Below are 114,661 nucleotides of genomic sequence, written 5' to 3'. Positions count from 1 at the left end.
CGGCGATTTGCATCGATATGGTGAAGACTGCGCTCAGAACGGTATTCGTCCGCCGGTCGAAACTTGCCCGAACGCGGGACGCAGAGCTGATAAGTCATCTGCACGGCGTGACGTGGGCGTCCGGTCTTGCTAGGCCCACGCCCAAGCATTTCGAAGTCAGGCCTGACCCCGGGGCGAGCCAAAGCCTCGCGGTCGGCCGGCCTCCCCCAAACCCAAGAAGACGGCCCGAGCGACCCGATGTCCCGTACAGCCCCTCCGACCCGCCGCATCCTTCTCACGGGTGCCGCCACGAGCCTCGCCCTCCTCGCGGGGCCGGGCGGTGCCCTCGCGCAGGGACGTGGGCGGTTCTTCGACGACGGAATCGATGGGGATCTCCCCTTCGACGACGAGCGCCTCTACCGCGACGAGGACGGACGTCTCTACCGGCGCCGCGGCGGACGATACGAGCCCTATTCGGAGCGCGGGGTGGACCCGCGCGCCGCGCGCCGCGAGCCCGTCGATCCGGCTTACGAGGAGCCCGACCTGCGCCGTCGTCCGGCGCCGGGCCAGCCGACGCAGCCGACCCAGGCCAGCCGCCCCGTGGATGACGGTCCCATCGACTACGCCCGCGCCTACGCGGCGATCACCGACGAGCCGTTCCCGGTCAACGCCTTCAACTGGCGCAAGGCCAACCCGGCCTTCCTGCGCCAGGAGATCGCCTATACGGGCCGCGAGCCCGCCGGCACCATCGTGGTCGATCCGCGCGCCCATCACCTCACCCTGGTCCAGGCCAACGGCCGCGCCCGACGCTACGGCGTCGGTGTCGGCAAGCAGGGCTTCTCGTGGTCGGGCGTCTCGACGGTGAACTCCAAGCAGATGTGGCCGGACTGGTATCCCCCGAAGGAGATGATCGCCCGCACGCCCAAGCTCGCCCGGCAGGTGAGCCAGCTCCAGAGCGGGCTCGGCGTTCCCGGTGGCTCGCGCAATCCCTTGGGCGCCCGGGCGCATTACCTGTGGCAGGACAACAAGGACACGCTCTACCGCATCCACGGCACCCTCGAGCCGGAATCCATCGGTCGCAGCGTGTCGTCGGGCTGCATCCGCATGATCAACCAGGACGTGATCGACCTCTACGGCCGCGTCGAGATCGGCAGCCGCGTGGTGGTGCTGACCTGAGGGTCGGCACCCGGCGAGGCTCAGTGCCCGTCGAGGAAGTCCAGCACCGTCGCGTTGAAGCGCGACGGGGCTTCCATGTGGACGAGATGCCCGATGCCCGGAAAGACTTCGGCTCGGCCGTCGGGCATCCGCACCGCGAGTGCCTGAGCGTGCGCGGCGTTGTCGCCCATGCTGGCGCGCAGGGGTTCCGGTGCGAAGGCGCGGCCCGGCGCGTTTCGGTCCCTCTCGCCCATCACGAACAGGGTCGGCGCCCGCACCAATGGAATCTCGTGGGCCACGGGTTGGCCCCAGATCATCTGGTAGGAATTCACGAACGACCGCAGCCAGCGCGGATATTCGCCCGAGCCCTTCACCCGCTCGCGTAGGGAGACGAACGGCTCGATGGCCGCCTCCGGCAGGGACAGGCTGTAGCTCGTCATGAGTTGGCGGCGATAGACATCAGCGGTCACATCGGCCTCGATGCGCAGGAGGCGCTCGGTCGGCACCGGCGGAACGGTGAAGCGATAATCTTCCAGGCCGATGGGCGCCTCCAGCACGAGGCTGTTGACGCGTTCGGGCGCGGTGCGGGCGAGACGCACGGCAAGCATTCCGCCCATGGAGTGGGCCACCACATCGACACGGGGCAGGCCGAGGGCATCGAGGAGCGCCGTCGTGTCGGCCGCCAGGGTATCGAACGTGAACGGGCCGACCGGCTTCGACGACTTGCCGAATCCGAGCTGGTCCGGTGCCACCACGCGGTAGCCCGCCGCCGTCAGGGCCGCGATCACGGTCTGCCAATAGCTCGACGGAAAGTTGCGCCCGTGCAGCAACAGGACCGTGCGCCCGTTGGGCGTGCCGCCCGCCGGCACGTCCATGTAGGCGAGACGCTGCGCTTCGCCGTCCCGAGTCAGGGCGAGGTAGAAGACCGGGTAGGGATAGGTGAAGCCTTCCAGGGCGATCCCGAGGGGCTCGTCGGCGGCAAGCGCAGGCAGGGGCGTGCCCGCGAGGCCGAGGGCGAGTCCGCAGGCGACGAGGAACGTGGACGCGCGCATTCGGCTGACCTCTGAGGCGACCGGGACGAATGTCATCCGCGGCGGGATCGTTGCGAGGTGACATAGAGCACTTGTCGCCGGATGGGGAACCGTCACGGGTGCGCGCATGACCGAGCCGGCTCCGAATCCCGTCCTCGGGGCGCTTCCCCCGAATCCGACCCAGGACGGTTTGCCCGTGCGCGCGCGCATGCTGGCACTCCTCGCCATCGGGCTCGCCATGACCATGGCGGTGCTCGACGGCGCCATCGTCAACGTCGCCCTTCCGGTGATGGCCCGGGATCTCAAGGTCGACCCTTCGGCGGCGATCTTCGTGGTGAACGCCTTCCAGATCGCGGTCACGGCCGCGCTGCTGCCCCTGGCGTCCCTCGGCGACATCCTCGGGTATCGCCGGGTCTACCTGTCGGGGCTGGTGGTGTTCACCCTCGCATCCGTGGCCTGCGCCTTCGCACCATCCCTGCCCCTGCTGGTCGCCGCCCGAATCGCCCAGGGACTGGGTGCCGCCGGGATCATGAGCGTCAACATCGCGCTGGTCCGGTTCATCTATCCGCACAAGCTCATCGGGCGCGGCGTCGGCAACGTCGCCCTCGTGGTGGCGATGGCGTCCGCCGCCGGGCCGACGGTCGGCGCCGCCATCCTGTCCGTGGCGAGCTGGCCGTGGCTGTTCCTCGTCAACCTGCCGGTGGGTCTCGTCGCCCTGGCGGTGGGGGCCCGCACCCTGCCGGCGACGCCGCGCAGCGGGGCGCGGTTCGATTATCGCAGCGCCGTGCTCAACGCGCTCACCTTCGGCCTCCTGATCATCGGCGTCGACGGGCTCGGTGAGCCGGGCGGGCATTGGCTCGCCCTGGCCGAAATCGCCGCCGCCCTGGCGATCGGAATCGTGTTCGTCCGCCACCAGCTGCGTCTCCCGGCGCCGCTCCTGCCCGTCGACCTCCTGCGCATTCCGGCCTTTGCCCTGTCGATGGCGACCTCCATCGCGGCGTTCGGAGCGCAGATGATGGCCTACGTCGCCCTGCCGTTCTATTTTCAGGACGTGATGCGCCTCTCGGAGACCACGACGGGTTTCCTGATGACGCCCTGGCCCATCGCGATCGCGATCATGGCGCCGCTGTCGGGCCGCCTGTCCGATCGCTACGCACCCGGCCTGCTGGGAGGGATCGGTCTCGCGATCCTGGCCGCCGGCCTCGTCGCCGTCGCCCTGTTGCCGGCCGATCCCAGCGCCCTCGATATCGGTTGGCGCCTCACCCTGTGCGGTCTCGGTTTTGGTCTGTTCCAGTCACCCAACAACCGCATCATCATCACCAGCGCTCCACGCGATCGCAGCGGAGGCGCCAGCGGCATGCAATCGACGGCGCGCTTGACCGGGCAATCCCTGGGCGCGGCCGGTGTCGCCGTGGTCTTCGGCGTGTTTCATGGTGGAGCCGCGGATGCCGTGACGACGGCCCTCTGGTGTGCGGCCGGACTGGCTGCCTTCGGGGCCATCGCGAGCGTTCTGAGGCGCCAACGCAGCGAGTGAGGCTCGTATGGTCAACAGAGTGTTTCATGTGAAACACTCCCGTACCCGATCCGTGCATGGCCGCCGTGCCGATGACGCCCACTCCCGCACACACCGCCACCTTCGTGCGTTGACCCGGCATCCTCCTAAGCAAGGACACCTGCCATGAACTTGGATCTGACCGGAAAGCGCGCACTCGTCACCGGCTCGACCGGTGGCATCGGCTACGCCATCGCCAAGGCCCTCGCGGAACTCGGTGCCACCGTCGCCATCAACGGGCGGGCCCAGGACCGCGTCGCTGCCGCGATCACGCGTCTGAAGGCCGAGACCGGAACCCACGCCTTCATCGCGGCCCCGGGCGATATTTCGACGGCGGATGGAGCCAACCGCCTCGTCGCGGGCCTCCCGGACGTGGACATCCTCGTCAACAACACCGGCATCTTCGAGCCGAAGCCGTTCTTCGAGATACCGGACGAGGATTGGCAGCGCTTCTTCGACACCAACGTGATGAGTGGCGTTCGCCTGTCGCGCGCCTATACCCCCCGCATGGTGACCCGCGGCTGGGGGCGGGTGGTGTTCATCGCCTCCGAATCCGCTCTGAACATCCCCGTGGAAATGGTCCACTACGGGATGACGAAGACGGCCCAGCTCGCGATTTCGCGAGGCTTGGCCGAGACCGTCTCCGGCACCGGTGTCACGGTGAACAGCGTCCTGCCCGGCCCGACCCTGTCGGAAGGCGTCGCCGACTTCATGAAGGCGATGGCGCCGGGCTCAGGCGAAGCAGACCTCGATGCGCTGGGCCGTGCTTTCGTCAAGGAGCATCGCCCGACCTCCCTCATCGGCCGCCTCGCCACGGTGGACGAAGTCGCCAACATGGTTGCCTACGTCTGCAGCCCGGCGGCGAGCGCCACGAGCGGTGCCGCCCTGCGGGTCGATGGCGGCGTGCTGCGCTCCATCGCCTGAGATACGAGGCGGTTCAGACCGGCCAGACCGCCTCGCGGTAGGCCCCGTCCCAGAACAGCCATTCGAGGCGGGTCGCCTGGGCGTAGGCGTGGTGCATGCGGGCCAGGATCTTCGGCGAGGCGTCGACCGCCGCCTCGTCGGTGGCGGCGATCATCGCGGCCACCGCCTCGCCGAACTCCTCGCCCGCATAAGTATCGATCCAGGCCCGATACGGGTTGTCGGCCCCGGCCCGGGAAAAGATATCCTTGCCGACCTCGGCATAGATCCAGAAGCACGGCAGGAGCGCGCCGAGCACCACTTCGTAGGGTTCGGCGTAAGCGGTGGCGAGCAGGTAGGAGACGTAGTGATCGCAGGGCGGCGACAGGGGCGTCGCCGCGAAGGTCTCGGGTTCGATGCCGTAATCGCGAAAGAACCCGCCATGCAGGGCACGCTCGACCACGATGGCGGTCTCGGCTGCGCGGGCGAACTGGACGATGCGGTCGGGATGCGGCGCCTTGGCGGCGGCGAGGGCGAGAGCCCGACCGAAACCCGTGAGATAATGCGCGTCCTGGACGATGTAATGGGTGAACCGGGCCCGGCTCAAGGTTCCGGCGGCGAGCTCGGCGTTGAACGGCATGGTGCGGATCGTCTCGTAGGCCCTTGCATTGGCGGCCCAGGCCGCTGTGGAGAACGGGGTCATGCGGTGGCCTCGCGGGTCAGGGTGACGCCGTGCCGGGCCCGGCCCTTCGGTGACAGGAGGCGCTGGGAGTCGCGGCGCGCCAGTTCTCCGGCATAGCCGGCCCAATCGGCATGACCGGTCCAGCATTCGAGGGACAGGAACGGCGCGGTCGGTTTCGTCCACACGGCGAGATGCGGGAAATCCGAGACTTCCATACGGATTGCGCTGCCGTCGGGCGCGCTGAACCGCATCCATTCGCTGGCGGCGTCGCGCAGCACCAGGGCCTCGGTGAACAGGTCCGGGGCGAGGGGCAGGGTCGCGCCCTTGAGGGGGATCGCCCGCTCCTTGCGCAGGAGCAGGCCGCCCGCGCCGACCTCCGGCACCAGGGGGCGCTCGGGATTCTGGAAATCGACGCGGTAGCCACCGTCCGCCGCCCGCTCGCCGCCGGCGAAGGGCCACGGAAAGGCCGGGTGGAAGCCGAGTGCGTAGGGCATCGGTGCCGGGCCGGTGTTCTCGATCCAGATCTCGAAGTCGAGGATGCCGGGGCCGACCCGGGCGGTGATGTCCAGGCGAAACGGGAACGGATAATGCGTGAGCGTCGCCGCGCTCTCCTCGAGGCGCAGGGTCACGCTGTCGTCCGTGCGCTCCAGAACCGTGAAGGGCAGATCGCGGGCAAAGCCGTGCTGGGCCATGGGGTAGGATTGGCCCGCCACCGTCACCGCCCCGTTGGTCGAGGCGCCGACCACGGGAAAGAGCCAGGGGGCGTGGCGATCCCAGTGGGCCGGGTCGCCGCTCCAGAGGTACTCGGTGCCGCCGACATGCCAGGAGACCGGCTCGGCGCCGTGTGTGGCGATGACCGCCTGCGTGCCGTCCCCGGCCGTGATGGTGATCCGTTCGCCCATGGCGATCCCCGCTCGTTCCGCTATCCGTCCTTGTGGGCCGGGCGCGCGCCCGACGCCAGCCGCCACGCCTCGAAGGCGAGGATCGGCCAGAGGCCGACGGCATGGTTGCGGGTGCCCGTCTGATGCTCCGCGAACAGGGCGCGCACCCGTGCTCGGTCGAGAAGTCCGCCGCCGAGGTCGGGACTCAGCAGAAGGTCTCCGGCATAGGCCCGCAAGGGGCCGCGCAGCCAGGAGGCCAGCGGCGGAGCGAAGCCCTGCTTCGGCCGCTCGAAAAGGATGCGGGGCACGTGCCGGGCGAGCACCTCGCGCAAGAGCCATTTGCGGCGGCCATCGCGCACGAGGAGGTGCGGCGGCAGGCGCCACGCGAATTCGACCACCGAACGGTCGAGGAGGGGCACCCGGGCCTCGAGCCCCGCCGCCATGCTGGCGCGGTCGACCTTGGTCAGCACATCGTCGGGCAGGTAGGCGAGGGTGTCGAGGCGGCGCATCCGGTCGAGGAGCGAGCCCGCGCCGGGCCAGTCCATCGGACTCGGGACACCGGACACGCCATTCGCCAGAGTGCGGGCGTCCGGATTGAGGGTGAGAAGCCGGCTATAGAAGGCGAAGCCGTCGCCGGGCAGCTGTGCGGCGGCCTTGCGCAGGCGGTCGGGGGCGTCGGGGCCGCCCCACGGAGGGGGAAGGGCGCGCGCGGCGAGGGCCAGGGCGGCCTGCGGCATCCGCCCGGCGGCCCCGGCCGCCGCTCGCCGCAGGAACCTCGGAATTGGTTCGATGCGATCGGCGAAGCGGGTGGCCAGGGCGTAGCGGTCATAGCCGGCGAACAGCTCGTCGCCGCCATCCCCCGATAGGGCGACGGTGAGGCCCGCTCGCCGGGTCGCGGCGCAGAGGAGGGCGGTGGGCAGGCCCGAGGGATCGGCCAGGGGCTCGTCGTAGATCTCCGGCAGGCGGGTGACGAGGGCGAGGGCGTCGGCCTCGCGCACCGGGATGGTGGTGTGGTCCGTACCGAGATGGCGGGCGACGGCCGCCGCGTGGCCGCTCTCGTCGAAACGGGGATCGTCGGTGAAGCCCGCCGCGAAGGTTCTGGGCGCCCCTCCGGCGCCGACCATGAGGGCGGCGACGAGGGAGGAATCGATGCCCCCCGACAGGAAGGCACCGAGCGGCACGTCGCTGGCCATCTGGCGACGCACGGCACCGGTGAGGAGGCCTTCGAGTGTCTCGATGGCGTCGGCGTCCGAGCCCGCGAACGGATCGGCGCGACCGGCCGCGATGACCGCGTCGAAGCTCCAATAGGGAGCGACGGAGCGCGCCTCCCCGGGACGCCATGAGAACAAGTGACCGGGTTCGAGCTTGCTGACGCCGAGATAGATCGACCCCGGTGCCGGCACGTAGCCGTGGCGCAGCAGGCTCGACACGGCCGCTGGATCGATGGTGAAATCCGCAGCCTCGCAGGCCGTCAGGGCCGCCAGGGTCGAGCCGAACAGCAGGCGCTCGCCCGTGGCCGCGTAGAACAGCGGCTTCACCCCCATCCGGTCGCGGGCGAGCCAGAGGCAGCCCTCCGCCCGGTCGTAGGCCGCGAAGGCGAAGATGCCCTCGACCCCGGCGAGCGCTCCGGCAACGCCGTGCCGGGCGATGAGTTCGACGAGGATCTCGGTGTCGGATTGCCCGGCGAAGGCATGTCCGGCCGAGGCCAGCGCGGCACGCGCGTCGTGCGTTCCGTAGAGTTCGCCATTGTAGGTCAGCACCCAGCGACCGTCGCGCGAGGGCATGGGCTGGGCCCCGGCGGGGCTGAGGTCGCGGATGGCGAGGCGCCGATGGCCGAGCGCGACGCCACCCTCGCCCCACACACCCCGTCCGTCCGGCCCACGATGGCTGAGCGCATCGGCCATGCGGCCGGCTTCATCCGCGAGGCGGCCGGGCGAGAGGCGTGGATCGGCGATCCCGGCGATGCCGCACATGGGGTATTGTCCGAAAGACCGTCAGGGACCGGTGGCGGCCTCGGCGCCGGGCACGCCAATCCCGACGTAGCGGAAACCGTGCCGAGCGACATCGTCCGGTCGGTAGACGTTGCGCAGATCGACCACCGTGCGGCCGGGCATGCGCTCGGAGAGCAGGGCCCAGTCGAGGGCGCGAAACGCGTTCCACTCCGTCACGATGACGAGGGCGTCCGCTCCGGCCGCGCAAGCGTAGGGATCCTCGGCGTAGGCGATGTCGGGCATCAGCGCGCGGGCGCCCGCCATGCCTTCCGGATCGTAGGCCCTGACCCTGGCGCCGCCATCCTGCAACCCGGCGACGATGGCGAGGGAGGGCGCGTCGCGCATGTCGTCGGTATTGGGCTTGAAGGTCAGCCCGAGGAGCGCGATGGTTTTGCCGCGCACGGAACCGCCGCAGGCGGTCGCGATCTTGCGGGCCATGGCGCGCTTGCGCTGGTCGTTGACGGACACGACGGCTTCGACGAGGCGCAGGGGGGTGCCGCAATCCTGCGCGGTCTTGACCAGCGCCAGGGTATCCTTCGGGAAGCACGAGCCGCCGTAGCCCGGCCCGGCATGCAGGAATTTGCCGCCGATGCGGTTGTCGAGACCGATGCCGCGCGCGACCTCCTGCACATTGGCACCCACCTGCTCGCAGAGATCCGCGATCTCGTTGATGAAGGTGATCTTGGTGGCGAGGAACGCGTTGGCGGCGTATTTCGTCAGCTCGGCCGTCCGCCGGCCGGTGACGAGGATCGGGGCTTGGTTGAGGTAGAGCGGCCGGTAGACTTCGCGCATCACCGATGCCGCGCGTTCGTCCTCGGCGCCGATGACGATGCGGTCGGGCCGCTTGAAATCCGAGATCGCCGCGCCCTCGCGGAGGAATTCCGGGTTGGAGACAACGGCGAACGCGGCGCCGGGCCGAGCTTCGCGGATGATGCGTTCGACCTCGTCGCCGGTTCCCACTGGCACCGTCGATTTCGTCACCACCACGGTGTAGCCGGAGAGCGAGCCGGCGATGTCGCGGGCGGCGGCGTGAACGTAGGACAGGTCGGCGAAACCGTCGCCGCGCCGGGACGGCGTGCCGACGGCGATGAACACCACCTCTGCCTGGGCCACGGCCTGCGCGACATCCGTTGCGAAGGTCAGCCGGTTGTGGCGGACGTTGTCGGCCACGAGGGCGTCGAGGCCCGGCTCGAAGATCGGGATGCGCCCGGCCTCGAGGGCGAGGATCTTGGCCGGATCGGTGTCGACGCAGCACACGGTATGGCCGAAATCGGCAAAACAGGCCCCGGAGACGAGCCCGACATATCCGGCGCCGATCATGGCGATCTTCATGCGGTGATGTCCTTCGCCCTCGGCGGTGGCGCAGCCTTATCGTCCCCGGTGACCGAATAATAGTCCCGCAGCAGGGACCGATAGCTGGCAAATCTGATGTTGGTCGGCACTTTTGCCGACGAAGTATCGGAGAGATCGAGGGACAGCAGGCAATCGTTGAGCCGGCCTGGATCGTTGGCGAGGGCGGGATCGAGGCAATGGCCGGCGCCCGCGGCGCGCAGGCGGTCGGCCGGCGCACCAAGGTCGAACACCGCTACGGGAAGTCCCGAGACCAAGGCGATGGACAGGGTGTAGCAGTAGGTTTCCGGCCAGATCGATGGGATCAGGATCAGGTCGATCTCGTGCTGGGCGAGAAGGGCCAGGGCTTCCTCGCTGCCCGCGTAGCGCCCCGTCTCGGCGATGCCGATGGCGTCCATCTTCTGCGGAATGTCGGAATAGCCGACGATGGTGAAGTCGATGGCGAGACCTCGCCGTCTGGCGTCGCGGGCCAGGGCATGGATCACGTTCGATCCCTTGTGCGCGCCGATGGCGCCGAGCACCCCGATCCGGCGGACGGAACCACCGCGCGGTGCCGCGCGCGGGGCAGGCGTGGGCAGATCTTCCTCGTGGGGGGCGACCGTGATGGCGAGCGGCCCGAAGATCGCTTCGATGCGGGTCGCGACATCCTGCGACGGGGCGAGGAGACGGTCGGCCGCTCGGTAGAACGCGCCGTAGCGTGCCATCCGGTCCTGGCCCGGTCTGGCTTCGGCGCAATCGCAATCGGCGCAGGGGCGCCCGCCCGGCAATCCGCAATACAGCCCCTCGCGGGTCACGAGATGGTTGCGCAGGCAGACGCTGGAGTAATCGTGCAGGGTGACGACGGTCTGCCCGGGGGCGGCCTCGATCAGGTCCATCAGGACGGGTACGGCCGTCCCGTCGAGGCCGTAGAACGAGTGAACGTGAATGAAGAGCGGGCCAAGCCAGGAAAGGAATCGCGCAAGGATGCGGTAGTCGTCGTGCACCGACAAGGCGCGCAGGGATGGGGTGTAGGGGCCTTCCGCGCCGAAAAGCCCGACCTCGACGTAGGCTCCCTCGGTCACCGTGAGGGTGACGACGCGGACCCCCTCGTCGGCGAGGCGCCCGGCGAGGTGATCGGCATGGACCGAGGCGCCCCCACCCTTGGCGTGGACGACGAACACCGCGGCGCGCGGTCCCGCCGCCCGCGCCAGACGGTAGAGATCCAGGTTGAGACGCACGTCGGCGGCCGGATCGGTGGCGACGAAGCGCTCGATGCGCAGGGTATAATCGGGGTGCTTGGCAAGCAGCGCGGCCTGGCCCTGCGTATACTCGGAATCGTAGACCTCCGAGAACGACACCTTGCCCGAATGGTAGACGAACACGTCCGCCGCGAGGATGTTGCGTCCGCCCGCCTTGAGGACGCGCATGCAGTAATCGTTCTCTTCGCCGTAGCCCTTGCCGAAGGCGTCCGCGTCGAGGGGGCCGAGCTGCGCGATGAGCGATCCGCGCATGTAGAAGCAGAAGCCGACACCCGTCGGCACCTCGACCCAGCGGCCCGCATTGGCGGCCGCCGCCCCTGCGTCGAGGGCCCGGGGCGAGAGTTCGAGGGCAACCGTGTTGTTGCGGTCGGAATCGGGATAGCTGCAGATCGTCGCGTTGTTGGAAAACGGCGTGATCGTGCCGACCCGTGGATCGCGCGCCGCATGGGCGAGCAGGCGGTCGATCCAGTCGCCGAACACGATGGTGTCGCTGTTGAGCAGGATCACGTCCCGCGCGCCCGTCATGTCGAGGGCGCGGTTGATGGTGCCGACGAAGCCGAGGTTGGTTGGGTTCTCGTAGTAGGTGAACAGCCCCCGCGCGGCGAGCGCCCGCAATGCATCCGTCAGGGGCGCATCGGGACTGCGGTCGTTGAGCACGAGGAGAGCGAAGGGCGCCACCTGCGGCTCCGCCAGCACCGCGTGGAGCGCGCGCAAGGTCTCGTCGTAGCCCTTGTAGACCGGCACCACCACGACGACCCGGGCGGCGTCGAGGGCGGCGGCGGCCGGGACCGCATCCCATTCGGCGGCACTGGGTGCCCGGGTCGGTGGCCACTTGGTGTTGCCGAGGGGGTTGGGCTTGCGCCCCTCCGCCCGGCCGAAGCGCAGGTAGTGGAAGAACGGATTGGTGCCGCTGAGGATCAGATCGGGATTGGTCCTGACGTAGTACGATGTCCAGAACAGCTCCGTCGGATCGCGGCCCTCCTTCCAGCCGTGGCTGGCATAGTGGGTCGCGGGGTCTATCCCCGAGGCCGCCACGTCGGCGTAGCTCGCCCGGTAATGGGCGGCATCGAACTCCGGTCGAATGGCCGCGACGATGTCGGAGAGGGGGGTCCGGTCGCCATGGGCCTGCCCGAAGGCCGGTGCCGTATTCGTCGAGACGTAATGATAGAAGGGACTGACGTTCAGCAGGCGGACCTGCGGGTGGGCGTGGAGATAGGCGGTCCCGTCGAAATCCGGGCGCGGGTCGAGGCCCCGCCGCCACCCCACCGCCAGATAATCGAGGAGGGCCGTTTCGGGATCGACGATACCCGTGAGCGAGCCGTAGTACCGCGCGTCGAAATAGGGGCGGACCACATCGGCCTGTACGGCGTGGAACGCCTCGGGCGTTGCCGGCCAGGTCTGTCGGCCGGCACGGGCCGCCCCCGACTCGACATGGGCTTCGAGGGGGTTCCGCTCGATCCCGGCGGTCTTGAGGTACCTGTCCTTGTAGTACAGGGTGGAGAAGTTCGGCGCCGGGTCGCGGCCCTCGCGGAATCCGTGCCGGAGATAATGATCCAGCGGGCCACCGCCGTAATCGCTGACATCAGGGTACTGGGCAGTATAATAGCCGGGATCGAACAGCTTTTGAATACGTCGCGAGCGTATCGAGAAGAATGAATACGCTTTCTGCCTCATGGCTTACTGTGATCCTCCCACGGCAGCGTGTTCCGTACGCGCTCGCGGTCCGATCGGTCAACCCGCGCGAGGGCGCGGCCCCTCACGTGGCCGGCACTTTCGCGAGGGGCGCGACGACGGCGCTGCGGAAGGCGCGCAGGAGGTCGACGTCGAGTTTCGGACCCATGTCCCGCATGATCTCGTGCGCCTCCTCGTGAGGCAGCGGATCGCGGTAGGCCCGCCGCTCCGTCAGGGCGGAATGGATGTCGCAGATGGTGACGAGGCGCACGAGGTCGGGAATCTCGTGCGCCGACAGGCCGTCCGGATACCCGCTGCCGTCGAGCATCTCGTGGTGGTGTCGCACCACGGCGAGCATGTTCGCGTCGAACCCCCCCTGCGCTTCCAGGAGATTGGCGCCGACGGAGGGATGGGTGCGCATCACCGCCATCTCGTCGGGGCTGAGCCGGCCGGGCTTGTTGAGGATCGCCAGGGGGATCCGTGATTTTCCGATATCGTGCAGCAGGGCGGCGCGGGCCAGACGCATCTGGTCGGCCCGGGCGAGCTTCAACCCGCCCGCGAAGGCGGCGGCATAGCCGGCCACGCTCAGGGAGTGCTGGTAGAGTTGCTGGTCGTAACTGCCGATGACCTCGAGCCAGGTCCGGATGCCGCATTCGGAGATCGTTTCGAGGATCACCTCGGTGCCGGCATCGACGGCGGCAGGGGAGACGGCTTCACCGCGGCGTGCCGCATCGAAGGCCTCGCCCACGGCGCGATTGGCCAGATCGGCCTTGGCGGTGAAGCGGGCCGTGCGGTCGAAAGCCCGTGTCCGGGCGGTCTGGACGACATCCATGAGACTGAAGACCGCCGCGAGCACGGTCTTGCGCGGCGTGTCGGTGGGCAGGAACCGCGTCGGGGCCGGGCGCGTCGTCATGGGCTGGAGGGCGAGTTGCAGGCTCGGGATACGCAGGCCATGCAGGCGGGCGACCCAGGCCTCGGCCGCCGCCTCATCGCGGCTGACGTCCACCACCGCGAGCAGGGGGCGTTGCGCCGGCATTCCCGCCCCGGCCGCGATCTGCCGGCAGGCGACGACGGTGTCGATCGCCTGCACGAGGAGACCCGCCTGCTCCGGGCGGTCCGAGATGACGAGAACGGAGGATTCCTGTGTCACGCGTGCGTCCGCTCGCAATGGCGCACGTTCCAGTCCCGAAACGGGCGAACTGTCACCTCTATCAATATCATTATCGAACACTTCACTACAAAATGTTTCACGCGCCCGGGTTTTCGCGTTGGGGCAAGCGAAGGCCGGGCCAGGGCTTGTGCTGGCCCGGTCCGCTTCCCACGGCCCCCGGCGATCCGCTGCCGGCGCGGCAGGCTTGCCGGGTCCTTACCCCCATGCCACATGCCCGGCTCGATCGCGGCGGGGACGAGCACGGATGGTGGAGCGGATCTTCGAGCGGGTGCGGTTCGCGAGCCAGTGGCTTCTCGCCCCGTTCTACGCGGCCCTCGGCATCGGCATCGTGGTGTTGCTGGTCAAGCTCCTCCAGGAGCTTGCCCATTTCGTCCTGCACATGTGGGACGCCACCGAATCGCAGGTGGTGCTCGGCGTCCCGACCATGGTCGACCTCTCGCTGACGGCCTCGCTGCTCATCATCGTCATGTTCTCCGGCTACGAGAACTTCGTCTCGAAGATCGACCATGCGGACCACAAGGACTGGCCCGCCTGGATGGGCACCATCGACTTCACCGGGCTCAAGCTGAAGCTCGTCTCCTCCATCGTGGCCATCTCGGCGATCTCGCTGCTGAAGGCGTTCATGGACCTGAAGGCGATGAGCGATCGCGACTTGTACTGGCTGGTGGGCATTCACATGGTCTTCGTGGTCTCGGGTCTGCTCATGGCCCTCACCGACCGAACCATCGCCGGGCACCACGAGTGGTGAACCGGGCGAGCGCCCCACGGACTGGTTCCTGGAGTGCTTCATGGACCGGCACTTGAACCGGCGCGAGGCGGTGGCGGCCGCCCTGCTGCGCCTCGCGCCGCGCCTGCCCGAATTCGAGGCCGGCGCGATCCTCGACCGGGCACTGGCGAGTCCCGGTCTGCGCGGGGCGGCTCCGGAGACGGCCGCTTGGCTCTGCCTCGTGGCCTATGGCCGGCACGTCTTCACCGACTACGATGCCCTCCTGGACGACGGCTACGATCGCGACAGCGCGCGCCACTTCGTGCTCGACGATCTCAATGCGGCCCTGGGAGCCTGGGGCGTGCGCCGGCTGATCTCCGAGGAGGAAACCGACCGGGAAACGGACGGCGAGGGCTGACGTCGGTCGCGGGCTTGTGCCGTGCCGGCCCTCGCGGCAGTCTCGCGTGGGCAGGCGGTCTCGCGTGGGAAACGCCGGACCTGGGCCGGCGGGCGGAGGCCGGGATTCATGGGGCTTGGTGAATGCGATATTCCGGAGAAGCAGATCGGCACCCGGACGAATCTATCCGTGGCGTCGGTTTGAGGCGGATGCGCATCGCCGCCGCCGTCCTGCTCCTCGCAGCGGGCACCGCCGAGGCACAGGAGCCGGCCCGGTCCGCCGAAGTACCACCCGGCGCCTCGGCCGATTCGGCGGCCTGCACGGGCTTCGACTGGGCGCTCCTGCGCGAGCAGGCGTGGTTCGCGGCGCCCGGCCTGCCGCAGGTGGCGAGCGGCGGCACCCTGCCGGTGGGGATGCCGGGCGCCCTGCTCGGTCTGAAGCCGCAGGCGGAGGTCGCACCGCCGTTTCCGCCCTCCCGCGAAGCGAAGCCCGGGACCTATGGCGGCGTGCTGACCGTTCCAGCTCCGGTCACGCCGGGCCTGTATCAGGTCACCTTGTCCGACCGCGCCTGGATCGATGTCAGCCAGGATGGCAAGACCCCGCGGTCCCCGGTGGCCCACACCATGCGACCGGGTTGCGCGGTCCTCGCCAAGAGCGTTCGCTTCCAGCTCGGCGCCGTGCCCATCACCATCGTGGTGAGCGGGGCCGAGGCCGATACGATCCGCATCGCCGTCGCGCCCGCCGAGTGAACGTCCCGCGCCGCCCCTCGATCGGATGTCGGTTTCCGGCCCGCGTGCCGCGGCGCGCCGAAGGTTTTGTCGCGCACACGCGGTCGCGCCGCCGCCGCCGATGGGCTAGCCTCGCGAACCCACCCTTCATTCCCGTGCCTGGAGCGTAAGCCCCTGTCCCTTCGCCGGTCCCTTCGTCCGATCCGCCTCGCGACCCTCGCGATCCTCGCCCTCGGCACGGCCGCGCAGGCTCAGGATCGGGGAACCCTCGACCCGAAGCCCCTGCCGCCCCTCGCCGATCCCGACGCGCCCGGCACCCCCGCCAAGGCCCTGTTCGGCCGGGCGACATCGCCGGCGCCCGGCCCCGCGCATGCGTACGGCTCCTATGCCAAGGGCTGTTTCTCGGGTGGCGAAGCCCTGGCGGTGGACGGGCCGACCTGGCAGGTGATGCGCCTGTCGCGCAATCGCATGTGGGGCACCCCGCCCCTGGTGGACTTCCTGGAGCGGCTGGCCGCCAAGGCGCCGCGGGTCGGCTGGCCCGGCCTCCTCGTCGGCGACATGTCGCAGCCGCGCGGCGGCCCGATGCTGACCGGCCACGCCTCGCACCAGCTCGGTCTCGATGCCGACATCTGGCTGACCCCGATGCCGGACCACCGCATGAGCCGGCGCGAGCGCGAAGAGACCTCCGCCACCAACGTCGTCCGGGCCGACCGCCTCGACATCGACCCGGGGGTGTGGGCGCCCGAGCACCTAAAGCTCATCCGCCTCACGGCGCAGCAGCCCGAGGTGGCGCGCCTGTTCGTCAATCCGGCGATCAAGAAGGCCCTGTGCCGCGAGGCCGGTGGCGACCGTTCCTGGCTGTCCAAGGTGCGGCCCATGTACGGGCACAACTACCACTACCACATCCGCCTCGCCTGCCCGGCGGGGCAGGACCAGTGCGGCGACCAGGCCCCACCGCCCGGCGGCGACGGCTGCGGCGAGGAGCTCGCCTACTGGTTCAGCGATGCGGTGCTGAACCCACCGAAATCGACGAAGCCCGGTAAGCCCCGGCCGCCGATGACCATGGCGGCGCTGCCGGCGGCGTGCCGGGCTGTGCTCAAGGCACGCTGAGGCCTCGGTGTGGCCGTCGAACCGGCGCGCCACCTTCCCAAAGTCACGCCCCGGTCCAGTTAAGGCGCCATGCTCAACGATCGTCGCCTCGCGCAGCGCGCCCTGCGCCGCCCCGACCATCCCAGTCCGATGGTCGATCGGCCCGGCTTGCGTAAGATCCTGAGCTGGAATCTCCTGCGGCGCACGGGGGCCAACGTCGCCGTGCTCGCCACCCTGATCGAGCGCGAGAAACCCGACCTCGTGCTCATGCAGGAGGCTACGAAGGAGATCGCCGGGCTGAAGGACCGGCTGGGGGGGGATTATGCTTGGGCACCCCTGCCGGGCCGAATCCATGGACCGGCTCTTTGGAGCCCGACGCCGTTCATCGCTCCACCGATCATCGTCGAACTGCCGTCGGGGGCGATGTTCGACCGGGTCTGCCAGATCCTCGACCTCGGCGGGTTCGGCGTCGCCAATGTGCACCTCTCCCACGGACAGATGCTGAACCGGCGTCAGTTGCGCCGGATTGCCGAGAACCTACCGGATTGCGCGGCGGTGATTGGCGACTACAACCTCGTCGGCCCGCCCATGCTGGCCGGGTTCCGGGATGTCGGGCCGCGCCTTCCGACCCATGCGATGGCTCGACTGGTTCCCCTGCGACTCGACCGCTGCCTCGTGCGTGGGCTCACCTGCCACGCCTCGGCGGTCCTGCCGCGCGGCCCCTCGGACCACCGCCCCATCATCGTCCACCTGGCGCCCACCCCCCTGCAGGCGCGGCGGCCGGACCGCGACGCCGCACGGAGCTCGTTCGATCGGTTCGCGATGCGGATCTCGGCGTCCCTTAGGGGCCGCGCGCGCCGGCCCTAGCCAGGCTGGATCACAGGTACGGCAGGGCCAATCGGACGCCCGCATCCCGCAGCCGCACGGGCAAGGCGCGCGCAGCCAGATGCTCGCGCGTCAGGCGGACCTCCATCTTGGCGCGCATGATGGCGTCGAGGGCCTCCGCGAGATCGGGATCGTACAGCTCGACGTTCACCTCGAAGTTGAGGCGAAAGCTGCGCATGTCCCAGTTGGCCGAGCCGATGAAGCACCACGTCCCGTCGACGACGAGGAGCTTCGAATGGTCGAAGGGCGGTGCGTCGAGCCAGATCCGGACCCCGCTGCGCAAGAGCGGATCGACATGCGCCCGCGTCGCCCAATCCACGAAGCGGTGGTCGCTGACCTTCGGGATGACGATGTCGACGCGGATGCCCCGGTTGGCCGCGAGGCAGAGGGCGCTGGTCAGGATCTCGTTCGGTAGGAAGTAGGGTGTCGAGAGGCGGATGCTGCGTGTGGCGCAGGCCACGGCCTGGAGGATCACGAGCTCGATCTTGCGCAGGTCCGCGTCCGGTCCCGAGGTGACGACCCGCGCCGGGATGGTACCGGCCGGTGCGAGGCGTGGGAACCATGCCTCGCCGGTCAGGTCCTCGCCCGCCACGAAGATCCAGTCGCTGGCGAACGCCGCCGCCAGCTGGTCGACCACCGGCCCTTCGAGACGGAAATGCGTGTCGCGGATCGGATGGGGCGGGGCCTGCGAAACCCGGTTGCCGTCGGCGATGTTGAGGCCGCCGGTGAAGGCGGTCCGGCCATCGAGGATGAGGAGCTTCTTGTGGGTCCGCATGTTGAGGAACGGCATGCGCCAAGGCAGGGCCGAGTGCATGAATCGGCCCGCCGGCACGCCGGCCCGTTGCAGGCGCCGAGTGATGCCGGGTGGAAAGTAGCCGCCGCCGATGCCGTCGATGATCACCCGAACGGCGATGCCGCGTCCATGCGCCTCGATGAGGGCGTCGCAGAAGGCCCGGCCCGTCGCGTCGTCGCGGAAGATGTAGCTTGAGAGCGCCACCGAGGCCCGAGCCGCGGCGATCTCCGCCAGCATGACCGGATAGGCGGCGTCGCCGTTGCGCAGCACGGTGACGGAATTGCCAGGCCGCAGGGGCAGCCGGGTGATCAGCCGTACGGCGTGGTCGAGGGGCCCGAAGGCTTGGGGCAGAGGCGGCGGTGTTGGATCGTCGTCGGACGAGACGGCGGACCCGGCGGCTTGTGTGGGCCGGATGCGCAGCTTGTGCGCCCGGCGCGTCACCCGGTTGACGCCGAACAGGGCGTAGAGCCCGGCCCCGAACATCGGCGAGAGCCAGGCGAGACCGATCCAGCCGATGGCGCCCCCGACCTCGCGCTTGCGCAGCAGCACATGCATGGTCACGACGACGGACAGGCCGAGCCCGAGGACGGCGAAGACTTCGGACCGGATCGACAGCATGTCGCCAATCCATCTCAGTAGGGCCTGTTCCAACGCCGTTCCTCATCCCACGATCGGAGGTGGGATACGAGAAACGTCCGGCCGCTCCAAACGCCCCGTCAGGGCCGGGCGAGATCGGCGAGCAGGCTCGATGCCACCGTCGCCTTGGACACCGTGAGGCCCGAGGCCGCGATGGCTTCGACGGCCCTGCGGATGCGGGTGAGGGCGGGGCCACGCGCGGCGCTCCAGGCCTCGACGGCCTCCGGCCCCGTTCCGACATCGGCCACCACCTCAGCCGTGAGGCGGCGGTGGGCGGTGGAGAGTCCGGAGATCGCCCGCTCCAGGGCGACCCGGTCGAAGGTGTCGTCCACGGGGACCTTCCGCGCGGCGGCCACGAGATCGTCGAGGCTGAAATGCCGGGCGAGGGCGAAATGCGTCGCCGCGATGCCGGCGACCGGCTGCCCGCCATCCTCCGCCACTCGGACGATGTCCGGGCCGGCGGCCAGCGCTGCCAGGGAGGCGAGGCGTCGGGCGGCCTCGGGAGGTAGGCCGTGTCCGACGAGTTCCGCCTGCCGGGCGTCGAGGGCGCCCTTCGCCTCCGGGCCGAGGATCTCGGGCAGCGCGGCCATCACGGCGGCGATGCCTTCGCGGTAGCGTGCCACCAGGGGGGCGACGCTGCCCGAGAGGTCGAGGTTGCGGATGAACCAGACGATGCGGCCCGTCAGCAGATCCTGCACATCGGCGTAGAGGTCGAGTTGGGCCTGTCCCGGCACGGCGCCGGCGAGCCCGTCGATGGCGAGATTCAGCTCCATCAGGCCGAAGGCGTCGCGGGTCACCGCGTAGGCCTTGGCGATGGTGGCCGCGTCGGCCCCGGTCTCGTCGATGAGGCGGGTGACGAGGGAGGGACCGCCCCGGTTGACGATGATGTTGGAGAGCGCCGTGGCGATGATCTCGCGGCGCAGGCGGTGGCCCTTTACCGCGTCGGGGAACTGCCGGCGCAGGGCTTGCGGGAAGTAGCGCTGCAGTTCGCGGTCGAAATACGGGTCGTTCGGCACCGGGCTCGCCAGGATCGCGTCGTAGAGCGACAGCTTGGCGTAGGCCAGAATCACGGCGTATTCCGGCCGCGTCAGACCCTCGCCCCGGCGCATGCGCTCGGCGATGGCGGCATCGTCGGGCAGGAACTCCACGGCCCGGTCGAGGCGACCTTCGGCCTCCAGGGACTGGAGGGTGCGAACCGCGAAGCCGGTCTCGCCGACGCCGCGGCGCAGGGCAAGCGACAAGGCCAGGGTCTGGAGCTCGTTGTTGCGCAGGACCAGGGCCGCGACCTCGTCGGTCATGCCGACGAGGAGCGCGTTGCGGGCGGCCGCGTCGAGGCGTCCGTCGCGCTCCGGCATCATCAGGGCGATCTTGATGTTCACCTCGACGTCGGAGGTGTTCACCCCGGCCGAATTGTCGATGGCGTCGGTGTTGAGGCGGATTCCGGCCCGCGCCGCCTCGATCCGCCCGCGCTGGGTCAGGCCGAGATTGGCGCCCTCGCCGACGACCCTGACACGCAGGACCGAACCGGTGATGCGCACGGCGTCGTTGGCCCGGTCGCCGGCCTCCTCGTCGGTCTCGGAGCCGGCGCGGACATAGGTGCCGATGCCGCCGAACCACAGGAGGTCGACGGGGGCCTTGAGGATCGCCTGCATCACCTCGGCCGGCGTCGCCTCGGCGCGTTCGAACCCCAGCACGGCCTGGATCTCCGGCGAGAGGGGGATCGTCTTCAGGCTGCGGGAAAACACGCCGCCGCCGGTCGAGATCAGCCCGGTGTCGTAGTCGCGCCAGCTCGAACGCCCGAGGTCGAACAGACGCTGGCGCTCGGCGAAGCTCGCGGCCGGATCGGGCGCGGGGTCGAGGAAGATGTCGCGGTGGTCGAAGGCCGCGACGAGCCGGAGGCTCCGCGACAGCAGCATGCCGTTGCCGAACACGTCGCCCGACATGTCGCCGACGCCCACGACGGTGACCGGGTCGGCCTGGACGTCGACATCCATCTCGCGGAAGTGGCGCTTGACCGCTTCCCAGGCGCCCCGCGCGGTGATGCCCATGCGCTTGTGGTCGTAACCCTGGCTGCCGCCCGAGGCGAAGGCGTCGCCGAGCCAGTGGCCGCGCTCCAGGGAGAGGGCGTTGGCGATGTCCGAGAAGGTGGCGGTGCCCTTGTCGGCCGCCACCACGAGGTAGGCGTCGTCGGAATCGTGGCGCACCGTGTCGGCCGGCGGCCGGATCGCATCGTCGACGATGTTGTCGGTGAGTTCCAGCAGGGTGCGGATGAAGACGCGGTAGCTCTCTGTGCCTTCCGCGAGCCAGGCTTCGCGGTCGGAGGCCGGCGGCAGGCGCTTGGGGAAGAAGCCGCCCTTGGCGCCCACCGGCACGATGACGGCGTTCTTGACCTGCTGGGCCTTCACCAAGCCCAGGATCTCGGTCCGAAAATCCTCCGGCCGGTCGGACCAGCGCAGGCCGCCGCGGGCCACGTAGCCGTAGCGCAGGTGCACGCCCTCCAGGCGCGGCGCGTAGACGAAGATCTCGAAGAACGGGCGTGGCAGGGGCATGCCGTTCACCTTGGCGCAGGCGAACTTGAACGCGATGGTTTCGCGCATCCCGCCGTCGTCGTGGCGTTGGAAGAAGTTCGTCCGTACGGCGGCTTCGACCAGATTGACGAAGCGGCGCAGGATTCGGTCTTCGTCCAGACTGGTGACCTCGCCCAGCGCCGTCTCGATCTCCGCCCGGATGGCGGCTTCGCGTGCCGTGCGGTCCTTCCCGGCCTCCTCTTGTCCCGCCGGATCGAACCGGGCGTGGAACAGGGCGACGATCCGGCCGGCGATGGCCGGATGCAGGCTGAGGGTCGCGGCGAGGTAATCCTGCCCGTAGCGGATTCGCAGCTGGCGCAGGTAGCGCCCGAGGCCGCGCAGGAGGGCGACATCGCGCCAGCCGAGGTCGCCCTCCAGCACGAGGCGGTTGTAGCCGTCTGAGTCCGCTTCGCCCGCCGCGATGGCGAGGAGTGCGGCTTCCAGGGGGGCTTCCAGCCGGTCCCGGTCGATGGGCGCCCCGGTGGCCCGCTCCAGCAGCATGTCGTGGAGCCAGACCTGCGCGGCGTCCGGCCCGTCCCCGGTGCGGACGCGGTAGGTGCGCTCGTTGATCACCCGGAAGCCGAGATTTTCCAGAGCCGGCACCCGGTCGGACAGGGAGAGCGATGCCCCCCGCGAAAACACCTTGAGGCGTATCTGGTGAGCCGGGTCGGTGTCGCGCCGGCCGATATCGACGGCGCGCGGGCGCGCTTCGCTCAGGGCTTCGAGGATGGCGATGTCGGCGATGGCGACGGCGGGCGCGAAGTTTTCGCGATACGCGGCCGAGAACGCGTCTGTGTAGCGGGCGGCCAGCGCCCGGGCCTGCCGGCCGGGCATCGCCTCCGCGAGGGCGAGACGCAGGTCGTCGCTCCAGGTTCGCACCAGGGCGCCGATCCCCGCCTCCAGGGTGGCGGGGTCGCGCTCGGCCGCGCCGTCCTCGGGCAGGCCGATGATGTAGTGGGTCCGGGCGAGCGGGCCTTCGGGGAAGTCCGGATAGGCCGCCGAGAGCCGGCCGCCGTATTCCCTGGCGAGGTAGGCGCCGACGCGCAGGCGGACCTGTGAATCGTAGCGGTCCTTCGGCACGTAGACGAGGAGCGAGACGAAGCGGCCGAAGCGGTCGGGCCGGGACAGGACGCGGATGCGCGGCCCTTCCGCGAGGCTGCCGATGGCGAGTGTGAAGCGGTAGAGGCGATCGACGGTGATCTGGAACAGGTCGTCGCGGGGATAGGTCTCCAGGACGTTGAGCAGGCTGCGTCCGGCGTGGCTCGTCGGGTCGAGGCCGGCCTTCGCGACCACGGCGGCGACCTTTTCGCGGAGGTAGGGGACTTCGCGTGCCAGGGCGGTGTAGGCGGCGGCCGTGAACAGGCCGACGAGGCGGACTTCGCCGGACAAGGTCCCGTCCGGGGAAAACAGCTTGACCCCGACATAGTCGAGATGGGCGGCGCGGTGGACCCGCGACTTCACGCTCGCCTTGGTGACGAGGAGCGCCTGCGGTTCTTCGAGGAAGGCGCGGATCTCGGGCGTGTCGTCGGCGAGCGTCCGTCCGCGCCGCAGGACTTCGACGGCGGGGTCGCGCAGGACGCCCCGGTTGGCCTCCGGCACCACCGCATGGGTGCCGCCGGTGAGGTCGTACTCGCGCAGGCCCAGCAGCGTGAAGTGGCCATCGCGTAGCCATTCGAGGAAGGCGTGCGCCTCCCGGACTTCAGCCCCCGGCAGGGATGTCCGTCCCGTCGCGTAATCCTGTGCCAGGGCGGCGAGGCGCGCCAGCATGGCGTCTCCATCGTCCGTCGCGCGGGCGACATCGCGGAACACGGCCGTGAGGCCGGCCTCGAGGCGGTCGCGGGCCTCGCCGGCATCGAGACGGTCGAGGTGGAGATGGATGAAGCTCTCGCGCGTGAAGGCCGCGTGGGCGTCCGCCGTGGTCTCGCCGACCACCCGCACGAGGTCGCCGTCCGCGTCGCGCTCCACGCCGAGGATCGGGTGGGCGACGAGGTGCGGTGTCAGCCCCTGTTCGGTCAACTCGGCGAGCGTCGAGTCGAGGAGGAACGGCCGGTTGTCGTTGACCACTTCGACGACGGTGAGTTCACGTGGCCGGCCGTCCCGGTCGACGGTCAGATCGGACAGGCGCAGGTCCGACGGGGCGCCGGCCCTGCGGGGCGCGGCCAGATGCTGACGGGCGGCCAGCGCCAGATCGGCCAGGGCGTCCGGTGTATAGGGCGCCAGATCCTCCGGCGAGGTGCGCCCGAACAGGTCGCGCACGAATCCGCCCGGGCCGTCCCGCCGATCCACGACGGCGGCCGCAGCCGTCAGGAGGTCGTCGCGGATCGAGCGCGCCTGGGCACTGGCCAGGGCCGTGGCTGCTTCGCTGCCCATGATCGTCGATCCTTTCACGCGCTCGAACCATCCTCGCACCTCCGCGTGACAGGCGGACGGGCGTCGAGTTGCGGTCAACCGGGCCGATCTTGGCCGGAGGCGGCGGATCATGCGCAGGGTCGGCAGCCGGTATCAATCGGTCCCGGTGGGCGCCCGCATGACGTTGGGGCTGCGGTGTCAGTCCCCCTGCCGGGGCCGGGGGCGGACGGGCCGGCTGACGAAGCGCGATCCCGCGACGAGGAAGCGCCAGGGCGTCTCGACGGCGCGGGTGAGGCCGATGCGGCCGCAGGCCACCACCGTGCCGGCCGGCGCGCCGAAGGCGAGGTGGAACGGCGCACGGTCCAGTGGAACGCCGTCCTGCGCGTCCGTCACGCCGAGCGCCTGGCACAAACGGCCCGGTCCGGCGCAGAGCCGGCGCGGATCGTCGAGGCCGCGCCGTGCCGCCATCGTCGCCGGATCGTACCGCGGCTCGAGGGCGCGCAGGAGCACGGCGCTGCCCGGTTCGCAGACGAGGTTGAGGCACCAGTGCAGGCCGTAGGAGCGGTAAACGTAGGCGTGACCGGCGGGGCCGAACATGCTGGCGTTGCGCCGCGTCGGGCCGGCGAAGCTGTGCGAGGCCGGGTCGGTCCGGTCGTAGGCCTCCGTCTCCACGATGGGCCCGCCGACCCCGTCGACCCGCAACACGCAGCCGACGAGATCGCGCGCGACCTGCACCGCCGGCCGCGCGAAGAAGGCCGCCGGCAGCGCCGCTTCGGTCACGGGAGCTTCGCGCCCTTCGCCGCTTCGCGGGCGCGGGTGAAGGCCTCGGGGCCGAGATGGAGGGCGACGCGAATCGCTTCCTCGACGAAAGCCGGCGCCGTGAGGCCGGCGGCCTTGGCGGCGCGGGAGACGTCGAGGCCGAGCGCCAGATCGACGGGAATCGGCGTGGTGCGGGGCGGGGCCGCCATGGCGGCGGCCAGCGCCGCCGTCCCGGTGAGCCGGGCCGGGGCGGGCGGGCTCGGGATCGGCGCGGCCGAAACCGAGGCCGGAAGCGTGGTCGTGGTCGTCCCGGCGGCCGATCCGGCGGGGGCCGCCAGGGCCTGCCGACGTCCTTGTGCGGCGAGGCGGTCCGCCCGCTCGTTGCCGGCCTCGCCGGTGTGGCCGCGCACCCAGGTCCAGCGCACGTCACGCCGGGCCGCCAGGGTGTCGAGGGTCTGCATGAGATCGACGTTCTTGACCGGGCCGGTGCTCGTGCGCCAGCCCTTGGCCTTCCAGCCCTTCATCCATTCCGTCACCGACTTGATGACGTACTGGCTGTCGCAGCGCATCTCGAGGGCGGCCCCCTCGGGGAAGTGGGAGAGCGCGCTGATGGCGGCCGTCAATTCCATGCGGTTGTTGGTGGTGGAACGCTCGCCGCCGCACAGCTCGATGGTGCCGGTCTCGGCCTGGATCACCACGCCCCAGCCGCCGGGGCCGGGATTGGGGTCGCATCCGCCGTCGGCGTAGACGATGGTTCGCATGGGGGCTCGATCCGTTGGGCGGATGGGATTGGGGCGCCGCCCATAGCACGGGCCGCCCCCGCTCCGGCACCCCCGCCGGGCGGTTCGCTCAGCGCGGATTCTGCCAGGTGGTGGCGGGCTGGGTGGTGGCGGGCGGGCGCGGGGCCGTCACCGATCCCGTGGTCGCCGCGGCCGGGATCGGCCGGCGGGCTTCCTCGCCACGCTCGGCGACGTTCACGGGCCGGGCCTGCGCCGCCTGGCGCCGTGTGCGCACGGCCTTGGCCCGGCGGACGCGGCGGGGCCGAGCCCGCTCGGAATTGGAGCCGACGACGCCGCCCACCACCGCGCCGACCACGGCCCCGATGGGACCGCCGACCACGGCACCCGCGACGGCGCCCGTGCCGACGCCGACTACTGTGTTGCTCGCCGCCTGCACGGTCGCCGGCACCGCCAGCAGGCCGAGGAGCATCCCGCCCAAAACACGTTTCTTCATTGCTCGGACCTCTCCGACGGGGGCTGCCAGCGTCCGCCCCGGGGGGCGAGGCGGCGCGAAGAGGGCGCGTCGCCGGACGTGTCCCGATGTGGGACATCGGGTTCGAGAGGCTCGTGTGGCGCCTCACCGTGACCAAATCGGGGCCGGGTTCGGATGGGCGTCACGCTCGTATCCCTCCCGAAGCGTCGCCGGGTCGCTCAGTCGCCCATGCGCTGGAAGCTACAGGTGCCCAGGCCGGTATCGCGATAGCCCGCCGGGCAGTCCCCGACGCAGGTGCCGGCCGCGAACTTGAGCGGCGGCTCGCACAGGTGGGCGAAGCCGTCGTTCCGCCGCGCGGCCGGCGCCGAGTCCCGGTGCGCGCCCTGCACGGGCGTGCCGGCCGGCAACGCCGCCGCCAGTGTCAGGAGGGAAGCGAGGGCGAGGCGACGGGTCAGCGGGCGCTCCCTCCGGTCGGGCAACCGGCCGCGGTGCGTGGGCCGGAGCCCTCCGACCTCGCCCGGCGCATGGTGCCTCAGGCGGCGCAGTCGAGGAAGCCGGCGCGGATCGCCTCCGGGTCGAGCTTGCGCCCGATGAACACCACCCGCGACACGCGGGCCTCGCCGTCCTTCCACGGACCCTGGAGGTCGCCGTCGAGGATCTGGTGGACGCCCTGGAATACGAAGCGCTGGGGCTCCTCCGGGAACGCGACGATGCCCTTGCAGCGCAGGATGTCCGGCCCCTGCACCTGGGTCAGGGTCGAGATCCACGGCATGAACTTTTCGGGGTCCACCGGGCCGTCGATGCGGGCGGAGACCGACTGCATCTCGTCGTCGTGATGGTGATGGTGGCCCTCCTCGAGGAAGTCGGGCTCGATGTCGAGGATGCGCGACAGGTCGAAGGCGTTGCGGTCCAGCACCTGATCGAGGGGCACGTCGCAGCGGCTGGTGCGGTGAACCTTGGCGTAGGGGTTGATCGACCGGATCAGCCCCTCGACGCGGTCGAGGTCGGCCGGCTCGACGAGATCGGCCTTGTTCAACAGGATCACGTCCGCGAAGGCGATCTGATTCTTGGCCTCGGGGGCGTCCTTGAGCCGGTCGGCGAGCCATTTGGCGTCCGCCACCGTCACCACGGCGTCGAGGCGGGCGGCGCCGCCGACATCCTCGTCGATGAAGAAGGTCTGGGCGACGGGGGCTGGGTCGGCGAGGCCCGTGGTCTCGACGATGATCGCGTCGAACTTGCCGCGCCGCTTCACCAGGCCGTCCATGATGCGGATGAGGTCGCCGCGCACGGTGCAGCAGACGCAGCCGTTGTTCATCTCGAACACTTCCTCGTCGGCGCCGATGACGAGGTCGTTGTCGATGCCGATCTCGCCGAACTCGTTGACGATCACCGCGTAGCGCTTGCCGTGGTTCTCCGTGAGGATGCGGTTGAGGAGCGTGGTCTTGCCGGCCCCGAGATAGCCCGTGAGCACGGTCACGGGGATTTTTTGGGCGCCGGCGTTCGGGCTGTCGGAGTTCGGGCTTTCGGACATGGCGGCTCTTTTCGGGTTTCCGGGGACGGCTTTGGCCGGGTGTCGGGGTGTTATATTGTATCATCGCCTTGCGATGGAAGGCCGTCCCGGCTCGGCCGGCGCATTACTCCAGCCTTCGCTTCCTCGCTGCGGGCTGGTGGATCCATACATCGGCGAGAGCGCCGATCGCTCCGAGCGAGGTACGGGGGCTCCTCCTTCTCCCTTGTGGAGCGGGGGCGATGGGGTTCCGCCCGCCTCCGCAGGGAGACAGGCACACGCGGTCGCTCCCCACCGGCGAGGAGGGCCGCGTCGCGTTAAAATCCAGGAATGCGATCGTCTGCGAGGAGGTGAGGGAGTGCGCGAGGGTGGTATCCCGCCGTGCGAGGTCCGTAGCCTGGGGGAGGGACTGGAGGCGGCGCCCGCACTGTCGACGCGCCGTGTGGCGACGTTCGTCGCGGACATCCGAGGCTCGCTACCCCGCTGCCGAGGCCGCATGCGACCCGTGTCAGGCATGCTGAAGTTCGCTAGCATTCCTTCGAAGCCGACATTTACCGGTCGCTGTTCGACGTTGGCTCGGAGCGGCGAGGGGACCGAAGCACCATGCCCATTCGTGCCGGGAAAGACGCTTTGATTGGGGTCGGGCTCGCGTTCACCGCGGGGTTCGTGGACGCTGCCGCCTTCATCGCCCTGACCGGCCTCTTCACGGCGCATGTGACAGGCAACTTCGTTCTGATCGGTGCGGAATTGGTCTCCACCTCGACGGGCGTCCTCGCCAAGCTGCTCGCCCTACCGATGTTCATCCTCGCCGTGGCTGTGACGCGCCTGATCGCCTTGGCCCTGGAGAGAAGAGGATCGCCGCCGCTGCGCCCCTTGCTGGCGCTCGAAGCCACCGTCCTGATCGCCTTCGCCATAGCGGGCGTGGCCATGTCGCCGCTCGGCTCACCGGATGGCGCGAAGGCGATCGGCGTCGGCATGCTCGGTGTTGCCGCGATGGGCATTCAGAACGGCATCGGGCGTCTCGTGATCGGCCACCTGGCGGCGACGACGGTGATGACCGTGAACGTCACGCAGGCCGTGATCGACGTGACCGACCGCCTGTGCGGGGCGAAGCTCGATGAGCAGGTCAGCACCCGCCTGCGGCGTACGCTGTCCGCCGTGGCGGCCTTCGCGGCGGGCGCACTGGCGGGGGCCTTCGGGATCGCCGCCTTGTCCTTCTGGTGCGTGCTCGTGCCGGCCTTCGTCCTCATCGGGCTGCTGATGGTTCCCGACCGGAGATCAGGTTCGTGAGCAGATGTTTTGGGGCCGGACGTGTCGAACGGCCTTCGGCATGGCGCCCATCCGGGCATTTCAGATGACGTTCCATGCACCGCGGATGGCGGGTCGGCCACGCGAACCGGGGGGCTGGAAAAACCCTTCCCCACCCAGTGACAACCTCGAGGTTTCCACACAGCCCGGATTGGGAAGTACTGGTTGGGCAGACCCATAGGGGTGCATCGACACGCGGCGAACGTTCGTCTCGGCCATTCGAGCACGGCGCTCGCGTGCCGCCCCTTCCCGGAGAGAACGTATGTTCACGCACGTCATGATCGGCAGCAACGATCTGGAGCAGGCCCGTCGCTTCTACGACGCCACATTCGCCGCGCTGGGAGGCAAGCCCGGCGAGATGGATGCCAGGCGCAGGCTGATCTACGCCCATGAGGGGGGTCGACTGATGATCACGAAACCCATCGACGGCAAACCGGCGAGCGCGGCCAATGGCGGGACGATCGGTCTCGCCGCAGCGAGCCGCGAGCATGTTCTCGCGTGGCACCGGGCCGGCACCGAGCATGGCGGTGCCGCGATCGAGAGCCCGCCCGCAGAGCGCCCGAACGGGGCGTTCGTCGCTTACCTTCGCGATCCGGACGGAAACAAGCTCACCGCACGGACCCGGCGGGTGACGTGACGGAAACCGCGGTCATCCTTGCCTGTTTCGGCCTAGGGGCGAGGGGCGAGGGCTGACGTTGCGCCTCCGACAAGGGTCGGCAGTCGGTGCGGCGACCTCGGCTGCTGCTTCCCTCCCCTCTCGCTCGGGGCCGGACAGTCACGACCCCACCCGTCTCGAACGCTTCGAGCGGGTGCCATCCGTCAGGTTCGCGCCACTCGACCGGCACGGGGCGGCCGCAAGGCGTCGCACAGGGCGCCGAGGGTTTCCCGGAATCCCGTCGTGCCGGCGAGCACGCGTTCCAGGAGAAGCGCCCCCTCCAGGGTCGCCACCACCAGCCGGGCCGATGAGGCGGGGATCACGTCCGCCCGCACGCCGCCGTCGCGGAGCCCGTCGGCGAGGACAGCCTCCAGCCAAGCGATGTGCTTGTCGAAGAACCGGGTGACGGCGATGCGGACGGGCTCCGGCAGGGTGTCGCGCTCCACCGCCAGCACGGCGCACAGGCAGCCGAGGTCATCTTCGACGCCCCCGAGATAGAGCCGGCCATAGGCCTCGATCCGCGCGACCCCGTCGGTCGTCTGGGCCAGGATCGCCGCGAGGGCCGCGTCGTAGCGGGCGTCGTAGGCCCCCACCAGGGCGAGGGCGAGATCGGCCTTGGTCGGGAAATGGTGGTGGATGCTCGCCTTGCGGATACCCACCACCGCGGCCAGGTCGGCGTAGCTGAAGCCAGAATACCCCCGGCCCCGGATCAGGGGCTCGGCCTGGAGCAGCAGTTCCGCGCGCGTGTCTCTCATGGACGGGGCAAATCTCCTGGGCGAGCCGAATTTCCTGAGCGAGCCGAATTCCAGTGCGGCCCGAATTCCAGCGCGGCACTGGGACGAGGAATAATTCCGGTTTCGGGAGTGCGCGAGGAACGTGTCCGCGGGCAGGAAAAGAAAGGTCGCGAAAATGTGCCGTTGACGGCAGGATAAATCTACCTACTAAATGGTAGCCAAGAAAACAAGCGGAGGACGTCCCGTATGCCGGCCCAGGATGGCCTCGTGGATCCGCGCCCCGTTGCGCGAAGCCTTCGGTCGAACCGGCGCCAGGCCCTGCGCGGCGGGCTGGCCCTGTTCGGCGGCCTGTGCCTGTGCTGCCTGCCGACCCTCGGGCGCTCGGCGGAGGGGTTCGCCCTGGACGAGGTCGGCCCCGGCATCTTCATCCGGCGCGGGCCCGACGCCGAGGCGTCGCCCGACAACGACGACGCCATCGCCAATATCGGTTTCATCGTCGGCGAGACCTCCGTGCTGGTCACCGAATCCGGCGGGAGTCTCGCCGACGGGCAGTGGCTGCGCGGGCAGATCAGAGCCCGCACGGACAAGCCCATCAGCCACGTGGTGCTCACCCACGTCCATCCCGACCATTGCTTCGGGGCCGAGGCGTTCGCGGCGGACAAGCCGGTCTTCATCGGCCATCATGCCCTGCGCGCGGCCCTGGATGCGCGCGGCGACTATTACCGCACCCGCCTCGTCGAGATTCTGGGGCCCGAGAAGGCCGGGCGAGTGGTGTATCCGACCCTCGAAGTCGCGGATCGCGCCGAGATCGATCTCGGCGGGCGCCGGCTCACCTTCCACGCCCACGGGGTGGCGCACACCAATTGCGACCTCTCCATGCGGGATTCGGCCTCCGGCATCCTGTTTCCCGCCGACCTCCTGTTCGTCACCCGCATTCCGTCCCTCGACGGCAGCCTCGCCGGCTGGCTGAAGGAGGCGGAGGTGCTCAAAGCCATGGGGGCGACGAAGGCGGTGCCGGGCCACGGCCCGACCCTGGTGGAGTTCGCGCCCGCCCTGGCCGACCTGACCCGCTACCTCGCCACCCTGCGCGACGAGACCCGCAAGGCGCTGGCCGGCGACATGCCCATCGAGAAGGCGGTGGCCACCATCGGCCGGTCGGAGGCCGACAAGTGGGCGCTGTTCGACCTCTACAACGGCCGCAACGTGACCCAGGCCTTCAAGGAACTCGAATGGGAGTGATCCCGCCCCATGTTACCCTCAAGAGGAGACACGCCATGAAGCCGTTCACCGCCGCCCTCGCCCTGTCGCTCGCCGCGTCGCTCCCGGCCGCCGCCCTGTTGACCGGTCCCGTTCTCGCCGCCGGCGCCTCGGACACGGACGCCGAGCGTCAAGCGCGCTGGAACGAGATCCGCACCTCGATCTTCGGCGACAAGGCCGTGCAGCACACCGACACCCTGGTGAAAGTCGACGCCCCGGTCCGGGCGTTGGACGCCGCCCTGGTGCCCATCACCCTGACCATGCCGGAGAAGGACAAGGTCGCGGGCGTGTCCCTGGTGATCGACGACAACCCGTCGCCCTACGCGGCCAACATCACCTTCGGCCCCGCCGCCGATCCGGGCGAGATCAAGCTCCGGGTGCGGGTGAACAACTACACCAACGTCCACGCCGTGGTGCGGACCAAGGATGGCGGCCTGTTCGAGACGACGAAGTTCGTCAAAGCCTCCGGCGGCTGCTCGGCCCCCATGGGGATGAGCGACGAGGAGGCGATGAAGGGCATGGGCGACATGCGGATGAAGTTCGCCGAAGGGGCTCCCGGGGCCAAATCCACGGAGGCGACGCTGATGATCCGCCATCCGAACTTTTCCGGCATGCAGATGAACCAGGTGACCCGCGACTACACTCCGGCGCGCTACATCCAGAAGGTCGTGGTCTCGCAGGGCGGGCGCAACATCCTGACCCTGGACGGCGACATCTCCATCGCGTCGAACCCGGTGATCAACTTCGCGTTCCTGCCCGAGGGCCAGGCGCCCGTGACGGTGGTCGCCTCCGACAACCAGGACGGTCGCTGGCAGCACAGCTTCCCCGTGCCGGCCCCGAGCAACTGAGCGGGAGGCCCGGCATGATGTTCCTTCCTCGCCTCGCCGCCGCTGCCTTCCTCGCCCTCGGGACCATGGCGGCGGCCCCGGCCGATTCGCCCGTCAACGTGCCCGAGCCCGAGGGCTTCCACACCGGGCCGCAGCAGGGCTACACGCCGCCGACCCTGAAGGGCGCGGTGGTGCTCGACATCGACGGCCTCGACCGGGTGGTGGCCGAGGCCAAGCCCGTGCTGATCGACGTGGCCCTGGCGGACCGGCGCCCCGCCGGCATGGCCGCCGACAAGCCGTGGCTCCCGGCCCATCGCAGCATCCCCGGCGCCGTATGGATGCCCAGCGCCGGGGCCGCCCCCCTCGACCCCGCGCACGAAGCCCTGTTCCTCGCCCGCGTCGCGGAACTGACGGGCGGCGACAAGGCAAAGGCCATCGTCACCTTCTGCCGCCCCGATTGCTGGGGCAGCTGGAACGCCGGCAAGCGCCTCGTCCAGGCCGGCTACACCGGCGTGCACTGGTTCCCCACGGGGATCGAGGGCTGGCAGGAGACACACGAGACGACCGTGGTGAAGGAGGACCCGGCCTGGGCGGCGCGGGGCCGCAGCGAGGCCCAGCGCTAGGGCCTCGGCCCGTTCGACGGTGGGGGATCGTTCAGGCCGCTCGTGCGATGCCGCCGGCTGGCGTATGCTGCGCGCCAGGCACACGGGAGACCGGATTTGTACAAGGTCAAGGCGAACGATCACCTCGGACGGAGCGCGACCTTCGCGTGCGGCACCGCCGATCAGGCCCTCGAGAAGACCTGGGAACTGGCCCGGCGCGGCTTCAAGGACATCCTCGTCATCGATCCCAAGGGACAGGAATCGAGCGCCAGCGCCTTCGAGCGGACCATGGACCTCGATTGAGGGCCTACCGTCTCGAAGCGGTCCAGGGCCTCCGGACGTGGGTCATGGCTTCGAACGGACGGATTTCAAGCCGGGACCCTGTTCGCAGTTGACACCGGGCGGGTTGTGGCGGAAGAAAGGCGCGCGCACGGCGCCCCAAGTCTAGGGAGGGAACGCCCACCGAAGAGTGCGGGACGGCGACGCCATCGCCCGTCACCGCAGCGGGTGAGGCTCAGTGTTGTCCAAGTAATTTACATCACAAAGACCTTTCAAACTCTGCGCTTCGTTCGCGCGGGAGCGCGCGTTTCGTGCCGCGCGGGTGTATGACTCGTTCCACCTGTGCCCGCTTCCTTCTGGCGGGTGCCCTGCACCCGCGAGGGGTGCCCTGCGCCCGCCCTGCGGGGGCCGTGAGCCCGGTGGAGTCCGATGTCCCAAGTTGTCCAGTCGCGCCGCATCCGTGCCGTCGATCTCGCCAAGCGCAAGGCGGCGGGCGTCAAGATCATCGCGCTCACAGCCTATCACGCCCACACCGCCGGCATCCTCGATCCGCATTGCGACTTCATCCTGGTCGGCGATTCCCTCGGCATGGTGATGCACGGCATGGAATCGACCCTGCCGGTGACCCTGGAGATGATGATCGTCCAGGCCCAGGCCGTGATCCGGGGGACGTCGCGCGCCCTCGTGGTGGTGGACATGCCGTTCGGCTCCTACGAGGCGAGCCGCGAGCAGGCCTTCCTCAACGCCGCCCGCGTGCTGAAGGAGACGGGCGCCGGCGCCATCAAGATGGAAGGCGGCGCCAAGTTCGCCGACACGGTGGCCTTCTTGGTCGAGCGCGGCATTCCGGTCATGGGCCATATCGGCCTCACCCCCCAATCGGTGAACACCATGGGGGGCTTCCGGGTGCAGGGCCGCGAGGCCGACGGCGAGCAGCGCCTCCTGGCGGATGCCCGGGCCATCAGCGAGGCCGGCGCCTTCGCCATCGTTCTCGAAGGCATCGTCGAGCCCGTGGCCCGCGCCATCGCCACGGCGCCCGGCATCACGGCGGCCACCATCGGCATCGGCGCCAGCACGGCCTGCGACGGTCAGATCCTGGTGCTGGAGGACATGCTGGGCCTGAGCGACCGCGTCCCGAAATTCGTCAAGCAGTTCGGCTCCCTGCGCGCCCAGATCGAGGGCGCCGTGGCGGCCTATGCCGAGGAGGTCCGCGCCGGGCGCTTCCCCGCCGACGAGCACACCTATCCGCCAGCGTGACTGTACCCGCTTGCATGCCTCCGCCCGCGTGTCCCCGGTGCGACACCGCACGGGATCACCCCCGGGCGGACGCCGCGCGCTTACCATTCATCAACCGTTCGGTGTCCAGATTTCACCCTGACGCCCGATGCTTGAGAATCACGAAGGACACGACGTCATGAAGCGGACCCTCCTCGGCGTGGCCATGGCCGGCACGCTCCTCGTCACGATGACGCCCGGGGCGCAGGCCCGCGACGGCATCGGCCCCGGCGGCGCCGCGGCCCTCGGCGTGCTCGGCGGTCTCGCCATCGGGGGCGCCATCGCCTCCTCGCAGAACAACGGCTACTACCCCGGCCGCCCGGTCTACCGCGAGCCGCGCCCGGTCTATGTCGAGGAAGAGGTCTGCCACACGGAACGCCGTGGCTACATCGACGCCTACGGCGACGAGCACATCCGCCGCGTCCGCGTCTGCGAATGATTTTTGCGGGGCGGCGGGACCGGGGGTGAGCCCGGTCCACGCCCAGAACGGCTCATGCGACAGCCGCGAAGGTGGGCTCGGGATTGCCCGGTGGGGCACTCGAGCCCACCTTCGCGGCTGTGCTCGTTCGAGGGGGACGTGCGACGCCCCTTACCAGCGGTAGCCTAGGCTCGCGGTGATGCGCCGCTGGGTGCCGTAGAAGCAGGCGTTCGCGCTGGAGCATGACGAGACGAAGCGCTTATCGCCGGCATTCTGGAGGTTGACCGCCGCACGCCAGCCGTCGCGCTCGTAATGCACCACCGCGTCGAAAGTGACGTATTCGGGTACCGTGAGGGTGTTGGCGACATCGGCGTAGGAGCGCCCGACATAGTTCACGCCGCCGCCGAAGCCGAAGCCTTTCCAGTCGCCGACCGGGATCGTGTAGTCGGCCCAGAGCGAGGCGAAATTCTCCGGGATGCCCACCGGGACTCGGCCGAGGTCGAGATTCGTCCCCTCGATCGTCCGTAGGCCGTAGATCGTGTAGGACGCGATGAGGTTGAGCCCCTCGGCGAGGTTCGCCGTCGCCGAGGCCTCGAAGCCGCGCGAGCGCACCGCGCCGATTTGCAGATTGGTGAACACGTTGGCCGGGTTCGGCGTCAGCACGTTGGAGCGCACCAAGTCGAACGCCGCCACGGTGAAGAAGGTATTCCAGCCGACCGGCTGCAGCTTGGCGCCGACCTCGATCTGCTCGCCCCGGTCTGCCTTGAACGGCCGGTTGTTCGCATCGACGCCCGCCGTCGGGTTGAACGAGGTTCCGTAGGTCACGTAGGGCGCGAGCCCGTTGTCGAAGTTGTAGATGAGCCCGAGGCGCCCGGTGAAGGCGGTCTCGTCCCGCACCGTGGAGTTCGCCAGCACCAGCCGGTCCTGCACGACGTTGCTGACGAAATCCTGGCGGCCGCCGACGAGGAAGGTCAGGCGGTCGGTGAGCGCGACCTGATCCTGGAGGTAGAGGCCGGTCTGCTGGAGCTGCTGATTGACCACGCGGTAGGGGGTCGGCGTGGAGCTGAACTGGAAGTAGCGCGGCGACAGGATGTTGAGCGACGGCACCGGGAATTCCGGTGGGAACGGCGTCGATCCCTGATTGTCCGACAGGCTATAGCGTTTGTAGTCGACGCCCATCAGCACGGTGTGGCCGAAGAACCCGTCGCTGAAGCGCGCCTGCGCCTGGTTGTCGACGGTGAACAGCCCGGCGCGCGGCGTGGTGAGGAAGCCGTAGCGGGCGAGCTCGGTCTGGGCGGTGTCGGCGTAGCCGTTGCCGACGTAGCGCTGGTCGCGCACCTCCGTGAACGAGAACCGGAAGTTCTGGCGCACGGTCCACACGTCGTCGACGTGGTGCTCGAACTCGTAGCCGAGATTGGCCTGGTTGCGGGTGTATCCGTCGATCAGGGGATCGCTGGCGTTGAGCTTGCGGTCGATGCGCAGGCCCGAGGCGTTGGGGCGAACGGTGCCGAGATAGGGCAGGAACTGGCCCGCCCCCCCGGTGTCGTCGCGCTGGAAGCTCGTCAGCACCGTGAAGGTGGTGGCGCCGTCCGGCTTATAGGTGAGGCTCGGCGCGATGTAGTAGCGGTCTTCCGGTGCGAACCGGACCTGGGCGTCGCTGTTCTGCAGCTTGCCCGTCAGGCGGTAGAACCAGTGGCCGGAACTGTCGGCCGGGCCGCCGACGTCGAAGGCGGCGTAGCGCTGGTTGAACGAGCCGCCGCCGAGTTCGACGTAGCGGAACGGCTCCGTCGTGGGGCGCTTCGACACGATGTTGACGAGGCCGCCGACGGGCGAGCCGCCGAACAGGGTCGCGGCCGGTCCGCGCAGGACCTCGATGCGCTCGGCGCCGAACGGATCGATGCGGTAATTCGCGAACGCGGTCTGGAACAGCTGCAAACCATCGCGGAACAGGCCGGTCTCCGTGGCCGAGAAGCCGCGAATGAGGAACCAGTCGAGGCGCGTGTCGGGACCGAACTGGTTGGCGTAGATGCCCGGCGTGTAGCGCACGGCCTCCGAGATCGTCTGCGAGCGCTGCGCCTCGATCTGTTGCGCGCCGATGACGCTGATGGATTGCGGCGTGCGGATGAGGGGCGTGTCGGTCTTCGTCGCCGTGGCACTGCGGCTGGCGACGTAGCCGGGCACGGGGCCCCGCGCGGTCTCGGGCTGGCTCCGCCCGGGCGCGCCGCCGCCACCGGGGCCGGCGCCGCTGCCCTCGACGCTCAGGGTCTCGAGGGTGACGGCGCTCTGTTGGGCCTCGGCCACGCCAGCGAGGGCGAGGAGCGAGACACCCGCGAGGGCAAGGCGGGCGATGGCGGAGGCCGCAGGGACAAAGGCTATAGGGGCAGGTGTCACGAGGGCGGACATGGCGAACTCTCCGTCGCGCAGGCACGCGTCATCGCGTGCGCCTGAGGGCGCGCGGGAGGGCACAGCGTGTTGTTTAGAATTATGATAAACTGTTGTTTTTCAACGGCTTATCGAGCACCGCTAAGCCCCGGCCCGCCGCCATGCAAGACCTCCCCGATCGTCTTTCGACAACCGTGGCGGTGGGATCACAGGCAATCGCCCGGCTGACGCAACCGTTGGGTATTCAACCGCGCTGACGCGTCTCTCCAAGGCGTTCGAGGAAGCCGATGGCGAGGCGACCGCGCTCGGCTGCGCATTCGCTCCCGCGACGCAGCAGAACCCGGCGATCCTTGCGCATCAAGTCTTCGGCCACGGGCACGAGCAGGGCTGGGGCATCCGCATGGAGGTCGGCCGCCAGTCCCTGGGGACCGCCGCTGAGCCGCGCGATCCCGAGGGCACAGCAGCCGACCCGCAGCCGGGCGAGGGTGAAGAGATCGTCCACCGCCGCGGGCAGGGGGCCGAACCGGTCCTCGACCTCGCCGCGCAGGGCCTCCACCTCTTCGAGGGACCGCAGGCGCAGGAGCCGAGTGTAGAGGCTTAGGCGCAGCTCGGGTTCCGGCACGTAGTCGGCCGGCACGCTGCCGGTGAGTCCGAGGCGGATCTCGGGCGTCCAATCCTCGGCGGTTTCGCCTTTGGCGGCCCGCAGGGCGAGCTGGAGCAGATGCTGGTAGAGGCCGAGTCCGATGAGCTTCACGTGCCCGGCCTGGTTCTCGCCGACGAGGTCGCCGGCCCCGCGCAGATCGAGGTCTCGGGCGCTGATGGCGAAGCCCGCTCCCAGGCGGTCGAGGGCCTCCAGGGTGCGCAGGCGCTTCTCCGTCGCCGGGGTCAGGGGCTTCTCGGGCCGGCTCAGAAGGTAGGCCACCCCGCGCCGCTGCCCGCGCCCGACCCGGCCGCGGAGCTGATGGAGCTGGGCCAGCCCGAAGCGTTCGGCCTCCCACACCAGCATCGTGTTGGCGCGCGGAACGTCGAGGCCGCTCTCGATGATGCTGGTGGCGAGCAGCACGTCGCCTTCGCCGTCGGCGAAACGGACCATGACGTCGTCCATCTCGGCGGCCTTGAGGTCGCCGTGGGCGACCAGGGTCTCGAGTTCGGGCACCAGGGCGGCGAGACGCCTGGCCATGGGGGCGATGTCCTCGACGCGCGGGCACACGACGAAGCTCTGGCCGCCGCGCCGGTGCTCGCGCATCAGCGCGGCCCGCACGGCGCCGTCGTCGAACGGCATGAGCACGGTGCGGATGGGCTGGCGCACGCTCGGCGGGGTCGCGATGACGCTCAGCGATTGCAGGCCGACGAGGGCCGATTGCAGGGTGCGGGGGATCGGGGTCGCCGTGAGGGTCATCACGTGGCCGTCGCCGGCCGCCTGGCGGAGGCTCTGCTTGAGCTTGGCCCCGAAGCGCTGCTCCTCGTCGATGACCATGAGGCCGAGATCGGCGAAGGCGACGCCCTTGGCGGCCAGACCCTGCGTGCCGACGACGAGGCGGATGGCGCCGGAGGCGAGCCCCGCCTTCACCCGCTTGGCTTCCGCCGGGGAGACGAGCCGCGACAGATGGGCGACCTCGATGCCGAAGCGAGCGAAGCGGCGCTGGAAGGTCTGGACGTGCTGGCGCACCAATACGGTGGTGGGGGCCACGACGGCGACCTGCTTGCCGGAAAACAGGGCGGCCGCCACGGCGCGCAAGGCCACCTCGGTCTTGCCGAAGCCGACATCGCCGCAAACGAGCCGGTCCATGGGGCGGCCCGAGGCGAGGTCGGCGAGCGCGCCCTCGACGGCGCTGGCCTGATCGGGCGTGAGGTTGAAGCCGAAGCCGGCGGCGAAGCGCTCCATCTCGCGCTCGGGTGGGGCCAGCACCGGAGCCGTGACGGCGCCGCGCGCCTCGGCATCCTTCAGCATCTGGCGCGCGGCCTTGGCGAGGGTCGCCTCGGTTTCGAGGCGCCGGCGCCCCCACGAGCCGCCGTCGAGGCGGTCGAGGGTCACGGCGTCGGGCTCGGAGCCATAGCGCCAGATGCGGTCGGCCTGGCTCACCGGCACCATCAGGACGGTGTCGCCCGCGAACCGCAGGCGCAGGGCGTCCTCCGTGCCCTCGCCCGTGCCGACGGATTCCAGACCCTCGAACACGCACAGGCCATTGTCCCGGTCGACGGCGACGTCGCCCACACGCAGGTCGACCTCGCCCATGGGGAGGATCGCGGCCTGCCCGCCGCTCGCGGTCATCGCGCGACTACCGAAGAGATCGGCCGCCGCGATCACGGCGATGCCCTGGTCGGGCACGCGGAACCCGGCCTCGATGGGGGCGGCCAGGACGAGCAGGTCGCCGGCCGGGGCGTCACTCACATCGGACCAGCTCGCCGCCTTGCGGGCCTTGCGGGACAGCGCCTTCTCGGCGGCACGCACGAGGCGGGGCAGGGCCTCGGCCGGGCCCGTGAGCAGCACCCGCTCCCCCGCCGCGACGTGGCCGCGCAACGCTTCGGCGAAGGCCGGGCCGGGCCGCGCCTTCGTGACGAAGGTCGGCAGGGCGATGGACTCGGCATCCGCCGCGGAGGCGGTCGCGACGGGGCGCGCACTCTGGAGGGCGGTCCATTCGCCGGGGGTGAGATAGAGGTCGTAGGGCAGGGGGGCGGCGCGGCCCGCACCCTCGCGCCCTTCCGCGATCTGCTCGAAGAACGCGGCGGCGCGGTCCTGCGCTCCGGCCTCGATCACCAGGCGGGCGCCGGGCACGTAATCGAGGGGCGTGACGAGGTGCGGGTACAGGCGCGGCAGCCCGTGCTCCTGGCCGGTGAACGGGCGCAGGACCGTGCCGGTGTCGCGGGGCAGGACGATCTCGGTCGCCGGATCGATGACCAGGACCGCCGCATCCGCGAGCGACCGTTGCGACACGGGATCGTAGGAGCGGATGGCGGTGACGCGGGCGTCGTCGTGCTCGATCCGGCATGGGCGCTCGGCGGCGGCCGGGAACACGTCGACGGTGCGTCCCCGCACGGCCACCTCGCCGGGCTCGTCGACCCGGTCGTCGAGGATGTAGCCGAGGCGCTGGAGGTCCGTCGTCAAGGCTTGCGGATCGAGGCGGTCGCCGACGCGGATCTCCAGATGGGCGTCGGCCCAGGTCTCCGGCGGCGGCACCCGCTGGATCAGGGCCGGCGCGGTGGTGAGCACGATGTCGGGCAGGTTCTTCGCGTCGGTGAGCCAGCGCAGGACGCCCGTGCGGGCCCCCATGGTGCCGCGCGAGGGCGAGGCGCGGTCGAACGGCAGGCAATCCCATTCGGGATAGATCGCGACGCTGCGCTCGGGCGCCAGGGCCCGCAGGATGCCGGCCAACGCCCCGAGGCGATGGCGTTCCCGGGCGATGTGGACGAGGGGCCGGGCATCGGCCTCGCGGTCGAGGAGCGACACCGCCAGGGCGCCCGTGGGGACGAGGGGCGCGACGTCGGAATCGTGGTGGGCGGGGGCCGTCCTGGTCCTGCGCTTAGCCATCGAGGATGCGTCCGCCCTGTTGTTCTTGCCTTGGGCTGGAGGAACGCGCCGGTCCGCGCCGGGCTCCCGATCGAATCGGGTTGTCCCCTGTTTGCCGCAGGCCGGGGACGGGCCCGCGCGATGGTGCCGCAGGGCCTTTGAACTCGGGAACGGTTCGGCTCTAAGCTCCCGTCCGATCCGGCCCCGTGGCCGGCGCGGAGAGATGAGCACGATGACGCCGAACACCGTGGCGACGACCCCGTTCCCCGACCAGAAGCCGGGCACCTCCGGCCTGCGCAAGAAGGTCGTGGTGTTCCGTCAGCCCCGCTACGTCGAGAACTTCGTCCAGGCGATCTTCGACGCCATCCCCGAGCGCGCCGGTGCCACCCTGGTGATCGGCGGCGACGGCCGCTTCTTCAATCGCGAGGTGGTGCAGACCGCCCTGAAGATGGCGGCGGCCAACGGCTTTAGCCGGGTGCTCGTGGGGCAGGGCGGCCTGCTCTCGACGCCCGCCGCCTCCTGCGTCATCCGGAAATACGGCGCCATTGGCGGCCTCGTCCTGTCGGCGAGCCACAATCCCGGCGGGCCGGACGGCGATTTCGGCATCAAGTTCAACACCGCCAACGGCGGGCCGGCGCCGGAGGACGTCACGGCGGCGATCTTCGCCCGGACCCTCACGATCGACACGTACCGCATCGTCGAGGTGCCGGACCTCGACCTCGACGCCGTCGGCGAGGCCCGCATCGGCGACATGGTCGTGTCCATCCTCGATCCCGTGGCCGACTACGCCGAGCTCATGCGGACGCTGGTTGATTTCGATGCAATCCGCGCCCTGTTCGCCGGCGGCTTCCGCATGCGCTTCGACGCCATGAGCGCGGTGACGGGCCCCTACGCCCACGCCATCCTCGAAGGCGAACTCGGCGCGGCGCCCGGCACCGTGGTCAACGGCACGCCGCAGCCGGATTTCGGCGGGCATCATCCCGATCCGAACCCGGTGCATTGCGACGACCTCTACGACCTCATGCTCGGCCCCGATGCGCCGGATTTCGGCGCGGCCTCGGACGGCGACGGCGACCGCAACATGATCGTGGCGCAGGGCCTGTTCGTGACCCCGAGCGACAGCCTCGCGATCCTGGCCGCCCACGCCCACCGGGCGCCGGGCTACGCATCGGGCCTTGCCGGCGTCGCCCGCTCCATGCCGACGAGCCGGGCCGTGGACCGGGTGGCAGCGTCGCTCGGCATCCCCGCCTACGAGACGCCGACCGGCTGGAAGTTCTTCGGCACCCTGCTGGATGCCGGCCGCATCACCCTATGCGGCGAGGAGAGCGCCGGCACCGGCTCCGACCACGTACGGGAGAAGGACGGGCTCTGGGCGGTGCTCCTGTGGCTCAACGTACTCGCCGCCACGGGCCGGCCGGCCCACGAACTCGTGCACGCGCACTGGGCCCGCTTCGGGCGGGACTACTACACCCGACACGATTATGAGGAGATCGACGCAGAGGCCGCCAAGACCCTGATGGAGGGTTTGCGGGGCAAGCTCAGTACCCTGCCGGGGCAAACGTTCGGTGACCTGACCGTCGCGACGGCGGACGACTTCCGCTACGTCGATCCCGTTGACGGCTCGGTAACGGCCCAGCAGGGCGTGCGCATCGGTTTCGCCGAGGACGCGCGCGTGGTCTACCGCCTGTCGGGCACCGGCACTGCGGGGGCGACCCTTCGGGTCTATGTCGAGCGATTCGAGGCCGCCCCCGACCGTCTCGACCGCCCCGTTGCCGAGGTGCTGGCCTCGGCGGTGGCCGCCGCCGAGGCCATCGCGGACATCGCCCGGCTCACCGGCCGGGACGCCCCCAGCGTCGTGACCTGATCGTGTCCTCGGGCATGGCATGCCAGCCGTGCCCGAAGGCCCCTATCCCGAGCCGATGGGTGGCGTACGGGAGGGCGCAGGCAGGGACGGGGCAGACGCGGGTGACGGATCAGGAAGCGGCGCGCCGGCGCGTCGGCATCGCGCTGATGTGCGGGACCCTGGCGTTCTTCGCCTGCCTCGACGCATCGGCGAAAAGCCTCGCCCGCCTCGGCGTCGATCCCCTGCTCACCACCTTCATGCGCTACGCCGTCAGCGTCGTGGCGATCTCCCTCGTCATCAACCCCGTGACCTCGCCGGGGGTGATGCGCACCAGCCGGCTCCGGCTGCAGATCCTGCGCTCGCTGCTGTTGTTCGGCTCCACCGCCCTGAATTTCCTGGCCCTGCGCCATCTGCAACTCGCCGAGACCCTGTCGATCCAGTTCGCCGCGCCCCTGGCGGTGGCCCTGCTCGCCGGGCCGGTGCTGGGGGAATGGACCTCGCCCCGGCGCCTCGTCGCCATCGGCATCGGCTTTCTCGGCGTGCTCGTCATCGTTCGGCCGGGTGTCGGGCCGGTGCAGCCGGCGGTGCTGCTGAGCCTCGGCAACATGCTGTGCTACGCCCTCTACATCCTCACCACCCGCAAGCTCGCCGCCCACGATTCGACGGCGACCACCATGGTGTATTCGGGGCTCGCCGGCCTCGCCCTGATGACGCCACTGCTGCCGTGGATCTGGACCGCACCGGCGACGTGGCTCGCCTGGGCGCTCCTCGTCGGGGTCGGCCTGTTCGGCACCCTCGGGCACTGGCTCCTCGTGCTGGCCCATGCGCGGGCACCGGCCAACGTGCTGGCGCCCTTCATCTACACCCAGCTCCTGTGGTCGGTGATCCTCGGCTACCTCGTCTTCGGCGACGTGCCGAACCGATGGACGCTCGTTGGTGCGTCCATCGTCGTGGGCTCCGGGCTCTATCTGCTCATGCAGGACCGCCGCAGGACGCAGCCTCAGCGGTGATGGCGGTGGTGCCGGCGCGACTTCAGCCGCGTGCGGTAGGCGCGCCGGCCAGGATCGATGCCGAGTGCCCCGTTCACGGTGCCGACGGCGCCGCCGACCGCACCGCCGACGATGCCGCCCACGGGTCCGGCGACCCGGTCGCCCTCGGCCGCACCGCGGCGGACGCCGCCCGGAAGTCCCTGGGCCTCGGCGGCGCCGGAGACGGCAAAGGCGGACAGGACGAGGGTGGCGGCGAGCAGGGCTTGTCTCATGGCGGGTCTCTCCGTTGATGCGATCGCCTTTCGGCGGGTGTTGTCAACGGCCGAGCTTGGAAAAGGTCCCCGGCACGATCCCCCGCGAAAGCTCGCTGGTCTCGCGCACCCGGCGCTGCTAGAAGCCGGCGCATGTGCGCTGAGGCCGATCCGCGCGGCCCGGACTCCGTGCGAGTCCCCGGCCGCCTGCGAATTACAGGCCCGGCCTCCGTCTGAGGGCCGCCGCGGCGCGCGCCTCGGCGGAGGCCGGGAGGGCTATCGATCGCCCCTTCCGCCACCGGTCCCCACGGACCGCCCCCGCTTGAAGCGCCCAGACCGACAGAGACCCATGAGCGATCCCACAGAGTCCGCCGGCGCCCCCGTCCGCGACTATTCCAAGACCCTGTTCCTGCCGCAGACCGACTTTCCCATGCGGGCCGGCCTGCCCGTGCGCGAGCCCGTATTGCTGGAGCGCTGGGCGGCGACGGACCTCTACGGGCAGATCCGGGCCCAGGCCGCCGGCCGGCCGAAATTCGTGCTGCACGATGGCCCCCCCTACGCCAACGGCAACATCCACATCGGCACGGCCCTCAACAAGATCCTCAAGGATTGCATCGTCCGGGCGCAGGGCGCGCTCGGCTTCGACGCCAACTATGTGCCGGGCTGGGACTGCCACGGCCTGCCCATCGAGTGGAAGATCGAGGAAGCCTACCGCGCCAAGGGCCGGAACAAGGACGACGTGCCCGTCCTCGAGTTCCGCCAGGAATGCCGGGCGTTTGCCGGCCAATGGCTCGACACCCAGCGCGCCGAGTTCAAGCGCCTCGGCGTCACCGGCGACTGGGACCATCCCTACGCCACCATGACGTTCCCGGCCGAAGCCACCATCGCCCGCGAACTGATGACCTTCGCCACCACCGGCCAGCTCTATCGCGGCTCGAAGCCGGTGATGTGGTCCGTGGTCGAGAAGACGGCTTTGGCCGAGGCCGAGGTCGAGTACGAGGATGTGGTCAGCGACACCATTTTCGCGGCGTTCCGGCCCATTGCCGGGGCGGCGGAGGATCTCGCCTCGGCCCGCGTGGTGATCTGGACCACCACGCCCTGGACCATGCCGGGCAACCGCGCCGTGGCCTACTCGAAGCGCGTCGCCTACGGCCTCTACCGCGTCACCGCGGCGGCGGCCGAGAACTGGGCCAAGGTTGGCGATACCTATCTCTTGGCCGACACCCTCGCGGGTTCGGTGTTCGCCGCCGCGCGCGTCGAGAGCTTCGAACGCCTCCGCGACGTGACGCCGGCGGAGCTTGCCGGCCTCACCCTGGCGCATCCCCTCGCCGGCCATATCCCCGGCTACGAGTTCGCCGTCCCGCTCCTCGACGGCGATCATGTCACCGACGAGGCCGGCACCGGCTTCGTCCACACGGCGCCGGGCCATGGCCGCGAGGACTTCGAGGTCTGGATGGCCAATGGCCGGGCGCTCGCCGAGCGCGGCATCGACACCCGCATCCCCTACACCGTGGATGCCGACGGGTCCCTCACCGGGGACGCGCCCGGTTTCACGGGAAAACTCGTTCTTAACCACAAGGGCGAGAAGGGCGACGCCAACAAGGCGGTCATCGCGGCTCTGACGGAGGCCGGCACCCTGGTGGCGCGCGGCACCCTCAAGCACAGCTATCCGCATTCCTGGCGCTCGAAGAAGCCGGTCATTTTCCGCAACACGCCGCAATGGTTCATCGCCATGGACCGGCCGGTGGAGTCGCTGGGCAACCGCACCCTGCGCGAGACGGCCCTCCAGGCCATCGACGACACCCAGTGGGTGCCGCCACAAGGAAAGAACCGCATCAACGGCATGGTCGGCAACCGCCCCGATTGGGTGGTGTCGCGCCAGCGCGCCTGGGGCGTGCCCATCACGGTGTTCGTGAAGAAGGGCACCCATGAGGTCCTGCGCGACGAGCGCGTGAACGCCCGCATCGTCGCGGCCTTCGAGGCGGAAGGCGCGGATGCTTGGTTCACCGATGCGGACGGCGCCCGCTTCCTCGCGCCCGACCACGATCCGGCGAACTACGAAAAAGTCACGGACGTTCTCGACGTGTGGTTCGATTCCGGCTCGACCCACGCCTTCGTGCTCGACGATCCCGAACAGTTTCCGGGCTTGGCCGGCGTGGTGCGCAAGCGCGACGGCGGCGCCGACACGGTGATGTATCTCGAAGGCTCCGACCAGCATCGCGGCTGGTTCCAGTCCTCCCTGCTCGAATCCTCGGGCACGCGCGGCCGTGCGCCCTACGACATCGTTCTCACCCACGGGTTCGTCCTCGACCCCAAGGGGTTGAAGATGTCGAAGTCAAAGGGCAACGTCGTCGCGCCCCAGAACATCATCAAGGATTCCGGCGCCGACATCCTGCGCCTGTGGGTGGCGGCGTCCGACTATACGGACGATCTCCGCATCGGCCCCGAGATCATCAAGACCTTCGCCGAGACCTACCGCAAGCTGCGCAACTCGCTTCGCTGGATGCTCGGCTCTCTCGCGCATTTCGAGCCCGGCCCCGAGATCCCGCACGCCGAGCTGCCCGAACTCGAGCGTCTGATCCGGCACCGCCTGTCGGAACTCGATGGCGAGATCCGCGAGGCCTACGCGAGCTTCGACCTCAAGCGCGTCGTGGCCCTGCTCAACGGCTTCATGACCGGCGACCTCTCGGCGTTCTACTTCGACGTGCGCAAGGACGCGCTCTACTGCGACCCGATCTCGTCGCCCGTCCGGCGCGCCGCCCTGCAGGTCATCGACGAGACGCTCCGGCGCTGCACCATCTGGCTCAGCCCCGTCCTCGCCTTCACGGCGGAGGAGGCGTGGCTCGACCGGTATCCCTCGGAGACCGGCTCCGTGCATCTTCAGACCCTGCCGGAAACACCGTCCGCGTGGCGCGACGAAGCCCTGGCCGCGCGCTGGCACAAGGTGCGCCGCGTGCGCCGGGTCGTCACCGGCGCCCTGGAGATCGAGCGCGCCGCCAAGCGCATCGGGGCGAGCCTGGAAGCCGCGCCGACGGTGTACGTGGCCGACGCGGACCTGCTGGCCGCCCTCGACGGGGTCGATTTTGCGCAGGTGTGCATCACCTCCGACATCCGCATCGCGTCGGGCGAGGGCCCGTCCGACGCCTTCCGCCTCGACGACGTTCGCGGCGTCGCCGTGGTCCCGGCCCTGGCGGAGGGGCGCAAATGCGCCCGGTCCTGGCGGGTCGCCCCGGATGTCGGCACCGATGCGGCCTATCCCGACGTGACGCCGCGCGACGCCCAGGCCCTGCGCGAATGGGATGCCGCCCACGGCACCGCCGCGTGAGGCCACGACGATCATCGACCCTCACGTCCCCACAACGGGGGCGAACGCCGCGGCGGAGCCGACCATGACCCCGTTCCGCCTCGGCCTCCTCGGGCTCCTCGCCACCCTGGGCCTCGATCAGGCGTCGAAGCTCTGGCTCTATCTCGGCACCGATCTGGTGCTGACGCAGCCCTGGCGGGTGGCGCCGTTCGCCGAGTTCCTCGTGGTGTGGAACCGGGGCGTGTCCTACGGGCTGTTCCAACAGGATGGCGGGATCGGCCGCTGGCTCCTCGTCGCCGTCTCGGTCGTGGCGGCTGCGGGCCTCGTGGTGTGGATGTCCCGGACCCAGACCCGGCTGCTGGCCCTGTCCCTCGGCCTCGTCGCCGGGGGCGCCATCGGCAACGCCATCGACCGGGCCATGTACGGGGCGGTGTTCGACTTCGTACACCTGCACTGGCGCACCTGGTCCTGGTACGTCTTCAACGTGGCCGACGCGGCCATCGTCGCGGGCGTCGTCGGCCTCGTCCTCGACAGCCTGCTGCCGGACCTGCGCGGCGAGGCCCCCAGCAACACCAAAGCCTCCGACAAGACCACGATCCCCAACGAGACCACGCCCCCCAACGGGACCACCACGCCGCACCCTTAAGGCCGGCGTTCCACCACCCGGCAACATCTCCGACTGTGTGATGTGTAAACCACATCGGGGATCGTTGGGGGATGGTCGAGGGCCCGAGACTGGCGCCCTGCGGTTAAGGCGCCATACGATCGCCCGAAACCGGGATCAGGCGTTCGAGGCCGGATCAGGATCGCTCCTTGAACGCGACCATTCGAGCCCGGACACGGGGCGCGAAGACCGGGCAGGCATCGGGGGCGGCATGATCGGACAGCGCGGGTTCCTCTACTCCGTGACGGGCATCCTGGTAGGCTTCAGCGCGAGCGTCGGCGGCGCGCAGGCGCAGCAGGGCGTGTTCATGCGGGATGCGCTCAGCAACATCGGCCTGATCGAGCCCGAGAAGCCGGCCATCACCTATCGCGAGCGCGCACCCCTGGTGATGCCGCCGAAGCTCGACGGCAAGGCCCTGCCGCAGCCGCGCAAGGCGGAAGCCTCGCCGCAATGGCCCAAGGACCCCGAGATCGCCCAGCGCGAGCGTGAGCGCGTCGAGGCGCGCAAGCCCATCGTGCGCGGTGCGCAGGGGCGCATGGACGACAACAACGTGACCCTGTCCATCGACGAGATGCGCGGCGGACGCCGCGCCGACGCGCAGGTACGGACGGAGGCGGGCCGGCCCGAGGGCGAGACCGCCGACCGCAACTCGTTCTGGTCGAACCCCTTCGGCCTGCGGTCCGACGCGGTGGCCGAGCCGTCCCTGGCGGAGCCGGACCGCGACGTGCTGACCGATCCGCCCACCGGCTACCGCAAGCCCCCCCGCAAGGTCGCCAAGACGAACGGCGACCCCGTCAACAATCCCTCGCGCGAGCGTGAGGAAGCCGATCCGGGTGCCTATATCCGTAGCCGGAACTGAATTTCGCGCCGGCCACTGGCCGGCCCATGGGACTGGCCCCGCCGTTGCGGCGGGTGCCTGAACCCCGTGTGACGCGCAACGAGACGGACGGTTCCGTGCGGACCGAACGCTGAAGGAAAGCTCTTCGATGCATCTGTTCCGGAAGGACGTGCCCCTCCTCGGTCCCACCCGCCGCCATGCCAGCGCGGGCCGTGCCGAAGCCGCCCCGTTCGGGCGCTCGGAGGCCGGCGGTCCCGATGTCGGCGCCTTCACCCTCGACAACGGCCTCGACGTCGTCGTGGTGCCCGATCACCGCGCCCCCGTGGTCACCCACATGGTGTGGTACCGCAACGGTTCGGCCGATGACCCGTTGGGTCAGTCCGGCATCGCCCACTTTCTCGAGCACCTGATGTTCAAGGGCACCGAGCGGCATCCCGTGGGTGCGTTCTCGAAAGCAGTCTCCGGCCTCGGCGGCCAGGAGAACGCCTTCACCAGCTACGACTACACCGCCTATTTCCAGCGCGTGGCCCGCGATCACCTCGAGACCATGATGGCGTTCGAGGCCGACCGCATGACCGGCCTCGTCCTCGACGACGCCGTGGTCGCGCCGGAGCGCGACGTGGTGCTGGAAGAGCGCCGCATGCGGGTCGAGACCGACCCCTCCGCCCAGCTCTCCGAGGCCATGGCCGCCTCCCTGTTCGTGCACCACCCCTACGGCACGCCGATCATCGGCTGGATGCACGAGATCGAGGACCTGAACCGCACCCACGCCCTCGACTATTACAAGCGCTTCTACACCCCCGAGAACGCCATCCTGGTGGTGGCCGGCGACGTGACGCCCGATGACGTCCGCCGCATGGCCGACAAGACCTATGGCCGCGTCACGCCCCAGGGCGCCCGGCCCGTGCGGGTGCGGGCCCGGGAGCCCGAGCCGAAGGCGCTCCGCCGTCTCGCCGTCGCCGACCCCAAGGTCGAGCAGCCGACCCTGCAGCGGCTCTACCTCACGCCGTCCTGCATCACGGCGCGTGACGGCGAGTGCCACGCCCTCGAACTGCTCGCCGAGGTGATGGGCGGCGGCTCGACGTCCTACCTCTACCGCAAGCTCGTCATGGAGCTCGGCGTCGCCGTGAATGCCGGCGCCTGGTACATGGGCTCGGCCATCGACGACACCCGCTTCTCCGTCTACGCCATCCCCGCCGAGGGGATCAGCCTGGAGAAGCTCGAGGAGGAGGTCGACCGCGTCCTGCGGCGCGCGCCGTCCGAGGCCCTCACCCCCGAGGCCATCGAGCGGGCCAAGACCCGCCTCGTGGCCGAGACGGTCTATTCGTCGGACAGCCAGTCGTCGCTCGCTCGCATCTACGGCTCGGCGCTCGCCATCGGCGAGACCATCGAGGAGGTGCGCCGCTGGCCGTCCGACATCGAGGGCGTGACCCAGGCCCGCCTCGCGGCGGTGGCCGAGCGCTACCTCGTCCCGCAGCGTTCCGTCACCGGCTATCTCACCAAGTCCCGCGATACCGAGTCCCGCGACGCCGACGCCTGAACAAGGCGTCCCGCCCGGATTTCAGGGCCGTGGCGCGACGCGCGCGCCGGGCCCGACCCAGCACAACGAGGTTTCCATGACCATGGCTCCCCAACTGGTCGACACCGCCATCCGCTCGGCCAACTCGCCGACGCAGGCCGTGCCCGTCGCCACCGCCGCCGGCATCGAGGCCTGGCACGTCGAATCCCAGGTGGTGCCGCTCATCGCCATCGCCTTCACCTTCGAGGGCGGCGCGGCCCAGGACCCGGAGGGCAAGGCCGGCGTCGCCCAGATGCTGGCCCGCCTCCTCGACGAGGGCGCCGGGGACCTCGTCTCCGATGCGTTCCAGGAGCGCCTCGCGGCGCGTGCCATCGAGCTGTCGTTCCATGCTGGGGCCGATGCGCTGGGCGGCTCCCTCAAGATGCTGGTCAAGCACGCCGACGAGGCCATCGACCTCCTGGCCCTGGCGCTGGCGAAGCCCCGCCTCGACCCCGACGCCATCGAGCGCGTGCGGGCCCAGACCCTCGCCGGCCTGCGCTACCAGCAGAACGACCCCGGCGTGATGGCCTCGCGCCGCTTCTTCGCCGAGGCTTATCGCGGCCATCCCTACGCCCGGCCGTCCTCCGGCACGGCCGAGAGCATCGCCGCCATTACCCGCGACGACCTCGTGGCCATGCACCGCAAGCTCGTCGGCCGCGGCGCCGTGAAGGTCGCGGCAGTGGGCGCCATCGACGCCGCGCGCCTCGCCGATGCCCTGGAGCGTGCCTTCGGCCGTCTCGATCTCGCCGAGCCCCTCACGGCGGTGCCGCAGACCGAGGTGCAGAACCTCGGCCAGCGCCACGTCGTCGATATCGACGTGCCGCAATCGGTCCTGCGCTTCGGCATGGGCGGCGTACCGTGGCGCGACCCCGACTTCATCCCGGCCTACGTGCTGAACCATATCCTCGGCGGCGGCTCCTTCACCTCCCGCCTGTTCCAGGAAGTGCGCGAGAAGCGCGGCCTCGCCTATTCGGTGGGCACCTCCCTCGTCAGCCACCGCGCTTCCGCCATGACCTGGGGCTACACCGCCACCAAGAACGAGCGCGTGGCCGAGGCCCTGTCGGTGATCGGCGACGAGATCGGCCGGCTCATCGCCGAGGGGCCGTCCGACGAGGAATTGCAGAAGGCCAAGGATTACCTCACCGGCTCCTACGCGCTGGGCTTCGACACCTCGACGAAGATCGCCCACCAGCTCGCCCAGATCGCCTTCGAGGGCTTGGGCATGGACTATATCGCCCGCCGCAACGACCTCGTCGCCAACGTGACCCAGGCGGACATCCGCCGCGCCGGCGCACGCACCTTCGCCGACGGAAAGATGCTGGTCGTGGCCGCCGGCCGGCCTACAGACTTCTAGGATGGCGCCGGAGGCATGGCGGTTGCTACACTGCGCTCGCCTGCCACTGCTCCCCGGATCCGCGATGCTCTTTGCCCTGCCGACGCTCTTCGCCCGCGCGGCGATCCTACCCCTGGCCCTGGTGATCGCCACACCCGCCCTGGCTCATCCGGGGCACGAGGCGACGACCCTGCAGCAGGGCTTCCTCCATCCCCTCGGCGGCCTCGACCATGTCCTCGCCATGGTGGCCGTAGGGCTCATCGCGGCGCGGATCGGCGGGCGGGCATGCCTCCTCGTGCCGGCGGCGTTCCTCGCCATGATGGCGGTCGGCGGCGCGGCCGGTGCCGCCGGCCTGAGCCTTCCCTACGTGGAGACCGGCATCGCCCTCTCGGTCGTCGTCCTTGGGGCGGTCCTGGCCCTGGGCGCCGTGCCGCCCGTCGCTGGCGCCATGGCGCTGGTTGGGGCGTTCGCGGTGTTTCACGGTTTCGCGCACGGGGCCGAGATGCCCGGCGCCGCCTCGGGGCTGGCCTACGGCCTCGGCTTCCTCATCGCCACCGCGCTTCTCCATGCCGCCGGGCTCGGCCTCGGCTTTACGGTCACGCACCATAAGACTCGCCCGGCGCTTCGGGTTGCCGGGGCAGGCCTTGCCGCCGCTGGCCTGGGTCTCCTCGTCGGGGCGTTCTGAGGGCGCTACACCACGGAATCACGGCCAGGGAATCCGCTTCGGCGCGCCCCCTGAACGGGTCTTGCCGGGCGCCGCCAGCCTCCCGTGGAACAGCAGGCTTCCCGGCGATATGGGAGCGAGCCGGTGGTCGCGCCTGTGCGGGGTCGTAGATGTGAGATGCTGTGCCTGTGCCGGTTCTGCCTGTGCGAAGTCGTGCCGTTCCGTGGGTTCGCGCCGGATCCCGCGGGATCCGCTGCCAGCACAGGCGTGGCGCGGGTTCCAGAGGATGGGATCGCCCACCAGCCGAGATAAGGGGATCGCCGTCCAGGCCACCCCGCGGCTTTGTCATTCGCGGCGGCCGGCCCCATCTGATCCCCAACTCTCCTCGCGCCACAGGCCGGACCCGCCCGATGCAACTCACCGGAATCCACCACCTCACCGCCGTCACGGCGCGAGCCGCCGACAACGCGGCGTTCTACACCCGGACGCTGGGCCTGCGGCTGGTGAAGAAGACGGTGAACCAAGACGACGTCTCGGCCTACCACCTGTTCTACGCCGACGGCCTCGCGTCGCCCGGCACGGACCTGACCTTCTTCGATTGGCCGGCGGCGCCCGAGCGGCGCGGCACCAACAGCATCACCCGCACGGGCCTGCGCGTGGCAGGGACGGCATCGGTCGAATGGTGGCGTGCGCACCTCGCCCGGCAGGGCGTCGCCCATGCGGTGCCGGTGGAGCGCGACGGGCGCCTTAGCCTCGATTTCGAGGACGCGGAGGGGCAGCGCTTCCTGCTCGTCGATGATGGCGGCGAGGGCCCGGCCCACCCCTGGGAGCACAGCCCCGTGCCGGCCGAGCACCAGATCCGCGGCCTCGGCCCGATCCGCTTCACCGTGGCACAGGGCGAGCGCACGGAAGCGGTGCTGGCCGACGTTCTGGGGATGAGTCACGACCGCACCTACGAACTGCCGGAGGGCGCCGTCCGTGTCTGGCGCATGGGGGAGGGGGGACCGGCCGCCGAACTCCACCTCCTGTCGCAGCCGGACCTGCCGCCCGCGCGCCAGGGTGCGGGCAGCGTCCACCACGTCGCCTTCCGGATCCCGGATGCGGATTACGCAGCCTGGGCCGACCGCCTGAAGCTGAAGCGCATGCCGACGAGCGGCCCCATCGACCGGTTCTATTTCCAGAGCCTGTATTTCCGCGAGCCCAACGGCATCCTGTTCGAGATCGCCACGGACGGCCCCGGCTTCACCGCCGACGAGCCCCTGGAGACCCTGGGGCAGCATCTGGCACTGCCGCCCTTCCTCGAAGGGCGCCGCGCCGAGATCGAGGCGGGGCTGAAGCCGCTCTGACCCGGCACCCGGGCGCATCCGGAGCCTTTGGATTAATTCAGAGCGATTCCAAACGGTTGCAGCCAAACTGTCCGCACCCGGGTGGTGCGGGGCACCTGCGCGCCCGGACCGTCTTGACGCGGGCGCCGCAGGTGCGAGAAGACCCCGCAAAGCTTCGAGATTCGAGACGGACCCGGCGATGAGTAAGTTCAACGAGGAGCGCGTGCTCTCCGTCCACCACTGGACGGACACCCTGTTCTCCTTCCGCACCACCCGTGATCCCGCCTTCCGCTTCCGCAACGGCGAGTTCGTGATGATGGGCCTCGAGGTCGAGGGCCGTCCGCTGCTGCGCGCCTACAGCGTCGTGTCGGCCAATTACGAGGAGGAGCTGGAGTTCTTCTCCATCAAGGTGCCGAACGGCCCGCTCACCTCGAAGCTGCAGCACCTCAAGGTCGGCGACCCGATCATCGTCGGCAAGAAGCCCACCGGCACCCTGGTGCTCGACAACCTGATGCCGGGCAAGAATCTCTACCTGCTCGGCACCGGCACCGGGCTCGCCCCGTTCATGTCGATCATCAAGGACCCGGAGACCTACGAGCGCTTCGAGAAGGTCGTCCTCGTTCACGGCTGTCGGCAGGTCCAGGAACTCGCCTACGGCGAGACCATCACGCAGGATCTGCCGAACCACGAGTTCCTCGGCGAGGTGATCAGCGCCGGTCTGATCTACTATCCGACGGTGACGCGCGAGCCTTTCCGCAACCGCGGCCGCATCACCGACCTGATGACCTCCGGCAAGCTGTTCGAGGATATCGGCCTGCCGCCGATGTCGGTGGAGAACGACCGCTTCATGCTCTGCGGCTCGCCCGACATGATCCGCGACACCCGCCAGCTCCTCACCGATGGGGGCTACGAGGAGGGCAATCACGGCGAGGCCGGCCACTACGTCATCGAGAAAGCGTTCGTGGAGAAGTGAGCGGCCGCGCCGTCTTCGTCGCCGGCGCCGGGACCGAGATCGGCAAGACCTACGTCACCGCGGCCCTGACCCGGTGCCTGCGGGCGCAGGGGCACGGAATCCGCACCCTCAAGCCCGTGGCGAGCGGGGTGCCGCCCGTCGATGATCCGGCGTTTCGGCAAAGCGACACGGCGATCCTCCTGGAGGCGCAGGGGCTCGGCCTCACGCCCGGCAGCGTCGCCGCCTGCTCGCCCTGGCGCTTCACCGCGCCCCTCGCCCCCGATCTCGCCGCCGCGCGCGAAGGCCGGACCCTGGCCCTGGCCGATCTCGTCGCCTGGTGCCGGACCGAGATGAGCGCGGCGCCGCCGGGCACGACACTGCTGATCGAGGGCGTCGGCGGCCTCATGAGTCCGGTGACGGACGACCACACCGGTCTCGACTGGCTCAAGGCCCTGTCCGTACCCGCCCTCCTCGTCTCCGGCTCCTATCTCGGCGCCATCAGTCATGCCCTGACGGCCGCCGAGACCCTGCGCGGCCATGGGGTGGCCTTGCGCGGGGTCGTCGTGTGCGAGAGTCCGGACGCCCCGACGGGTCTGGAGACGGTGGCGTCCGCCATCCGCCGGCGCGTCGCCGTTCCGGTCCACGGAATCGCGCGCGGTGGCATCTGTTCCGACGATCTCGCCGCGCTGATCCGAACGGACGCGTAAGAGGCTCAGCCGGACCTGCGTGACACGTCCGGATGCTCGCTCTCATCCCTGGACGCAGGCCCTCGATCCTCCTACCTCGGCGGGGAAGAGGCGTCGCCGAGGCGCCCTGCCGGAGATCCGAACTTGTCCCAAGATCAGACCCGGTCGCGAGATCGGACCCGGACGGGGCAGGCGGGGCTCGCGCGCCCGGCCGCGCTCGTCGGCGCCCTCGGCATCGTCTACGGCGATATCGGCACGAGCCCGCTCTACGCCTTCAAGGAGGCGGTGCGGGCGGCGAGCGCCGGCGCCCCGCCGACCCCCATCGCCGTCACGGGCGCGGTGTCGCTGATCCTGTGGGCGCTGATCCTCATCGTCTCCATCAAGTACGCGGTGTTGATCCTGCGGGCCGACAACCGGGGCGAGGGCGGCATCGTCGCCATGCTGGCGCTCCTCGGGGCGCGCCACGCGAAACCGGGCTCGTGGGCCGGCGTGCTCCTCGTCGTCGGCCTCGTCGGCGCGGCGCTTCTGTATGGCGATGGGGCGATCACGCCGGCCATCTCGGTGCTGAGCGCCGTCGAGGGCCTGAAGGTCGATGCGCCCGGCCTGTCGCGCTTCGTCGTCCCCATCACCCTGGCGATCCTGGTCGGGCTGTTCCTCGTCCAGAGCAAGGGGGTGGCCTTCATCGGGCGCATCTTCGGGCCCGTCATGCTGGTCTGGTTCCTCGTCCTCGCGCTGATGGGACTCGGCGGCATCGTGCACGCGCCGCAGATCCTCGGCGCGGTGAACCCCCTGCGCGCCGTCGATTTCCTGCTGCATGCCGGCTGGCACGTCAGCTTCGCCATGCTGGGCGCGGCGTTCCTGGCGGTGACCGGCGGCGAGGCGATGTACGCCGATCTCGGGCATTTCGGCGCCGGCCCGATCCGGGTCTCGTGGTTCGGCCTCGTGCTGCCGGCCCTGGTGATCCACTATTTCGGGCAGGGCGCGCTCCTGCTCGCCGAGCCCGACGCCCTCGAGAACCCGTTCTACCGGCTTGCCCCCGACTGGGCGCATTATCCGCTCATCGGGCTCGCGACGCTCGCCACCGTCATCGCCTCGCAGGCGATCATCTCGGGCGCGTTCTCACTGACCCAGCAATCGATCCAGCTCGGGTTCCTGCCGCCCATGCGGGTGGTGCACACCGCCCGGCACGAGCGCGGGCAGATCTACGTGCCGGTGGTGAACTGGCTGCTCGCGGCCGCCACCATCAGCGCCGTGCTGATCTTCGGCTCGTCCGATGCCCTGGCGGGGGCCTACGGCATCGCCGTGTCCTCGCTCATGGCCATCACCACCCTGCTGGCCGCCCTCGTGGCGTTGAAGTGGGGCTACAACCCCGTGGCGGTCTTCGCCGTCAACGGGTTCTTCCTCGCCATCGATCTCGTGTTCCTCAGCGCCAACAGCGTGAAGCTGTTCGAGGGCGGCTGGTTTCCGCTCCTACTGGCCGGCCTCGTCGCGTTCCTGATGCTGACCTGGCGCAAGGGCACCCAACTGGTGGAGGCGGCGCGGGTCCATCTGCGCCAGCCCGAGGCCGAGTTCCTTGAGCAGCTGCGCCGCGATCCCCCGCTCATCCTGCCGGGCCGCGCCGCCTTCCTGTCCTCGGCGACGAGCGGCATCCCGCTCCACATGTCCCGCTTCGTCGAGCGGTCCCACGCCCTGCACAAGCGCATCCTCATCATCACCGCCCTCTACGAGGAGGCGCCGGTGGTGCCCCGCGACGGGCGGGCCGAGGTCTCGGCAGTGACGCCGGACATCACCCGGCTGACCCTGCGGTACGGCTTCATGGAGGATGCGTCGATCCCCGAGGGGCTGGCCTGCGCCGTCGAGGCCGGCAAGCTGCCGGCCGAATGGGTGGAGGATCTCACGATCTTCATCGGCCACGAGACCATCATCCCGAAGAGCGACCATCGCGGCATGGCCGATTGGCGCGAGGGCCTGTTCGCGTTCCTCCTGCGCAACGCCGAGCGCACGGGCGCGCATTTCTGCGTGCCGACCCGCCAGCTCGTGGAAGTCGGGACCGAGATCGAGATCTGATGCGGCGCCCGGTCGAGGGGCGATGAGAATCGAAGCTGCGCGCCAGGGATTTGCGCCGAAGCAGGGGCACCGCCGCGGCGGGCACGGGTTCGTGCCCTTGCGAGGCGCCGCCAAGGGCCGCAAGAAGAAGCCTGAACGCCCCATCTCAAGTCCGGACCCGTGATCGTATGCCCGAACTCGCCCCCAAGGCCCTGGCGATCCGCCTGCGCCAGCAGGCGATCCTGTCCGATTTCGGCGTCGAGGCCCTGCGGGCCACGGAGTTGCTGCCCCTGCTCCAGCGGGCCACGGAACTCTGCGCCGAAGGCATGGAGGCCCAGTTCTGCAAGGCGCTGGAATACAAGCCGTATCAGGATTGCCTCCTCGTCTGCGCCGGCGTCGGCTGGGCGGCGGATGCCGTCGGCACGGCCATCATCGGGGCGGACCTCGCCTCGCCGGCCGGCTACGCCCTCAAGACCGGCCGGCCGGTGATCTCGAATCACCTCCAGGACGAGACGCGGTTCCGTACGCCGAAGCTCATGGCCGACCACGGCATCCGCCGGGCCATCAACGTGCTCATCGCCAACCGCGACGGCAATTACGGCGTCCTGGAAGTCGACGACACCCGCGAGGGCCAGTTCGAGGAGGCGGACATCGCCTTCATGCAGGGCTTCGCCAACCTCGTCGGCGGCGCCATCGAGCGCCAGCGCGCCGAGGCCCGGCTCAAGGCCGCCGTGGAGCGTCAGGAACTCCTGTCCCGGGAGATGAGCCACCGGGTGAAGAACAGCCTCGCGGTGGTGGCGGGCTTCCTCGGGCTCCAGGCGCGGGGCTCCGACAACGAGGACGTGAAGGCGGCGCTCGCCGACGCCCGCACCCGGGTCGAGGCGGTGGCCCAGGTTCACGACCAGCTCTGGCGCCAGCCGAGCCTGGAGGCCATCGACGTCGCGGGGTTCCTCGAGGCGCTCTGCGCCCGCCTGCAGGAGAGCGCACCGCACCACACCCTGGTCTGCCGGGCGCAGACGGTGAACATCCCGGCGGACCTCGCGATCCCGCTCGGCCTGTTCGTCAACGAGCTCGTGACCAACGCCATCAAGTACGCCTACCCGGAGGGTGCCGGCGAGATCCGCATCACGGTCCGCGACGTCGGCGCGGACGACGGTGCTGCGGGCGGCCTCCACCTCTCCGTCTGCGACGACGGCGTCGGCCTGCCGGAGGGGTTCGACCCGACGGCGCCGCGCCGCGCCAGCCTCGGCATGCGGATCGTCAACAGCCTCGCGCGCCAACTCGGCGGCCCCCTCGAAATCGCCACCGATCGCCCGGGCGCGCATTTCTCCCTACGGATCGCTCCCACCATGGCCGACTGACGGCCCGGCGAGTCGCCTTCGCCGCCCGGTTCCGGGCGGCGAAAGTCGGGTCTCGGTTCAGGTCCGATCAGTCCTCCGACGCCGCCGAGGCGGCCGTCAGGGCCGTCATGTTGACGATGCCCCGCACGGTGGTGGTGGGCGTGAGGATGTGCACGGGTTTCGCCGCGCCGAGCAGGATCGGGCCGATGGAGACGCCCTGGCCGGACACAACCTTGAGGGCGTTGAAGGTGATGTTGGCGGCCCCGAGATTGGGCATAACGAGCAGGTTCGCCTCGGCGCTCAAGGTGGTCTCCGGCTTGAGCCGGGTGAGGATCGTCCGGCTCAGGGCCGCGTCGGCCGGCATCTCTCCGTCGATCTCGAGGTCGGGCGCGCGGGCGCGGATGAGCGCGAGGGCGTCCCGCATCTTGCGGGCTTCCGCGTCGTCGGCGCTGCCGAAGCTCGAATGCGACACCAGGGCGACGCGCGGGGTCTGACCGAAGCGGCGCATCTCGGCCGCCGCCAGCACCGTCATCCCGGCGATTTCCTCCGCGCTCGGATCGGCGTGAATGTAGGGATCGCAGATGAAGACCGTGTGGCGCGGCAGCTGCAGCAGGCCCATGGCGGCCAGGTGTTCGGCACCCGCTGCCCGGCCGATCACCTCGGAGACCTGGGTCAGGTGTCCCGCATAGGGGCCGAGGGTGCCGCAGAGCAGGCCATCCACCCGGCCCTCGCGGAGCATGGTCGCGGCGGCGCGGGTGGCGTTCCCCTCCGCTCCCACCACCTCGACGGTCTCGCCGACCTTGAGGCGCAGGCTCAGGGACTTGATCCGGGCCGCGATGACATCGGAGCGGCCGACGAGCACAGGGAACGCCAGGCGCTCGTCGACCACCACCTGCGCGGCGCGCAGCACCCGGTCGTCCTCGCCCTCGGCGAAGGCGACCCGCTTGAGGCCGGATTCGGAGGCCGCCGCGAAGACCGGCTGCATCACCGTGCCGGAGGTGTAGACGAAGCGCTGGAGCGAGCGGCGGTAGGCGTCGAGATCGGCGATGGGCCGGGCAGCGACGCCGCTGTCCATGGCGGCCTTGGCGACGGCGGGCGCGACGGAGGTGATGAGGCGCGGATCGAACGGGCGCGGGATGAGGTAGTCCGGGCCGAAGCTCAGGTCCTGCGCGCCGTAGGCGGCGCTGACCACGTCGGAGGATTCGGCGTGGACGAGGTCCGCGATGGCGCGCACGGCGGCGAGCTTCATCGCCTCGTTGATCTCGGTGGCGCCGACATCGAGGGCGCCGCGGAAGATGAACGGGAAGCACAGGACGTTGTTGACCTGGTTCGGGTAGTCCGAGCGGCCCGTGGCCATGAGGCAGTCCGGCCGCACGGAGCGGGCGAGATCGGGCAGGATCTCCGGATCGGGGTTGGCGAGCGCCAGGATGATGGGCCTCTCCGCCATGCCGGCGACCATCTCGGGCTTCAGCACGCCGCCCTGCGACACGCCGAGGAAGATGTCCGCCCCCACGATGGCGTCACCCAGGGTGCGGGCCTGGGTGTCCCGCGCGTAGGCCGCCTTCTGCTCGTCGAGGGCGCCGAGGCGGTCCGTGGAGATCACCCCGCGGCTGTCGCAGACGAGGATGTTCTCACGGGCCAGTCCGAGGCCGACGAGGATGTTGAGGCAGGCGATGGCCGCCGCACCGGCGCCCGAACAGACGAGGCGGACTTGCTCGATCGGTTTGCCCACCACCTGCAGGGCGTTGAGCAGGGCGGCGGCCGCCACGATGGCGGTGCCGTGCTGGTCGTCGTGGAACACCGGGATCTTCATCCGCTCGCGCAGGCGGGTCTCGATGGTGAAGCACTCGGGGGCCTTGATGTCCTCGAGGTTGATGCCGCCGAAGGTCGGCTCCAGCTTGGCGATGATCTCGATGAGCTTCTCGGGATCGGTCTCGTCGATCTCGATGTCGAACACGTCGATGCCGGCGAACTTCTTGAACAGGCAGCCCTTGCCCTCCATCACGGGCTTGCCGGCGAGCGCACCGATGTTGCCCAGGCCCAGCACGGCGGTGCCGTTGGTGATCACGGCGACGAGGTTGCCGCGCGAGGTCAGGCTGTAGGCCTCCTCCGGGTCGTGCTTGATCGCCATGCAGGCGGCCGCGACGCCGGGCGAGTAGGCGAGCGCGAGGTCGCGCTGGGTCGACATGTCCTTGGTCGGCTGGACCGAGATCTTACCGGGCGTCGGAAAGCGGTGATAGTCGAGGGCGGCGCGCTCCAGGGCGGCCTCGGTGCCCGCATCGGCATTGGCGACGGCGCCGGGCGCCCGCAGGTCTGCTTCGTTGCTCATGATCTCGTACGGTCCACGCGTCGGTTGCTGATGGGGGACGCGAGGAGGCCGGTCGCGGGCCACACCCCCTGTCCGTGCTCGGCACGGCCGTCCCCGTCCCCCGTGCCACATGGCACGGAGGCTGGGTCGTCCTGTCGGCGCGGCCCCCAAATGGGTCGCCGCGCCGGTTCGATAAGGTCAGTGGGCCTTCTTGGGCCCGTCCTTCCTGGGCATGTAGAGGTCGGTGATGGTGCCCTCGAAAGCTTCGGCCGCCAGCCCGATCGTCTCCGACAGGGTCGGGTGCGGGTGGATGGTCAGGCCGATATCCTCGGCATCCGCCCCCATCTCGATGGCGAGGGCCGCCTCCGCGATGAGGTCGCCGGCCGACGGGCCGACGATGCCGCACCCGAGGATGCGGTCGGTCTCGGGGTCGAACAGCACCTTGGTCAGGCCCTCTTCGCGGCCGAGCGCCAGGGAGCGCCCGGAGGCCGCCCACGGGAACACGCCCTTGCCGACCTTGATGCCCTTGGCCTTGGCCTCGTTCTCGGTCATGCCGACCCAGGCCACCTCCGGGTCGGTGTAGGCCACCGAGGGGATCACCTTGGCGTCGAAGACGCTGCTCTTGCCCGCCGCCACCTCGGCCGCGACCTTGCCCTCGTGCGTCGCCTTGTGGGCCAGCATCGGCTGGCCGACCACGTCGCCGATGGCGAAGATGTGGGGCACGTTGGTGCGCATCTGCTTGTCGACGGCGATGAAGCCGCGCTCGTCCACGGCGACGCCCGCCGCCTCCGCGCCGATGCGCTTGCCGTTCGGGCGCCGCCCCACCGAGACCAGCACTTTGTCGAAGATGTCGGTCGCCGGCGCGGTACCGCCCTCGAACGACACCTTCAGGCCCTCCGGCGTCGCCGCGACGGCCGTGACCTTGGCCTTGAGGTGGATGGCCTCGTACTGCTTCTGGATCCGCTTCATCAGCGGCGTGACCATATCCTTGTCGGCACCGGGGATGATCTGGTCCATCAGCTCGACGATGGTCACCTTGGAGCCGAGCGCGTGGTAGACGGTGGCCATCTCCAGCCCGATGATGCCGCCGCCGATCACGAGCAGGCGGGCCGGCACGCCGTCGAGTTCCAGCGCCCCCGTCGAGTCGATGACGCGCGGGTCGTCGTGCGGGATGAACGGCATCTGCACCGGCTCGGAGCCGGCGGCGATGATGGCGTGGTCGAAGCCGATCACGCGGGTCCGGCCCTCGTGCTCTACCGCGACCTGGTTCGGACTGACGAAGCGGGCCTCGCCCGTCACCACCGTGACCTTACGCTGCTTGGCGAGACCCGAGAGGCCGCCGGTGAGGCGCTTGACCACGCCGTCCTTCCATTCGCGCAGCTTGTCGATGTCGATCTGCGGCGCGGTGAAGGAGATGCCGTGCGCCGCCATGGCGTGGCTCTCGTCGATGACCTTCGCGGCGTGCAGCAGGGCCTTCGACGGAATGCAGCCGACGTTGAGGCAGACGCCGCCGAGACTGGGCCAGCGCTCGACGAGCACCACCGACTGGCCGAGATCGGCCGCCCGGAACGCGGCGGTGTAGCCGCCGGGCCCGGCGCCGATGACGAGCACCTGCGCCCGCATCTCCTCGCCGGAGACCGCCGCCGCGCCCTTCGGTGCGGCGGCCTCGGCGGCACCCTGGCCGCCCTGGGTCGCGGCCGAGCCGTAGCCGGCTTGGCCTTCGCCTGGTGCGTGGGCTGCGGCGGCGCCCGTGCCGGCCGGGCTCGGCTTCGGCGTGCCTGTCGCGGCGGCGGCCTCGGCCATCACCAGGATCAGGTCGCCCTGGCTGACCGTGTCGCCCGCCTTGATCCGCACCTCGGCCACCGTGCCGGCAACCGGGGACGGGATGTCCATGGTGGCCTTGTCGGATTCCAGCACGACGATGACGTCGTCGACGGAAATCACGTCGCCGGGGCTGACGCTGACCTCGATGACGGGCACGTTCTTGAAGTCGCCGATATCTGGCAGATGGATGCTGTTGCTGCTCATCGTGTCACCTCACTTGAGTTCGCGCTGGCCGGGTCTCGTCAGACGACGAGGCGCCGGACGTCCTCGAGGACGTGGGCGAGGTGGCGGGCGAAGCGCGCGGCGAGCGCGCCGTCGATGACGCGGTGGTCGTAGGAGAGGGAGAGCGGCACGATCAGGCGCGGCTTGAACTCCGTGCCGTTCCAGACCGGCGTCATCTTGGAGCGGGCGACGCCCAGGATGGCGACCTCGGGCGCGTTGACGAGCGGCGTGAAGGACGTGCCGCCGATGCCGCCGAGGCTGGAGATCGAGAAGGTCGCGCCCTGCATGTCGGCGGCGCTGAGCTTGCCGTCGCGGGCTTTCGCCGAGATCGCGCCGAGATCGCGGCTGATCTCGACGATGCCCTTGCGGTCGGCATCCTTGATCACCGGGACCACGAGGCCGTCCGGCGTGTCCACCGCCACGCCGATGTTGTAGTATTGCTTGAGGATCAGCGCGTCCTTCTCGGGCGAGAGCGAGGCGTTGAACTCGGGGTGCTTGCGTAAGCCAGAGACCGCCGCCTTGATCAGGAAGGCCAGCAGGGTGACGCGGTAGCCCTTGTCCTTGAGTTCCTTGCCCGCGTTATCGAGTTCCTTGCGGTAGGCGTCGGTCTCGGTGATGTCCGATTCGTCCTGGTGGGTGACGAGCGGCACGTTGAGCCAGGACCGGTGCAGGTGCGCGCCGGAGATCTTCTTGATCCGCGACAGGGGCCGGGTCTCGGTGGGGCCGAACTTCGAGAAGTCCACGGCCGGGATCTCGGGGATGCCCATCCCGCCGCCCGAGAACGCGGCCGTGCCTGAGGCGCCGGGCGCCTGCGCGGCGGAGCGCGTGAGGTGACCCTTCACGTCCTCCTTGGTCACCCGGCCCTTCTCGCCGGTGCCCTTGATGGTGGTGAGGTCGATCCCGAGTTCGCGCGCCAGGCGGCGGACGCCCGGGCTGGCATGGATCTGGGAGAAGTCCGGAATGTTGCCGGCGGGGGCTGCAGGGGCGGGGCTCGGAGCGGCGTTCGGGGCCGGCTCCTGCTTGGCGAGCAGTGCGGCGCTGTCGGCGCCTGCGGGCGCGTCGGCGGCCTTCTCGGCCGCGGCGGTGTCGCCCTTGGCGCCCTCGCCCTTGAACACGAGGAGCGGCGAACCCTCGCTCACCTTGTCGCCGAGCTTGACCAGGATCCGCTCCACCACGCCCGCGCTCGGCGAGGGCACGTCCATGGTCGCCTTGTCGGATTCGAGCGAGACCAGCGGATCGTCGGGCCCGATCGTGTCGCCCTCCTTCACGTGGATCTCGATGATCGGGATGTCCTTGAAGTCGCCGATGTCCGGAATCTGGATCTCGATACCCACTGCGCAATCTCCCTGGTTGAGTCGGAGCCTCTCGCGGGCTCCCTCGTGCGGTCCGTCGATGGAAAGGGTCGGGAAGTCTCAGGGCGTCGGCCGCCGGGATGCGGCGGCCGACGGGGCGCGGATCAGACGGTCCAGGGTGCCGGCCGGTCCGTGTCGATGCCGTACTTGGCGATGGCGTCGGCCACCGTCTGGGCCGGGATCACACCCTCCTCGGCGAGGCTGTGCAGGGCCGCCACCACGACCCAGTGCCGGTTGACCTCGAAGAAGTCGCGCAGGCGGGCCCGGTAATCCGAACGGCCGAAGCCGTCGGTGCCGAGCACACGGTAGCGTCCCGGAACCCAGGTGCGGATCTGGTCGGCGAACAGGCGCATGTAGTCGGTGGCGGCGACCACCGGGCCGGTGCGACCCGAGAGGCAGGTCTCGACGTGCGAGAGGCGCTTGCCCTCCAGGGGGTGGAGCAGGTTCCAGCGCTCCGCCGCCATGGCGTCGCGGCGCAGCTCCGTGAAGCTCGGGCAGCTCCAGATGTCGGACGCGATCCCGAAATCCTGCTCCAGCAGGTCTGCCGCCGCGATGACCTCGCGCAGGATGGTGCCCGAGCCCAGCAGCTGCACCCGGTGGCCCTTGGTCTTTTCCGCAGGGCCTTCCTTGAACAGGTACATCCCCTTGATGATGCCGGCCTCCGCGCCCTCGGGCATGCCCGGGTGCTCGTAGTTCTCGTTCATCACGGTGATGTAGTAGAACACGTCCTCCTGCTCGGCATACATCCGGCGCAGGCCGTCCTGCACGATCACCGCCACCTCATACGAGAAAGTTGGGTCGTACGAGACGCAGTTCGGGATGGTCGACGAGATGAGGTGGCTGTGGCCGTCCTCGTGCTGCAGGCCCTCGCCGTTGAGGGTGGTGCGCCCGGCGGTGCCACCGATGAGGAAGCCGCGCGCGCGCATGTCGCCCGCCGCCCAGGCCAGATCGCCGACCCGCTGGAAGCCGAACATCGAGTAGTAGACGTAGAACGGGATCGTCGGCGCGTCGGAGTGCGAGTAAGAGGTCGCGGCCGCGATCCAGGACGACATGGCGCCCGGCTCGTTGATGCCCTCTTGGAGCATCTGACCGTTCTTGTCCTCCTTGTAGTACATCAGTTGGTTGGCATCTTCCGGCCGATACAGTTGGCCCACCTGGGAGAAGATGCCGAACTGGCGGAACATGCCCTCCATGCCGAAGGTGCGGCTCTCGTCGGGCACGATCGGCACGATGCGCTTGCCGATGTTCTTGTCGCGCAGCAGCGTGTTGAGGATACGCACGAACGCCATGGTGGTGGAGATCTCGCGGCCCGCGGTCTCCTTGAGCTGGGCCGAGAACGCCGAGAGTGGCGGGATCTCCAGGGCATGCGACTTCCGACGCCGCAGGGGGAGGGGACCACCCAGTGCCTCGCGCCGGGCCATGAGGTAGCGGTGCTCGGGGCTGCCTTCGGGGAACCGGATGAAGGGGATCTCCTTCAGCTGGTCGTCGGTGAGGTCGATCTGGAAGCGGTCACGGAACTGGCGGAGCACCGCCTCGCCCATCTTCTTCTGCTGGTGGGTGATGTTCTGAGCCTCGCCCGACTCGCCCATGCCGTAGCCCTTGACGGTCTTGGCGAGGATGAGGGTCGGCTGGCCCTTGTGCTTGGAGGCGGCGCTGTAGGCCGCGAACACCTTGCGCGGGTCGTGGCCGCCGCGGGTCAGGCGCCAGATGTCGTCGTCGGTCCAGTCGGCCACCAGGGCCGCCGTCTCCGGATACTTGCCGAAGAAGTGCTCGCGCACGTAGGCGCCGCTCTTCGACTTGAAGTCCTGATACTGGCCGTCGACGCATTCCTCCATGAGGCGCGCCAGCATGCCGGTGCTGTCCTTCTGGATCAGGGCGTCCCAGCCCGAACCCCACAGCACCTTGATGACGTTCCAGCCGGCCCCCCGGAAATCGGCCTCGAGTTCCTGGACGATCTTGCCGTTGCCGCGCACCGGCCCGTCGAGGCGCTGCAGGTTGCAGTTGATGACGAAGACGAGGTTGTCGAGTTTTTCACGCGCGGCCAGGGCAATCGCACCCAGGCTCTCGGGCTCGTCCATCTCGCCGTCGCCCATGAAGGCCCAGACCTTGCGGCCGTCGGTCTTGGCGAGGTCGCGGTGGTGCAGGTAGCGCAGGAAGCGGGCCTGGTAGATCGCCATCAGGGGGCCGAGGCCCATGGAGACCGTGGGGAACTGCCAGAAATCCGGCATCAGCCAGGGATGCGGATAGGAGGAGAGGCCCTTGCCGCCGACTTCCTGGCGGAACCCGAGGAGCTGCTCCTCGGTCAGGCGCCCTTCGAGGAAGGCGCGGGCGTAGACGCCGGGCGAGGAATGACCCTGCACGTAGATGAGGTCGCCGCCGTGGTCGGCGTTGGCCCCGCGCCAGAAATGCATGAAGCCGGTGTCGTAGAGGGTGGCGGCCGACTGGAAGCTGGCGATATGGCCGCCGAGCTCCGAGGAATCCTTGTTGGCCCGCAGGATGATCGCGATGGCGTTCCAGCGGATCGCCGAGCGGATGCGGTGCTCGATGGCCCGGTCGCCCGGATGCGGATCCTGGTTCTGGGGCAGAATCGTGTTCAGATACGCAGTGTTGGCCGAGTACGGGACCGGGGCGCCCTTCTTGCGGGCTCCGTCGATGACTTGCTCGATCAGGTAATGCGCCCGCTCCGGCCCGTCGACGTCGAGGACGCCATCGAGTGAGTCGAGCCATTCCTGCGTCTCGACGGGATCGAGGTCGCGGCTACGCTCCATGGTATCCTCCCTAGTGTTTCTTGAGCGGATCAGACGCGTTTGCCCGCTCTTTGTCAGTATGATTTTGCAGGAAGTGGACCAAGTCCAGTCCATTTAAATTAAATCACTGAAACAATGACTTGAATGATTTTTGGGTTTTGCGGCAGTGCGGCATCCCGCACGTATTGTCCGGCCCCTGTCCGAAACTTCGGACAGGGGCGTGCGTCACGCAGAATGGGGGGCGCGCAATCGCGGAGCCGCGGAACTCGGCTGTTTCGATCGAATCGGGCACGTGCGAGCCCAGCCGGAGGTGGGTGCTCCCGAAAGACCGGCGCGTGGTCGGCGCCTCAGCGCCGCATGGTCAGGCGGCGAGGGCCAGGGCCCGGGTCACGGTGGAGCGCAGATCCGCGAGGGAGAAAGGCTTGGTGAGCACATCGGTGACGATGGCGTCGAGGCCGCGCGCGCGCTCGCGCTGATCGGCGAAGCCCGTCATCAGCAGGATGGTGAGGTTGGGAAAATCGCGCTTGGCCGCCAGTGCCAGGGCGATCCCGTCCATCAGCGGCATGCGGATGTCCGTGAGCATCAGATCGAAGGCGCCGTCGGCTTCAATGAGACGGTCGAGCCCGTCGCTGCCATCGGTGGCGGTGACCACGGCATGGCCATCGATCTCCAGGCCCCGCTTGAGGAATCCCCGGACCGTCTCTTCGTCATCCACGAGCAGGATGCGCGCCATCGTTCGTCAGGTTCTCTCGCAAGGGAAGGGATTTCAGTCACGCAAGCGAGCGGGCGCCCTGTCAAGGGACAGAGCGCCACACGGATGCGCCTGCGGACTTTTTTTCGTGCCGGGACCGTAGTCTTAGCCGGGTGGTCCGCTCCGGCGACCGTCCCTCGATCAGGTGCCGCCGAACAAATCCGCTTCGGGGCTGTCGTAATCCACGAGGCCGACGAATGGCAATTGCCGGTAGGCGTGTGCCACGTCCATGCCGTAGCCGACCACGAAGACGTCGGGGCAGGTGAAACCGACGAAGTCGGCGTCGATGGTGACGGCGCGCTTGCCCGGCTTCTCGAGGAGCACGGCCGTGAGCACCCGCTTGGCCCCGCGCGCCATCAGCAGATCCTTGGCGAACACGATGGTCCGGCCGGATTCGAGGATGTCGTCGATCAGCAGCACGTCGCGCCCGCGCACCTCGCTCTCGACGTCGCGCAGGATCTCGACCTGTCCCGACGAGACCGTGGCGGTACGGTAGCTCGACAGATGGACGAACTCCGCCTGCGGCTCCAGACCGGCCCGGTGCAGGGCGCGCAGGAGATCGGCGGCGAACATGAAGCTGCCCTTGAGCACCGCCACCACCAGGAGGTTCTGGGGCTTGGCCGCCGCGATGGCGGCGGCGAGTTCCTCGGTGCGCCGGGCGATGGCGGCTTCGTCGAACAGGACGCGGACGCGTCGGGAAGGTGTCGTCATGGACACCTCATATCACGGGTGGCCGCGGGTGCCATCGGTTTTGGCGACCGCGTCGGCCCGTTGCACCGAAGGGGCTTGCGAGAAACGCACGTGGATCGCGCGCGCCTCGGCGGGCGGCGCCGACAGGCTGGCCCGGAACCGCGCGGTCTCGCGGTTCTCGAGGCTGCGGCGCGGCGGGACCACGCTCCAGCGATACAGGGGCTGGTCGCGCCCGTCCCGCACCTCGATCTCGATGGGGGGGACCGCCGCGCCGTCCGCCGCCACCCCGACCACGTCGCCCTCCACCACGAGCTGGGCGCCGTCGCCTTGCGTCTGAAAAGCGACCACGTCGCGCAGGTCGAGGCCGCGGAGATTCACCGGCAGGCCGATGCGGGCGTAGAGCCCGGCGGTCTGGGGCATCGCCCGCACCACGGTGGTGCGTCCGAGAACCGCGAGGCCGAGCCCGGCCACAACGGACAGGCCGATGGCGGCGGTGGGCGAGAAGCGTGGCCGCCCGACGGACTTGACCGGGGCCTTCGGTCTCGGGCGAGCGCGTGGCTCGGAGGGGAGCGCCTCCGCCGTGGCCGATGCGGGCCCGGAATCGGATGCCCCCGTCTCTTCCGCCATCGCCGCCTCCCAGGCGTCGAGGGAGGCCTGGGCCTCGGCCCGCGCCTTGGCGTCCTCCGGGCCGGCCTGGACCGCCTCCATCATGGCGGCCGTCATCTCGGCCTCGAGGGCGGCCGCGACATCGTCCGGGGAGATGAACCAGGTCTCGCGGCAGGCCGCGCAACGCACGGAGCGTCCTTCCGCGCCGACGCGATCGGTGTCGATCACATATTCGCTTGCACAGGATGGGCAGACGATCAGCATGGCGAATCGGCGCCCCGGGGTCTCGATCGGCAGTTGCCGGCTCGGTCAAAAAGACTCACACGGTTCTGCGCGAACGCGGTTAACCATCCGTGAAGCGGTGGCGCCGCACGCGTGCGCCGCGTTCCCGAGGGGATGCGCGACCGCAATCGGGCAAGCGTGATGAGGCAAGAGCGCGTGATGAGGCAAGAGCGCGTGATGAGGCAAGAGCGCGTGATGAGGCAAGAGCGCGTGATGGGGCAAGAGTGATGGGGTGCGCGTGGCGGATCGGGTGAACACGGGCAGCCTGCTGTCCGGGGCGGAAGAGCCGGTGGTCCAGTTCGAGAATGTCGGGATGCGCTACGGCCTCGGTCCGGAGGTGCTCAGCGACGTGAGCTTCCAGATCGCGCCGCGCTCGTTCCAGTTCCTCACGGGACCGTCGGGGGCGGGCAAGACCACGCTCCTGCGCCTCATCCTCCTGTCGGTGCGCCCGACGCGGGGACTGGTCTCGGTGTTCGGCGAGGAGGTCAGCGGCATCTCCAGCGAGGCGCTGACGGGCCTGCGCCGGCGCATGGGCGTGGTGTTCCAGGATTTCCGCCTCCTCGACCATCTCACCACCTACGAGAACGTCGCGCTCCCCCTGCGCGTCCAGGGCCGGGCCGAGACGAGCTACCGGGCCGAGGTGGTCGAATTGCTGCGCTGGGTCGGCCTCGGCGAGCGCATGCACGTGTTGCCGCCGCTCCTGTCGGGCGGCGAGAAGCAGCGCGCCGCCATCGCGCGCGCCCTCATCGCGCGACCCGAACTGCTCCTCGCCGACGAGCCCACGGGCAACGTCGATCCGGGGCTGGGACGGCGCCTCTTGCGCCTGTTCATCGAGCTCAACCGCCTCGGGACCTCCGTGCTCATCGCCACCCACGATTTCGCCCTGATGGATCTCGTCGATGCCCGCCGGCTGGTGCTCGGCGACGGCCGCCTCGCCGTGGAGCGTCCATGAGCCGATCCGTCGCCCCCGCCGCCAGCCGACCCGTTTCCCCGCCGCGCACGGCGTCGCCTCCGCCGAGCCCGCTGCCCGCGACCCTGCGGCGCAACGCTCCCCTGGTCCCGACGGATTCCTCGGCGAGCCGGGCGCTCGCCGCCGTCATCGCCATCCTCACCTTCCTCGCCGCCCTGTGCGCGGGGGCCGCCGAGATCGTGGCCTCCAGCGCCGACCAGTGGCAGGGTGCGGTCGCCCAGGAAGTGACGATCCAGGTCCGCCCGAGCCCCGGGCGCGACCTCGACGCCGACGTCGCCCGGGCGGAAAGCCTGGCCAAGGCAACGCCCGGTATCGCCACCGCCCGGGTGTTCTCGAAGGCCGAGGCCGAGCGGCTGCTCGAGCCCTGGCTCGGCAGCGGCCTCGATCTGTCCGACCTGCCGGTGCCGCGCCTCGTCACCCTCCGCCTCGCCGAATCCGCCCGGCCCGACCTGAAGCCCCTGCGCGCGTCGCTCGCGGAGGCGCTCCCCGGCGTCGCGAGCCTCGACGACCACGCCCTGTGGCTGCGCCGGCTCTCGACCATGGCCAACACCTTCGTGGGCGTCGGCGTCGGCCTCGTCGCCCTCGTCCTCGTCGCCACGGGCCTCGCGGTGGTCTTCGCCACCCGGGGTGCCATGGCGGGCAATCGCGAGGTGGTGGAAGTGCTGCACTTCGTCGGCGCCGACGACGATTTCATCGCCCGCGCGTTTCAGCGGCGGTTCTTCCGCCTCGGCCTGCGCGGCGGCATCATCGGCTCCGTGGCGGCCCTGATCGCCTTCGCGATCGCCGGCTTCGCCGCCGGCGCCTGGCGCTCCGGACCGGCCGGCGAGGAGATCGAGGCCCTGTTCGGCGCCTTCCACATCGGCTGGCGCGGCTATGCCAGCGTGCTCCTCATCGGTGTGATCGCCTCCGTGGTCACCGGCATCGTCTCGCGCCTCACCGTGCGGCGCTTCCTGGCCTGACCATGTCCGGGGCGCACCTCACGGGATCGCGTTAACCCTCCGTGAACCTTTCCGGGAGGAGATACTTGCCTCGTCACGGCCTCAATCGGGGCTATCTTCACGGAGAATGACGACGCGGATGTCAGGCAGCCACACCATGAGGCCCTCCGAGGCTTTCGGCTGGGCCTGGACCGATGCACCCCGGCGTGCGGAGCCCGCCCTTCGCCTATCGGTGCGATCCCCCGGGCGCACGATGAAGGCGGTCCTGGGGCTCGCCGGTCTCGGCGGAGCGGTCCTGTTCGGTGGTTTCCTCACCTTCGTCGCCTGCGTCGAGCGCGACCAGCGTGCGCCGGAAGGCCGGGCCGACGGCATCGTGGCCCTGACGGGAGGCGCCCAGCGCATCGGCGATGCCATCGATCTCCTGGCCAACGGTTACGGTCGGCGCCTGCTCATCACCGGCGTCAACGAGCGCACCAGCCGCGACGAGATCGCCCGCCTCAATCCCAATCAGCGCCACTGGATCGATTGCTGCGTCGATCTCGACTACCGGGCGCGCAACACCATCGGCAACGCCATCGAGACCCGGCGCTGGATGCGCCTGCACCGCTTCAGCACCGTGGCGGTGGTGACGTCGAACTACCACATGCCCCGCACCCTGGTGGAGCTCGATCATGCCCTGCCGGGCATCGACCGCGTGGTGCCGTATCCGGTCGTGACCGAGGGGTTCGATGCCGGTCGCTGGTGGCAGCAACCGTCCGCGGCCCGGCTCCTCGCTTCCGAATACCTGAAATTCCTGGTGGCCTGGGTCCGCACTCGCTTCGAGGACGACCCCGAGCGGTCCCGCGCGGCGATCCTCATCGGGCGCGGCAAACCGATCAAGGTCGTGGCCGAACCGCTTCTCCTGCGCGGCCAGCACTGAATCGTCCGGGGCCCCTGGGCAATCGGTTCGTCCCGCGGCCGCGCCAGAGCGTGGCGCGTCGGCTCACACGCCTTTGCAGCGGCTCTTGATCAGCCCCGAGAACTCCTTCTCGGAGCCCACCACCTGGGCCAGCCGCTCGCTGCGCTCGGCCCCGGACAGGCAGCGGCCGTAGACGCCGGCCACCCGGCGCATGGTCTCGACGTGGCGACGCCAGATTCGGCACAGTTCGGCCTCGTCGCTGCCCGTCTGTTCGAGCTGGTCGATGGCTTGGCGCTGCATCGAACTCGCCACGAGGACGTCGCGCGCGCAGGCGGTGTCCGTCGGACCGGCCGCGGCCGGGACGCCCAGGGCCAGGAGACAGCCAGCGGCGGCGGCCGATTGGAATCGCGAAAGGAACGGCATCGGGATCACGCCGCCTGGGACGCCGACGTGTGGGTCAGGAGGGCATAGAGGGCGCTGGCGTCGCGGGCGGCGCGGATGCGCTCGAGGATGCCGGGTTCGCGCAGGAGCCGGGCCACCTGGGCCAGGGCCTTGAGGTGATCGGCGCCCGCTCCCTCGGGGGCGAGGAGCAGGAAGGCGATGTCCACGGGCTGGCCGTCCAGGGAATCGAAATCCACCGGCCGCTCCAGGCGGGCCACGAGGCCGAACAGGCGGTCCAGGCCCGGCAGCTTGCCGTGCGGGATCGCCACCCCGTCGCCGATGCCCGTCGAGCCGAGTCGTTCCCGCTGCAGCAGGGTCTCGAACACCTCGCGCTCGTTCAAAGCCGGCAGGTGCCGCACGGCGTGGGCGCTCAACTCCTGCAGGATCTGCTTCTTGGCGCGGGCGCGCAGCGAAGGCACCACGGAATCCGGATTGAGGAATTCCAGCACTGGCATGAAGGACCGCCGCCCCTTCGGCGGTGACCGGAACGGCCACCGCGGAGTAAAAGGTCGGACCGCGCACGGTCCAAGATCACCTAAGGATCAATCGCTGGGTTCCGATGTCAGTTCCGGTCAGGCGCTCAAGCGTTGGCGTCCGCCGGATCGACCCAGCCGATCGCTCCGTCACTGCGGCGGTATACGACGTTGATGCGCCCGGTGCCAGCATGAACGAACACGATCACCGGCGCCCCCGTCAGATCGAGGGCGGTGACCGCCTCGCTCACCGAATGGCGCTTGAGCGTCTTGGTGCTCTCGGCCACCACGGGGGGATGATCCGTTCCATCGTCGGGCTGATCGCCGTCGAGATCCTCCGCGTCGCGGTCGTCGTCGTCCGCCGACTCGGCCTCGCTCGGGGACGCGAACACGGCGTAGGCGGCCTGCACGGTGGCGCCCTCGTGGGCGGCCGCACCGTGGTCCTTGAGCCGGTGCTTGTAGCGGCGCAGGCGCTTCTCGAGGCGGTCGGCCGTCTGCTCGAAGCTCGCATGGGCATCGTGTGCGGCCCCCGAGGCTTCCAGGGTCAGGCCGGAGACGAGGTGCAGCACGCAATCCGTCCGGTAGGCCGTCCCGTCCCGCCGCAGGGTGACGTGGCCCGAGCAGGTCCCGTTCATGTGGCTGTCGAGGTATTTCGAGAGGGTCGCCGCCATCCGCTCTTCGACCCGGCCCCGCAGGGCTTCGCCGAGGTCCAGGCCATGGCCCGTGACGCGTAGTGACCCCATGTTCCCTCCGGTTTTTGTCGCCGTTGCGGGTCGAGTTAAGGAGCCTGCGCGAGAGAAGTCAACGAACTCGGTCGCGTCGCCGAGCCGGGCCGGTCCGGCGTTCGGGAGCCAGGGCGGGCCCGATTCCGGTCCGCATGCGCCGGGGCGAATGTTTCCCCCGTGGGCAGAGGTTTTCACCCCGATCGGGCGTTTTCTGCTCGGGTGGGCGTTTTCCCCGGCGGCCGATGGGTTCAAGCTGCGAGAATCGCCCGCGGGAGCGTCCGCCCGGTTGGCCGTCCCCTCGTTTTTATCGGCGATCGGTTCTTGCCACGCCGCCGTTCTTGTCATTCAGCGTTCTTGCCGCCAGCTGTTTTTGCCGCCAGCCGTTCTTCCCGTCCCATAACTCTTGCCGTCCCATAAGTTTTGAGTCCCGATGGTCATTCTCCGCTCGATCGCCTTCAGCCTCGCCTTCTACCTCGCCACGACGCTCATCGCGGTGCTCGGCCTGCCCGCCCTCGTCTCCCGCCGGGCCGTCATCCGCCTCGCTCAAGCCTGGGCGAACGTCACCCTGTGGCTCCTGCGGGTGATCGGCGGCGTGGCCGTGGAGTTCCGGGGCCTGTCCAACATTCCGCAGGGCCCCGTCCTCGTCGCGGCCAAGCACCAGTCCGCTCTGGAGACCCTGGCGCTCGTCACGGTGTTCCCGGACTTCGCCTACATCCTCAAGCGTGAGCTCCTCTGGATTCCCCTGATCGGCTGGTTCCTGTCGCGCTCCGGCATGGTCGCCATCGACCGCTCGAAGGGCACGCGCGCCATGGCAGCGATGAACGAGGCCGCCGCCGGCGTGATCCGCGCGGGACGCCAGCTCATCATCTTCCCCGAAGGAACGCGCCGCCCACCCGGCGCCCCGCCGGCCTACAAGCTCGGGCTGACCCACCTCTACGCGACCCTGGGCGTGCCCTGCCTTCCCGTGGCCCTCGACACCGGCCTGTACTGGCCGCGCCGCAGCCTGATGCGCCGGCCCGGAACCACGGTGATCGAGTTCCTTCCCCCGATCCCGCCCGGCCTCGACCGCGCCCGGTTCCTCGACACGGTCCAGGCGCGCATCGAGGGCGCCTCCGACGCCCTTCTCAGCGCCGGCCGGGCCGACCTCGCGGCCCGGGGCCACACCGTACCGGCCCCGGTGCAAAGCGCGTCGCCCACCGCCTGAGGCGTTGCAGGGCGCGCTCCGGCATCGGCGGACACCCGGGCGAAACCTTCGTGGGGTCGCGGGCATGGAATCGCGGGGATGGGGTCGCCGGTGCCCGAACGTTCTCGCCCGGGAACGGTGGCCTTGACGGTAACCCTTTGTTAGGAATATTTTGGAACAAACAGCGAACGAAGGGTCCTGTCCCGGTCCGCTCCCAGCGGAACTTCGCGGATGCCCGAGCACGGAGACGACCGATGCGCGAAGAACGCCTCAGAACGACCGCCGGTCTGCGTGGAACCCCCGCCCTGCTGCTGAGTGCATGGCGTGGCCGGTCCGGCCGTCGCTACATCGTCGGCATCCACGATCTCGTCGAGCCTGAACTCGACGAGATGGACGACGCGGTGATCCTGGCGGTGCGCCGCGACGCGGACGGGCATGGCGAGCTCGTCAGCGTCACCTCCGCCGGGGAAAGCCCGCGGGAGCGCCTGACCCGCGGCTGGCTGGCCCGCGCCCGGCATCGCGGCGCCAACGAGATGCACGTCCACCGCCTCGCCGAGACCGAGGCCGAGCGCCGCGCCATCGTGGCCGACTTCGACGCCGACGCGATGGCCGACGCCTGAACCCATCGGCCATGCTTTCGCCGCCAAGACCCTGATAGGCCATGTCGGACGAACGTGGCGGGCCTGCAGAGGGGCCGCCTCCGAAAGATCGACGGCGGCGGGGACCCGATGACAACGACGACAACGCCGGCCGCGCCCCGCGCGCATTCGCGAAAAGGCCTGTTCGTCCCCTTCATCCTGCTCGCCACCCTCGTGGTCCTGTGGTCCGCCGCATGGGTCTGGGTCCGCGACCGGGCGGGCCGCGAGATGGATGCCTGGCTCGGCCGGGAGGCGGCGGCTGGCCGGACCTGGACCTGTGCCGACCGGTCGATCTCCGGCTATCCGTTCCGCATCGAACTCCGCTGCGCGTCCCTCGCCTTCGCCCGTGCCGACAGCCGCTTCACCCTGGGGCCGATCACCGCCGTGGTTCAGGTCTATCAGCCGCGCCAGGGCATCCTGCAGGTGGCCGGGCCGTTCCACGTCGAGCAGGGCGATCTCACCGGCGACGTGACATGGACGTCCCTGGAGGCGAGCTTCCACGGCGCCTCCGAGGCGTTCGTGCGCGCCTCCGTGGTGGTCGACGCCCCGAAGGGCACCGTGCGCGGACCCGGGCAGCCCGACATCGCCTTCGACGCCCAGCACCTCGAGGCCCATGGCCGGCCGACCCCCGGCCGCTTCGCCGCCGAGGGAGCCGTCGACCTCAGCCTGCGCGTCGCCAAGGCGGCGGTGCCGTTCATCGATCCCTACGTCGGCAACGCCGACCCGACCGACATCGCCCTCGACGCCACCGTGAACCGGGCCGCGACCCTGCACACGGGAACGGTGGCACGGGAACTGGAGGCCTGGCGCCAAGCCGGCGGCAGCCTCGACATCGCCCTCCTGTCGCTCGCCAAGGGCAATCGTCGGGCCCAGGCCCACGGCAGCCTGAGTCTCGATCCGAGCCATCGTCCGGAAGGACAGATCGACGTGCGCGCCGCCGGCGTCGAAGCCATCGTCGGCCAAGTCATGGGCCAGCGCTTCGGCGCCGAGAAGGGCGCCCTCATCGGCAACCTCGTCGGCCAGTTCCTCGGCGGCGGCCGCCGTGCCCGGGCGGAGGCGGCGGCGCCCGACGCGGTGCCCCCGGCCGACCCGGCCCTGAAGGCCCTCCCGCCCCTGCGGATCGCCGACGGTCGCCTGATGCTCGGCCCGTTCCCGATCCCGAATGTCGAGGTTCCGCCGCTCTATTGAGGCGGAGTGGGGCCGGTCGGCGGACGGGATTAAGTGAAAATCGGCGGGTTCGAGAAAATCTCGGTCCCGTCCGGTTGAACGGAATCCGATGCGGGGCGTTTGAACGGTCAAGCTCAAGCCGAAGCGGTTGAGCGCGCCCCGGAGTTCCGTTCCATGACCTTGACCACCATCCTTCTCATCATCCTCATCATCGCGGTTCTCGGCGGCGGCAACTTCCTCGGCGGCGGCGCCTATCGCGGACAGAGCTTCGGCCTCGGCGGTATCCTCGTGATCATCCTCATCGTGCTGCTGGTGACCGGACGACTCTGAGCTTCCGAACCTCGTCTTGAGACACTAGCCAAGCGAGATCTTTGGGACTTGTCGGCGTATCGGCCCGAACGCGAAGCTCGCCGTTCGGGTCGCTGCGTTCAAGGCTGGCAGGTGATTCCGACCACGGCGCCTGCCAGCCGCGCAACGACGGTTCCGGACGGGCTGCTCCCAGCGGTCGCGGTCGTCACGCCGGCCGAAGTCAGGAACGCGCCGATCCGGTCGGCCGCAACCGTTCCGTACCGCGCTGGCGGCACCACCCCCGCCACCTTGCGCGGCGCGCTCGGATAGCTGGCAACGAGTCCGGAGAGCGCCCCGCTGGCGTCCAGGATCGGTGCCCCCCCGGCGCCCGGCTGAAGAGGCGCCTCGATTCGCCCGTCGCTCGCGAGAAAGCCGGGCGCCACCGCCACGGCGCCGTTCCCCTCCGCCCCCATCACCAGCACGGATCCCGAGGCCGTCGCGCCCGCCCCCTGCAGCGCCGGCGGAGCACCCGACTTCGACGGGCCCGACACATCCAGAAGCATCAGGCCGCCGTCGCGCATCGCGATGCGGGCGGCCCCACCGTTGACCCTTGGGATGGCGCAGCCGTCGACGGCGGCGGCACTCGTGAGCACACGACCCGGCGCCACCAGCAGCCCCGTCGCGAAGGGCGCGGCGGGACGGTCGATCAGGGGGGGCGGGATTGGAGCGGCGCGGGCGACCGGAGCCGCGGGCGCCGCGTCCGGGAACGGCACGAAGCTGTTGGCGATGGCGATGACGAGGCGGTCGAACGTCTCCGAGAGCGCTTTGTCGTAGCCCAGGGTCAGACCGCGCAGGCCGGCTTCCCCGGCGGCGTAGCGGATGTAGGACTTGCCCGCGGGTGTCTCGGCGGTGACCACGAGGAAGTCCGGCCGCTGAAGCTTGTACGTCACGCGGCGCTCGGGGGTCGGCGCAGTGAGGCGGGCGAACATCGCTTCGAGGCTCGACTCGCCGGGGGCGAACGACTTCGTCTCCACGGTGATGCGGCCATCCGCGCTTTGCCAGCGGGTGCCGCCCGGGATCGCTCCGCGCTTGGGCAGCAACCGCTCGGGCAGGCCCAGAACCGTGCCGCTCGCCGGATCGGGCTTGATGAGGAAGCCGGCCGCCGCGCGCGCGGCCGCACCGGCCTTGAGCAGCCCCGCGCGGCCGGTCGCGTCGAGGAGGCCGCCCCCGCCGCCCGTCCGGGCCCGGTAGGCGTTCAAGGCGTCGTAGGTGCGCTTCCCGAACGTGCCGGTGACGACGGCGTTGGAATCCCCCGTCCAGACCAGGGCGTCCTGGAGGGCCTTGCGTTCGGCTTCCGGCAACGCCTCGTACGCCGCCTTGGCCGCTTCGAAGGCCGGGTCGGGCGCAGCCGCCCGCGGAGGCGGCCCGGCGGGCCTCGGTGCCTGGGCCAGGGCCAGCGCCGGGGCGAGACCCAACACGACGCAGCCCATTCCCAAACCGGCCCGAACCCGTCGCACCATCGATCCGTGCCTCCGAAACGCGGGATGGAGCTTGGCAGAGGCGCCGCGTGAATTCCAGGGCGTCGATCCCGGATTGCGGGCGGGAGGCGAAGTGCTACGGTCCCGGCCCGGAGCGCCGTGCGGGCGGGGTCGAGTCGATGGGGTTGGCGATGGCGGGATCGACGGGGCACAGGCGCACGGCGCTCGTGGCAGCGGGCGCGTTCCTCCTCGCCGGCCTGTTCGACCCGCCTGCGCAGGCGCAGGCACCCCTGGGCCAACCCACCAGGACGGGCCTGAAGGCCCCGGCCCCCAAGGCCTTTCAGCGTGAAACCCTCGCCAGCGACGGCGTACGCCTCGAGGCCGCTCTCAAGGCCGAGGCCGGCCCGCCGCGCCCGGCCGCTCGGGCACGGGCCGAGGGCGCGGCCCTGATGGAGGCCGAAAAACCCCTCGAGGCGCTCAAGCCCCTCGGGGCCGCCGTCGCCGCCGAGCCGGGCAACCCCGAGAACTGGCTCGCCTACGCCCGTGCCGCGAGCGCCGTCGGCACCGGTGAGACCGGCGATTACAGCAGCCGGATGCGTCTGCGCCGCAACGCAAGGGCCGCCGCCTACGTGGCTTACCTGCGCGCGGCCACCGCCGCCGCCGAGGCCGAGGCGCTCGCCACCCTCGGCGAAGTCCAGGCCGCCGAATCCGAGTGGCGCCCGTCCCTGGAAGCCTACCGCGCCAGCCTCGCGCTCGCCGACGACGCGCAGGTGCGCGAGACCTACGAGGGGCTGCGGGCCGAGCACGGCTTCCGTGTCCTCGACTACAAGGTCGATTCCGATGCCGCCGCCCCGCGCGTCTGCTTCCAGTTCTCCGAAGGGCTGGCCGCGAAGACCGATTTCACCCCCTTCGTCGCCGTCTCGGGCGCGGCCAACGCCGCCGTCACGGGGAGCGGCCAGCAGGTCTGCGTCGACGGACTCAAGCATGGTGAGCGCTACGCCTTCGTCCTGCGCCAGGGGATTCCGTCTGCGGCCGGCGAGACCCTGCTGAAGTCGTTCGACTACGAGGTCTATGTCCGGGACCGCTCGCCCCAGGTGCGGTTCACCGGGCGCAACTACGTCCTGCCGCGCACGGGTCAGGCCGGGGTGCCCCTGATCTCGGTGAACGCAGCGAAGCTCGACGTCGAGGTCCTGCGCATCGGCGATCGCGGCCTGCTGCCTTCGCTCCGCTCGGAAGATTTCCTCTCCCAGCTCAACGGCTCGACGGCGAAGACCATCGCCGAGCAGAAGGGCCAGCGGGTCTGGAAGGGCGTGCTCGACACGGCCAAGGCCGAGCCGAACGCGGAAGCCGTCACGGCCTTCCCCGTGCTGCAGGCGGTGGGCAAGTTGGAACCCGGTCTCTACGTCATGCTGGCCCAGCCCACGGGCGTCGCCGGCGCGACGGACGAGGAGGGCGGCTACGAGCAACAGGCGACGCAGTGGTTCGTGGTCTCGGACCTCGGGCTGACGGTGTTCAAGGGCCGCGACGGGGTCCACGTCTTCGCCCGGTCCCTCGCGTCGGCGGCCGTGGTGGCGGGCGCCGAAATCCGGCTGGTGGCCCGCAACAACGAGGTCCTGGCGACCGCCAAGACCGACGCGCAGGGCCACGCCGCCTTCGCGGCCGGTCTCGCGCGCGGGGAGGGCGGGATCGCGCCGGGTCTCGTCGTGGCCCAGATGGGCGACGATTACGGCTTCCTCGACCTGAACCAATCCGCCTTCGACCTGACGGATCGCGGCGTGAAGGGCCGTCCCCAGCCCGGGGCCGTCGAGGCCTACGTGTTCCCCGAGCGCGGCGTCTACCGCTCGGGCGAGACCGTGAACCTCACCGCCCTCCTACGCGACGCCGTGGGCGTCGCCGTGCCCGACCTGCCCCTGACGCTCGTGCTCAAGCGCCCCGACGGCGTCGAGGCCCGCCGCGTCGCCGTGCCGGATGCCGGCCTCGGCGGGCGCTCGCTCGCCGTGCCCCTCCTGGCCGGGGCCATGCACGGCACCTGGCGGGTCTCGGCCTATACCGACCCCAAGGCGCCCGCCATCGGCGAGGCGAGCTTCCTCGTCGAGGATTACGTGCCCGAGCGCCTGGATGTGACGCTGTCGAGCGCGACCCCGAGCCTCGTCCGGGACGCGCCGGCCACCATCGATGTCGCGGCGCGCTACCTCTACGGCGCGCCGGGCTCGGGGCTCGAAGTCTCCGGCACCGTGCTGGTGCAGCAGGCGGCGGGCAGCGGCATCAAGGGGTTGGAGGGCTTCTCCGTCGGCCTCGACGACGAGCGGGTCGAAGCCGTCTCCCAGGAGATCGAGGCGCGGGCCACCACGGACGCGCAGGGGGCCGCCCGCCTCACCGTGCCGGTGCCGGCGCTTGCCGCCCCGCGCCCCACGGAGGCCCGCATCACCCTTCAGGTCGGCGAGCCGGGCGGCCGGGCGCTCTCGCGCACCCTCACCCTGCCGATCCTGCCCGAAGGCCCGGTGCTGGCGATCCGCAAGACCTTCTCGGGCGACCTGCCCGAGGGCGGCACCGCCGGCTTCGAGGTCGCCATGGCGGCGCCCGATGGCCGGCGCTTGTCCCAAGCGGGCGTCGCCTGGACCCTGCAGAAGGTCGAGAAGACCTACCAATGGTACCGCGAGGGCGGGCGCTGGTCGTTCGAGCCCGTCACCAGCACCCGGCGCATCGCCGACGGGAAACTCGATCTCGCGTCCGACACCCTCGGGCGGATCAATTCCGTGGTGAGCTACGGCACCTATCGCCTGGAGGCGAGCGTGCCGGGCCGGCCGCAGGCCACCGCGAGCGTCACCTTCACGGTCGGCTGGGGCGGGGGCGAGACGGCGGACGTGCCGGACCTCCTCGATCTGCGCCTCGACAAACCGGCCTATGCCACCGGCGAAACCCTGCGGGCCCGCCTTCAGCCGCGCTTTGCCGGTCAGGCGACCCTGGCGGTGGTGAGCGACAAGGTCCACGCCGTGCTGACCGTGGCGGTGCCGAGCGGCGGCACCACCGTCGACATCCCGGTCAAGCCCGAATGGGGTGCCGGCGCCTATCTCGTCGCCACCGCCTACCGGCCCCTCGACCAGGCGGCCAAGCGCCTGCCGGGCCGGGCCCTCGGGGTGGCGTGGTTCGCCGTCGATCCGGCGAGCCGCAGCCTCGCCGTCACCGTGGAGGCGCCCGCCAAGGTGCGGCCCCGCGAGACCCTCACGCTTCCGATCCGCCTCGCGGGCCTCGGCTCCGGAGAGACGGCCCGAGTCAGCGTGGCGCTCGTCGATGTCGGCATCCTCAACCTGACGCGCTACGAATCCCCCGATCCGTTCCGGCACTTCTTCGGTCAGAAGGCCCTCGGCCCCGAGATCCGCGACGTCTACGGCTACCTCATCGACGGCATGCAGGGGACGCTCGGCGCCATCCGCTCCGGCGGCGACGGCGGTGCGGCCGAACTCGCCGACACGCCCCCGACCCAGGCGCCCCTGGCGCTGTATTCCGGCCCCGTCACCGTCGGGCCCGACGGCCGGGCCAGCGTCAGCTTCCCGCTCCCGGCCTTCAACGGCACCGGCCGGGTCATGGTCACGGCCTGGAGCCGGTCGAAGGTCGGCGCGGCCCAGGCCGACGTGATCATCCGCGATCCCGTCATCCTCACCGGCACCCTGCCGCGCTTCCTCAACGTCGGCGACCGTTCGCGCTTCCACATCGCCATCGACAACGTCGAGGGGCCGGCGGGCGACTACACCGTCGATCTCGGCCTGACCGGTTCTGTGGTGGTGGGGGCCGAGGCCCTCCACAAGACCCTGCGACTGGAGGCGGGGGCCAAGGGGGCCCTGGTGATTCCCATCACCGCCGCCGGTCCCGGCACGACGCGCCTCGACGTGACCCTCACCGGCCCCGGCCTGCCGCCCGGCATCGGCCAGAGCTTCGCGCTCGGGATCGGCGCCGGCACCGGGCCCCTCGCGCGCCGCACGGTGCAGCCGCTCGCGCCCGGCGCGACCCTGCGGGTGACGGACGAACTCCTCGCCGACATCCTGCCCGGCACCGGGGCCGTCTCGGTCACGGCCTCGACGCTCGCCGGCCTCGACGTGCCGGCCCTGCTCCAGGCCCTGGAGCGCTACCCCTACGCCTGCTCCGAGCAGACCGTGAGCCGGGCGATGCCGCTTCTGGCCCTCAGCCGCGCGGCGCCCGGGGACCGGATGGGCGTCGACGACGCCGTGGACATCCGCATCCGCGAGGCCATCGACCGGGTGCTCGCCCGCCAGGGCTCGTCGGGCGAGTTCGGCCTGTGGTCCGTCGGCGGCCAGACCGATGTCTGGCTCAACGCCTACGTCACCGACTTCCTCACCCGGGCGCGCGAGCGAGGCTTTGCCGTGCCACCCACCGCCTTCGCCAGCGCCCTCGACAGCCTGCGCAACGCGGTGGCCAACACGAGCGAGGTCCGGGACGGCGGCATGGACATCGCCTATGCGGCCTACGTGCTCGCCCGCAACGGCCGACCGGTGATGGGGGATCTGCGCTACCTCGCCGACACCAAGCTCGACGCCTTCGCCACCCCCCTCGGGCGCGGCCAGATCGCGGCGGCCCTCGCCCTGCTGGGCGACCGGGGCCGGGCGGCCAAGGCCTTCGCCTCGGCGGTGACGGCACTCAAGGGGCCGGGACCCACGGACCGGCCGGATTACGGCTCGCGCCTGCGCGACGGCGCCGGCCTCCTGACACTGGCCGCCGAGACCGGGCTCGCCCGCGACGCGGTCCAGCCCCTGGCGACCGTCATCGCCGAGGAGCGCCAGGCGGGGCGCCCGACGAGCACCCAGGAGAACGCCTGGATGGTCATGGCTGCGCAGGGGCTGGCCAAGGATTCCGATGCCCTGCGCTTCACCATCGACGGCGCATCCGCGACCGGTGCCCTCGCGCGGCTCTATCGCGGCGATGCGCTGGCGGAAAAGCCCGTCGCCATCGTCAACGCCGGCACCACGACGGCGCAGATGGTGGTGAGCGTGATCGGCAACCCCATCGCGCCTGAGCCCGCCGAATCGCGGGGCTACGCCATCGAGCGGACCTATCACCGCCTCGACGGCAGCCCCGTCGATCTCGCGCAGGGCATTCGCCAGAACGACCGCCTCGTAGTCGTTCTCAAGGTGACGGAGGCCAAGTCCAGCCCCGGCCGCCTGTTGCTGGTGGATCGCCTGCCGGCCGGCCTGGAGATCGACAACCCGAAGCTCCTCGACGCCGATGCGCTCACCGGCCTCGCCTTCGCCAAGTCCGACGTGGCACCGGTGTACACGGCGTTCCGCGACGACCGGTTCGTCGCCGCCTACGAGCGGACGACCGAGCAGCCGGCGTTCTTCCGCGTCGCCTACACCGTGCGCGCCGTCTCGCCCGGCACCTACGTCCACCCGGCCGCCACCATCGAGGACATGTACCGGCCCGAGCGCTTCGGGCGCACGGGCTTCGGGTCCGTTGTCGTGAGCGCGAAGTAGGGCGATGACGCGCGAGGGTCCGCCCTTCGGTTCCTCAGCCGTCGAGGACGCTCACGCCTCCTCCACGGCGGGCGATGGCCGTCATGTCGAGGCGAGCGCGGGTCCCCTCTCCTGGAAGGAGAGGGACAGGGTGAGGTGTGTGACCTCTCCGGGGATGGACCACACCTCACCCCAACCCTCTCCTTCCAGGAGACAGGGCCTGTCGCGGTCCAGGCGATCGACGAGGACAGTTGCCGCGGGGCTGTTCGTCTTCTTTCTGACGACGGTCGCCATCGTCACCCTCGCCCTCGCCCTCTGGCGATTCGTCGCCATCCTCCCGCCCCTCGATCTGACGCAAGCCGGCTTGCGCTCCACCGTGGTCCTCGACCGCGACGGCGGACTCCTGCGCCCGTTCGCCACCGTGGATGGGCGCTGGCGCCTGCCGCTCTCCGCAGGGCAGGTCGATCCGCGCCTACTCGCCATGCTGACGGCCTACGAGGACAAGGGGTTCGACACCCATCCGGGCATCGACCCGGCCGCCACGCTCCGCGCCGCCGGGCAATGGCTGCGGCACGGCCGAATCGTCTCGGGCGGCTCGACCCTGTCGATGCAGGTGGCCCGCCTCGTCGAGCCCCGCGCCGCGCGCTCGCTTACCGCCAAGCTGCGCCAGATGGTACGGGCGGTGGAACTGGAGCGCCGCCTCGGCAAGGCGGGGGTGCTCGACCTCTACCTTGCGCTCGCCCCCTATGGCGGCCCGGTGGAGGGCCTGCGGGCGGCGAGTCTGGCCTATTTCGGGCGCGACCCGGCCCGGCTTTCCTTCGCCGAGGCGGCTTTGCTCGTCGCCCTGCCGCAGGCCCCCGAAGCGCGTCGGCCCGACCGCTTCCCCATGGCCGCCCGGCATGCCCGCGACCGGGTCCTCGACCGTGTGGCCGCGCAAGGGATCATCACGCCGGCCGAGGCGAAGGCGGCCAAGGCCGAACCCGTGCCGCAGAGGCGAAGGCCCTTCCCGATGCTAGCGGCCCACGCGGCGGAGGCGGCGGTCGCGGCCGATCCCACTTCGAGGAGCATCCGCCTCACCGTCGACGGGCGCCTGCAGGCGAGTCTCGAGGCACTGGCCACGGAGCGTGCCGCCGCCTTGGGGCCGGGCCTGTCCACCGCCATCCTGGCCCTCGACAACCGCACGGGCGCGGTGCTGGCCCAGGTCGGCAGCCCCGGCCACGGCGACGCCTCACGATCGGGCGCCATCGACATGACGGGGGCGATCCGGTCACCAGGCTCGGCCCTGAAGCCCTTCATCTACGCGCTGGCCTTCGAGCAGGGGATCGCCCATCCAGAGACCCAGCTCGACGACCGGCCCGTGCGCTTTTCCGGCGCCTACGCCCCCGAGAATTTCGACCTCGGCTACCAGGGTACGGTGACGGCGCGGCGCGCCCTCCAGCTCTCCCTCAACGTGCCGGCGGTGGAGCTGCTTCAGGCCGTCGGGGCGGCCCGCTTCATCGCCCGCCTGCGGGCGGCGGGGGCGCGCATCGAGCTGCCGCGCGACACCGCCCCGGGCCTGCCCGTGGCCCTCGGTGGCCTGGGCATCACCCTCACCGACCTCGCGCGGCTCTTTTCCGGGATGGCGCGCGGCGGTCTGGTGCCGCCCCTCCTGCGCCGCCTCGACGGTCCCGCCCTCGGCTCTCCCGATGCCCGCATCGCCGAACCCGTGGCGGCTTGGTACGTGGCCGATACCCTGGGGGGAGCCCCCCCGCCCGAGAACGCTCTTCCCAACCGCATCGCCTACAAGACGGGCACGTCCTACGGCTATCGCGATGCCTGGGCCGTGGGGTTCGACCGGCGCGTCACCCTGGCGGTCTGGGCCGGGCGCCCGGACGGCAACGCCGTGCCGGGCCTCGTCGGCCGGGTTGTGGCCGCCCCGGTCCTGTTCGACGCCTTCGCGCGCTTCGGTGGCGAGCCCGAGCCCGTGCCGCGTCCGGCCGACGCCTTGGTGACCACCAATGCCGGCCTGCCGCCGCCGCTGCGCCACCTCCGCCGCGACGCGGCGAAGACCGTCTCGGCGGCCCTGGGGGCCACCCTCAAGATCGCCTACCCGCCCGATGGCGCCCGGATCGATCTCGGTGTGCCGGACACCGGTTTGGAGGGCGATCTAGCGGGCAGCGCGCCTGACACGGAACTCCGTGCGAGCCTCGCCCTCAAGGCTCTGGGCGGTGTTCCACCCCTGACCTGGATGGTCGACGGCCTGCCCGTCGCCGGCGGTGCCCGGCGCCAGGCCGCGTGGCGCCCCGAAGGCGCCGGCTTCGCTCGCATCTCGGTGATGGACGCCAGCGGGGCTTCCGATTCCGTCATGGTGCGGATCGAGTAGGCCACCGTCGGGGGCCGGCGCGCTTCCGCCGGGACCACCGCTCTCGACCCGGTTCCGGCCGTTGCGCTTGGCCGCGTAGAGGGCCGCGTCGGCCGCTCGCATGAGTCCGTCGAGGTCGTGGCCGCAGGCCTCCGTCGTCGCCAACCCCACGCTGACGCTGACGTGCAGGTCCGGCAGGGTCGGCACGGCGAGGCTCGCGACGGCCCGGCGCACCATCTCGGCGCGGGCACGCGCATCCTCGGTTCCGGTCAGCAGGCAGGAGAACTCCTCTCCGCCCATGCGGCCGAAGATCGTGCCGGGGGGCACCAGGGCACCGGCGGTGTGGCAGAATCCGACGAGCACGGCGTCGCCGACGGCATGGCCGTAGGTGTCGTTGATGCGCTTGAAATGATCGAGATCGAACAGCAGCAGGGTCGCGGTCCGGTTCGAGCGGCTCAATGCCGACTGGGCTTCTGCCACGAAGGCCCGTCGGCTGGCGATGCCCGTGAGCGGATCCGTGTCGGCGGCGAGGCGCTGCAGCCGCTCCGCGCGTTCCTTCGTGAGTGCCATGAACACGAAGGCCAGGGCCAGGGTGAACAGCATCCCGAGGCAGGCGAGGATGGCGAACGCACTCGTCTGCAGGGGATGCACCCCCACGGGTTGGGGCGGGATGAGGAGGGCTATGGGAACGCGCACGGCGTACATCCCCCCATAGGCCAACAGCAGAAAGACGGCCGGGTAGCGGGAAACCAGGGGCTCGGTTCGCTTCTTCCAGATCAGGGCCGCCATGGCGAAGCAGAAGCTCGCGGCCATGCCGGAGGCCAGGACGATGCGCGCCGGAACGGAGGCGAAGAAATCCGGCACCAGGCATGCGCCGCTCCACAGGGCGACGCAGAGGATCACCGGCCGGGGGCGCAGGCGCCGCCCTTCGAAGGCGAGGATACCGTTCCAGATCATCCCATACGCGCCGATGATCAGGGCGTTGGCGAGCCCGATGGACAGCGGATCCGAGATCAGTCCGCGCAGGGCGAGGAGCGCCGAGCCCACGCCGCCGACGAGGTGGGCGAGCCCCCAGATCGCCAGGGCGTGCATCCGTCGGGCCTGGCTCCACGACAGAAGAAACAGGATCCCGACCGTGAAAGTCAGGATGACCGTTACCAGGAGCAAGGTCGGGGCATCGAGCCGCATCGATCAGTTCCAAGCCGCAAGGCCTTCGCCTCCAAGCCACGAGGCTTTCGACTGCCTTCGCATGCACGAGCAGGTTGCGCAGCGCAATCGTGAAGACGCTCGATCTACCTTCGCGAAAACAAAGCAACGGTGCCGACTCGGCTCCTTTCCCGAGAGATCACGAGAATGTCATGCCGATACGGTGAATGCGCTTTCCGTGGCGAAACACGCAGGCATCGAATGCCGCCTCATGCCTGGACTTCGGTGATCAGGTCCCGGATCCGAACGGCCAGGGACTCCATGACGAAAGGCTTGGTCAGCACCTGCATGCCCGGTTCCAGGGTGCCGTTGCCCAGCACGGCGTTCTCGGCGTAGCCGGTGATGAACAACACCTTGAGGCCGGGGCGGACGGCGCGGCCGGCATCGGCCATTTGCCGGCCGTTCATGCCGCCTGGCAGGCCGACATCGGTGACGAGGAGGTCGAGGCGCACGTCCGAGCGCAGGACCTTCAGGCCCGCCGCCCCGTCCGCCGCCTCGATGGCCGTGTAGCCGAGATCCTCCAGGACTTCGGTGACCAGCATGCGCACGGTGGGTTCGTCGTCGACGATGAGCACCGTTTGGCCCTGCTCGGCCCGGGGCGCATCGGCGAGATCGGCCGGCGTCTCGGCAGCCTCGGCCTGTCCGTAATGCCGCGGCAGGTAGAGGCACAGGGTCGTGCCCTGTCCGACTTCCGAATAGATTCGGACCTGCCCCCCCGACTGGCGGACGAAACCGTAGATCATCGACAGGCCGAGACCGGTGCCCTCGCCCAGGGGCTTCGTCGTGAAGAACGGGTCGAAGGCGCGCGCCGCCACCTCGGGCGTCATGCCCGTGCCCGTGTCGGTGACGCACAGGGACAGGTACTGGCCGGGCTCGAGATCGCGCTCGCGGGCGCCGCGCGTGTCCACCCACGTGTTGGCGGTCTCGATGGTGATGCGCCCGCCCGCCGGCATGGCGTCGCGGGCGTTGATGCACAGGTTGAGGAGGGCGTTCTCGAGCTGGTTCGGGTCGACGAGCGCCGTCCACAGGCCGGCTGCGCCCACCACCTCGATGGTGACGGCCGGGCCGACGGTGCGGCGGATGAGCTCCTCCATGCCGGCGACGAGGCCGTTGATGTTGGTCGGCTTCGGGTCGAGGGTCTGGCGGCGCGAGAAGGCCAGCAGGCGGTGCGTCAGCGCGGCCGCGCGCTTCGAGGCGCCCTGGGCCGCGTTGATGTAGCGGTCGAGATCCGTCAGCCGCCCCTGGCTCATCCGGGTCTGCAGCAGTTCGAGGCTGCCGGAGATGCCGGTCAGCAGGTTGTTGAAGTCGTGCGCGAGGCCGCCGGTGAGCTGTCCCACGGCCTCCATCTTCTGGGCTTGGCGCAGGGCTTCCTCGGTCTGGCGCTGCTCGGTGATGTCGCGCCCGACGATGTAGAAGTGGTCGCCGCCGGGGGCCGCATTCCACATGACCAAGCGCTGGCGGCCGTCCTTGCAGAAGATCCGGTCGACGAAGCCCGTGACCGTTTCGCCCGCGGCGAGGCGCCGGACCACGGTCGCGGTCTCGGCGTGGTCCGCCGGATCGATGAGGACGAGGAAAGGCTGCGCGAGAAGCTCCGTCTCGGACCAGCCGAGGGTCCGGCTCCAGGCCGGATTCACGGCCTTGAGGTAGCCATCGAGGCCGGCCGTGCCCATCAGATCGTGGGTGGTCTCCCAGATGCGGTCGCGCTCGCGCGTGCGGTGCTCGACCTGATCGGCGAGGCGGGCGTTGAGGCGGGTGAGTTCGGCCGATGCGGTACGCTGATCGTCGATGTCGGTGTTGGTGCCGACCCAGCGGACGATGCTTCCGTCATCGGCGCGGATCGGTTCGGCGCGCACCAGGAACCAGCGATGGACCCCGTCCCCGCGGCGGATGCGGAACGAGGTCTCGTAGGGCGTACCCGAAGCGAGCGCCGCGCCCCAGCTCACGACCACGCCACCGAGATCGTCGGGATGGATGATGCTGCCCCAGGCCGCCCCGTCGAGCTCGCCCGGCCCCGCGCCGCTATAGGCGTAGACCTGCGCGTTGAACCAATCGAGGTGTCCTTCCGCCGTCGCCGCCCAGACGTGGTTGGGCACGGCCTGGGCGAAGGCGTGGAACTGCGCATCGCTGGCGCGGCGGGCGGCTTCGGCACGCACCCGCTCCGTCGCGGCCCGGACACGCTCGGCGACCTGGCGGATGAACGCCAGTTCTTCCGCCGGCCAGGCGCGCTCGGTGGCGTGGTTGAGATAGAGCAGGGCGACAAAGCCGCCATGCTCCGTCAGAGGCATGTTGACGAAGGACCGGGCCGAGATCGCCTTGAGCGCCTCGGCCGTGGCGGCGGTACGCGGATCGGTCTCCGCATCGACGCAGATGACGGTCTCGCCGCGCTTGAGGTCCTCGATATACGAGCCGTAATCGCGAAACCGCAGGATGCCGGCGAGGCTGGTGATGCCGGGTGCATTCCAGTCGCGCTCGATGGCGATGGTTTCGGTGGCCCGGTCGATGGTGCCGTAGCCGGCGCGGCTCACCCCGAGGGTTCGCCCCAAAATCTCCGCCGCCACGAATGCCATCTGGGCCGTATCGTCGAGGTCGCGCAGGCGGTCGCCGAGGTCGGACAGCGCCAGGCGCCGGCTCTCCGCGGCGTGGCCCTCGCCGATATCGACCACGATGACGAAGAAGGTCTCGACCGTTCCGGCAGCGTTCCGGCGCGGCACGTAGTCGATGGTACAGGGCCGGCGCCGGCCGCCGCCATCCGGCAGAAACCCGGAGACGGTGATGGCCTCGCCCGCAAGCGCCCGGTCCATGAACGGACGACGCTCGGCGAACGCCGCCTCGCCGAGGACGTCGCGGACGTGGGCCCCCGTGAGACCCTCGGCACGGCGCCCGAACCACGTCTCGTAGTGCCGGTTGTTGAAGCGGTACCGGTAATCGGGCCCGATCTGGGCGACCAGGGCGGGAAGGGCGTCGGACAGGAGCCGGAGATCCCCCGTCTCCTGTCCGAGGGGCGACTCGCTCACGCGTGTCACCTCGGCCTCGAGTTCGCGCACGCGACGGCGCAGGGCCTCGATCTCCGTGTCGCCCCGCGCCGAGGCGGCTTGTCCGGATGGATACGCGTGCGGAAGATCTGCGCCCGAAGCTGTGGTCACCGGCTCAACCGGCGCGCAGTTCGTCGGCGAGGAAGGCCCGCACGTCGCCGGCGTCGATGCCGGGCGCGATGAAGCTCTGGCCGATCCCGCGGGCGAGGATGAAGGTCAGGGCCCCGTCGCGGACTTTCTTGTCCTGGGCCATGGCGTCGAGGAGGGCATCGGCGTCGCCGCAACCGCCCGGCACCGCCCCGAGGGTGGTGGGCAGGCCTGCGAGCGCGAGGTGGTTGGCGACGCGGCCCGCATCCTGGCCCGGACACAGGCCGAGGCGGGCCGAGAATCGGAACGCGAGGGCGAGGCCGATGGCGACGCCCTCGCCGTGGACGAGGCGGGCGGACTCGTACCCCGTCAGGCGTTCGAGAGCGTGGCCGAAGGTGTGGCCGAGGTTCAACAGGGCGCGTTCGCCGTCCTCGCGCTCGTCGCGCACCACCACGCCGGCCTTCGCCCGGCAGCAGATCGCCACGGCTTCGTCGCGCTCCGGGCCGCCGGAGAAGAGACCGGCCCAGTTCGCCTCGCACCAGTCGAAGAACCCCGCATCGGCGATGAGGCCGTACTTCGCGACCTCCGCGTAGCCGGCGCGCATCTCGCGCTCCGAGAGCGTGTCGAGGGTACCGGTGTCGGCCAGCACTAGGCGCGGCTGATGAAAGGCCCCGATGAGGTTCTTGCCGAGGGGCGAATTGATGCCGGTCTTGCCGCCCACGGACGAATCGACCTGGGCGAGGAGCGAGGTCGGGGCCTGAACGAAGCGGACGCCGCGCCGGAGGGTGGCGGCGGCGAAGCCCGCGAGATCGCCGACGACCCCCCCGCCCAGGGCCACGACGATGTCGCCGCGCTCGACCTTGTGAGCGAGGAGCCCGTCGCAGACCTCCGCGTAGGTGGCGTAGCTCTTCGAGGCTTCGCCTGGCGCCACGGTGACGAGGCCCGCGCGCAGGCCCGCCGCCTCTAGGCTCGCGCGCAGGCGGTCCGCGTAGAGAGCGGCGACGTTGGAATCCGTGACGATCACGGCAGCCCGTGCGCCGAGGGCTGCGATGCGCGTTCCGGCTTCGTCCAAGAGGCCCCGGCCGATGAGGATGCTGTAGGCACGGCCCTGGTCGAGGGGGACGTCCACCGTCAGGCGATCGGTCACTGGGCGGCGATTCCTTGCGGGTCGTGTCTTTGGGCGGGGCGCCCGCTCAGATGGGCGTCGAGGGCTTCCATCACGTCCTGCACCACCCGATCGTGGGCGACGTCGCGGGAGAGGACCACCACGTCGGCACCGGCGTAGACCGGATGCCGGAGTTCCATCAATCCGCGCAGGGTCTCCTCGGGGTCTTCGGTCTGGAGGAGGGGGCGGCCGCCGCGCTTGCGCACCCGACGCATGAGCACGTCGAGCTCGGCCTTGAGCCACACGGAGACGCCGCGCTCCGCGATCCGCTCGCGCGTGCTCGCCCGCATGAAAGCGCCCCCGCCCGTGGCGAGAACGAGGGGGCCCTCGCGCATGAGCCGGGCGATCACCCGCTCCTCGCCATCGCGAAAGCTCGGCTCGCCGTAAATGGCGAAGATGTCCGGAATCGTGAGCTTGGCCGCCGTCTCGATCTCGATGTCGGCATCCCGGAACATCAAGCCGAGGCGCGAGGCCAAGCGTCGCCCGACCGTGCTCTTGCCGGCTCCCATGAGGCCGACGAGCACGATGGATCGATCGCCCAGGGCACGGCGCAGGCGCAGTTCGATGGGGTCGCCCGGGGGCGGGGTGCCCTGAGGCTCGGCTTCGGTCATCGGTTTCTTCGCATCGTTGCGCCGGTCTTAGCGCGTTTTGCGAGGCGGGCGAAGCGGTGCGCGTGCGCGCCGCACGAAAACCCCGGGGCTGGTCCGGTCCCGCCACGGTGCGCCGGCTCCGGCGAATGCGGCGCACCCTGTGGCCGGGAAGTCATTGCCAAGGCGCGTCCTGCATGGTGCAACCGATGACTTTCATTGCGCACTCCGCGCCGCATTTCCCCTCACGCCCCGCGACCGAGGTTCGTCCGAGTGCCGACCCTGTTCCGTTTCCTCGCCACCCTCGCCATCCTGGGTGGGCTCGCCTTTGCGGGCCTGTTCGCCCTGGCGACTCTGGTGGTGCCGACACCGCGCGAGATGAGCGTGACGATCCCCGCCTCGAAGCTCCAGCCGCCGGGCCGGTGAGCGCGGCGTCATCCCCGGAAGAGTCCTCGCCGGAAGACCCGTCGGGCGAGGCGCTGATCCAGGGCTACCTCGACATGCTCGCCGCCGAGCGTGGGGCGGCGGCCAACACCGTGAGCGCTTACCGCCGCGACCTCATCGATTACCTCGCCGCCCTGGCACGGGACGGGCACGATCCCGTCCGCCTCGATGCCGGCCCCGTGCGGACCTACATGGCGGATCTGGAGACGCGGGGATTGTCCGCGGCGTCCGCCGCGCGGCGGCTGTCCTGCATCCGCGGCTTTCACCGGTTTCTCTACGCGGAAGGCTTCGCCGAAGGCGACCCGAGCGCGCCCGTGGCCGCACCCCGCAAGGGCCGGACGCTGCCCAAGGTGCTGTCGGTCTCCGAGGTCGATACCCTTCTGGCCACGGCCCGAAATCTGGCCGAGGCGGACGGGACGGGGCGGAGCCGGCGGATGCTGTGCCTCATCGAACTCCTGTACGCCACGGGCCTGCGCGTTTCCGAACTCATCGCCCTGCCGCGTGCGGCGGGATCGACGCGGGAACGCTACCTCGTGGTCAAGGGCAAGGGCGGGCGCGAGCGTCTGGTCCCACTGACCGACATGGCGCGGGGCGCCATGTGCGACCACCTTGCCCACCTGGCCCTCGGGGGCACGTGGTTGTTTCCCGCCGACAGCGAGAGCGGCCACCTCACCCGGCAGGCCTTCGCGCGCGACCTCAAGAATGTCGCCACCCTCGCCGGACTTCGTGCCGACCGGGTCAGCCCGCACGTCCTGCGCCACGCCTTCGCCAGTCACCTCCTGCAGAACGGCGCGGACCTGCGCATCGTGCAGGAACTCCTCGGGCACGCCGACATCGCCACGACCCAGATCTACACCCACGTCCTCGACGAGCGCCTGAAGGGGATGGTCCGCGACCTCCACCCCCTGTCGGACGCCGAGGACGTGGAGTGATCGCGAGGTTTGGCCAGCAGGCGGCTTGCCCCGGCGAGGACGCTCGCCCGGCTCAGGCCTCGGCGTCCTCGTGCAGGGTGTCCTCGATGTAGAGCTGGGCGAGCAGCACCTTGATCACCGCCATGAGGGGCAGGGCGAGCGCGATGCCCCACAGGCCGAACAGCACGCCGAGGATGAGCTGCCCGGCGAAGATGGTGGCGGGCGGGATGTCCAGCGCCCGCTTCTGGATGTACGGCGTCAGGCCGTAGCTCTCCAGGGTCTGCACGGCGAGGTAGACGCCGACGGCGCCGAGCAGAGCCGTGAGGCCCGAAGCCAGGGCCGCCAGCACGATCACCACGCCCGCGATGAGCGGCCCGATGGTCGGGATGAAGGCGAGGAGGCCGGCCTGGAGGCCGAGGATCAGCGCGCCCCCGATCCCGAGGAAGCTCAGGCCCACCCAGGTGCACAGGAAGATCACCGCCATGGTGATGAGCTGGCCGAACAGCCAGTGCCGTAGGGTCTCGCCCATGCCGTCGAGGAGGGCCCTGGCCCGTTCCCGGTGGCGGGGCGGCACGAAGCGCACGGCCCCGTCGCGGTAGGCCGCCGGATCGGCGGCGCACGAGAGGCCGAGGAACACGATGACCAGGACGTTGCCCAGGGCGCTGAACAGGGCGATCACCACACTGGCCGCGGGACCGAGGACGCTGCCGGCATCGGAGAGGATCGAGCCCGGACTCTCCATCGCACCCGAGGCGAGGCCGGCGAGGCCACCGGTCTTCTGGCCCTTCGGTTCGGTGGAATCCTTGTCGCCCTCAGGCGCGGCCTGTCCCTCCGGCGCCTTCTTGGGTGCGGAGAGGCCCGGCACGTCGATGCCGTAATCCTTGAGACGATCGCGCACGGTGCCGGCCTGCGAGGCCACGGTCTGACCGAGTTCGCGGCCCTGCTGCATCACCGTGGCGCCGCCGAACGCGATCATCGCCAGGCTCAAGCCCGCGAGCGCGAGACTGACGAGGCTGAGGCGCAGGCCGCGGCCGGCGGGCATTACCTTGCCGAGGAGCTGCGTGAGCCCATCGAGGAACACCCCGAGCAGGATGCCGGCGAAGACGAGGAACAGGGTCGAGACCGCACTCCAGGCCAGCGCCAGAAAGGCGGCGAACGCCACGATGGCGATGCCCGAGACGGCATGAGACCAGCCCCGCGGCTGCGGGCCGGCACCCTGGGGAGCCGCTTGGGAATCGGGCCTGAGGCTGGACATGGAAATCGGGTGAACTCCTTCGGATCGGGCGCAACCCGGCACATGCGGGGCCGGCGGGCACAAGGTCCATCCGTCGGGTTGCCTGTGGATGCTCAGAGCAGGCCGCGCGAAAGCGGGTTCCGGTTCTGCGACAAAAACCGGTTCAGGCCCATCGCGCGGCTGCGGCGTCGTCGGCCTGCGTCGCCTCGACCCAGACGCCGATTGCGCCGCCGACGAGGTGCTCGCGCTTCCAGAACGGCGCCTGCGTCTTGAGGTAGTCCATGAGAAAGCTCGCCGCCTCGAAGGCCGCGATCCGATGACCGGCGGCCGCCACCACGAGGACAATGCCGTCGCCCGGCGCCACGAGGCCGTGGCGGTGGATCACCCGAACCGCCTGGAGCGGCCAGCGGGCGCGGGCGGCCTCGACCACCCGGCCGATCTCCGCCTCGGCCATGCCGGGGTAATGTTCGAGTTCGAGGCCTGCGAGACGCCCGTCCTCGTCGCGGCACAGGCCGGTGAAGGTCACGATGGCCCCTGCCCGGCCGTGGAGGTCGCGCGTCAGAACCGCGATCTCGTGCGCTACGTCGAAGGGCTCGGCCTGGATGCTGACGTCGGGGATCTGTGCAGTCATGAAAGCTCGCTGCGGCATGACGGTTGATCGAGGCGCGGCGACAGGAGCTTGCTAAAGCCCGCGCGTCACGCGACCCGTGTCCCGAACGCTCTTATCCACCGCTTCGTAGCCGGGCATGTCCGCCCGGTCCCAAAGGACCTATATGCCCCTCGTCCCGGTCCGCGCCACCGGGCTTCGAAGGAGACCGTCCGCGTGACCCCCGACCTGATCCTGCCCCATGACGGGGTCCTCCCGGTCTTCTCCGCCCGTCCGGTCTGGTGCGGACGCGGCAGTACGGTGATCGGCACCGCCACCCTCGGGGCGCAGGCCTGGCTCGGGGACGACAGCGTGATTCGTGCCGACGGCCAGGTGGTGACCGTCGGTGAACGCTTCTGGCTCGGCCACCGCTCCACCGTCCACATCGCCACCAACACCTACGCGACCGTCGTCGGCGACCGGGTCACCGTGGGCCGCAATGCCGTGGTGCATGCCTGTACGGTCGGCTCGGACGTTGTGATCGAGGACGACGTCATCGTCCTCGACGGGGCCACGGTAGAGGACGGCGTGCTCATCGAGGCCGGCGCGACGGTGTTCCCGCGCGCGCATCTTGCGGCGGGGTTTGCCTATGCGGGGAGCCCGGCCAAGCCTCTCCGCCCCATCTCCCTGCCGGAGATCGCCGAACGGGCCGAGCGTCTGCGCGAGGCGTCCGGCGACCTTCCTCCTCTGCCCGAGGCCGACACCCCCGAGATCGAGGCGAGCGTGTTCGTCGCCCGCACGGCCCGCCTGCGCGGCCGCATTGCTCTGGGGGCTGGGTCGAGCGTGTTCTTCTCGTGCGATCTGCAGGCCGAGGGCGGTGCCATCGTGGTCGGCGCCGACACCAATATCCAGGACAACACGGTGATCCGTGCCCGATCCGAAGGCGTCGTCATCGGCCGCGACACCACCATCGGCCACAACGTGCGGCTCGCCGATTGCCGCATCGGCGCCCGTAGCCTGATCGGGATCGGCTGCGTCGTCGCGCCCGGCACCGTGGTGGCCGACGACGTGCTCCTGGCGGCCGGTGCCACCACCGAGCCGGGCCAATTGCTGGAGGGCGGCCACCTCTGGGGCGGCCGACCTGCCCGGGTTCTAGGCCCCCTCGACGAGGACAAGCGCGCGATGATGACCCGCGTCGTCGAGGGGTACCGCGAGCACGGGCGTGCGTATCGCCTGGCGCAGGACGCGATGCAGTAGGGCGGCTCGGACCAAATCCGTTCGATCCCTTCGGGATGGCGGATGCGGGCGTCGCGCGGGCCTTCCGATCCGGGCTCCGCTTTGATCGAGTGGAGCCGCTCTCAGAGCGCCGGGGCGATCGCGTCGGCGTCCGCCTCGTCCTCGTCGATCTCTGCGTCGCCTTCGACCTCGTGGCCGAGGGCGCCGGAGATTTCGGCGAGATTGCGCGCGGCCTTGCGCAGGAGCTTGCGCAAGCGGCGGCGCTCCTTGCCGTCGAACCCGGCGAGCAGCTCCGCTTCGACCTCGCCTCCGATCCGCTCGATGGCCTCGGCCTTGGCAAGCCCCATCTCGGTCAGCCGGACACGTACGATCCGCCCGTCGCCAGCCTCGGCCCGCCGCTCGACGAAGCCGAGGGCAGCGAGGCGCGAAATCGTCTTCGACGCCGTCGGCGGGCGCACCCGGAGGGTGGCGGCCAAGTCGCCCATGGTCATGGTGCCGGAGGCCGCGAGTGCCTGGACCACCTGCTCCTGGCCCGCGAACAGATCGAGGGCCGCCAGCCGGTCGCCGACCCGAGAACGGTGAAGTCGGGCCGCCTGGACCAGGGCCCAGCCGACACTCTTGGATCCAGGGACGCTCTTGGATCCAGGGACGCTTTTGGACCCGGGCGCGGTCTTTTCGGGGCCGTTCTTCGAACCCGGCGGGCGGATGCGCTTGTCCGACTTGCTCATGGTCCGCTCGGTAGCCTTGGGGAGGTGAAGGGAAGGAGAGAGGCCGGAGGGGGATGGCGCGCGGCCCAGGACCGCCTCCGTCGCCGGTCGCTCGTCAGCCGCCTGCATTGCCGCGTCCTCTTCACATCATAGCGCGCAATCGGCGGTCGGGCGCCGGGGTTTCCAGACGCGTCCACCGCCGAACCGGCATCTGCCAGGGGAGTCGTGACGCCGATGTGACACGAGCCACGGTTTCCGCCCGCGTCCGCCTTGCCTGGACGGGTAAGCCCCCCTCGACTAATCGTGGGCCGCGGAACGAGGGCGGACGCGGGAAACCATGAAGGCAGTGATCCTCGCGGGCGGTCTCGGGACGCGCCTGTCGGAAGAGACCGTGACGCGGCCCAAACCCATGCTGGAGATCGGCGGACGCCCGATCCTGTGGCACATCATGCAGATCTTCGCCGCCCACGGCGTGCGCGAGTTCGTGATCTGCCTCGGCTACAAGGGCTACGTCATCAAGGAGTTCTTCCTGAACTACCGCCTGCATCTCTCCGACGTCACCATCGATGTCGGGGCGGGCCATGTCGATTTCCACCGCAGCGCCGCCGAGGACTGGCGCGTCTCCCTCATCGAGACCGGCGAGACCACCATGACGGGCGGGCGCCTCAAGCGGGTGCGCGAGTATCTGGGCGACGACGACTTCTTCATGACCTACGGCGACGGCGTCGCCGATGTCGACCTCACGGCGCTCGTCGCCTTCCACAAGTCCCATGGGCGTCTGGCCACCCTCACGGCGGTGACGCCACCGGGCCGCTTCGGCGCCCTCGAACTCGACGATGGTGTGGTTCGGAGTTTTCGCGAAAAGCCGGCGGGCGACGGGGCGACCATCAACGGCGGCTTCTTCGTGCTGTCGCCGCGCGTCCTCGATCACATCGCCGGTGATTCCACCGTCTGGGAGGCAGAGCCCCTGGAGCGCCTCGCCCATGACGGGCAACTCTCGGCCTATGTCCACACGGGCTTCTGGCAGGCGATGGACACCCTGCGCGACAAGAACCACCTCGAGGCCCTCTGGGCCGGGGGCCACGCGCCGTGGAAGTGCTGGTAGGCGCGAACTGACACCGGCGCCGTCCCGGTGTAGGGAGGCGCGATCCGGAGACACGACGGCTTGCAGACTCCTATCCATACGCCGCCGAACGCGGGCGCCCGCAACCCCGACCCCGCCTTCTGGGCCGGACGCTCGGTGCTCGTCACCGGGCACACGGGCTTCAAGGGCGCATGGCTGAGCCTGTGGCTCGAGCGCCTCGGCGCGCGGGTGAGCGGCCTCGCCCTGCCGCCCGAGACGAGCCCGAACCTGTTCGACCTCGCGGGCCTCTCCGGGCGGATGGATTCCCGGCTCGGCGACATCCGGTCCGCCGACACCGCGCGCGACGCCCTCGCGGCCACGCGCCCCGAGATCGTGATCCACATGGCCGCCCAGGCGCTGGTGCGTCCGTCCTACCGCGATCCCCTCGCCACCTACGCCACCAACGTGATGGGCACCGCCCACGTGCTGGAGGCGGTGCGTGCCACTCCGTCCGTGCGCGCCGTGGTGATGGTGACGAGCGACAAAGCCTACGCCAACCGCGAATGGCCCTATGGCTACCGCGAGACCGAGGCGCTCGGCGGCCACGACCCCTACAGCAGCTCCAAGGCCTGCGCCGAGCTGGTCACGAGCGCCTACCGCGCCTCGTTCCTCGCCGAGCGGGATTGCCGCGTGGCGACCGCCCGGGCCGGCAACGTCATCGGCGGCGGCGACTGGTCCGAGGACCGGTTGATCCCCGACATCGTGCAGGCCTTCCTGGAAGGCCGCTCCGTCGAGATCCGCGCGCCCCACGCCACCCGGCCGTGGCAGCACGTCCTCGAACCCCTGAGCGGCTACCTGCGCCTCGCCGAAGCCCTGTGCGCGCAAGACGGCGCGGCCGTCGCCGAGGCCTGGAATTTCGGCCCGGCCGACGAGGATTGCCGCCCTGTGTCGTCCATCGTCGAGACCCTGGCGCGGGAATGGGGCGAGGGCGCCGCGTGGCATCTCTCGGAAGAGACCCACCCGCACGAGGCGACCTTCCTCAAGGTCGATGCCTCCAAGGCACGCGCCTATCTCGGATGGGACCGGCGCCTGCGCCTCGACGCGGCGCTCGCCTGGACCACGGCCTGGCACCGGGCCCAGGCGCAGGGGGCTTCGGCCCTCGACCTCACCCTGGCGCAGATCGGCGCCTACGAGACCCTGGGAGCGTGAGCACCGTGACCCGACCCGCCTGCCGCGCCTGCGGCGCGCCTCTCTCCCGCACCGTAGCCGATCTCGGCCTGTCGCCGCTGGCCAACGCCTACGTGCCGGCAGACCGTGCCGGAAGGGGCGAGATGTTCCACCCGCTCCACGCCTTCGTGTGCGACGTCTGCTTCCTCGTGCAGCTCGAAGCGTTCGAGACGCCGGAGGCGATTTTCTCGGATTACGCCTACTTCTCGGGCTTTTCCGCGGGCTGGCTGGCCCATGCCGAGGCCTATGTCGCTCGCATGCAGGCGCGCTTCGGCCTCGGACCCGACAGCAAGGTCGTGGAGGTGGCGAGCAACGACGGCTACCTCCTCCAATACGCCGTCGCGCGCGGCATCCCAGCGCTCGGCGTCGAGCCGGCGGCCAATGTAGCCAAGGTCGCCGTCTCGCGCGGCGTGCCGACCGAGGTCGCGTTCTTCGGCGCCGAGACCGCCCGGCGCCTCGTGGCGCAGGGTCATTCCGCCGATCTCACGGCGGCCAACAACGTTCTCGCCCACGTGCCCGACATCCACGATTTCGTGGAGGGGTTCCGCATCCTGCTGAAAGCGGAGGGCGCCGGCACCTTCGAGTTCCCGCACCTCCTGCGGATGATCGAGGAGCGCCAGTTCGACACCATCTACCACGAGCACTTTTCGTACCTCTCCCTCGGCGTCGTCTCGGGCATCCTGGAGCGACACGGCCTGCGGGTGTTCGACGTCGAGGAACTGCCGACCCATGGCGGCTCCCTCAGGGTGTTCTTCTGCCATGCCGGGGCCGGCCACCCCACGAGCCCGGCGGTGGACCGGGTGCGGGCGGCCGAGCGCGACGGGGGCCTGTTCGCGCCGGATGGCTACGCGGCCTTCGCGGAGGACGTGGTGGCCATCAAATGCGCGACGCTCACATTCCTGGCGGATCTGCGCCTGAAGGGCGCGAAGGTCTGCGCCTACGGGGCGGCGGCCAAGGGCAACACCTTCCTCAACTACTGCGGCATCGGCCCCGAACTCGTGGCAGCGGTGGCCGACCGGTCCCCGCACAAGCAGGGCACCCTGCTGCCCGGCAGCCGGATTCCCGTGGTCTCGCCGGAAGACCTGCTGGCGCTACGGCCGGACTACGTCCTGATCTTGCCCTGGAACCTCACGGACGAGATCGCCCGCGAGATGGCCGCCATCCGCGATTGGGGCGGCCGCTTCGTCACGGCGATCCCGCGCCTGACCGTGACCTGACGCCATGCGGTTCGAGGAAACGCCGCTGGCCGGGGCCTACCGCGTGTGGCCCGAACCCATCGCCGACGATCGCGGGTTCTTCGCCCGCACCACCTGCACGGACGAGTTCGCCGCCCGGGGTCTCGTGGGGGGCTTCGCGCAGTCGAGCGTGTCGTTCAACGCCCGGCGCGGCACCGTCCGGGGGATGCACTTCTCGGTTCCGCCCCACGCCGAGACCAAGCTCGTACGCTGCACGGGGGGCGCCATCCGCGATGTCATCGTCGATCTGCGGCAGGATTCTCCGAGCTATCTCAAGAGCTTCGCCGCCGATTTGACGGCGGGCAACCGTTGCGCCCTCTACATCCCGGCCGGCTTCGCCCACGGTTTCCAGTCCCTGACCGACGCGGCCGAGGTGCTCTACATGATCGACCGCGCCTACGTCGCCGGAAGCGCCCGAGGCCTGCGCTGGAACGACCCGGCCCTCGACGTGACCTGGCCCGAGCCCGTCACGGTGATCGCCGAGCGCGATCTCGCCTATCCGGACTGGAGCGCGTGAAGGTCCTCGTCACCGGCGCGTCCGGTTTCGTCGGGCGGCACGCGCTGCCGGCCCTGGCGGCGCGCGGGTTCGAGGTCCACGCCGTGGCGCGCAGTCCCATTCCGGGGGCCGTGGTTCATGCGGCCGACCTGCTCGACGCGGCCGAGCGGCGGGCCCTCCTCGCCGACGTGGCGCCGAGCCACTTCCTGCATCTGGCCTGGGACGCCGAACCCGGTCGATACTGGACGTCGCCGAGCAACCTCGACTGGGTCGCAGCCAGCCTCGACCTCGCCCGAAGCTTTCACGACATTGGCGGGCGTCGCTTCGTCGGCGTCGGCACCTGCGCCGAGTACACCTGGGGCGATCCCCGCTTCGACGAGGCGACGAGCCCTTGCCGCCCCGCGACCCTCTACGGGGCCGCCAAGGATGGGACCCGGAGAATACTCGCGGCCTACGCCGAGAGCGTCGGTCTGTCCTTCGCGTGGGGGCGCCTGTTCTACCTCTACGGTCCCGGCGAGCGGCGCGGCCGCCTCGTCTCCGACGCCGCCCACGCCCTCCTGACGGGTGCAGAGTTCCCCACCTCGCCGGGCCACCAGCGCCGTGATTTCCTGCATGTCGTTGATGCGGCGGGCGCTTTGGCCGCGCTCCTCGACGGTCCGGTGACGGGGGCCGTCAATATCGGCTCGGGGGAAGCCGTCCCGGTGCGGACCCTTCTCGATGGTCTGGCCACACGCACCGGCCGGTTCGATCTCGTGCGTTACGGGGCCCGGACGCTGGGTCCGTCCGAGCCGGCCGCGATCGAAGCCGCCGTTGCGCGCCTTTCCGGAGAGGTCGGGTTCCGGCCGCGCTTCACCCTGGAGACCGGCCTCGACGACACCCTGAGTTGGTGGCGGAACCGTCTCGGGGCAGCCGGCTCAGCAGGGGAGTAACCCCTTGAGCTGACTGAGGATGTCTTCGCCGGTGCACGGGCGGGCGATGAAGCGGGCGCCCGGCGGCATCCGCTCGGGGTCCGGCGCGGCCCGTCCCGAGACGATGACGATGGGCAGTTGCGGACGCGCTGCCGCGACCGCGTTGGCAAGCTCGAACCCGTTGGTTTTTCCCGACAATTCCACGTCGGTGACCAGGCCGCAGATGTCGGGCCGGGCCTTGAGGATGCCGAGCGCCCGCTCGGCGGAGGCGCATTGCACCGTCTCGTAGCCACCGTTCTCCAGGACGTCGCCGAGGTCCATGATGGTCAGCGCCTCGTCCTCGACCAGAAGGATCACCGGCCGATCGTCGCCTGGGCCCGTTGTCTCATCCACCACGATGCACCCTCCGCCCGTTCCATGGGATGCGGCCCGTAACGTTCCACGGGGTCGTGCGCCGCTCCCGACTCTGGTCCAACGAGAAAGCGCGCCGGGAGTTGCAGCGCTCAGGTCCGTGTCACGTCGCACACCACCGCGACGACCGCCTCGACGAGCCGGTCGAGGTCGGTCGAATCGATGGTGAGAGCCGGGGTGAGGTAGACGATGTCGCCGAACGGGCGGACCCAGACGCCGCGCGCGAGGAGGCGCCGCTTCAGGTCGGCGAGGTCCGGCACCTGCGTCCACTGCACCGCCCCGATGGCCCCGAGTACCCGGACGTCGGCGAGGCCGGGTCGGCCGCGCAAGGGGGCGAGGCCCGCCGCCAGGCGCGCCCCGATGGTCCGGACCTGGGCGAGGCGGGGTTCGGTCTCGAACAGGTCGAGGCTGGCATTGGCGGCCGCGCAGGCGAGGGGGTTCGCCATGAAGGTCGGCCCGTGCATGAGGGCGGCGGCGGGGTCGTCGGAGAGGAAGGCCTCGAACACCGCGCCCGTCGCCACCGTGGCGGCGAGCGGCAGGGTGCCGCCGGTGAGCGCCTTCGACAGGCACAGGATGTCGGGCACGAGGCCGGCCTGCTCGCAGGCGAACAGGGTGCCGGTGCGGGCGAAGCCGGTGAAGATCTCGTCGACGATGAGGGGCAGGCCGTGGGCCCGAGCGAGGCGCGCCACCTCGGCCAGCACGTCGGGGGCGTGCATCCGCATGCCGCCGGCGCCCTGGACCAGGGGCTCGACGATCACCGCCGCGAGGGTTTCGCGGTGTCGGGCGAGGCAGACGTCGAGGGCCGCGATCCGTTCGGCATCGGTCGGGAGGTCACAGAAGATCTGCTCCGGCAGGTAGGCGCCGAAGCGCCGGTGCATGCCGTCTTCGGGGTCGCACACCGACATCGCCCCCATCGTGTCGCCGTGGTAGCCGCCCCGGAAGGCGAGGAAGCGGGTGCGCCCCTCCACCCCCCGGTTGAGCCACATCTGGGCGGCCATCTTCAGGGCGACCTCGACGGCCACCGACCCGGAATCGGTGAAGAACACGTGGTCGAGGTCGCCCGGCAGCAGGGCGGCGAGGCGGGCGGCGAGGCGCTCGGCCGGCGCGTGGGTGAGGCCGCCGAACATCACGTGCGGCATCGCCTCCAGCTGGGCGGCGACGGCGGCGCGGATGTGGGGATGGTTGTAGCCGTGCGCCGCGGTCCACCACGAGGCGATGCCGTCCACGAGTTCGCGCCCGTCGGCGAGCACGATGCGGGTCCCGTGGGTTCGCACCGCCTCCAGGGGCGGCGCCGCCGTCTTCATCTGCGTGTAGGGCCGCCAGAGGTGGTCGCGCCGGGGTTCGCTCATGCGGCTTCGATGGAAGCCGGACGCGCTCGGGTCAAGGTGGTGCGTTCGCGCCCGATCCTGCCACGACCCTGCCGGCACGGCTCCGGCGGCACCGGCCCTCCGACGGTCCACCGGCGGATCTGTCGGGACCGGGTGTACCTGTCGGGACCGGGGGTGCGCCGGCGCCTCAGACGGGGCGTACGGCGCGCAGGACGAAGCCGCTCCTCGGGCGCGCCGGAATGTAGGCGAGGTCGATCCCGAGATCCTGGGGCGGGACCTCGTAGCGCATCGACGTCGCCAGCAGGCCGGCCGCCGTGATCAGCAGGGTCTGGGTGATGCCCTCGCCGGGGCACCGGTGTCCGTCCATCGCCGCGCCGCCGCCATGGGAGATCAGGTCGAACGGATCGAGGGCTTCGGTGCCGAAACGGTCCGGATCGAAGCGCTCCGGCGTCGGCCATCGGCTCGAGTCGTGATTGGTGCCGTAGAGGTCCATGAGAGCCCAGTCGCCGACTTCGAACGCATGGTCTCGCCAGGCGAAGGGCTCGCGGACCCGCCCGCCGATGAACGGGATGAACGGAAAGGCGCGCCGCACTTCCCAGGCGAAACGCTGGCGCGTGCCCGCGTCCGCGTCGGCGAGTGCCGCGACCCAGTGCGGGTTCTCGTGGAGCGCCAGGGCGGCGAACACCACGTAGCGCGCGTTCGCGACCGTCGGGCGCAGCAGGTTGATGAGTTCGACGCCGGCCGTCCTGACGTCGAGACGACGCCCATCGGCGTCGCGGTGGGTCGCGACGGTCCGGGCGGCGCCCGGGGGCACGTCGCGGCGACCGCTCCGGATGTCTTCGATCATGCGCCGGGCCCAGCGCTCGGTGCGGGCGCGAAGGAGATGCCCCCGCCAGTTGCGCGGTCCGATCGCCCCCGTGCCGGCGACCATGGCGGCGAACTCGGCCGCCCGTGCCTCGATCTCGTCCGGGGGCAGGGCGAGGCCCACCCACGCGCACACCGTGGCCGTGATGACGCGGTGCGCCTCGTCGAGGAGCACCACGCTGTCCATCGTCGCCCAGCGCAGCACGGCCCGGCGCCAATGCTCGGCAAGCAGGTCGGAGAAGCGCCGGAGGGCGTCCGGCCCGACGAGCGACAGGAACATCTCCTTGCGGTGGCGATGGGCGTCGCCGTCGAGGACCATCACGCTCCCATGGTCCTGGATCAGCGCGAAGGTGGTCGGCGGCAGCGCGTGTCGTCGGGTGAAGCGATCGCCGTCGTAGAAGTGCGACGCCGCCTCCCGGCCGGACATGCAGATCACGGGACTCAACATGAGCCGGGCCGCGAACACATCCGATCCGTACCGTCGGCAACGGTTCGGGATGAAGGCATAGCCTTCGGAGAGAAGCGACAGCGTACTGTCCGGTGCCCGGTCCCGGGGAATCGCGGAGCCGTTCAGCCGCTTGGTCTTCATGGGGGATCCACTCGTGTGGCTGATACAGGTCATGTCCTGGCACCGACTGCCGGCACCGACGCCGAGCGCGCGGGGTCAGCCCGTTCGGTCCTCGTCGTCCTCCTCCGGGACGATGTCGCCGAACGGCACCATCAGAACCCGCCGCGCCCGCTCGTCCTCGATCTCGAACGAGCAGGCGAACCAGTCGCGCACCGCGAAGGAGGGGGACCCGGCGACCAGGTCGCGGGCGCATTGCAGGGCGTGCCGGCGGGCCGCCTCGTCGTCGGCGAGCTCATCGCCCTCGGGGTCGACGGCCAGTTTTTCGGTCCCGCGCCCGTACCGGAGGTGGAAGAAGTAGCGCGGCATCTCAGGCCCCCTCGATCAGGCGGGCATACTCGGCCTCGGGCGTGCCATAGCCGCCATCCGCCATCTCCTCCAGGAGTTCGCGGTTCACCACGGTGATGCTCCCGCGTCTGGCTCGGATGCGGCCGGCCCCTTCGAGCTGCTGCATCGCCAGGGTCACGCCCGAGCGTCGCACGCCGAGCATCATCGACAGGAAATCGTGCTTGAGCAGGATCTCGTCGCCGTCCACCCGGTCGTGGCACATCAGCAGCCAGCGCGCGAGGCGCGCTTCGATCTCGTGGGTGGCGTTGATGAAGGCCGTCTGCCGCACCTGGATCATCTCGGTCAGAACGTAGCGCAGGAGCAGCTTGCGCAGTGTCGGGCTCTCCTCCACCGCGGCGGTGAGGGCATCGGTTCGGATTTGCAGGGCACTGCCCGGCATCTGGATGAAGTGGTTGTGCGGGATCCGATCGGAGCCGAGCAGCACCGGGGTGATGCCCACCGCACCCTCCCGCCCGATGATCCCGACTTCGACCCGGCCGTTGGCCCCCTCGGCGGTGATGGACGCGATGCCGGTCTCGATGAAATGGATGTGTTCGGTCCGCGCGTTCGGAGCGAGCAGGATCTGTCCCGTCAGGAGATCCACCGGCTCCAGGTGCGGTCGGAGGCGGGCGAAATCCTCGGGCGGCATGACCTTCAGCAGGCGATTGTGGGCATCGCAGTGTCGACCGTGAGTCATGAGCCCTCGTCTCCACCTCGGAGCAAGAGCGCGCGCTGTCCCCCAAGCGCCCACGCTCTGATCCGTATGCGGACGATGGGAAGAAGATAGGATCGTCTCCGACAAGTGACAATACGGATTTTTGGAGAATAAAAACTAATTAACATAGGTTATTGACGGATAAATCTAGGTTAGTCCTAGATGTTGTGGTGGTTCGATAGCGCACCGGACGTGAGAGTAGACTTTCGTGCGGCATAAAAGCTGCCTATAGCTGGGGCATCCAGCCTTGCCCGCGCCCGTGGCGGTCAAGTGCCACAAATTCTGGAGCCTTGAATGCATCTCACCGCCCAGCAGCCCCTCGTGCTGCTTGCCGAAGCCAACGCCCTGGTCGGCGTGGACCTCGGCGACGCTTTGGTGCAGGCGGGCTACCGTGTGATCGGTCCCTACGCGACGGCCCTCGACGCCTTGGATGCCCTGGAGCGCGAAAGTCCCGTCCTCGCCGTCGTGGACGTCGAACTCAAGGACGGCGTCTGCACCGCCCTCGGGCAGGAGTTGCGCCACCGTGGCATTCCCTGCCTCGTCCACTCGAGCCTGCTGCCGAACGAGCCCCAGGCCATCGGCTTTCAGGGCGTTCCCTGGATCTGCAAGCCGGCGTTCCCGGAGGATCTGATCGCCCTCCTGAACGAGTTGGCGTTCCTGCCGCCTCCGTCGGCGCGGATCGAGGCCCTGCCCGTCGGGTTCGCCCGGCCGGCGGAGACAAGGGGCAATCCCCTCGTGCGCAAGCTCGAGGGCTTCGTCGCGCTCTCGGAGGCGGACCGGGCGATCCTGGAACGGATCAGCGCCGCTCCGCGCATCGTCGGACCGCGGACGGACCTGATCCGGGAAGGCGATACCCCCAGGGGCGTGTTCCTGATCATGGACGGCATGGCCTGCCGCTACAAACGGCGCAGGGACGGGGCGCGCCAGATTCTGGCCTACCTGCTCCCGGGAGATTTCTGCGACCTGGACGCGGCGCTCCTGAGCGCGATGGATCACACCATCAGCACCCTGTCCGGGTGCCGGGTGGTTCATATCGCGCCGGACCTCATCGCCGAGCTGATGCGCAACCATCCGCAACTCGCGCGGGCGATGCGCATGACGACCCTCGTGGACGAGGCGACCCTGCGCGAATGGCTGTTGAACGTCGGCCGCCGGTCCGCCCTGGAGCGGCTGGCGCACCTGTTCTGCGAGCTCTACCTGCGCATGAAAGTGGTCGGGTTCGTCCATGACGAAAGTTACGGTCTGCCGATTACGCAGTCGGAGCTGGCCGACACCGCCGGCATCACGATCGTTCACGCCAATCGCAGCTTGCAGGAACTCCGCCGGCGCGGCCTCATCGAAATGAGGGGTCGGTCCCTGAAGATCCTGAACTTCGATCGGTTGAAGCAGCTTGCGGAGTTCCGGTCCGCGTACCTGCACCTGGACGGTCGTGCCGCCGCATGAGTCTCCTCTTCCAGCCCGTGCAGGTTGCGACGGGGAGTTCCGACAGCGAGAGCCGCCTCGTCTTCGACGACGGTTTCCTCGTCGCGATCCTGGTGCAGCTGTGCGCGCAGCATGGCGATCAGGCGGGCCGGTGGTTCCTGGAGGCCGGTTTCGGTCGCGTCGAGCATGCGAACCCGCCCACCTTCGCCGATCTCGACGTGGCGCAGGACTGGATCGAACGGCAACTCGCCAGTGCCGAGGACGTCTGATCCCGACGCCACGGCCCAGGGGAGGGGCCGGACCCTCGGCAGGTTTCGCGAAAGTGGTCACCGGTCTTGCGTCGAAGACCTGCTTAGCGGATGAGCCAGTTTCCGACGAAGGACAGCACGCCCGAATAGACCACGTGTCCGTCCTCGTCCGAGACGAGAACCGTGACCGCATGGTGCTCTCCGTCGGCCGGAACTTCGTCCAGCGCGATGACGGGCAGCAGCTTCTTGGCCTCGCGCACGGCGCTCTGAAGATCGGCGCAGATCACGCCCTCGTCGTCGCGCTCGTGATGGCAGCCTTTGAGGTCGAAGAAATAACGCGGCATCGCAATCTTCGTGCACCCGAAACGGGAAGCCTCAGCATTCTTCAGCACGGGGTGGCGGTCAAGGGACGCTCGGGTGCCGCGCCGATATGACGAACGTCCGATAACCTGATCGCGCGGGAGTGCGGTGCGGGTCTGGGCCGAATGAAGTCTGCGATCCGGAGGCGGACGATCTTGGGAAACCTGGTAGCCGAAGCACAGACCTTGCCGCTGGAGACACGCCCGCTCCAGGTTTTGGTGATCGCCGGATCGGCGAGGCGGCTCGACGGATGCCCCGGCATGGACGGCAAGGCCCGGTTTCTGATGCACCGGATGCTCGGGCGCCTGCCGCCCCGCTGGCAGGTCGACCACGTCGACATCGGCAACGCGCACGGCAAGCCGAAGATCCAGGGCTGCAACGGCTGCGTCGGCTCCTCGATGGCGCTCTGCGTCTGGCCCTGCAACTGCTACGGTCCGGACAGCGACCACCAGCCCGACCTGATGTGGAACGAGAAGCTCTACCAGCGTCTCGCCCGGGCCGACGCTTGGGCGATCATCGGCCCTGTCTGGTGGTACGGGCCCTCGACCAACCTCAAGGCGATGTTCGACCGGCTCGTCTGCATGAGCGGCGGCAACCCGCGCCCCGACCTCATCGACAAGAAGAGCACCCTGAAGGCCCAGGCCCTGGAGAAGAGCCCGCTCTGGAAGGAGCTGACCCGGAACCACCTGGAAGGGCGCACCGCCGGGTTCTTCTGCTACGGCAACGAAGGCGGCAACGAACTCGACGACGACCGTCGTCCGCGCATCCTCCGCCACAAGGCGTGGTTCGACCCGGCCCGGGAGCCGTACCAGGGCGACGAGCGGAACGCCTACCAGGGCCTCGTCTGGCAATGCCGCTACAGCGGGATCGAGGTGCCGGACGACCTCTGGCGCCACGCCTCCGTCGGCCTCGGCCAGCCCTACGCCGACGACCAGGCCGACGACATGGTTCGCGCGCCCGAGGCCATGGCCTGCTTCGACGGGTGGGTCGATGCCTTCGTGGGGCACGTGACGGCCAAGGGCATCGTGCCCGGGACGACCGAGGCCGAACGGGGCGCGCAATCCACGACGGATTGACGGCCCGAGCCCCGGGTCCTCTCCGCGATGCGGCCGCGGATGCGCGGCGCGAGCATCCCCGGTCATCCGCACCGTCTTTCGGAGAATGCGGGCGTCGGCCGGCCGGGGGAGCCATCCACCGAAGGCGTTAGGGCAAACGTCGAATGGCATAGGGATTAAAGCGGGCCGGTCGCCGGTACACGGTTGGGCGTGCCTCGGGGTTCGGTGCGCGCCCGCTTGCCCGGCCCCCGCTCCCCCGACCTCACCGGAGAGATCGCCCATGACGCTCGTCCTGCGTCACCCCTTCTGGGAACGCCTGCTCGCGAGTTCCCCCCGGGGCATCGCCCTGGCGGTGTCCGGCCTCCTCCGGCATCCCGTCGCCCTGCGCCCGCTGCGCGAAGCCCGGCCGAACAGCGCCCTGGGCCGGCTCCTGAGGGGCCGCCCGGAGGTCTGGGGCATGGTCGCCACGCCCTACCTCTGCGCCCGCTGGAGCGCGGCCGAACGCCTGACCCGCATCGCCGGGCATTGCGCGGCGGTCGAGCGGCTCGGCCCCCTGCTCGATACGCCCCTCGACGCCTTCGTCGACCTGCTCGACCTGCCTGAGATCGATTCCGCCCATCGCATCGTCCTCGACCAGCCGCACTGGCTCCTGCGCGACGGGCAGGCCACCTTCAGCCTGTGGGACGGCGCGGACCGGTTGATCTCGCTATCCTACTGCCTGTCCTTCGACGGCGACGGTCTCACGGCCTATGTCGGCGGCCTGCAGGGGCGCAGCGAGGCGGGCGTGCTGGACCGCTACCGCCGCTTCACGAAGCAGGCCGAAGGCCTGCGGCCGACCGACTTCACCATCGACCTGTTCCGGGTGTTCTGTCGCGGCCTCGGCGTGACGCGCCTTCTCGCGGTCTCGGACGCGATCCATCATCGCCGCAGCGCCTACTTCGCGCGCCGGTCGGATTCGACGGCGGCCCATCTGAGCTACGATGCGCTCTGGCACGGACGCGGCGGGGCGCTGCGGCCGGATGGCTTCTACGCCCTGCCCCTGGCCGATGCGCGGCGGCCCGCGGGCGCGATCCCGGCCAACAAGCGCGCGATGTATCGCCGTCGCTACGCCATGCTCGACGCCCTGGCGGCCCGCCTCGATCGGATCACCCGCGACGGCGCCGATCCCGTGCGGGTGGGGTTTCACGGACGCGTCGGCCCGGCGAGTCCCGGCCCGTTCGGCCGCGGCCCCGGCCGCCCGGGGTTGCGCCCTTTCGCGGGTTCGGGTTCCGCAGCGGGCGCCGTCCCGGCCGCAGGGCGCGGGCGGCACTTGGAGTGGGGCTTGGGACCAGACTTCGGGACGGACCTGAGGCGCCCGCGGCCGGGGCCGCCTTGACAAGGCTTAGGCCGGGGCCGCCTTGACAAGGCGTGGGCCGGGGGTGCCATCAGCCCCCATGTCGCGCCCCCAGACACCCGGCCCGGACCCGTCCAGCCTCGACGCCTTCGCGGAGGCCGGCCTCGCCGAGCTCGACGCCAAGGCCCTGCGCCGGCGCCTCGTCGCGACGGCGCGGGCGCCGGAGGCCGGGGCGGAGCGGGACGGGCGCCGCCTCGTGTCGTTCTCGTGCAACGACTATCTCGGCCTCAGCCAGGATCCCCGGGTGATCGCGGCGGGGCAGGCGGCGCTCGCGCGCCACGGCGCCGGGGCGGGGGCCTCGCGCCTCGTCACCGGCAACCACCCGCCGCTCGCCGCCCTCGAAGCGCGCCTCGCCGCCCACAAGGGCAAGGCGGCGGCCCTGGTCTTCGGCAGCGGCTACCTCGCCAATCTGGGGATCGTGCCGGCCCTGGCGGGGGCGGGCGACGTCGTCCTCGTCGATGCCCTCGGGCATTCCTGCCTGTTCGCCGGGGCGCAGCTCTCCGGCGCGACGCTGCTGCGGTTCCGCCACAACGACGTCGCCCACCTGCGCGCGATCCTGGCGGCGCGCCGCGCCCGGCACGGGCGGGTGCTGGTGCTCACCGAGCGGGTGTTCAGCATGGACGGCGACCGGGCGCCGCTCCCCGAGATCCTGGCTCTCGCGGCCGCGTACGACGCCTGGACCCTGGTCGACGACGCCCACGGCCTCGGGGTGGTCGAGGCGGGCGCCCGCGCGCCCCTCGAAATGGGCACCCTGTCGAAGACGCTCGGCTCCTACGGCGGCTATGTCTGCGCCTCGCGCGCCGTCGTCGACCTCCTCACGAGCCGGGCCCGCAGCTTCGTCTACACCACCGGCCTGCCCCCGGCCTCCGTCGCGGCGGCGCTGGCCGCCCTCGACATCGTGGAGACCGAGCCCGCGCGGGCCGCCCGGCCCCTCGCCCTCGCGCGCCGCTTCACCGCCCGCCTCGGGTTGCCGGAGGCCCAGAGCCCCATCGTGCCGATCCACGTCGGCGAGGCCCCGGCGGCCCTGGCCCTCTCGGCGGCCCTGGAGGCGCGCGGCTACCTCGTCGTCGCCATCCGCCCACCGACGGTGCCGGCCGGCACCGCCCGCCTGCGGGTGGCGTTCTCGGCCGCGCACGACGCGGCGCAGGTCGACGGCCTCGCCGACGCGATCCTGTCCCTGCGGGCGGACGCCGACGCGCGGTCCGCCTGAACGGAGCCGGGCGGCGCGCCCTGCACCGGGAGAGCTTCGTTCATGGGCGGCAGACGTGCGCTCCCGCCTTCCGGAGTATCGCCGGGGGGCGTGATCGTCTGGCCCATCCTCATACGGTGCTGCCTCATACCGGTGCCGCTCGGCAGCATCGCTTCCGGGCAGTGGCTCCGCCACCGCGCCTATCGGCAGGCGGCGCTGAACGCTCGCTCGCAAAGGCAGGGCACCGGCGGCCGGTCCACTCGCGGCGGGCCGTATGAAAACGGCCGCCGTTCGCCCGGGCCGCGGAGGTCCGCAGCGTTGCGCTCATCCGGGACCTCGACTGTCGCCGCCCCTATGCCGCTCGCTGCCCCGTCCCGCGCATCGGTCCGAGGGGCGAGGTCCCGGCGGTCGCGACATCCGGATCGCGCCAGCCCCGCAGGACGACCTCAAACCGCGGGTGGATCGAGGAGCACCCAAAGGCGCGCGATCCGACCATCCACGATCTCGGCAACATCCGCTCCGGTCACGAGGACGGGCCCGCCTTCCGGACCTGCCTGCCATTGCAGCGAACCCAAACCGTGATGGCCGACGGCCTTGCGGGTGGGCGTGAACCGGAACGTCGGACCGAACTGATCCAGGAGCTTGCCCGCCACGGTCGCGATGGCCGCGCGTCCCCGAACGACGCCCGTCGGTTCGTACATGACCGGCTCCTCCACGAAGAGGTCGGTCAGCGCCGAGGCCCGGCGGAGCGGGTCGCGCTCGTTGAAGACACGCTCCAGGTTCGCGCGGAGCAGCGCGTCGTGATCGGGTTCTCCCGCGGCTCCCATCGTCTGCTCGGACTCGGGCATGGGGGCCTCCTTCCGTCGGGATGCGACTGCGCGGCCTATCGGATCCGCCGCGGCGGAGCGCCGGCAGAGGGCTTCCGGGAAACTGCACGAACCGGCATCCGAGCGCGAGTGGTCCGAGGCCGGAAACCCGGGCCGGATCGTCGGCGCTCCGACCTTCGCCCACATCGCGTCGCAATCGCCCGAGCGCACAGGGGTCTCGAGGCCAGCAGCGACAACCCTCCGCGCTGCCGTTCGCGGCAAGGGGCGCTCGGCCCGGCTGTCATCCGCACGTCGAACTCCACCGCGGCGGTCTCGACGACGGAGGTTTCACGAACCGGATGGCATGCCGTTCACGCGGCCAGGCCATCGTGCCTGTGCCCTGCCGGTGGGCTCGATGTCGCCGAGAACTCCCGAGCGCGGGCGTTTGCGCGCTCGGGGCGTGCCGAGCTAGTTCGGGATCAGCTCACGGGCTGGCCCCCCGGTCTCCTCGCCCCGCCCCTGGGCATAGCCCGGCAGGGCTGGGTTCCGGGCGTTGCCGCTGTCGAGGTCCGGGCCGCCGAGCCAGTCCGCGGACCGAGCCTGCGGCCGGATCGAGCCGGTGATCGCCGGGCTCTCCAGCGAATGCGTGACGGTTCGGGCCTGGGAGACCCCGGTCAGAGCAGCGAGGGTGCAGGCGGACGCGAAAGCGACGGCAGAGACGGTCTTGAGCATCGTCATGTCGGATCTCCGGTGTTTCCCGCCCGATCGAACGGCGCCGAGCAGGGATGCCGGACAGACGACGTCTTCGGCCGCTTATTCCCCATGCCGTCGAAGAATTCGGTTCTCGTTTTGAGCACCGTCCCCCAGAGACTCGGTGTCCGGTGCGCGCGTGAGAAAGTTTGGTGCGAGCGTGGAATAATCCCGGACCGGCGGCGTCCATGCCTCTGTCGTCGGCTGTCATCGGCCGCGGATCAGGCTCGCACCGGTCGGCCTGCACACGGAGGAGCCCCGGCCATGCCAGGAGATCGGACATGACGGACATGATGCGCCTCATCGCGCCGCTGATCCCGGCCCTGCGCCGCTACGCCCGCGCCCTCCTGCGCAATCCCGCCGATGCCGACGACCTCGTGCAGGACTGCCTGGAGCGCGCCGTCGGCCGCTGGCACCAGCGTCAGGCGGGCGGAGACGCGCGGACCTGGCTCTTCGCCATCCTCCACAACCTGGCGGTGACGCAGATGCGCCAGCGTGCCCGCCGCGGTGCCCACATGCCGATCGAGGACATGGCGGAGGCCACCCTGGCGGTGGCGCCGACGCAGGAGAGCGCCCTGCGCCACCGCGACCTGATGTGCGCGCTCGACGCCCTGCCGGAGGAGCAGCGCAGCGTCCTGCTGCTCGTGACGGTGGAGGGTCTGTCCTATTCCGAGACCGCCGAGATCCTCGCCATCCCGACCGGGACCGTGATGTCCCGCCTGTCCCGGGCCCGGGACCGGATGATCCAGTCGATGGACGGTGCCGAGGCGGCCGTTCCGGCCAAGCGCCCGCTCCTGCGGAGGGTGAAATGACCATGCGTCCGATCGGCGAAGACGACCTCCAGGGCCTCGTGGACGAACGGCTCGATACCGCCCGGAGGCGCGAGGTCGAAGCGTATCTCGCCGACCATCCCGAAGCGCGGGCGCGCGTCGACCGCCTCGTCGACATGGGCGACGCGATGCGGGCCGCCTTCGCCCCCATCGCCGCCGAGCC

The 114,661-nt window shown here is 70.4% G+C and carries 96 protein-coding genes and 1 pseudogene (1 of these 97 only partly in view); 53 read left to right on the top strand and 44 right to left on the bottom strand.

From position 1 onward, the window contains the following. Window positions 1-237: 237 nt before the first annotated feature. Entirely contained in the window at window positions 238-1,155 is a 918-nt protein-coding gene (locus tag ASG60_RS14860) for a L,D-transpeptidase (RefSeq protein WP_056360485.1), read from the top strand. Window positions 1,156-1,175: 20 nt separating this feature from the next. Here the strand turns inward: ASG60_RS14860 and ASG60_RS14855 are convergent, their stop codons facing one another. Continuing rightward, on the bottom strand, window positions 1,176-2,186 hold the full coding sequence (locus tag ASG60_RS14855) for an alpha/beta fold hydrolase (RefSeq protein ID WP_056386404.1): 1,011 nt from the start codon (window positions 2,184-2,186) through the stop codon (window positions 1,176-1,178). Window positions 2,187-2,292: 106 nt separating this feature from the next. On the opposite strand from ASG60_RS14855, the gene ASG60_RS14850 reads away from it, so the two are divergent. Both ASG60_RS14850 and ASG60_RS14845 read left to right on the top strand, forming a co-directional pair. After that, window positions 2,293-3,699, top strand: a complete 1,407-nt coding sequence (locus ASG60_RS14850) for an MFS transporter (RefSeq protein WP_056386401.1) — start codon at window positions 2,293-2,295, stop codon at window positions 3,697-3,699. Window positions 3,700-3,843: 144 nt separating this feature from the next. Beyond that, window positions 3,844-4,641: an SDR family NAD(P)-dependent oxidoreductase gene (locus ASG60_RS14845; RefSeq protein ID WP_056176600.1), complete on the top strand. Its 798-nt coding sequence runs from the start codon at window positions 3,844-3,846 to the stop codon at window positions 4,639-4,641. A 13-nt stretch (window positions 4,642-4,654) separates the two neighbouring features. Here the strand turns inward: ASG60_RS14845 and ASG60_RS14840 are convergent, their stop codons facing one another. The 6 genes from ASG60_RS14840 to ASG60_RS14815 form a co-directional block, all read right to left on the bottom strand. Next, on the bottom strand, window positions 4,655-5,320 hold the full coding sequence (locus tag ASG60_RS14840) for a TenA family protein (protein WP_056386400.1): 666 nt from the start codon (window positions 5,318-5,320) through the stop codon (window positions 4,655-4,657). Next, complete coding sequence (locus ASG60_RS14835; RefSeq protein ID WP_056386397.1) at window positions 5,317-6,201, bottom strand: aldose 1-epimerase family protein; 885 nt, start codon at window positions 6,199-6,201, stop codon at window positions 5,317-5,319. The genes ASG60_RS14840 and ASG60_RS14835 overlap by 4 nt, the downstream gene beginning before the upstream one ends. A 20-nt stretch (window positions 6,202-6,221) precedes the next feature. Continuing rightward, the gene (gene asnB / locus ASG60_RS14830; protein ID WP_056386395.1) at window positions 6,222-8,153 is read right to left on the bottom strand and encodes an asparagine synthase (glutamine-hydrolyzing); all 1,932 of its coding nucleotides are present in this window, start codon (window positions 8,151-8,153) and stop codon (window positions 6,222-6,224) included. A 21-nt stretch (window positions 8,154-8,174) separates the two neighbouring features. After that, window positions 8,175-9,503: a UDP-glucose/GDP-mannose dehydrogenase family protein gene (locus ASG60_RS14825; protein WP_056386393.1), complete on the bottom strand. Its 1,329-nt coding sequence runs from the start codon at window positions 9,501-9,503 to the stop codon at window positions 8,175-8,177. Further along, entirely contained in the window at window positions 9,500-12,433 is a 2,934-nt protein-coding gene (locus tag ASG60_RS14820) for a glycosyltransferase (protein WP_056386391.1), read from the bottom strand. Before ASG60_RS14820 ends, ASG60_RS14825 begins: the two co-directional genes overlap by 4 nt. Before the next feature lie 82 nt (window positions 12,434-12,515). Further along, window positions 12,516-13,580 carry an HD domain-containing phosphohydrolase gene (locus ASG60_RS14815; RefSeq protein WP_056268037.1) on the bottom strand — a complete coding sequence of 355 codons (1,065 nt, stop codon included), beginning with the start codon at window positions 13,578-13,580 and terminating at the stop codon, window positions 12,516-12,518. 265 nt (window positions 13,581-13,845) lie between these two features. Here ASG60_RS14815 and ASG60_RS14810 point away from each other — a divergent pair, with 265 nt between their 5' ends. The 5 genes from ASG60_RS14810 to ASG60_RS14790 all read left to right on the top strand — a co-directional run bounded on the left by ASG60_RS14810 (window position 13,846) and on the right by ASG60_RS14790 (window position 17,388). Next, window positions 13,846-14,349, top strand: coding sequence for a TIGR00645 family protein (locus tag ASG60_RS14810; protein ID WP_056386389.1), 504 nt, complete (start codon window positions 13,846-13,848; stop codon window positions 14,347-14,349). Window positions 14,350-14,389: 40 nt separating this feature from the next. Continuing rightward, window positions 14,390-14,725, top strand: coding sequence for a DUF2293 domain-containing protein (locus tag ASG60_RS14805; RefSeq protein ID WP_056305555.1), 336 nt, complete (start codon window positions 14,390-14,392; stop codon window positions 14,723-14,725). A 188-nt stretch (window positions 14,726-14,913) separates the two neighbouring features. Further along, complete coding sequence (locus tag ASG60_RS14800) at window positions 14,914-15,453, top strand: hypothetical protein (protein ID WP_056305556.1); 540 nt, start codon at window positions 14,914-14,916, stop codon at window positions 15,451-15,453. Between the two features lie 180 nt (window positions 15,454-15,633). Further along, a complete protein-coding gene (gene mepA / locus ASG60_RS14795) occupies window positions 15,634-16,542 on the top strand; it encodes a penicillin-insensitive murein endopeptidase (protein ID WP_156369016.1) in 909 nt (302 codons plus the stop codon). Between the two features lie 129 nt (window positions 16,543-16,671). Continuing rightward, on the top strand, window positions 16,672-17,388 hold the full coding sequence (locus ASG60_RS14790; protein ID WP_156398932.1) for an endonuclease/exonuclease/phosphatase family protein: 717 nt from the start codon (window positions 16,672-16,674) through the stop codon (window positions 17,386-17,388). A 10-nt stretch (window positions 17,389-17,398) separates the two neighbouring features. Here the strand turns inward: ASG60_RS14790 and ASG60_RS14785 are convergent, their stop codons facing one another. From ASG60_RS14785 to ASG60_RS14755, 7 genes are all read right to left on the bottom strand, one after another. After that, window positions 17,399-18,850 carry a phospholipase D-like domain-containing protein gene (locus tag ASG60_RS14785; RefSeq protein ID WP_056386387.1) on the bottom strand — a complete coding sequence of 484 codons (1,452 nt, stop codon included), beginning with the start codon at window positions 18,848-18,850 and terminating at the stop codon, window positions 17,399-17,401. A 65-nt stretch (window positions 18,851-18,915) separates the two neighbouring features. Beyond that, the gene (locus tag ASG60_RS14780; protein WP_056386386.1) at window positions 18,916-23,772 is read right to left on the bottom strand and encodes an NAD-glutamate dehydrogenase; all 4,857 of its coding nucleotides are present in this window, start codon (window positions 23,770-23,772) and stop codon (window positions 18,916-18,918) included. A gap of 177 nt (window positions 23,773-23,949) precedes the next feature. Beyond that, window positions 23,950-24,516 carry a DNA-3-methyladenine glycosylase gene (locus ASG60_RS14775; protein ID WP_082531792.1) on the bottom strand — a complete coding sequence of 189 codons (567 nt, stop codon included), beginning with the start codon at window positions 24,514-24,516 and terminating at the stop codon, window positions 23,950-23,952. An 11-nt stretch (window positions 24,517-24,527) separates the two neighbouring features. After that, window positions 24,528-25,271, bottom strand: a complete 744-nt coding sequence (gene rnhA / locus ASG60_RS14770) for a ribonuclease HI (RefSeq protein ID WP_056386382.1) — start codon at window positions 25,269-25,271, stop codon at window positions 24,528-24,530. A gap of 88 nt (window positions 25,272-25,359) precedes the next feature. Next, on the bottom strand, window positions 25,360-25,743 hold the full coding sequence (locus ASG60_RS22885) for a hypothetical protein (RefSeq protein ID WP_056360445.1): 384 nt from the start codon (window positions 25,741-25,743) through the stop codon (window positions 25,360-25,362). Between the two features lie 197 nt (window positions 25,744-25,940). Further along, on the bottom strand, window positions 25,941-26,201 hold the full coding sequence (locus ASG60_RS14760) for a hypothetical protein (RefSeq protein WP_056360443.1): 261 nt from the start codon (window positions 26,199-26,201) through the stop codon (window positions 25,941-25,943). A 53-nt stretch (window positions 26,202-26,254) separates the two neighbouring features. Beyond that, entirely contained in the window at window positions 26,255-27,253 is a 999-nt protein-coding gene (locus ASG60_RS14755; RefSeq protein WP_056268056.1) for a GTP-binding protein, read from the bottom strand. Between the two features lie 579 nt (window positions 27,254-27,832). Here ASG60_RS14755 and ASG60_RS14750 point away from each other — a divergent pair. Together ASG60_RS14750 and ASG60_RS14745 are read left to right on the top strand one after the other, a co-directional pair. Then, a complete protein-coding gene (locus ASG60_RS14750; RefSeq protein WP_056386381.1) occupies window positions 27,833-28,519 on the top strand; it encodes a YoaK family protein in 687 nt (228 codons plus the stop codon). Between the two features lie 280 nt (window positions 28,520-28,799). Beyond that, the gene (locus ASG60_RS14745) at window positions 28,800-29,174 is read left to right on the top strand and encodes a VOC family protein (protein ID WP_056386379.1); all 375 of its coding nucleotides are present in this window, start codon (window positions 28,800-28,802) and stop codon (window positions 29,172-29,174) included. A gap of 182 nt (window positions 29,175-29,356) precedes the next feature. Here ASG60_RS14745 and ASG60_RS14740 read toward each other — a convergent pair whose 3' ends face one another. Continuing rightward, window positions 29,357-29,947 carry a TetR/AcrR family transcriptional regulator gene (locus ASG60_RS14740; RefSeq protein WP_056176665.1) on the bottom strand — a complete coding sequence of 197 codons (591 nt, stop codon included), beginning with the start codon at window positions 29,945-29,947 and terminating at the stop codon, window positions 29,357-29,359. A gap of 225 nt (window positions 29,948-30,172) precedes the next feature. Between ASG60_RS14740 and ASG60_RS14735 the strand changes: the two genes are divergently transcribed. The 6 genes from ASG60_RS14735 (at window position 30,173) to ASG60_RS14710 (ending at window position 34,602) form a co-directional block, all read left to right on the top strand. After that, complete coding sequence (locus tag ASG60_RS14735; protein ID WP_082531772.1) at window positions 30,173-31,165, top strand: quinoprotein relay system zinc metallohydrolase 2; 993 nt, start codon at window positions 30,173-30,175, stop codon at window positions 31,163-31,165. Window positions 31,166-31,200: 35 nt separating this feature from the next. Beyond that, the gene (locus ASG60_RS14730) at window positions 31,201-32,031 is read left to right on the top strand and encodes a quinoprotein dehydrogenase-associated SoxYZ-like carrier (RefSeq protein WP_056386376.1); all 831 of its coding nucleotides are present in this window, start codon (window positions 31,201-31,203) and stop codon (window positions 32,029-32,031) included. 14 nt (window positions 32,032-32,045) lie between these two features. Beyond that, window positions 32,046-32,633: a rhodanese-like domain-containing protein gene (locus tag ASG60_RS14725; RefSeq protein WP_056386372.1), complete on the top strand. Its 588-nt coding sequence runs from the start codon at window positions 32,046-32,048 to the stop codon at window positions 32,631-32,633. A 96-nt stretch (window positions 32,634-32,729) separates the two neighbouring features. Next, window positions 32,730-32,915 (top strand): hypothetical protein, encoded by a 186-nt coding sequence (locus ASG60_RS14720; RefSeq protein WP_056176674.1) that lies wholly within the window; start codon window positions 32,730-32,732, stop codon window positions 32,913-32,915. Window positions 32,916-33,320: 405 nt separating this feature from the next. After that, entirely contained in the window at window positions 33,321-34,145 is an 825-nt protein-coding gene (gene panB / locus ASG60_RS14715; RefSeq protein WP_056176678.1) for a 3-methyl-2-oxobutanoate hydroxymethyltransferase, read from the top strand. A gap of 157 nt (window positions 34,146-34,302) precedes the next feature. Next, window positions 34,303-34,602, top strand: coding sequence for a hypothetical protein (locus ASG60_RS14710; RefSeq protein ID WP_056176681.1), 300 nt, complete (start codon window positions 34,303-34,305; stop codon window positions 34,600-34,602). A 150-nt stretch (window positions 34,603-34,752) separates the two neighbouring features. Here ASG60_RS14710 and ASG60_RS14705 read toward each other — a convergent pair whose 3' ends face one another. Both ASG60_RS14705 and ASG60_RS14700 read right to left on the bottom strand, forming a co-directional pair. Then, the gene (locus ASG60_RS14705) at window positions 34,753-36,984 is read right to left on the bottom strand and encodes a TonB-dependent siderophore receptor (protein ID WP_056360429.1); all 2,232 of its coding nucleotides are present in this window, start codon (window positions 36,982-36,984) and stop codon (window positions 34,753-34,755) included. A 223-nt stretch (window positions 36,985-37,207) separates the two neighbouring features. Then, complete coding sequence (locus ASG60_RS14700; protein ID WP_056386370.1) at window positions 37,208-40,492, bottom strand: DEAD/DEAH box helicase; 3,285 nt, start codon at window positions 40,490-40,492, stop codon at window positions 37,208-37,210. Between the two features lie 211 nt (window positions 40,493-40,703). Between ASG60_RS14700 and ASG60_RS14695 the strand changes: the two genes are divergently transcribed. Together ASG60_RS14695 and ASG60_RS14690 are read left to right on the top strand one after the other, a co-directional pair. Beyond that, window positions 40,704-42,335 carry an alpha-D-glucose phosphate-specific phosphoglucomutase gene (locus tag ASG60_RS14695; RefSeq protein WP_056386715.1) on the top strand — a complete coding sequence of 544 codons (1,632 nt, stop codon included), beginning with the start codon at window positions 40,704-40,706 and terminating at the stop codon, window positions 42,333-42,335. A 101-nt stretch (window positions 42,336-42,436) separates the two neighbouring features. Continuing rightward, window positions 42,437-43,324: a DMT family transporter gene (locus tag ASG60_RS14690; RefSeq protein WP_056176690.1), complete on the top strand. Its 888-nt coding sequence runs from the start codon at window positions 42,437-42,439 to the stop codon at window positions 43,322-43,324. On the opposite strand, the gene ASG60_RS14685 is transcribed toward ASG60_RS14690, so the two are convergent. After that, window positions 43,315-43,575 carry a hypothetical protein gene (locus tag ASG60_RS14685; protein WP_056176693.1) on the bottom strand — a complete coding sequence of 87 codons (261 nt, stop codon included), beginning with the start codon at window positions 43,573-43,575 and terminating at the stop codon, window positions 43,315-43,317. The genes ASG60_RS14690 and ASG60_RS14685 overlap by 10 nt on opposite strands. 328 nt (window positions 43,576-43,903) lie before the next feature. Here ASG60_RS14685 and ileS point away from each other — a divergent pair, with 328 nt between their 5' ends. The 11 genes from ileS (at window position 43,904) to ASG60_RS14630 (ending at window position 58,285) form a co-directional block, all read left to right on the top strand. Then, on the top strand, window positions 43,904-46,879 hold the full coding sequence (gene ileS / locus ASG60_RS14680) for an isoleucine--tRNA ligase (protein ID WP_056386368.1): 2,976 nt from the start codon (window positions 43,904-43,906) through the stop codon (window positions 46,877-46,879). 64 nt (window positions 46,880-46,943) lie between these two features. Next, a complete protein-coding gene (gene lspA, locus ASG60_RS14675) occupies window positions 46,944-47,504 on the top strand; it encodes a signal peptidase II (RefSeq protein ID WP_082531791.1) in 561 nt (186 codons plus the stop codon). Window positions 47,505-47,733: 229 nt separating this feature from the next. Next, window positions 47,734-48,381: a hypothetical protein gene (locus ASG60_RS14670; RefSeq protein ID WP_056386366.1), complete on the top strand. Its 648-nt coding sequence runs from the start codon at window positions 47,734-47,736 to the stop codon at window positions 48,379-48,381. 127 nt (window positions 48,382-48,508) lie between these two features. Further along, the gene (locus tag ASG60_RS14665) at window positions 48,509-49,900 is read left to right on the top strand and encodes a pitrilysin family protein (RefSeq protein WP_056386364.1); all 1,392 of its coding nucleotides are present in this window, start codon (window positions 48,509-48,511) and stop codon (window positions 49,898-49,900) included. Window positions 49,901-49,976: 76 nt separating this feature from the next. Continuing rightward, window positions 49,977-51,272 carry a pitrilysin family protein gene (locus ASG60_RS14660; protein ID WP_082483910.1) on the top strand — a complete coding sequence of 432 codons (1,296 nt, stop codon included), beginning with the start codon at window positions 49,977-49,979 and terminating at the stop codon, window positions 51,270-51,272. A gap of 64 nt (window positions 51,273-51,336) precedes the next feature. Then, window positions 51,337-51,936: a HupE/UreJ family protein gene (locus tag ASG60_RS14655; protein ID WP_056176706.1), complete on the top strand. Its 600-nt coding sequence runs from the start codon at window positions 51,337-51,339 to the stop codon at window positions 51,934-51,936. 389 nt (window positions 51,937-52,325) lie between these two features. Beyond that, complete coding sequence (locus tag ASG60_RS14650; RefSeq protein WP_056386362.1) at window positions 52,326-53,261, top strand: ring-cleaving dioxygenase; 936 nt, start codon at window positions 52,326-52,328, stop codon at window positions 53,259-53,261. Between the two features lie 178 nt (window positions 53,262-53,439). Then, the gene (locus ASG60_RS14645; RefSeq protein WP_056176712.1) at window positions 53,440-54,213 is read left to right on the top strand and encodes a ferredoxin--NADP reductase; all 774 of its coding nucleotides are present in this window, start codon (window positions 53,440-53,442) and stop codon (window positions 54,211-54,213) included. Then, window positions 54,210-54,899, top strand: coding sequence for a dethiobiotin synthase (bioD, locus tag ASG60_RS14640; protein WP_056386359.1), 690 nt, complete (start codon window positions 54,210-54,212; stop codon window positions 54,897-54,899). The genes ASG60_RS14645 and bioD overlap by 4 nt, the downstream gene beginning before the upstream one ends. Window positions 54,900-55,022: 123 nt before the next feature. Then, window positions 55,023-56,945 (top strand): KUP/HAK/KT family potassium transporter, encoded by a 1,923-nt coding sequence (locus ASG60_RS14635; protein ID WP_056386357.1) that lies wholly within the window; start codon window positions 55,023-55,025, stop codon window positions 56,943-56,945. Window positions 56,946-57,112: 167 nt separating this feature from the next. After that, window positions 57,113-58,285, top strand: coding sequence for a histidine kinase dimerization/phosphoacceptor domain -containing protein (locus tag ASG60_RS14630; RefSeq protein WP_056386355.1), 1,173 nt, complete (start codon window positions 57,113-57,115; stop codon window positions 58,283-58,285). A 67-nt stretch (window positions 58,286-58,352) separates the two neighbouring features. Here ASG60_RS14630 and ASG60_RS14625 read toward each other — a convergent pair whose 3' ends face one another. From ASG60_RS14625 to ASG60_RS14595, 7 genes are all read right to left on the bottom strand, one after another. Beyond that, window positions 58,353-60,593: an NADP-dependent malic enzyme gene (locus tag ASG60_RS14625; protein WP_082531771.1), complete on the bottom strand. Its 2,241-nt coding sequence runs from the start codon at window positions 60,591-60,593 to the stop codon at window positions 58,353-58,355. A 177-nt stretch (window positions 60,594-60,770) separates the two neighbouring features. Continuing rightward, window positions 60,771-62,600 (bottom strand): dihydrolipoyl dehydrogenase, encoded by a 1,830-nt coding sequence (gene lpdA / locus ASG60_RS14620; RefSeq protein ID WP_056305587.1) that lies wholly within the window; start codon window positions 62,598-62,600, stop codon window positions 60,771-60,773. A 38-nt stretch (window positions 62,601-62,638) separates the two neighbouring features. Next, the gene (aceF, locus tag ASG60_RS14615) at window positions 62,639-64,012 is read right to left on the bottom strand and encodes a dihydrolipoyllysine-residue acetyltransferase (protein ID WP_082531770.1); all 1,374 of its coding nucleotides are present in this window, start codon (window positions 64,010-64,012) and stop codon (window positions 62,639-62,641) included. A gap of 62 nt (window positions 64,013-64,074) precedes the next feature. Further along, on the bottom strand, window positions 64,075-66,738 hold the full coding sequence (aceE, locus tag ASG60_RS14610; protein WP_056176730.1) for a pyruvate dehydrogenase (acetyl-transferring), homodimeric type: 2,664 nt from the start codon (window positions 66,736-66,738) through the stop codon (window positions 64,075-64,077). Window positions 66,739-67,078: 340 nt separating this feature from the next. Beyond that, window positions 67,079-67,450, bottom strand: a complete 372-nt coding sequence (locus ASG60_RS14605; protein WP_056176733.1) for a response regulator — start codon at window positions 67,448-67,450, stop codon at window positions 67,079-67,081. A 159-nt stretch (window positions 67,451-67,609) separates the two neighbouring features. After that, entirely contained in the window at window positions 67,610-68,179 is a 570-nt protein-coding gene (hpt, locus tag ASG60_RS14600) for a hypoxanthine phosphoribosyltransferase (protein WP_056176735.1), read from the bottom strand. Window positions 68,180-68,191: 12 nt separating this feature from the next. Continuing rightward, window positions 68,192-69,028, bottom strand: coding sequence for a zinc-ribbon domain-containing protein (locus ASG60_RS14595; RefSeq protein ID WP_056176738.1), 837 nt, complete (start codon window positions 69,026-69,028; stop codon window positions 68,192-68,194). A gap of 268 nt (window positions 69,029-69,296) precedes the next feature. Between ASG60_RS14595 and ftsE the strand changes: the two genes are divergently transcribed. The 3 genes from ftsE to ASG60_RS14580 all read left to right on the top strand — a co-directional run bounded on the left by ftsE (window position 69,297) and on the right by ASG60_RS14580 (window position 71,873). Next, on the top strand, window positions 69,297-69,998 hold the full coding sequence (gene ftsE / locus ASG60_RS14590; protein WP_200918837.1) for a cell division ATP-binding protein FtsE: 702 nt from the start codon (window positions 69,297-69,299) through the stop codon (window positions 69,996-69,998). Next, complete coding sequence (locus ASG60_RS14585) at window positions 69,995-70,975, top strand: ABC transporter permease (RefSeq protein ID WP_056360382.1); 981 nt, start codon at window positions 69,995-69,997, stop codon at window positions 70,973-70,975. The genes ftsE and ASG60_RS14585 overlap by 4 nt, the downstream gene beginning before the upstream one ends. A gap of 232 nt (window positions 70,976-71,207) precedes the next feature. Beyond that, window positions 71,208-71,873, top strand: coding sequence for a YdcF family protein (locus tag ASG60_RS14580; RefSeq protein WP_244473041.1), 666 nt, complete (start codon window positions 71,208-71,210; stop codon window positions 71,871-71,873). Window positions 71,874-71,936: 63 nt separating this feature from the next. Here ASG60_RS14580 and ASG60_RS14575 read toward each other — a convergent pair whose 3' ends face one another. The 3 genes from ASG60_RS14575 to raiA form a co-directional block, all read right to left on the bottom strand. Continuing rightward, complete coding sequence (locus ASG60_RS14575; RefSeq protein WP_056268103.1) at window positions 71,937-72,275, bottom strand: hypothetical protein; 339 nt, start codon at window positions 72,273-72,275, stop codon at window positions 71,937-71,939. Between the two features lie 5 nt (window positions 72,276-72,280). After that, the gene (gene ptsN / locus ASG60_RS14570; protein WP_056386351.1) at window positions 72,281-72,748 is read right to left on the bottom strand and encodes a PTS IIA-like nitrogen regulatory protein PtsN; all 468 of its coding nucleotides are present in this window, start codon (window positions 72,746-72,748) and stop codon (window positions 72,281-72,283) included. Window positions 72,749-72,873: 125 nt separating this feature from the next. After that, the gene (gene raiA / locus ASG60_RS14565) at window positions 72,874-73,509 is read right to left on the bottom strand and encodes a ribosome-associated translation inhibitor RaiA (RefSeq protein WP_056176758.1); all 636 of its coding nucleotides are present in this window, start codon (window positions 73,507-73,509) and stop codon (window positions 72,874-72,876) included. 412 nt (window positions 73,510-73,921) lie between these two features. Between raiA and ASG60_RS14560 the strand changes: the two genes are divergently transcribed. The 4 genes from ASG60_RS14560 (at window position 73,922) to ASG60_RS22880 (ending at window position 76,809) form a co-directional block, all read left to right on the top strand. Beyond that, window positions 73,922-74,695 carry a lysophospholipid acyltransferase family protein gene (locus ASG60_RS14560; RefSeq protein ID WP_056386349.1) on the top strand — a complete coding sequence of 258 codons (774 nt, stop codon included), beginning with the start codon at window positions 73,922-73,924 and terminating at the stop codon, window positions 74,693-74,695. A gap of 233 nt (window positions 74,696-74,928) precedes the next feature. Next, window positions 74,929-75,294 carry a hypothetical protein gene (locus tag ASG60_RS14555; protein WP_056386347.1) on the top strand — a complete coding sequence of 122 codons (366 nt, stop codon included), beginning with the start codon at window positions 74,929-74,931 and terminating at the stop codon, window positions 75,292-75,294. Window positions 75,295-75,402: 108 nt separating this feature from the next. Beyond that, a complete protein-coding gene (locus tag ASG60_RS14550; RefSeq protein ID WP_056386712.1) occupies window positions 75,403-76,500 on the top strand; it encodes a DUF2125 domain-containing protein in 1,098 nt (365 codons plus the stop codon). Between the two features lie 153 nt (window positions 76,501-76,653). Beyond that, a complete protein-coding gene (locus ASG60_RS22880) occupies window positions 76,654-76,809 on the top strand; it encodes a DUF3309 domain-containing protein (protein ID WP_156369003.1) in 156 nt (51 codons plus the stop codon). Between the two features lie 98 nt (window positions 76,810-76,907). Here the strand turns inward: ASG60_RS22880 and ASG60_RS14545 are convergent, their stop codons facing one another. After that, window positions 76,908-78,245: a serine protease gene (locus ASG60_RS14545; protein WP_244476682.1), complete on the bottom strand. Its 1,338-nt coding sequence runs from the start codon at window positions 78,243-78,245 to the stop codon at window positions 76,908-76,910. Window positions 78,246-78,436: 191 nt separating this feature from the next. Here ASG60_RS14545 and ASG60_RS14540 point away from each other — a divergent pair, with 191 nt between their 5' ends. Beyond that, window positions 78,437-83,731 carry an alpha-2-macroglobulin gene (locus tag ASG60_RS14540; protein ID WP_056386341.1) on the top strand — a complete coding sequence of 1,765 codons (5,295 nt, stop codon included), beginning with the start codon at window positions 78,437-78,439 and terminating at the stop codon, window positions 83,729-83,731. Between the two features lie 154 nt (window positions 83,732-83,885). After that, window positions 83,886-86,072 (top strand): penicillin-binding protein 1C, encoded by a 2,187-nt coding sequence (pbpC, locus tag ASG60_RS14535; RefSeq protein WP_082531769.1) that lies wholly within the window; start codon window positions 83,886-83,888, stop codon window positions 86,070-86,072. A 54-nt stretch (window positions 86,073-86,126) separates the two neighbouring features. Here pbpC and ASG60_RS23545 read toward each other — a convergent pair. From ASG60_RS23545 to ASG60_RS14520, 4 genes and pseudogenes are all read right to left on the bottom strand, one after another. Beyond that, window positions 86,127-86,621: pseudogene (locus ASG60_RS23545) on the bottom strand (GGDEF domain-containing protein); the annotation flags it as partial. An 845-nt stretch (window positions 86,622-87,466) separates the two neighbouring features. Continuing rightward, a complete protein-coding gene (locus ASG60_RS14530; RefSeq protein WP_056386339.1) occupies window positions 87,467-90,400 on the bottom strand; it encodes a PAS domain S-box protein in 2,934 nt (977 codons plus the stop codon). Between the two features lie 4 nt (window positions 90,401-90,404). Next, window positions 90,405-91,523, bottom strand: coding sequence for a 3-dehydroquinate synthase (aroB, locus tag ASG60_RS14525; RefSeq protein ID WP_056268120.1), 1,119 nt, complete (start codon window positions 91,521-91,523; stop codon window positions 90,405-90,407). Next, window positions 91,520-92,152, bottom strand: a complete 633-nt coding sequence (locus ASG60_RS14520) for a shikimate kinase (RefSeq protein ID WP_056176774.1) — start codon at window positions 92,150-92,152, stop codon at window positions 91,520-91,522. The genes aroB and ASG60_RS14520 overlap by 4 nt, the downstream gene beginning before the upstream one ends. Window positions 92,153-92,401: 249 nt before the next feature. On the opposite strand from ASG60_RS14520, the gene ASG60_RS23540 reads away from it, so the two are divergent. After that, on the top strand, window positions 92,402-92,554 hold the full coding sequence (locus tag ASG60_RS23540) for a hypothetical protein (RefSeq protein ID WP_056089629.1): 153 nt from the start codon (window positions 92,402-92,404) through the stop codon (window positions 92,552-92,554). Window positions 92,555-92,607: 53 nt separating this feature from the next. Continuing rightward, complete coding sequence (locus ASG60_RS14510; protein ID WP_056386708.1) at window positions 92,608-93,504, top strand: site-specific tyrosine recombinase XerD; 897 nt, start codon at window positions 92,608-92,610, stop codon at window positions 93,502-93,504. A 52-nt stretch (window positions 93,505-93,556) separates the two neighbouring features. Here ASG60_RS14510 and ASG60_RS14505 read toward each other — a convergent pair whose 3' ends face one another. Together ASG60_RS14505 and ASG60_RS14500 are read right to left on the bottom strand one after the other, a co-directional pair. Further along, window positions 93,557-94,738 carry an AI-2E family transporter gene (locus ASG60_RS14505; RefSeq protein WP_056386337.1) on the bottom strand — a complete coding sequence of 394 codons (1,182 nt, stop codon included), beginning with the start codon at window positions 94,736-94,738 and terminating at the stop codon, window positions 93,557-93,559. Between the two features lie 142 nt (window positions 94,739-94,880). Beyond that, window positions 94,881-95,348 (bottom strand): molybdenum cofactor biosynthesis protein MoaE, encoded by a 468-nt coding sequence (locus ASG60_RS14500; protein WP_056386707.1) that lies wholly within the window; start codon window positions 95,346-95,348, stop codon window positions 94,881-94,883. A gap of 192 nt (window positions 95,349-95,540) precedes the next feature. Here ASG60_RS14500 and ASG60_RS14495 point away from each other — a divergent pair, with 192 nt between their 5' ends. Next, complete coding sequence (locus ASG60_RS14495) at window positions 95,541-96,560, top strand: gamma carbonic anhydrase family protein (RefSeq protein ID WP_056268125.1); 1,020 nt, start codon at window positions 95,541-95,543, stop codon at window positions 96,558-96,560. 101 nt (window positions 96,561-96,661) lie between these two features. Here ASG60_RS14495 and ASG60_RS14490 read toward each other — a convergent pair whose 3' ends face one another. Beyond that, window positions 96,662-97,267 carry a MarR family winged helix-turn-helix transcriptional regulator gene (locus ASG60_RS14490; RefSeq protein WP_056386335.1) on the bottom strand — a complete coding sequence of 202 codons (606 nt, stop codon included), beginning with the start codon at window positions 97,265-97,267 and terminating at the stop codon, window positions 96,662-96,664. Window positions 97,268-97,583: 316 nt separating this feature from the next. On the opposite strand from ASG60_RS14490, the gene rfbF reads away from it, so the two are divergent. The 5 genes from rfbF to ASG60_RS14465 are packed head-to-tail and all read left to right on the top strand — an operon-like array spanning window position 97,584 to window position 102,196. Beyond that, window positions 97,584-98,351: a glucose-1-phosphate cytidylyltransferase gene (gene rfbF / locus ASG60_RS14485; protein ID WP_056386333.1), complete on the top strand. Its 768-nt coding sequence runs from the start codon at window positions 97,584-97,586 to the stop codon at window positions 98,349-98,351. A 60-nt stretch (window positions 98,352-98,411) separates the two neighbouring features. Beyond that, window positions 98,412-99,518, top strand: a complete 1,107-nt coding sequence (rfbG, locus tag ASG60_RS14480; RefSeq protein WP_244476681.1) for a CDP-glucose 4,6-dehydratase — start codon at window positions 98,412-98,414, stop codon at window positions 99,516-99,518. Window positions 99,519-99,523: 5 nt separating this feature from the next. After that, window positions 99,524-100,753 carry a class I SAM-dependent methyltransferase gene (locus ASG60_RS14475; protein ID WP_056386703.1) on the top strand — a complete coding sequence of 410 codons (1,230 nt, stop codon included), beginning with the start codon at window positions 99,524-99,526 and terminating at the stop codon, window positions 100,751-100,753. 4 nt (window positions 100,754-100,757) lie between these two features. Further along, window positions 100,758-101,288 carry a dTDP-4-dehydrorhamnose 3,5-epimerase family protein gene (locus ASG60_RS14470; protein ID WP_056386331.1) on the top strand — a complete coding sequence of 177 codons (531 nt, stop codon included), beginning with the start codon at window positions 100,758-100,760 and terminating at the stop codon, window positions 101,286-101,288. Beyond that, complete coding sequence (locus ASG60_RS14465) at window positions 101,285-102,196, top strand: NAD(P)-dependent oxidoreductase (RefSeq protein WP_056386329.1); 912 nt, start codon at window positions 101,285-101,287, stop codon at window positions 102,194-102,196. The genes ASG60_RS14470 and ASG60_RS14465 overlap by 4 nt, the downstream gene beginning before the upstream one ends. Here ASG60_RS14465 and ASG60_RS14460 read toward each other — a convergent pair. The 5 genes from ASG60_RS14460 to ASG60_RS14440 form a co-directional block, all read right to left on the bottom strand. Next, entirely contained in the window at window positions 102,182-102,574 is a 393-nt protein-coding gene (locus tag ASG60_RS14460; RefSeq protein ID WP_056177015.1) for a response regulator, read from the bottom strand. The genes ASG60_RS14465 and ASG60_RS14460 overlap by 15 nt on opposite strands. A 104-nt stretch (window positions 102,575-102,678) precedes the next feature. Beyond that, the gene (locus ASG60_RS14455) at window positions 102,679-103,935 is read right to left on the bottom strand and encodes an adenosylmethionine--8-amino-7-oxononanoate transaminase (RefSeq protein WP_056386327.1); all 1,257 of its coding nucleotides are present in this window, start codon (window positions 103,933-103,935) and stop codon (window positions 102,679-102,681) included. Window positions 103,936-104,101: 166 nt separating this feature from the next. Further along, window positions 104,102-105,367, bottom strand: a complete 1,266-nt coding sequence (locus ASG60_RS14450) for a cytochrome P450 (RefSeq protein ID WP_056386325.1) — start codon at window positions 105,365-105,367, stop codon at window positions 104,102-104,104. A 75-nt stretch (window positions 105,368-105,442) separates the two neighbouring features. Beyond that, window positions 105,443-105,712, bottom strand: a complete 270-nt coding sequence (locus tag ASG60_RS14445) for a hypothetical protein (RefSeq protein ID WP_056176802.1) — start codon at window positions 105,710-105,712, stop codon at window positions 105,443-105,445. A gap of 1 nt (window position 105,713) precedes the next feature. Continuing rightward, window positions 105,714-106,427 (bottom strand): Crp/Fnr family transcriptional regulator, encoded by a 714-nt coding sequence (locus tag ASG60_RS14440; RefSeq protein WP_056386323.1) that lies wholly within the window; start codon window positions 106,425-106,427, stop codon window positions 105,714-105,716. Between the two features lie 312 nt (window positions 106,428-106,739). On the opposite strand from ASG60_RS14440, the gene ASG60_RS14435 reads away from it, so the two are divergent. Together ASG60_RS14435 and ASG60_RS14430 are read left to right on the top strand one after the other, a co-directional pair. Then, on the top strand, window positions 106,740-107,888 hold the full coding sequence (locus ASG60_RS14435) for a helix-turn-helix domain-containing protein (protein WP_056386321.1): 1,149 nt from the start codon (window positions 106,740-106,742) through the stop codon (window positions 107,886-107,888). Beyond that, window positions 107,885-108,136 (top strand): hypothetical protein, encoded by a 252-nt coding sequence (locus ASG60_RS14430; protein WP_056268145.1) that lies wholly within the window; start codon window positions 107,885-107,887, stop codon window positions 108,134-108,136. The genes ASG60_RS14435 and ASG60_RS14430 overlap by 4 nt, the downstream gene beginning before the upstream one ends. 83 nt (window positions 108,137-108,219) lie before the next feature. On the opposite strand, the gene ASG60_RS14425 is transcribed toward ASG60_RS14430, so the two are convergent. After that, window positions 108,220-108,459: a hypothetical protein gene (locus ASG60_RS14425; protein WP_056176813.1), complete on the bottom strand. Its 240-nt coding sequence runs from the start codon at window positions 108,457-108,459 to the stop codon at window positions 108,220-108,222. A 141-nt stretch (window positions 108,460-108,600) separates the two neighbouring features. Here ASG60_RS14425 and ASG60_RS14420 point away from each other — a divergent pair, with 141 nt between their 5' ends. The 3 genes from ASG60_RS14420 to ASG60_RS14410 all read left to right on the top strand — a co-directional run bounded on the left by ASG60_RS14420 (window position 108,601) and on the right by ASG60_RS14410 (window position 112,133). Next, window positions 108,601-109,551 carry an NAD(P)H-dependent oxidoreductase gene (locus tag ASG60_RS14420; protein ID WP_056386319.1) on the top strand — a complete coding sequence of 317 codons (951 nt, stop codon included), beginning with the start codon at window positions 108,601-108,603 and terminating at the stop codon, window positions 109,549-109,551. Window positions 109,552-109,810: 259 nt separating this feature from the next. Next, window positions 109,811-110,905: a DUF535 family protein gene (locus ASG60_RS14415; RefSeq protein ID WP_056386318.1), complete on the top strand. Its 1,095-nt coding sequence runs from the start codon at window positions 109,811-109,813 to the stop codon at window positions 110,903-110,905. A 58-nt stretch (window positions 110,906-110,963) separates the two neighbouring features. Further along, window positions 110,964-112,133: an aminotransferase class I/II-fold pyridoxal phosphate-dependent enzyme gene (locus ASG60_RS14410; RefSeq protein WP_056386316.1), complete on the top strand. Its 1,170-nt coding sequence runs from the start codon at window positions 110,964-110,966 to the stop codon at window positions 112,131-112,133. Window positions 112,134-112,558: 425 nt separating this feature from the next. Here ASG60_RS14410 and ASG60_RS14405 read toward each other — a convergent pair whose 3' ends face one another. Continuing rightward, the gene (locus ASG60_RS14405) at window positions 112,559-112,960 is read right to left on the bottom strand and encodes a nuclear transport factor 2 family protein (RefSeq protein WP_056305635.1); all 402 of its coding nucleotides are present in this window, start codon (window positions 112,958-112,960) and stop codon (window positions 112,559-112,561) included. Window positions 112,961-113,386: 426 nt separating this feature from the next. Then, window positions 113,387-113,650, bottom strand: a complete 264-nt coding sequence (locus ASG60_RS14400; protein WP_056177019.1) for a hypothetical protein — start codon at window positions 113,648-113,650, stop codon at window positions 113,387-113,389. Between the two features lie 299 nt (window positions 113,651-113,949). On the opposite strand from ASG60_RS14400, the gene ASG60_RS14395 reads away from it, so the two are divergent. Together ASG60_RS14395 and ASG60_RS14390 are read left to right on the top strand one after the other, a co-directional pair. Beyond that, on the top strand, window positions 113,950-114,480 hold the full coding sequence (locus ASG60_RS14395; protein WP_056176827.1) for a sigma-70 family RNA polymerase sigma factor: 531 nt from the start codon (window positions 113,950-113,952) through the stop codon (window positions 114,478-114,480). Beyond that, a protein-coding gene (locus ASG60_RS14390) for an anti-sigma factor (RefSeq protein WP_056305639.1) crosses the window boundary here: on the top strand, window positions 114,477-114,661 show its start. Its footprint extends 592 nt past the window's final position; the window shows 185 of its 777 coding nt (coding positions 1-185); it begins with the start codon at window positions 114,477-114,479; its stop codon lies off the right edge, out of view. Before ASG60_RS14395 ends, ASG60_RS14390 begins: the two co-directional genes overlap by 4 nt.

Origin of the sequence: Methylobacterium sp. Leaf469, from assembly GCF_001424745.1 — a bacterium.
Lineage (GTDB): Bacteria > Pseudomonadota > Alphaproteobacteria > Rhizobiales > Beijerinckiaceae > Methylobacterium.
This window is presented reverse-complemented; position numbering and strand designations above follow the sequence as displayed.

Coding starts and splice junctions, on each gene's coding strand:
- ASG60_RS14810 (WP_056386389.1), top strand. CDS start 13,846: ATGGTGGAGCGGATCTTCGAGCGGGTGCGGTTCGCGAGCCAGTGGCTT.
- ASG60_RS14685 (WP_056176693.1), bottom strand. CDS start 43,575: ATGAGACAAGCCCTGCTCGCCGCCACCCTCGTCCTGTCCGCCTTTGCC.
- ASG60_RS14755 (WP_056268056.1), bottom strand. CDS start 27,253: ATGTCCGAAAGCCCGAACTCCGACAGCCCGAACGCCGGCGCCCAAAAA.
- ASG60_RS14745 (WP_056386379.1), top strand. CDS start 28,800: ATGTTCACGCACGTCATGATCGGCAGCAACGATCTGGAGCAGGCCCGT.
- ASG60_RS14630 (WP_056386355.1), top strand. CDS start 57,113: ATGCCCGAACTCGCCCCCAAGGCCCTGGCGATCCGCCTGCGCCAGCAG.
- lpdA (WP_056305587.1), bottom strand. CDS start 62,600: ATGAGCAGCAACAGCATCCATCTGCCAGATATCGGCGACTTCAAGAAC.
- ASG60_RS14455 (WP_056386327.1), bottom strand. CDS start 103,935: ATGAGCGAACCCCGGCGCGACCACCTCTGGCGGCCCTACACGCAGATG.
- ASG60_RS14835 (WP_056386397.1), bottom strand. CDS start 6,201: ATGGGCGAACGGATCACCATCACGGCCGGGGACGGCACGCAGGCGGTC.
- ASG60_RS14650 (WP_056386362.1), top strand. CDS start 52,326: ATGCAACTCACCGGAATCCACCACCTCACCGCCGTCACGGCGCGAGCC.
- ASG60_RS14730 (WP_056386376.1), top strand. CDS start 31,201: ATGAAGCCGTTCACCGCCGCCCTCGCCCTGTCGCTCGCCGCGTCGCTC.
- ASG60_RS14435 (WP_056386321.1), top strand. CDS start 106,740: ATGCATCTCACCGCCCAGCAGCCCCTCGTGCTGCTTGCCGAAGCCAAC.
- ASG60_RS14580 (WP_244473041.1), top strand. CDS start 71,208: ATGAAGGCGGTCCTGGGGCTCGCCGGTCTCGGCGGAGCGGTCCTGTTC.
- rnhA (WP_056386382.1), bottom strand. CDS start 25,271: ATGCGAACCATCGTCTACGCCGACGGCGGATGCGACCCCAATCCCGGC.
- ASG60_RS14595 (WP_056176738.1), bottom strand. CDS start 69,028: ATGCTGATCGTCTGCCCATCCTGTGCAAGCGAATATGTGATCGACACC.
- ASG60_RS14410 (WP_056386316.1), top strand. CDS start 110,964: ATGTCGCGCCCCCAGACACCCGGCCCGGACCCGTCCAGCCTCGACGCC.
- asnB (WP_056386395.1), bottom strand. CDS start 8,153: ATGTGCGGCATCGCCGGGATCGCCGATCCACGCCTCTCGCCCGGCCGC.
- ASG60_RS14505 (WP_056386337.1), bottom strand. CDS start 94,738: ATGTCCAGCCTCAGGCCCGATTCCCAAGCGGCTCCCCAGGGTGCCGGC.
- ASG60_RS14735 (WP_082531772.1), top strand. CDS start 30,173: ATGCCGGCCCAGGATGGCCTCGTGGATCCGCGCCCCGTTGCGCGAAGC.
- ASG60_RS14540 (WP_056386341.1), top strand. CDS start 78,437: ATGGCGGGATCGACGGGGCACAGGCGCACGGCGCTCGTGGCAGCGGGC.
- ASG60_RS14660 (WP_082483910.1), top strand. CDS start 49,977: ATGACCATGGCTCCCCAACTGGTCGACACCGCCATCCGCTCGGCCAAC.
- ASG60_RS14585 (WP_056360382.1), top strand. CDS start 69,995: ATGAGCCGATCCGTCGCCCCCGCCGCCAGCCGACCCGTTTCCCCGCCG.
- ASG60_RS14520 (WP_056176774.1), bottom strand. CDS start 92,152: ATGACCGAAGCCGAGCCTCAGGGCACCCCGCCCCCGGGCGACCCCATC.
- ASG60_RS14440 (WP_056386323.1), bottom strand. CDS start 106,427: ATGACTCACGGTCGACACTGCGATGCCCACAATCGCCTGCTGAAGGTC.
- ASG60_RS14855 (WP_056386404.1), bottom strand. CDS start 2,186: ATGCGCGCGTCCACGTTCCTCGTCGCCTGCGGACTCGCCCTCGGCCTC.
- ASG60_RS14430 (WP_056268145.1), top strand. CDS start 107,885: ATGAGTCTCCTCTTCCAGCCCGTGCAGGTTGCGACGGGGAGTTCCGAC.
- ASG60_RS14395 (WP_056176827.1), top strand. CDS start 113,950: ATGACGGACATGATGCGCCTCATCGCGCCGCTGATCCCGGCCCTGCGC.
- ASG60_RS14625 (WP_082531771.1), bottom strand. CDS start 60,593: ATGAGCAACGAAGCAGACCTGCGGGCGCCCGGCGCCGTCGCCAATGCC.
- pbpC (WP_082531769.1), top strand. CDS start 83,886: ATGGACCACACCTCACCCCAACCCTCTCCTTCCAGGAGACAGGGCCTG.
- ASG60_RS14425 (WP_056176813.1), bottom strand. CDS start 108,459: ATGCCGCGTTATTTCTTCGACCTCAAAGGCTGCCATCACGAGCGCGAC.
- ASG60_RS14405 (WP_056305635.1), bottom strand. CDS start 112,960: ATGCCCGAGTCCGAGCAGACGATGGGAGCCGCGGGAGAACCCGATCAC.
- ASG60_RS14695 (WP_056386715.1), top strand. CDS start 40,704: ATGACGCCGAACACCGTGGCGACGACCCCGTTCCCCGACCAGAAGCCG.
- raiA (WP_056176758.1), bottom strand. CDS start 73,509: ATGGGGTCACTACGCGTCACGGGCCATGGCCTGGACCTCGGCGAAGCC.
- ASG60_RS14400 (WP_056177019.1), bottom strand. CDS start 113,650: ATGCTCAAGACCGTCTCTGCCGTCGCTTTCGCGTCCGCCTGCACCCTC.
- ASG60_RS14575 (WP_056268103.1), bottom strand. CDS start 72,275: ATGCCGTTCCTTTCGCGATTCCAATCGGCCGCCGCCGCTGGCTGTCTC.
- ptsN (WP_056386351.1), bottom strand. CDS start 72,748: ATGCCAGTGCTGGAATTCCTCAATCCGGATTCCGTGGTGCCTTCGCTG.
- ASG60_RS22880 (WP_156369003.1), top strand. CDS start 76,654: ATGACCTTGACCACCATCCTTCTCATCATCCTCATCATCGCGGTTCTC.
- hpt (WP_056176735.1), bottom strand. CDS start 68,179: ATGACGACACCTTCCCGACGCGTCCGCGTCCTGTTCGACGAAGCCGCC.
- ASG60_RS14700 (WP_056386370.1), bottom strand. CDS start 40,492: ATGGCTAAGCGCAGGACCAGGACGGCCCCCGCCCACCACGATTCCGAC.
- ASG60_RS14790 (WP_156398932.1), top strand. CDS start 16,672: ATGGTCGATCGGCCCGGCTTGCGTAAGATCCTGAGCTGGAATCTCCTG.
- ASG60_RS14845 (WP_056176600.1), top strand. CDS start 3,844: ATGAACTTGGATCTGACCGGAAAGCGCGCACTCGTCACCGGCTCGACC.
- ASG60_RS14840 (WP_056386400.1), bottom strand. CDS start 5,320: ATGACCCCGTTCTCCACAGCGGCCTGGGCCGCCAATGCAAGGGCCTAC.
- ASG60_RS14665 (WP_056386364.1), top strand. CDS start 48,509: ATGCATCTGTTCCGGAAGGACGTGCCCCTCCTCGGTCCCACCCGCCGC.
- ASG60_RS14470 (WP_056386331.1), top strand. CDS start 100,758: ATGCGGTTCGAGGAAACGCCGCTGGCCGGGGCCTACCGCGTGTGGCCC.
- ASG60_RS14500 (WP_056386707.1), bottom strand. CDS start 95,348: ATGACTGCACAGATCCCCGACGTCAGCATCCAGGCCGAGCCCTTCGAC.
- ASG60_RS14605 (WP_056176733.1), bottom strand. CDS start 67,450: ATGGCGCGCATCCTGCTCGTGGATGACGAAGAGACGGTCCGGGGATTC.
- ASG60_RS14555 (WP_056386347.1), top strand. CDS start 74,929: ATGCGCGAAGAACGCCTCAGAACGACCGCCGGTCTGCGTGGAACCCCC.
- ASG60_RS14445 (WP_056176802.1), bottom strand. CDS start 105,712: ATGCCGCGCTACTTCTTCCACCTCCGGTACGGGCGCGGGACCGAAAAA.
- ASG60_RS14705 (WP_056360429.1), bottom strand. CDS start 36,984: ATGTCCGCCCTCGTGACACCTGCCCCTATAGCCTTTGTCCCTGCGGCC.
- ASG60_RS14780 (WP_056386386.1), bottom strand. CDS start 23,772: ATGGGCAGCGAAGCAGCCACGGCCCTGGCCAGTGCCCAGGCGCGCTCG.
- ASG60_RS14490 (WP_056386335.1), bottom strand. CDS start 97,267: ATGAGCAAGTCGGACAAGCGCATCCGCCCGCCGGGTTCGAAGAACGGC.
- ileS (WP_056386368.1), top strand. CDS start 43,904: ATGAGCGATCCCACAGAGTCCGCCGGCGCCCCCGTCCGCGACTATTCC.
- aceE (WP_056176730.1), bottom strand. CDS start 66,738: ATGGAGCGTAGCCGCGACCTCGATCCCGTCGAGACGCAGGAATGGCTC.
- rfbF (WP_056386333.1), top strand. CDS start 97,584: ATGAAGGCAGTGATCCTCGCGGGCGGTCTCGGGACGCGCCTGTCGGAA.
- ASG60_RS14655 (WP_056176706.1), top strand. CDS start 51,337: ATGCTCTTTGCCCTGCCGACGCTCTTCGCCCGCGCGGCGATCCTACCC.
- ASG60_RS14710 (WP_056176681.1), top strand. CDS start 34,303: ATGAAGCGGACCCTCCTCGGCGTGGCCATGGCCGGCACGCTCCTCGTC.
- ASG60_RS14825 (WP_056386393.1), bottom strand. CDS start 9,503: ATGAAGATCGCCATGATCGGCGCCGGATATGTCGGGCTCGTCTCCGGG.
- ASG60_RS14800 (WP_056305556.1), top strand. CDS start 14,914: ATGCGCATCGCCGCCGCCGTCCTGCTCCTCGCAGCGGGCACCGCCGAG.
- ASG60_RS14550 (WP_056386712.1), top strand. CDS start 75,403: ATGACAACGACGACAACGCCGGCCGCGCCCCGCGCGCATTCGCGAAAA.
- ASG60_RS14750 (WP_056386381.1), top strand. CDS start 27,833: ATGCCCATTCGTGCCGGGAAAGACGCTTTGATTGGGGTCGGGCTCGCG.
- ASG60_RS14805 (WP_056305555.1), top strand. CDS start 14,390: ATGGACCGGCACTTGAACCGGCGCGAGGCGGTGGCGGCCGCCCTGCTG.
- panB (WP_056176678.1), top strand. CDS start 33,321: ATGTCCCAAGTTGTCCAGTCGCGCCGCATCCGTGCCGTCGATCTCGCC.
- ASG60_RS14850 (WP_056386401.1), top strand. CDS start 2,293: ATGACCGAGCCGGCTCCGAATCCCGTCCTCGGGGCGCTTCCCCCGAAT.
- ASG60_RS14645 (WP_056176712.1), top strand. CDS start 53,440: ATGAGTAAGTTCAACGAGGAGCGCGTGCTCTCCGTCCACCACTGGACG.
- ASG60_RS14415 (WP_056386318.1), top strand. CDS start 109,811: ATGACGCTCGTCCTGCGTCACCCCTTCTGGGAACGCCTGCTCGCGAGT.
- ASG60_RS14450 (WP_056386325.1), bottom strand. CDS start 105,367: ATGAAGACCAAGCGGCTGAACGGCTCCGCGATTCCCCGGGACCGGGCA.
- ASG60_RS14670 (WP_056386366.1), top strand. CDS start 47,734: ATGATCGGACAGCGCGGGTTCCTCTACTCCGTGACGGGCATCCTGGTA.
- ASG60_RS14420 (WP_056386319.1), top strand. CDS start 108,601: ATGAAGTCTGCGATCCGGAGGCGGACGATCTTGGGAAACCTGGTAGCC.
- ASG60_RS14560 (WP_056386349.1), top strand. CDS start 73,922: ATGGTCATTCTCCGCTCGATCGCCTTCAGCCTCGCCTTCTACCTCGCC.
- ASG60_RS14860 (WP_056360485.1), top strand. CDS start 238: ATGTCCCGTACAGCCCCTCCGACCCGCCGCATCCTTCTCACGGGTGCC.
- ASG60_RS14725 (WP_056386372.1), top strand. CDS start 32,046: ATGATGTTCCTTCCTCGCCTCGCCGCCGCTGCCTTCCTCGCCCTCGGG.
- ASG60_RS22885 (WP_056360445.1), bottom strand. CDS start 25,743: ATGAAGAAACGTGTTTTGGGCGGGATGCTCCTCGGCCTGCTGGCGGTG.
- ASG60_RS14820 (WP_056386391.1), bottom strand. CDS start 12,433: ATGAGGCAGAAAGCGTATTCATTCTTCTCGATACGCTCGCGACGTATT.
- ASG60_RS14740 (WP_056176665.1), bottom strand. CDS start 29,947: ATGAGAGACACGCGCGCGGAACTGCTGCTCCAGGCCGAGCCCCTGATC.
- lspA (WP_082531791.1), top strand. CDS start 46,944: ATGACCCCGTTCCGCCTCGGCCTCCTCGGGCTCCTCGCCACCCTGGGC.